Source organism: Brevibacillus sp. (assembly GCF_003521185.1).
GTDB classification, from domain to species: Bacteria; Bacillota; Bacilli; order Brevibacillales; family Brevibacillaceae; genus Brevibacillus; species Brevibacillus parabrevis.
In genome coordinates, this window is the sequence record NZ_DOTK01000079.1 from 169,286 (window position 1) to 283,213 (window position 113,928).

Annotated in this window: 116 protein-coding genes, 1 other RNA gene, 1 riboswitch and 1 other annotated feature (2 of these 119 only partly in view); of the genes, 48 read left to right on the forward strand and 69 right to left on the reverse strand. The window is 52.9% G+C overall.

Annotated features, from left to right (window positions below):
• From DEP07_RS24165 to DEP07_RS24180, 4 genes are all read right to left on the reverse strand, one after another.
• A protein-coding gene (locus tag DEP07_RS24165; protein WP_287103143.1) for an AraC family transcriptional regulator crosses the window boundary here: on the reverse strand, positions 1-299 show its beginning. The gene continues 1,624 nt to the left of window position 1, outside the view; the window shows 299 of its 1,923 coding nt (coding positions 1-299); it begins with the start codon at positions 297-299; its stop codon lies off the left edge, out of view.
• Positions 300-465: 166 nt separating this feature from the next.
• Positions 466-648 carry a hypothetical protein gene (locus DEP07_RS24170; protein WP_173595647.1) on the reverse strand — a complete coding sequence of 61 codons (183 nt, stop codon included), beginning with the start codon at positions 646-648 and terminating at the stop codon, positions 466-468.
• A 7-nt stretch (positions 649-655) separates the two neighbouring features.
• Positions 656-1,309 carry a hypothetical protein gene (locus DEP07_RS24175; RefSeq protein ID WP_173595646.1) on the reverse strand — a complete coding sequence of 218 codons (654 nt, stop codon included), beginning with the start codon at positions 1,307-1,309 and terminating at the stop codon, positions 656-658.
• 445 nt (positions 1,310-1,754) lie between these two features.
• Positions 1,755-2,342: a GNAT family N-acetyltransferase gene (locus DEP07_RS24180; protein ID WP_173599188.1), complete on the reverse strand. Its 588-nt coding sequence runs from the start codon at positions 2,340-2,342 to the stop codon at positions 1,755-1,757.
• A gap of 341 nt (positions 2,343-2,683) precedes the next feature.
• On the opposite strand from DEP07_RS24180, the gene DEP07_RS24185 reads away from it, so the two are divergent.
• The 3 genes from DEP07_RS24185 (at position 2,684) to DEP07_RS24195 (ending at position 4,579) form a co-directional block, all read left to right on the forward strand.
• Positions 2,684-3,976: a helix-turn-helix domain-containing protein gene (locus DEP07_RS24185; protein WP_122965892.1), complete on the forward strand. Its 1,293-nt coding sequence runs from the start codon at positions 2,684-2,686 to the stop codon at positions 3,974-3,976.
• A gap of 15 nt (positions 3,977-3,991) precedes the next feature.
• The gene (locus DEP07_RS24190; protein ID WP_255679242.1) at positions 3,992-4,120 is read left to right on the forward strand and encodes a hypothetical protein; all 129 of its coding nucleotides are present in this window, start codon (positions 3,992-3,994) and stop codon (positions 4,118-4,120) included.
• Between the two features lie 285 nt (positions 4,121-4,405).
• Complete coding sequence (locus DEP07_RS24195) at positions 4,406-4,579, forward strand: aspartyl-phosphate phosphatase Spo0E family protein (protein WP_217365719.1); 174 nt, start codon at positions 4,406-4,408, stop codon at positions 4,577-4,579.
• 199 nt (positions 4,580-4,778) lie between these two features.
• On the opposite strand, the gene DEP07_RS24200 is transcribed toward DEP07_RS24195, so the two are convergent.
• Both DEP07_RS24200 and DEP07_RS24205 read right to left on the reverse strand, forming a co-directional pair.
• Positions 4,779-5,312 carry a GNAT family N-acetyltransferase gene (locus DEP07_RS24200; RefSeq protein ID WP_122965745.1) on the reverse strand — a complete coding sequence of 178 codons (534 nt, stop codon included), beginning with the start codon at positions 5,310-5,312 and terminating at the stop codon, positions 4,779-4,781.
• A 215-nt stretch (positions 5,313-5,527) separates the two neighbouring features.
• Positions 5,528-6,685, reverse strand: a complete 1,158-nt coding sequence (locus DEP07_RS24205) for an MFS transporter (protein WP_122965744.1) — start codon at positions 6,683-6,685, stop codon at positions 5,528-5,530.
• 159 nt (positions 6,686-6,844) lie between these two features.
• Here DEP07_RS24205 and DEP07_RS24210 point away from each other — a divergent pair, with 159 nt between their 5' ends.
• Positions 6,845-7,363, forward strand: coding sequence for a GNAT family N-acetyltransferase (locus tag DEP07_RS24210; protein ID WP_173595639.1), 519 nt, complete (start codon positions 6,845-6,847; stop codon positions 7,361-7,363).
• A gap of 126 nt (positions 7,364-7,489) precedes the next feature.
• Here DEP07_RS24210 and DEP07_RS24215 read toward each other — a convergent pair whose 3' ends face one another.
• Positions 7,490-9,088: a peptide chain release factor 3 gene (locus DEP07_RS24215; protein WP_122965742.1), complete on the reverse strand. Its 1,599-nt coding sequence runs from the start codon at positions 9,086-9,088 to the stop codon at positions 7,490-7,492.
• 191 nt (positions 9,089-9,279) lie between these two features.
• On the opposite strand from DEP07_RS24215, the gene DEP07_RS24220 reads away from it, so the two are divergent.
• The 4 genes from DEP07_RS24220 to DEP07_RS24235 all read left to right on the forward strand — a co-directional run bounded on the left by DEP07_RS24220 (position 9,280) and on the right by DEP07_RS24235 (position 12,905).
• Positions 9,280-10,800 (forward strand): carboxypeptidase M32, encoded by a 1,521-nt coding sequence (locus DEP07_RS24220; RefSeq protein WP_281868243.1) that lies wholly within the window; start codon positions 9,280-9,282, stop codon positions 10,798-10,800.
• A gap of 195 nt (positions 10,801-10,995) precedes the next feature.
• Entirely contained in the window at positions 10,996-11,139 is a 144-nt protein-coding gene (locus DEP07_RS24225; protein ID WP_167470357.1) for a hypothetical protein, read from the forward strand.
• 123 nt (positions 11,140-11,262) lie between these two features.
• Entirely contained in the window at positions 11,263-11,841 is a 579-nt protein-coding gene (locus DEP07_RS24230; protein WP_122965740.1) for a mismatch-specific DNA-glycosylase, read from the forward strand.
• Positions 11,842-11,918: 77 nt separating this feature from the next.
• Complete coding sequence (locus DEP07_RS24235; protein ID WP_122965739.1) at positions 11,919-12,905, forward strand: phosphotransferase; 987 nt, start codon at positions 11,919-11,921, stop codon at positions 12,903-12,905.
• A 72-nt stretch (positions 12,906-12,977) separates the two neighbouring features.
• On the opposite strand, the gene DEP07_RS24240 is transcribed toward DEP07_RS24235, so the two are convergent.
• Both DEP07_RS24240 and metH read right to left on the reverse strand, forming a co-directional pair.
• Entirely contained in the window at positions 12,978-14,843 is a 1,866-nt protein-coding gene (locus tag DEP07_RS24240; RefSeq protein ID WP_122965738.1) for a bifunctional homocysteine S-methyltransferase/methylenetetrahydrofolate reductase, read from the reverse strand.
• Between the two features lie 34 nt (positions 14,844-14,877).
• Positions 14,878-18,327 (reverse strand): methionine synthase, encoded by a 3,450-nt coding sequence (gene metH / locus DEP07_RS24245; RefSeq protein ID WP_242771879.1) that lies wholly within the window; start codon positions 18,325-18,327, stop codon positions 14,878-14,880.
• Between the two features lie 116 nt (positions 18,328-18,443).
• Positions 18,444-18,544: riboswitch (SAM riboswitch) on the reverse strand.
• Positions 18,545-18,753: 209 nt separating this feature from the next.
• On the opposite strand from metH, the gene DEP07_RS24250 reads away from it, so the two are divergent.
• The gene (locus DEP07_RS24250) at positions 18,754-18,861 is read left to right on the forward strand and encodes a YjcZ family sporulation protein (RefSeq protein WP_083955646.1); all 108 of its coding nucleotides are present in this window, start codon (positions 18,754-18,756) and stop codon (positions 18,859-18,861) included.
• A gap of 69 nt (positions 18,862-18,930) precedes the next feature.
• On the opposite strand, the gene DEP07_RS24255 is transcribed toward DEP07_RS24250, so the two are convergent.
• Complete coding sequence (locus DEP07_RS24255; protein ID WP_173595634.1) at positions 18,931-21,099, reverse strand: YcdB/YcdC domain-containing protein; 2,169 nt, start codon at positions 21,097-21,099, stop codon at positions 18,931-18,933.
• On the reverse strand, positions 21,090-21,677 hold the full coding sequence (locus tag DEP07_RS24260) for a sigma-70 family RNA polymerase sigma factor (protein WP_173595984.1): 588 nt from the start codon (positions 21,675-21,677) through the stop codon (positions 21,090-21,092). The genes DEP07_RS24255 and DEP07_RS24260 overlap by 10 nt, the downstream gene beginning before the upstream one ends.
• A 208-nt stretch (positions 21,678-21,885) precedes the next feature.
• Between DEP07_RS24260 and DEP07_RS24265 the strand changes: the two genes are divergently transcribed.
• The 4 genes from DEP07_RS24265 to DEP07_RS24280 all read left to right on the forward strand — a co-directional run bounded on the left by DEP07_RS24265 (position 21,886) and on the right by DEP07_RS24280 (position 26,363).
• Positions 21,886-22,380 (forward strand): hypothetical protein, encoded by a 495-nt coding sequence (locus tag DEP07_RS24265; RefSeq protein ID WP_122965890.1) that lies wholly within the window; start codon positions 21,886-21,888, stop codon positions 22,378-22,380.
• Between the two features lie 43 nt (positions 22,381-22,423).
• Positions 22,424-22,689 (forward strand) — a binding site (T-box leader).
• Positions 22,690-22,765: 76 nt separating this feature from the next.
• On the forward strand, positions 22,766-24,481 hold the full coding sequence (argS, locus tag DEP07_RS24270) for an arginine--tRNA ligase (protein WP_173595633.1): 1,716 nt from the start codon (positions 22,766-22,768) through the stop codon (positions 24,479-24,481).
• A gap of 172 nt (positions 24,482-24,653) precedes the next feature.
• The gene (locus DEP07_RS24275) at positions 24,654-25,022 is read left to right on the forward strand and encodes a hypothetical protein (protein ID WP_122965734.1); all 369 of its coding nucleotides are present in this window, start codon (positions 24,654-24,656) and stop codon (positions 25,020-25,022) included.
• 63 nt (positions 25,023-25,085) lie between these two features.
• On the forward strand, positions 25,086-26,363 hold the full coding sequence (locus DEP07_RS24280; RefSeq protein WP_287103145.1) for an erythromycin esterase family protein: 1,278 nt from the start codon (positions 25,086-25,088) through the stop codon (positions 26,361-26,363).
• Positions 26,364-26,554: 191 nt separating this feature from the next.
• On the opposite strand, the gene DEP07_RS24285 is transcribed toward DEP07_RS24280, so the two are convergent.
• From DEP07_RS24285 to DEP07_RS24310, 6 genes are all read right to left on the reverse strand, one after another.
• A complete protein-coding gene (locus DEP07_RS24285; RefSeq protein WP_217021722.1) occupies positions 26,555-27,742 on the reverse strand; it encodes a thiolase family protein in 1,188 nt (395 codons plus the stop codon).
• Between the two features lie 33 nt (positions 27,743-27,775).
• Positions 27,776-28,516 (reverse strand): amino acid ABC transporter ATP-binding protein, encoded by a 741-nt coding sequence (locus DEP07_RS24290; RefSeq protein WP_122965731.1) that lies wholly within the window; start codon positions 28,514-28,516, stop codon positions 27,776-27,778.
• A gap of 18 nt (positions 28,517-28,534) precedes the next feature.
• Positions 28,535-29,200: an amino acid ABC transporter permease gene (locus DEP07_RS24295; protein WP_063227804.1), complete on the reverse strand. Its 666-nt coding sequence runs from the start codon at positions 29,198-29,200 to the stop codon at positions 28,535-28,537.
• Between the two features lie 86 nt (positions 29,201-29,286).
• The gene (locus tag DEP07_RS24300; protein ID WP_173599195.1) at positions 29,287-30,096 is read right to left on the reverse strand and encodes a transporter substrate-binding domain-containing protein; all 810 of its coding nucleotides are present in this window, start codon (positions 30,094-30,096) and stop codon (positions 29,287-29,289) included.
• A gap of 39 nt (positions 30,097-30,135) precedes the next feature.
• Positions 30,136-30,798, reverse strand: a complete 663-nt coding sequence (locus tag DEP07_RS24305) for a 3-oxoacid CoA-transferase subunit B (protein WP_122965729.1) — start codon at positions 30,796-30,798, stop codon at positions 30,136-30,138.
• Entirely contained in the window at positions 30,798-31,463 is a 666-nt protein-coding gene (locus DEP07_RS24310; RefSeq protein ID WP_122965728.1) for a CoA transferase subunit A, read from the reverse strand. Before DEP07_RS24310 ends, DEP07_RS24305 begins: the two co-directional genes overlap by 1 nt.
• A gap of 288 nt (positions 31,464-31,751) precedes the next feature.
• Here DEP07_RS24310 and DEP07_RS24315 point away from each other — a divergent pair, with 288 nt between their 5' ends.
• A complete protein-coding gene (locus tag DEP07_RS24315; protein ID WP_122965726.1) occupies positions 31,752-33,176 on the forward strand; it encodes a sigma-54 interaction domain-containing protein in 1,425 nt (474 codons plus the stop codon).
• Positions 33,177-33,381: 205 nt separating this feature from the next.
• On the opposite strand, the gene DEP07_RS24320 is transcribed toward DEP07_RS24315, so the two are convergent.
• Entirely contained in the window at positions 33,382-33,783 is a 402-nt protein-coding gene (locus tag DEP07_RS24320; RefSeq protein ID WP_063227799.1) for a hypothetical protein, read from the reverse strand.
• Positions 33,784-33,842: 59 nt separating this feature from the next.
• Positions 33,843-34,685 carry a deoxyribonuclease IV gene (locus DEP07_RS24325; RefSeq protein WP_173595630.1) on the reverse strand — a complete coding sequence of 281 codons (843 nt, stop codon included), beginning with the start codon at positions 34,683-34,685 and terminating at the stop codon, positions 33,843-33,845.
• 153 nt (positions 34,686-34,838) lie between these two features.
• Between DEP07_RS24325 and DEP07_RS24330 the strand changes: the two genes are divergently transcribed.
• Complete coding sequence (locus DEP07_RS24330; protein WP_122965725.1) at positions 34,839-35,432, forward strand: TetR/AcrR family transcriptional regulator; 594 nt, start codon at positions 34,839-34,841, stop codon at positions 35,430-35,432.
• 61 nt (positions 35,433-35,493) lie between these two features.
• Complete coding sequence (locus DEP07_RS24335) at positions 35,494-36,747, forward strand: MFS transporter (protein ID WP_242771888.1); 1,254 nt, start codon at positions 35,494-35,496, stop codon at positions 36,745-36,747.
• 2 nt (positions 36,748-36,749) lie between these two features.
• Here DEP07_RS24335 and DEP07_RS24340 read toward each other — a convergent pair whose 3' ends face one another.
• The 10 genes from DEP07_RS24340 to fdhF form a co-directional block, all read right to left on the reverse strand.
• On the reverse strand, positions 36,750-37,619 hold the full coding sequence (locus DEP07_RS24340) for a universal stress protein (RefSeq protein WP_122965723.1): 870 nt from the start codon (positions 37,617-37,619) through the stop codon (positions 36,750-36,752).
• Between the two features lie 147 nt (positions 37,620-37,766).
• Positions 37,767-38,828 carry an HD-GYP domain-containing protein gene (locus DEP07_RS24345; RefSeq protein ID WP_122965722.1) on the reverse strand — a complete coding sequence of 354 codons (1,062 nt, stop codon included), beginning with the start codon at positions 38,826-38,828 and terminating at the stop codon, positions 37,767-37,769.
• Positions 38,829-39,012: 184 nt separating this feature from the next.
• Positions 39,013-39,636, reverse strand: a complete 624-nt coding sequence (locus DEP07_RS24350) for an HD-GYP domain-containing protein (protein WP_274875200.1) — start codon at positions 39,634-39,636, stop codon at positions 39,013-39,015.
• A 39-nt stretch (positions 39,637-39,675) separates the two neighbouring features.
• Positions 39,676-40,938, reverse strand: coding sequence for a molybdopterin molybdotransferase MoeA (locus tag DEP07_RS24355; protein ID WP_122965721.1), 1,263 nt, complete (start codon positions 40,936-40,938; stop codon positions 39,676-39,678).
• 5 nt (positions 40,939-40,943) lie between these two features.
• Positions 40,944-41,948 carry a GTP 3',8-cyclase MoaA gene (moaA, locus tag DEP07_RS24360; RefSeq protein ID WP_233454068.1) on the reverse strand — a complete coding sequence of 335 codons (1,005 nt, stop codon included), beginning with the start codon at positions 41,946-41,948 and terminating at the stop codon, positions 40,944-40,946.
• The gene (fdhD, locus tag DEP07_RS24365; RefSeq protein ID WP_287103175.1) at positions 41,938-42,759 is read right to left on the reverse strand and encodes a formate dehydrogenase accessory sulfurtransferase FdhD; all 822 of its coding nucleotides are present in this window, start codon (positions 42,757-42,759) and stop codon (positions 41,938-41,940) included. Before fdhD ends, moaA begins: the two co-directional genes overlap by 11 nt.
• A gap of 34 nt (positions 42,760-42,793) precedes the next feature.
• A complete protein-coding gene (locus DEP07_RS24370) occupies positions 42,794-43,144 on the reverse strand; it encodes a DUF2294 domain-containing protein (RefSeq protein WP_287103146.1) in 351 nt (116 codons plus the stop codon).
• The gene (locus tag DEP07_RS24375) at positions 43,141-43,563 is read right to left on the reverse strand and encodes a phosphate-starvation-inducible protein PsiE (RefSeq protein WP_287103147.1); all 423 of its coding nucleotides are present in this window, start codon (positions 43,561-43,563) and stop codon (positions 43,141-43,143) included. Before DEP07_RS24375 ends, DEP07_RS24370 begins: the two co-directional genes overlap by 4 nt.
• Positions 43,564-43,607: 44 nt before the next feature.
• The gene (locus tag DEP07_RS24380; protein ID WP_173595625.1) at positions 43,608-44,087 is read right to left on the reverse strand and encodes a DUF1641 domain-containing protein; all 480 of its coding nucleotides are present in this window, start codon (positions 44,085-44,087) and stop codon (positions 43,608-43,610) included.
• A complete protein-coding gene (gene fdhF, locus DEP07_RS24385; protein ID WP_287103148.1) occupies positions 44,087-47,038 on the reverse strand; it encodes a formate dehydrogenase subunit alpha in 2,952 nt (983 codons plus the stop codon). The genes DEP07_RS24380 and fdhF overlap by 1 nt, the downstream gene beginning before the upstream one ends.
• A 356-nt stretch (positions 47,039-47,394) precedes the next feature.
• Between fdhF and DEP07_RS24390 the strand changes: the two genes are divergently transcribed.
• Positions 47,395-48,492: a GerAB/ArcD/ProY family transporter gene (locus DEP07_RS24390; RefSeq protein ID WP_173595618.1), complete on the forward strand. Its 1,098-nt coding sequence runs from the start codon at positions 47,395-47,397 to the stop codon at positions 48,490-48,492.
• Positions 48,489-49,580, forward strand: a complete 1,092-nt coding sequence (locus DEP07_RS24395) for a Ger(x)C family spore germination protein (protein ID WP_122965706.1) — start codon at positions 48,489-48,491, stop codon at positions 49,578-49,580. The genes DEP07_RS24390 and DEP07_RS24395 overlap by 4 nt, the downstream gene beginning before the upstream one ends.
• Before the next feature lie 48 nt (positions 49,581-49,628).
• On the opposite strand, the gene DEP07_RS24400 is transcribed toward DEP07_RS24395, so the two are convergent.
• The 6 genes from DEP07_RS24400 to DEP07_RS24425 all read right to left on the reverse strand — a co-directional run bounded on the left by DEP07_RS24400 (position 49,629) and on the right by DEP07_RS24425 (position 56,125).
• Positions 49,629-49,940: a hypothetical protein gene (locus DEP07_RS24400; RefSeq protein WP_287103149.1), complete on the reverse strand. Its 312-nt coding sequence runs from the start codon at positions 49,938-49,940 to the stop codon at positions 49,629-49,631.
• 45 nt (positions 49,941-49,985) lie between these two features.
• Positions 49,986-51,551 carry a solute symporter family protein gene (locus DEP07_RS24405; RefSeq protein WP_370641099.1) on the reverse strand — a complete coding sequence of 522 codons (1,566 nt, stop codon included), beginning with the start codon at positions 51,549-51,551 and terminating at the stop codon, positions 49,986-49,988.
• 83 nt (positions 51,552-51,634) lie between these two features.
• Positions 51,635-53,161, reverse strand: a complete 1,527-nt coding sequence (locus tag DEP07_RS24410) for a solute symporter family protein (RefSeq protein ID WP_217021693.1) — start codon at positions 53,159-53,161, stop codon at positions 51,635-51,637.
• Positions 53,161-53,508: a DUF485 domain-containing protein gene (locus DEP07_RS24415; RefSeq protein WP_122965702.1), complete on the reverse strand. Its 348-nt coding sequence runs from the start codon at positions 53,506-53,508 to the stop codon at positions 53,161-53,163. Before DEP07_RS24415 ends, DEP07_RS24410 begins: the two co-directional genes overlap by 1 nt.
• A 134-nt stretch (positions 53,509-53,642) precedes the next feature.
• Positions 53,643-54,374 (reverse strand): LytR/AlgR family response regulator transcription factor, encoded by a 732-nt coding sequence (locus tag DEP07_RS24420; protein WP_122965701.1) that lies wholly within the window; start codon positions 54,372-54,374, stop codon positions 53,643-53,645.
• Positions 54,374-56,125, reverse strand: a complete 1,752-nt coding sequence (locus DEP07_RS24425) for a LytS/YhcK type 5TM receptor domain-containing protein (protein ID WP_287103151.1) — start codon at positions 56,123-56,125, stop codon at positions 54,374-54,376. The genes DEP07_RS24420 and DEP07_RS24425 overlap by 1 nt, the downstream gene beginning before the upstream one ends.
• A gap of 136 nt (positions 56,126-56,261) precedes the next feature.
• Here DEP07_RS24425 and asnB point away from each other — a divergent pair, with 136 nt between their 5' ends.
• Positions 56,262-58,109 (forward strand): asparagine synthase (glutamine-hydrolyzing), encoded by a 1,848-nt coding sequence (asnB, locus tag DEP07_RS24430; protein ID WP_287103152.1) that lies wholly within the window; start codon positions 56,262-56,264, stop codon positions 58,107-58,109.
• 39 nt (positions 58,110-58,148) lie between these two features.
• Here the strand turns inward: asnB and DEP07_RS24435 are convergent, their stop codons facing one another.
• From DEP07_RS24435 to rnpB, 3 genes are all read right to left on the reverse strand, one after another.
• Positions 58,149-58,769 carry a hypothetical protein gene (locus tag DEP07_RS24435; protein ID WP_429830951.1) on the reverse strand — a complete coding sequence of 207 codons (621 nt, stop codon included), beginning with the start codon at positions 58,767-58,769 and terminating at the stop codon, positions 58,149-58,151.
• Between the two features lie 66 nt (positions 58,770-58,835).
• Positions 58,836-60,878 carry a molybdopterin-containing oxidoreductase family protein gene (locus DEP07_RS24440; protein ID WP_287103154.1) on the reverse strand — a complete coding sequence of 681 codons (2,043 nt, stop codon included), beginning with the start codon at positions 60,876-60,878 and terminating at the stop codon, positions 58,836-58,838.
• Positions 60,879-61,137: 259 nt separating this feature from the next.
• An RNA gene (rnpB, locus tag DEP07_RS24445) (RNase P RNA component class B) lies at positions 61,138-61,526 on the reverse strand.
• A 134-nt stretch (positions 61,527-61,660) separates the two neighbouring features.
• On the opposite strand from rnpB, the gene DEP07_RS24450 reads away from it, so the two are divergent.
• Positions 61,661-61,969, forward strand: a complete 309-nt coding sequence (locus DEP07_RS24450; protein ID WP_122965696.1) for an iron-sulfur cluster biosynthesis family protein — start codon at positions 61,661-61,663, stop codon at positions 61,967-61,969.
• A gap of 13 nt (positions 61,970-61,982) precedes the next feature.
• A complete protein-coding gene (locus tag DEP07_RS24455) occupies positions 61,983-62,513 on the forward strand; it encodes a gamma carbonic anhydrase (protein WP_122965695.1) in 531 nt (176 codons plus the stop codon).
• Positions 62,514-62,553: 40 nt separating this feature from the next.
• Here DEP07_RS24455 and DEP07_RS24460 read toward each other — a convergent pair whose 3' ends face one another.
• A complete protein-coding gene (locus DEP07_RS24460) occupies positions 62,554-63,099 on the reverse strand; it encodes a GNAT family N-acetyltransferase (protein ID WP_122965694.1) in 546 nt (181 codons plus the stop codon).
• An 82-nt stretch (positions 63,100-63,181) separates the two neighbouring features.
• A complete protein-coding gene (locus tag DEP07_RS24465) occupies positions 63,182-63,862 on the reverse strand; it encodes a DUF1385 domain-containing protein (protein WP_122965693.1) in 681 nt (226 codons plus the stop codon).
• Between the two features lie 78 nt (positions 63,863-63,940).
• Between DEP07_RS24465 and yfkAB the strand changes: the two genes are divergently transcribed.
• Together yfkAB and DEP07_RS24475 are read left to right on the forward strand one after the other, a co-directional pair.
• Positions 63,941-65,056 (forward strand): radical SAM/CxCxxxxC motif protein YfkAB, encoded by a 1,116-nt coding sequence (yfkAB, locus tag DEP07_RS24470; protein WP_281868227.1) that lies wholly within the window; start codon positions 63,941-63,943, stop codon positions 65,054-65,056.
• A 31-nt stretch (positions 65,057-65,087) separates the two neighbouring features.
• Positions 65,088-65,342, forward strand: a complete 255-nt coding sequence (locus DEP07_RS24475) for an alpha/beta-type small acid-soluble spore protein (RefSeq protein ID WP_122965691.1) — start codon at positions 65,088-65,090, stop codon at positions 65,340-65,342.
• A 235-nt stretch (positions 65,343-65,577) separates the two neighbouring features.
• On the opposite strand, the gene DEP07_RS24480 is transcribed toward DEP07_RS24475, so the two are convergent.
• The 3 genes from DEP07_RS24480 to DEP07_RS24490 form a co-directional block, all read right to left on the reverse strand.
• Positions 65,578-65,769, reverse strand: coding sequence for a hypothetical protein (locus tag DEP07_RS24480; protein ID WP_063227780.1), 192 nt, complete (start codon positions 65,767-65,769; stop codon positions 65,578-65,580).
• Between the two features lie 120 nt (positions 65,770-65,889).
• On the reverse strand, positions 65,890-66,267 hold the full coding sequence (locus tag DEP07_RS24485; protein ID WP_122965689.1) for a LysM peptidoglycan-binding domain-containing protein: 378 nt from the start codon (positions 66,265-66,267) through the stop codon (positions 65,890-65,892).
• A 264-nt stretch (positions 66,268-66,531) separates the two neighbouring features.
• Positions 66,532-68,067 (reverse strand): fumarate hydratase, encoded by a 1,536-nt coding sequence (locus DEP07_RS24490; protein WP_122965688.1) that lies wholly within the window; start codon positions 68,065-68,067, stop codon positions 66,532-66,534.
• A gap of 187 nt (positions 68,068-68,254) precedes the next feature.
• Between DEP07_RS24490 and DEP07_RS24495 the strand changes: the two genes are divergently transcribed.
• From DEP07_RS24495 to DEP07_RS24505, 3 genes are all read left to right on the forward strand, one after another.
• A complete protein-coding gene (locus DEP07_RS24495) occupies positions 68,255-70,207 on the forward strand; it encodes a beta-propeller domain-containing protein (protein WP_287103156.1) in 1,953 nt (650 codons plus the stop codon).
• Between the two features lie 80 nt (positions 70,208-70,287).
• Positions 70,288-70,974, forward strand: a complete 687-nt coding sequence (locus DEP07_RS24500; protein ID WP_173595605.1) for a tetratricopeptide repeat protein — start codon at positions 70,288-70,290, stop codon at positions 70,972-70,974.
• 202 nt (positions 70,975-71,176) lie between these two features.
• Positions 71,177-71,797 carry a peptidylprolyl isomerase gene (locus DEP07_RS24505; protein ID WP_281868225.1) on the forward strand — a complete coding sequence of 207 codons (621 nt, stop codon included), beginning with the start codon at positions 71,177-71,179 and terminating at the stop codon, positions 71,795-71,797.
• 85 nt (positions 71,798-71,882) lie between these two features.
• Here DEP07_RS24505 and DEP07_RS24510 read toward each other — a convergent pair whose 3' ends face one another.
• The 8 genes from DEP07_RS24510 to DEP07_RS24545 all read right to left on the reverse strand — a co-directional run bounded on the left by DEP07_RS24510 (position 71,883) and on the right by DEP07_RS24545 (position 78,704).
• Positions 71,883-72,572 carry an MBL fold metallo-hydrolase gene (locus DEP07_RS24510; protein WP_122965684.1) on the reverse strand — a complete coding sequence of 230 codons (690 nt, stop codon included), beginning with the start codon at positions 72,570-72,572 and terminating at the stop codon, positions 71,883-71,885.
• Between the two features lie 97 nt (positions 72,573-72,669).
• Positions 72,670-73,461, reverse strand: a complete 792-nt coding sequence (locus DEP07_RS24515) for an ABC transporter ATP-binding protein (RefSeq protein WP_122965683.1) — start codon at positions 73,459-73,461, stop codon at positions 72,670-72,672.
• A gap of 162 nt (positions 73,462-73,623) precedes the next feature.
• Positions 73,624-74,061: a hypothetical protein gene (locus tag DEP07_RS24520; RefSeq protein WP_122965682.1), complete on the reverse strand. Its 438-nt coding sequence runs from the start codon at positions 74,059-74,061 to the stop codon at positions 73,624-73,626.
• The gene (locus tag DEP07_RS24525; protein WP_122965681.1) at positions 74,058-74,888 is read right to left on the reverse strand and encodes a DUF3100 domain-containing protein; all 831 of its coding nucleotides are present in this window, start codon (positions 74,886-74,888) and stop codon (positions 74,058-74,060) included. The genes DEP07_RS24520 and DEP07_RS24525 overlap by 4 nt, the downstream gene beginning before the upstream one ends.
• Before the next feature lie 34 nt (positions 74,889-74,922).
• Positions 74,923-76,098 (reverse strand): amidohydrolase, encoded by a 1,176-nt coding sequence (locus tag DEP07_RS24530; protein ID WP_122965680.1) that lies wholly within the window; start codon positions 76,096-76,098, stop codon positions 74,923-74,925.
• A gap of 270 nt (positions 76,099-76,368) precedes the next feature.
• Positions 76,369-76,854, reverse strand: a complete 486-nt coding sequence (locus tag DEP07_RS24535) for a hypothetical protein (RefSeq protein ID WP_281868222.1) — start codon at positions 76,852-76,854, stop codon at positions 76,369-76,371.
• 160 nt (positions 76,855-77,014) lie between these two features.
• Positions 77,015-78,544, reverse strand: coding sequence for an amino acid permease (locus tag DEP07_RS24540; RefSeq protein WP_122965679.1), 1,530 nt, complete (start codon positions 78,542-78,544; stop codon positions 77,015-77,017).
• Positions 78,545-78,566: 22 nt separating this feature from the next.
• Positions 78,567-78,704 carry a hypothetical protein gene (locus DEP07_RS24545; RefSeq protein WP_167470353.1) on the reverse strand — a complete coding sequence of 46 codons (138 nt, stop codon included), beginning with the start codon at positions 78,702-78,704 and terminating at the stop codon, positions 78,567-78,569.
• 312 nt (positions 78,705-79,016) lie between these two features.
• Between DEP07_RS24545 and uvsE the strand changes: the two genes are divergently transcribed.
• The 5 genes from uvsE to DEP07_RS24570 all read left to right on the forward strand — a co-directional run bounded on the left by uvsE (position 79,017) and on the right by DEP07_RS24570 (position 83,419).
• Positions 79,017-79,949: a UV DNA damage repair endonuclease UvsE gene (gene uvsE, locus DEP07_RS24550; RefSeq protein ID WP_287103157.1), complete on the forward strand. Its 933-nt coding sequence runs from the start codon at positions 79,017-79,019 to the stop codon at positions 79,947-79,949.
• Positions 79,950-80,013: 64 nt separating this feature from the next.
• Entirely contained in the window at positions 80,014-80,346 is a 333-nt protein-coding gene (locus DEP07_RS24555) for a hypothetical protein (protein WP_167470352.1), read from the forward strand.
• 10 nt (positions 80,347-80,356) lie between these two features.
• Positions 80,357-80,965: a hypothetical protein gene (locus tag DEP07_RS24560; RefSeq protein ID WP_173599749.1), complete on the forward strand. Its 609-nt coding sequence runs from the start codon at positions 80,357-80,359 to the stop codon at positions 80,963-80,965.
• A 327-nt stretch (positions 80,966-81,292) separates the two neighbouring features.
• Positions 81,293-82,798, forward strand: coding sequence for a histidine ammonia-lyase (hutH, locus tag DEP07_RS24565; protein WP_274875192.1), 1,506 nt, complete (start codon positions 81,293-81,295; stop codon positions 82,796-82,798).
• Positions 82,799-82,990: 192 nt separating this feature from the next.
• Positions 82,991-83,419 carry a thiol-disulfide oxidoreductase DCC family protein gene (locus DEP07_RS24570; RefSeq protein ID WP_274875191.1) on the forward strand — a complete coding sequence of 143 codons (429 nt, stop codon included), beginning with the start codon at positions 82,991-82,993 and terminating at the stop codon, positions 83,417-83,419.
• Positions 83,420-83,471: 52 nt separating this feature from the next.
• Here the strand turns inward: DEP07_RS24570 and DEP07_RS24575 are convergent, their stop codons facing one another.
• The 6 genes from DEP07_RS24575 to DEP07_RS24600 all read right to left on the reverse strand — a co-directional run bounded on the left by DEP07_RS24575 (position 83,472) and on the right by DEP07_RS24600 (position 87,352).
• A complete protein-coding gene (locus DEP07_RS24575) occupies positions 83,472-84,389 on the reverse strand; it encodes an aldo/keto reductase (RefSeq protein WP_281868220.1) in 918 nt (305 codons plus the stop codon).
• A 75-nt stretch (positions 84,390-84,464) separates the two neighbouring features.
• Positions 84,465-84,974, reverse strand: coding sequence for an acyl-CoA thioesterase (locus DEP07_RS24580; protein WP_173595978.1), 510 nt, complete (start codon positions 84,972-84,974; stop codon positions 84,465-84,467).
• A gap of 68 nt (positions 84,975-85,042) precedes the next feature.
• Positions 85,043-85,816, reverse strand: coding sequence for a DUF3109 family protein (locus tag DEP07_RS24585; RefSeq protein ID WP_122965672.1), 774 nt, complete (start codon positions 85,814-85,816; stop codon positions 85,043-85,045).
• Positions 85,813-86,136 (reverse strand): hypothetical protein, encoded by a 324-nt coding sequence (locus tag DEP07_RS24590; RefSeq protein ID WP_122965671.1) that lies wholly within the window; start codon positions 86,134-86,136, stop codon positions 85,813-85,815. The genes DEP07_RS24585 and DEP07_RS24590 overlap by 4 nt, the downstream gene beginning before the upstream one ends.
• Positions 86,137-86,242: 106 nt before the next feature.
• Positions 86,243-86,527, reverse strand: a complete 285-nt coding sequence (locus DEP07_RS24595; RefSeq protein ID WP_122965670.1) for a 4a-hydroxytetrahydrobiopterin dehydratase — start codon at positions 86,525-86,527, stop codon at positions 86,243-86,245.
• An 87-nt stretch (positions 86,528-86,614) separates the two neighbouring features.
• Positions 86,615-87,352 (reverse strand): class I SAM-dependent methyltransferase, encoded by a 738-nt coding sequence (locus tag DEP07_RS24600; protein ID WP_173595598.1) that lies wholly within the window; start codon positions 87,350-87,352, stop codon positions 86,615-86,617.
• Positions 87,353-87,514: 162 nt separating this feature from the next.
• Between DEP07_RS24600 and DEP07_RS24605 the strand changes: the two genes are divergently transcribed.
• Positions 87,515-87,937: a VOC family protein gene (locus tag DEP07_RS24605; RefSeq protein WP_217021665.1), complete on the forward strand. Its 423-nt coding sequence runs from the start codon at positions 87,515-87,517 to the stop codon at positions 87,935-87,937.
• A gap of 48 nt (positions 87,938-87,985) precedes the next feature.
• The gene (locus tag DEP07_RS24610) at positions 87,986-88,576 is read left to right on the forward strand and encodes a TetR/AcrR family transcriptional regulator (RefSeq protein ID WP_287103159.1); all 591 of its coding nucleotides are present in this window, start codon (positions 87,986-87,988) and stop codon (positions 88,574-88,576) included.
• 118 nt (positions 88,577-88,694) lie between these two features.
• On the opposite strand, the gene DEP07_RS24615 is transcribed toward DEP07_RS24610, so the two are convergent.
• The 4 genes from DEP07_RS24615 to DEP07_RS24630 all read right to left on the reverse strand — a co-directional run bounded on the left by DEP07_RS24615 (position 88,695) and on the right by DEP07_RS24630 (position 91,584).
• Positions 88,695-89,384, reverse strand: coding sequence for a deoxynucleoside kinase (locus DEP07_RS24615; RefSeq protein WP_122965666.1), 690 nt, complete (start codon positions 89,382-89,384; stop codon positions 88,695-88,697).
• 51 nt (positions 89,385-89,435) lie between these two features.
• Positions 89,436-90,071, reverse strand: a complete 636-nt coding sequence (locus DEP07_RS24620; protein WP_122965665.1) for a deoxynucleoside kinase — start codon at positions 90,069-90,071, stop codon at positions 89,436-89,438.
• A gap of 145 nt (positions 90,072-90,216) precedes the next feature.
• The gene (gene splB, locus DEP07_RS24625) at positions 90,217-91,290 is read right to left on the reverse strand and encodes a spore photoproduct lyase (protein WP_122965664.1); all 1,074 of its coding nucleotides are present in this window, start codon (positions 91,288-91,290) and stop codon (positions 90,217-90,219) included.
• An 84-nt stretch (positions 91,291-91,374) separates the two neighbouring features.
• Positions 91,375-91,584 (reverse strand): hypothetical protein, encoded by a 210-nt coding sequence (locus DEP07_RS24630; protein ID WP_122965663.1) that lies wholly within the window; start codon positions 91,582-91,584, stop codon positions 91,375-91,377.
• 141 nt (positions 91,585-91,725) lie between these two features.
• Between DEP07_RS24630 and DEP07_RS24635 the strand changes: the two genes are divergently transcribed.
• Both DEP07_RS24635 and DEP07_RS24640 read left to right on the forward strand, forming a co-directional pair.
• The gene (locus DEP07_RS24635) at positions 91,726-92,250 is read left to right on the forward strand and encodes a sigma-70 family RNA polymerase sigma factor (RefSeq protein ID WP_122965662.1); all 525 of its coding nucleotides are present in this window, start codon (positions 91,726-91,728) and stop codon (positions 92,248-92,250) included.
• A 10-nt stretch (positions 92,251-92,260) separates the two neighbouring features.
• Positions 92,261-93,604, forward strand: coding sequence for a DUF4179 domain-containing protein (locus tag DEP07_RS24640; RefSeq protein ID WP_122965661.1), 1,344 nt, complete (start codon positions 92,261-92,263; stop codon positions 93,602-93,604).
• Between the two features lie 61 nt (positions 93,605-93,665).
• Here DEP07_RS24640 and thiD read toward each other — a convergent pair whose 3' ends face one another.
• The gene (thiD, locus tag DEP07_RS24645; protein ID WP_122965660.1) at positions 93,666-94,460 is read right to left on the reverse strand and encodes a bifunctional hydroxymethylpyrimidine kinase/phosphomethylpyrimidine kinase; all 795 of its coding nucleotides are present in this window, start codon (positions 94,458-94,460) and stop codon (positions 93,666-93,668) included.
• A gap of 106 nt (positions 94,461-94,566) precedes the next feature.
• On the opposite strand from thiD, the gene DEP07_RS24650 reads away from it, so the two are divergent.
• The 3 genes from DEP07_RS24650 to DEP07_RS24660 all read left to right on the forward strand — a co-directional run bounded on the left by DEP07_RS24650 (position 94,567) and on the right by DEP07_RS24660 (position 96,519).
• Positions 94,567-95,373, forward strand: coding sequence for a sensor histidine kinase (locus tag DEP07_RS24650; RefSeq protein WP_122965659.1), 807 nt, complete (start codon positions 94,567-94,569; stop codon positions 95,371-95,373).
• The gene (locus DEP07_RS24655) at positions 95,370-96,020 is read left to right on the forward strand and encodes a response regulator (protein ID WP_063227749.1); all 651 of its coding nucleotides are present in this window, start codon (positions 95,370-95,372) and stop codon (positions 96,018-96,020) included. The genes DEP07_RS24650 and DEP07_RS24655 overlap by 4 nt, the downstream gene beginning before the upstream one ends.
• 97 nt (positions 96,021-96,117) lie before the next feature.
• Positions 96,118-96,519, forward strand: coding sequence for an SET domain-containing protein (locus DEP07_RS24660; RefSeq protein WP_122965658.1), 402 nt, complete (start codon positions 96,118-96,120; stop codon positions 96,517-96,519).
• 212 nt (positions 96,520-96,731) lie between these two features.
• Here the strand turns inward: DEP07_RS24660 and DEP07_RS24665 are convergent, their stop codons facing one another.
• Positions 96,732-97,940 carry a TIGR03943 family putative permease subunit gene (locus DEP07_RS24665; protein WP_287103162.1) on the reverse strand — a complete coding sequence of 403 codons (1,209 nt, stop codon included), beginning with the start codon at positions 97,938-97,940 and terminating at the stop codon, positions 96,732-96,734.
• Positions 97,941-97,953: 13 nt separating this feature from the next.
• A complete protein-coding gene (locus DEP07_RS24670) occupies positions 97,954-98,958 on the reverse strand; it encodes a permease (RefSeq protein WP_242771927.1) in 1,005 nt (334 codons plus the stop codon).
• A gap of 139 nt (positions 98,959-99,097) precedes the next feature.
• On the opposite strand from DEP07_RS24670, the gene DEP07_RS24675 reads away from it, so the two are divergent.
• From DEP07_RS24675 to DEP07_RS24685, 3 genes are all read left to right on the forward strand, one after another.
• A complete protein-coding gene (locus tag DEP07_RS24675; protein WP_287103163.1) occupies positions 99,098-99,496 on the forward strand; it encodes an ArsR/SmtB family transcription factor in 399 nt (132 codons plus the stop codon).
• A 143-nt stretch (positions 99,497-99,639) separates the two neighbouring features.
• Positions 99,640-100,686 (forward strand): flavin-containing monooxygenase, encoded by a 1,047-nt coding sequence (locus DEP07_RS24680; RefSeq protein WP_287103164.1) that lies wholly within the window; start codon positions 99,640-99,642, stop codon positions 100,684-100,686.
• 25 nt (positions 100,687-100,711) lie between these two features.
• A complete protein-coding gene (locus DEP07_RS24685; RefSeq protein WP_280648247.1) occupies positions 100,712-101,770 on the forward strand; it encodes a cation diffusion facilitator family transporter in 1,059 nt (352 codons plus the stop codon).
• A gap of 207 nt (positions 101,771-101,977) precedes the next feature.
• On the opposite strand, the gene acsA is transcribed toward DEP07_RS24685, so the two are convergent.
• Positions 101,978-103,693, reverse strand: coding sequence for an acetate--CoA ligase (gene acsA, locus DEP07_RS24690; protein ID WP_122965653.1), 1,716 nt, complete (start codon positions 103,691-103,693; stop codon positions 101,978-101,980).
• A gap of 163 nt (positions 103,694-103,856) precedes the next feature.
• On the opposite strand from acsA, the gene DEP07_RS24695 reads away from it, so the two are divergent.
• From DEP07_RS24695 to DEP07_RS24725, 7 genes are all read left to right on the forward strand, one after another.
• The gene (locus DEP07_RS24695; protein ID WP_281868209.1) at positions 103,857-104,756 is read left to right on the forward strand and encodes a metallophosphoesterase; all 900 of its coding nucleotides are present in this window, start codon (positions 103,857-103,859) and stop codon (positions 104,754-104,756) included.
• A gap of 49 nt (positions 104,757-104,805) precedes the next feature.
• A complete protein-coding gene (locus DEP07_RS24700; RefSeq protein ID WP_281868208.1) occupies positions 104,806-105,840 on the forward strand; it encodes a PucR family transcriptional regulator in 1,035 nt (344 codons plus the stop codon).
• Positions 105,841-105,950: 110 nt separating this feature from the next.
• Positions 105,951-107,066, forward strand: coding sequence for an ABC transporter ATP-binding protein (locus DEP07_RS24705; RefSeq protein ID WP_063227739.1), 1,116 nt, complete (start codon positions 105,951-105,953; stop codon positions 107,064-107,066).
• 156 nt (positions 107,067-107,222) lie between these two features.
• Positions 107,223-107,999, forward strand: a complete 777-nt coding sequence (locus tag DEP07_RS24710; protein WP_122965650.1) for a Cof-type HAD-IIB family hydrolase — start codon at positions 107,223-107,225, stop codon at positions 107,997-107,999.
• Between the two features lie 19 nt (positions 108,000-108,018).
• Positions 108,019-108,651, forward strand: a complete 633-nt coding sequence (locus DEP07_RS24715) for a trimeric intracellular cation channel family protein (RefSeq protein ID WP_122965649.1) — start codon at positions 108,019-108,021, stop codon at positions 108,649-108,651.
• Positions 108,652-108,721: 70 nt separating this feature from the next.
• Positions 108,722-110,125 carry a S8 family peptidase gene (locus tag DEP07_RS24720; protein WP_281868207.1) on the forward strand — a complete coding sequence of 468 codons (1,404 nt, stop codon included), beginning with the start codon at positions 108,722-108,724 and terminating at the stop codon, positions 110,123-110,125.
• 33 nt (positions 110,126-110,158) lie between these two features.
• Positions 110,159-110,752, forward strand: coding sequence for an NAD(P)H-dependent oxidoreductase (locus DEP07_RS24725; protein WP_274875182.1), 594 nt, complete (start codon positions 110,159-110,161; stop codon positions 110,750-110,752).
• Positions 110,753-110,781: 29 nt separating this feature from the next.
• On the opposite strand, the gene DEP07_RS24730 is transcribed toward DEP07_RS24725, so the two are convergent.
• The 4 genes from DEP07_RS24730 to DEP07_RS24745 form a co-directional block, all read right to left on the reverse strand.
• Positions 110,782-111,294, reverse strand: coding sequence for a DUF3907 family protein (locus DEP07_RS24730; protein WP_063227734.1), 513 nt, complete (start codon positions 111,292-111,294; stop codon positions 110,782-110,784).
• Positions 111,295-111,387: 93 nt separating this feature from the next.
• Entirely contained in the window at positions 111,388-112,566 is a 1,179-nt protein-coding gene (locus DEP07_RS24735) for an ABC transporter permease (protein ID WP_173595976.1), read from the reverse strand.
• Positions 112,556-113,746 (reverse strand): HlyD family secretion protein, encoded by a 1,191-nt coding sequence (locus DEP07_RS24740; protein WP_122965645.1) that lies wholly within the window; start codon positions 113,744-113,746, stop codon positions 112,556-112,558. The genes DEP07_RS24735 and DEP07_RS24740 overlap by 11 nt, the downstream gene beginning before the upstream one ends.
• A gap of 40 nt (positions 113,747-113,786) precedes the next feature.
• A protein-coding gene (locus tag DEP07_RS24745) for a TetR/AcrR family transcriptional regulator (RefSeq protein ID WP_122965644.1) crosses the window boundary here: on the reverse strand, positions 113,787-113,928 show its end. The gene runs 440 nt beyond the window's last position; 142 of the gene's 582 nt are visible here — the last part of the coding sequence; its start codon lies off the right edge, out of view — the gene reads right to left on this strand; its stop codon occupies positions 113,787-113,789.

Sequence of the window (113,928 nt, forward strand, 5' to 3'; positions counted from 1 at the left end):
ATTTTGGCTTTGTACAAGATCAAATAAAAGACGAACAGCTCATCCGTCAGCTTCACGTCGAGCACCATTCCTTTGCCGCCGTGAAGCAACAAAAAGCGATCCGCCGCATATTCGCGTCCATCCAGCCGCACCGTAGCCTGTCCTTTGCAAGCGTATAAATAACTGGAGGCCGGAAGCCGGTAGCTGTTCCACGACTCTTGCGCCTGCAACACAAAATGCCGAACGTCGATCACCTGAACAGCCGCATGCGTCCAATGCGCGAACCAATCATGGATTTTCTTCTTTTCCTCTTCCTTCATCCGAGCACCCCTGCCTGTTTTGCGTGAAATGAACAGCATTGATTTGTTTGATTTTTATGAGAATGATTATCGGGAAAACACATCGGTATTATAAGGGAATTTGTTGGGGGGAGCAACATGTGGAAAATTCCAGGTGGGATATATCTATTTCTTTAATTAAAATGGTTCAGGTCATTGAGAGCTTGGGCAACGAAAAAGAGGGAGAATGCCCCTCTTTTTCATCTAACGCTTGATCTGTATAGCCTACGTTGCAATGTAAAAACGGTGTTACGCGTATTTCATGAATTACCTTAGAAAATCTATTATTTTTATATCTTTCAACATTTGTTTTAACTTCTTCATTTTCCATATACCACTCATGCATTTTCGATCCGAAATTCATATTGCCCAAACTGATCTCTGAGCTTCTCTTCGTACGGCAGCCACTCCGAATCACTCCAGATCGGTATCCCTGTGAGTTGCGACAGCTTGTCTGCGGCCTGTTCCGGACTTGTCAGCTTGATGAACGAATCAAAATCCTCCACACGCATCCCCAACGCTTCTCGCATGTAGTCATCATGAAGACGCTCTTCTTTCAGCCCGTACTCGTCCCGCGTCCACGGTTCACAAAAGATTTTTTCCGCTTGAATCTCTCCGTTCTCGTAAAACGACAACTCGAATATTTCCTCATTGATGTATCCGGCGGTCATTACTGGTTCCTCGATCAGCTGGGACAACGCTTTGCCGATCTTCTTCACCGTGCCCCAGACAAAATAATCGTGGAGCACGCTGATCCAGTTGTCGTTGCTTTTGCTTATGTGCATGACAACTTTGGGCTTTTGCGCCTCCGTGTCTGGCTGATTACTTTTCCATTCGCCAACAGACCGCTCTGAAACATCCGCAGCCGCTTCATTTTGCGTAGATGAATAACCTAATACCTCGGCGCGCTCTTCGCTTAGCTTTTTTAGCGCTTCGACAGCCTTCTCAAAGTTCCCCGACTTGATATGCAAATTTGCGAACGATCTGCCCACAGGTTTGCCTCCTCGCACTTTTTTGCCATTGCAGTACATTGCTGCTACATGCTCATCGCCTAAAAGCAGACTCTCGGTTGTCTGATATTTCCATTATTAAGGAACATTCGTGCTGAGTCTATCTACTTTTCACCTGGATGTTGGAAATGAATTTGGCAAAGGTTTGTTGTTCATACTTGTTTCGTGCAACCCACCCGGTCAGGAACTTCGACATCATCAATAGGCGTTGTCGACTCATTTACCAGGCTAGGCCATATTCCACATCCCACACAAAAAAGAGTCCCCCCGTTTGCACCAGGAAAACTCTCTCTACGTCTATATATCGCTGGGCTTTTCCTATTGCAGGTCGCCAGCATGAATGCTCGATTGTCCTTACACTGACATCGCTTTTCCTAAACAAACCAAGTCTGTTCGTTACACGGAAAGCGAAAAGCAACTGCATGTACTAATCAATGTATGACTTTAAAAATCCCTCAAGCCGCGCCTTGACGGCTGGCCACTCCCTGTCGAGTATGCTGTAGTAAATCGTGTCTCTTACATACCCGTCAGGCAAAATCATATGGTTGCGCAAAATGCCCTCTTTGACTGCGCCAAGCCGCTCAATTGCTTTTTGGGACCTGACATTCCGACTGTCCGTCTTCAGTTGAACCCGAATGGCTCCCGCCGTTTCAAAGCAATATTTTAACAGCAAGTATTTGGCTTCCGTATTGATGGAAGTCCTCCACATCGCAGGAGTCAGCCAGGTCGAACCGATCTCCAGGCTTTTGTTTGGAATAGAGATATCGTAAAATCTGGTGCTGCCTACTGCCTTTTGCGTCTTTTGTTCGACGATAACAAACGGAAACGCATTCTTTTGTTCCAAAGCTTTCGAGACATACTCTTTTGCGTCTTCCAGTGACTGGATTCGCCCTTGTGTCAGCCCCCATATATCCGGGAACCGACCCGCCTCATACAAATCCTCGGCATGCCTCAGTTCCAGAGGAGCCAGCGTTACATTGACACCAGTTAGCACCAATGGGGTTGTCATATTCATCCCAAATCTCATCCTTTCAGAGCTTTTTTGCTGAACAGACTCAACCAATACCGATCACAGAGCCAGCCTCCATCTGATGTATGTATTAGTACCAAGATTTTATATAGGGCTACTAGGTTTTAGTGGCATGAGCGTGCTGTTTTCTGCTCATCATCATATCACATCATGGAAAAAAGTGGACAAAATTTGACAGCGCGAACAAACTTCGATCTCGTGCAAAAGCTCACTCTATTTTCACACAGTTACCAATTCCTATAATTTACAAAGAAAATGCATAGTGTTAAAATTCAAAAGGATAAAAAAGGAAAATGCAGGGAAACCAGGTTAGAAGGTGGAACGAGATGGACGAAAGTGTAGGCACTCTTCAATTTACTACCATCGGTGATATCATAAAAAAGCATAGGGAACAGGCTAGTCTCAGTATCACACAGCTATCAAACCTCTCGGGGGTACACAAGGGCGTCATTTCCAAAATCGAATTGGGAGATACCAAACGACCAGAGTTGAGAACAATCAAAGCGATTTCACATGTGTTGGAAATCCCTTATCAAAAAATTGTTGCGCACTATATTGACGTCGAGAAACGAGTAGAAACCTTAAAGGAACTGCTTTTGGAGGCCGTACAATTCGCGAACGAGCCATTAGTCTCAAAAGTTGCCGTAAAGCTTCTTGAATCTCCCCAAGAAGATACATATAACGCAATAGAACAGCTATATCTTCTGACGAAAAACTTGACAGAAACAGCTTTTCAATTGTTGCTATACAAGATCATCGCTCAATACGCAAGAGAGCGTGGCGTGCCTCCATACGTTGCAAAAAGCCTGCTGCAAATATATTTGATCGAGCGACTTGATTTAAAACAAATGGAGGATTCATTCAAAGCTGGCGAGGAAATTCTGTATTACGTGGACTTCCTGTCTCAAGAAGAAAAAATCATCTATTATTTCAGAATGGGGCTTCAAGCTTTTGCCATCAAGAAGTACAAGCAGTGTATTGAACTTTGCGAAGCAGGTCTGGCTTTGGAGACGACTGAAACAGAACTAAAAGCCAGGGCCTATTTGGCAATGATCAACTCATACTATTTCTTGGACAATTTTGACGCAGTAGAAAAGCATTTAGATGTCTTTGAAAAGTTTCGATATGATTTTGTTACAGACGCAACCAAGACGACCCGTGGTATTGTTAAAGCAAGACTAAAAAAATACGATACAGCCATTCCGCTACTTCGACGTTGCTTGGATGAGGTTAGCAAGGATATAAAGATTCACGTTGTAACCGAACTGCTTGATGTTTATTTTCAAACAGAAGACATGGACTCCATAGCAGAACTGCTCGCACGGGAGGAAGAGTTTTTGCCTGATTCTCCGCAAACACCCTATAAACATGTCTCGATTGGAATCTATCATCAACACAAAGGGAATTACATGGTGAGAATGGGGCAGCTTGACGCCGGGATGAACAGCTACGTTACCAGTTTGCAAGCATATGGAACAGTTAATGCCGAAGAAGAAATTGTCAAATGTATGGCAGATATTTTTTCCTATTTCTCCAACAATTCCAAGTCTATGGATTTACATTTTGTAGATATGATTCACCAAGTATATAATAATTATATTGGTAAAAACCGTAAATAAAAGGAGGCTAGTAACATGAAAAAAGCAATTGCTATGATATTCTTATCTTTAACTCTGTTTGTTTCTGCCCACTATCTGCCTGGTGACCAAGTGAACTCCCCGTCAAACACGGTAGTTCAACGAGTAGTTGACCCTGGCTATTAATCTAGAAGTAAAAAATCGCTTCAACTAAGAACGCTCAATGAGCGTTCTTTTTGCTTTTCATGTAAATTCAAGTCGAAATATGTAGAACTTCTCAAGGCTTTTATTTTTATTAACATGCATGCGACAGCCTTTACAATAAGGACATTCAGATTGCAAATATGCCAAAGGAGTGAGCGTGCAAAAGACTAGCTAACTGGACAACGGTTTCTTTGCTATGACATTTCTTGCAAAGGTTTTCAACCAATTAGAATAAAAACCCAATATTTTGCTAGGAAGGGTATCGTTTTGGAAAAGGAAAAACTTGAACTGATTATAGAACAATTGCGACAACAATTATGCCAGATAGTAAAAGAAAAAGGTTTATCCGATGCTTCCGTGGTTGAGCTAAGCCAAAAACTCGACATTTATATCGTTCAATATCAACTTAAACACGGAGAAGAAAAAAATGGCGAGTTCTGAATCGGGAACACGATTATGTGGAGTAATGAACGAACTCAGCGTATATATTCATAGAGCCAGCCCTCATCAGATGTACATATTGCAGTACCAAGGTGTTACGTATGAAGATTTTTTTCTGAATATTCATTCCCTGTTGAGACTGGCTTTATGATGAAGCGCAAAACGCATCATGAATTATAGGGTTACAGAAAGACGTTTCCTACTCCGAAACACCCTCCACATTCTCCCTCATCAACGACCAGTAAATCATTTCTCCGTCTCTAGCTGTCTCTTGAAAATTCAATTTTTCCAAAATCCTCGCAGAGTCAGCATTATGTATAAGGCATCTGGCTGTGATCGCTTTCACCTCTGCTTGTGAAAATGCCCACTTTACCAACCCTTTCGCTGCCTCCACTCCAAAGCCTTGCTTCCGCTCCTGCCTAATAATGCCATAGCCGATATCGACTTCTCCCAGCTCATTCGGTCTTCCTTTAAAACCCGCATCTCCAATAATCGTGTTTCCGTCTTTTTTCACGATCATCCAGGATTCGAACCCTGTTGGTTCCCCGACAAGCTCCAGATTTTTAATGATCTTTGGCAACGTTTCGATGGCATCCTCATCCGGCCAGCCGTCGCCCAGGCGATAGCCGTCCACTAAAAGCTCATCAAAGTTTCCCCGCAAGATCGACTCCGCGCTGCTTTTCGTAAACGGTGTTAAAACAAGTCTTTCCGTCGTGATTCGTTTGTCTTTCATCTGGTGTTTAGCTCCTTTTTTCACTTTTGGCGCTTATCATAAAAATGATCGTCCGCTCATCATCATAGCACGCCATGGAAAATAGTCGATTAACGGAGTCTTAATTTTCAAAATCGGACCGACTGAAAACGTGAACACCCTTCTCCCGATTCCCCTTTTCCCCCTGCACAAAAAAAGAGTCTCCCTGCCCCCCCTCCAGGAAAACTCTCCGCTCCCTACCTTGTCACCCCGCTCAACAACAGCCGATGCAACCCGCTGATCAGACACACCCCCGCCGTGACAAAAAAAGCGATGAAGTACGAGTGATGCCAGTTGCCCAAAAGACCTGCCACCACGGGACTGAGGACAGCCCCGACCGACAACACGGCAGAGTAAATGCTGAACACGCTGCCGTACATTTCGCGCGGAGTGTGGATCGTCAAGGTCGTGGCAAAAGCCGGGAACAGCATTCCGAAGCATGCGCCGAGGCAGAACATCATCACCTGAATCGGAATCGCCAGACCCATCGCCAGCATGTACATCAAGAGGCTGAGGATGCCAAGCCCCGCAAATGACCGCGTTTCGATCGCTACCTTGTGCAGCCAAAACTGGCTGAGGATCGCGAGCGCTCCCAATCCTTTCAGGCTGAACAAAATTCCCGTAACGGCTGGCGACATCCCTTGCTTTTGCACGAGCAGCGGCACTTCGTAAATGATCGTCCCTTGCGCGTAGATGATGGCAAACCCGCCGAGAAAAGCCGGATACAGCATCCGATTTTCCATGATCGCGAGCAGACTCTGTTTGCCTGATATGTTCGGCTTGGAGGGCGCTACCTGGTCGCTGCCGCTGTCCACTACTCTTGAAGGAAGGACGAGCCAGGAAAAAACGCCTGCCACGATCATGATGTAACCCAAAATGACGAACGACTGGCCGTAGCCGAACTGTACCGCAAAAAAGCTCCCGACCGCTGGCGAGACGATCCCGGCTGTCGTGAGCACAAGTCCTTTTTTGCCCATGATTTCGCCCTGTTCCAGCGCGGTTTTGCCTGTCTCCCCCAGCATGGCGGAACAGGCGGGCGAGACGAACGCCATGACGAAGCCAAGCATCAGGCGAAACGAAAAAAATGCCCCGGCATGCGTCACGAGTCCTTGTCCAATCAGCATTACCCCAGCCAGGATCAGGCCTCCGGCAATAAACCATTTCTTCGGAAAACGGTCGAGAAAAGGGCCTGCGATGAGATTGCCGCTCAGATTGCTGATGGCATAACCGCCCAGCACGAAGCCGATCATCGCAGCGGATACGCCCAATATATTCAAGTACGGCGCCAGCAGCGGCGTTTGCGCGTGCATGTCAAAGGCAACGAGAAACAACACGACCAACAGCAGAACCCTCAAAGCATTCCCATCCTCTCATCCCGCCAGTCTTTGTCCCAGTATATGAGGGGAGTCGTCCAAGTAGGATAGGAAAAGCTTTCTGAATTGCCAAAAACAAGCAGCTTTTCTCGCTTGCATCCTGTATGATGGAAAAAAATGAAAAGGCTGGTGAGTCAAGCTATGATCGTTTTGCAAACAGAGCGTCTTGTTCTGCGGCGCGCGCACGCGGAAGATGATGCGGCCTTTATTTTCGGGCTTTTGAACGAGCCATCCTGGTTGCAGTACATCGGTGATCGCGGCGTCCGCACGTTGGCAGATGCGCAGCAGTACATCGTCAACAGCTTGCAGGCAAGCTACGAAAGCTACGGCTTTGGCTTGTTTGTCGTCGCAGAAAAAGCAACAGGCACTCCGGTAGGCTTGTGTGGCCTCATAAAAAGAGATTTTCTGGAGGATGTCGATATCGGCTATGCTCTCTGTCCTCCCTATTGGGGAAAAGGGTACGCCTTCGAAGCGGCCTCCGCTGTTTTGGACTACGGACGCGAGGCGTTCGGGCTGAAACGGATCGTCGCGATCACGGACAAGGCGAATGATGCATCCGGCAAATTGCTGGAGAAGCTGGGCTTGCGCTGGGAAGGCTACGTTCGCAAGCAGCCCGATCAGGAAGAGCTGAAGTTCTTCTCCATTGATTTCCCCTCCTAAGACTTTAGGCAAAAAAGCCGTTAGCAAGCCCGTCTTTAAGCGAGCAAATCTTTCAGTCAAGCGCGCCGGAACACGAAAAACAGGACCCCGCAATTCCTGCGAAGTCCTGTTCTACTCTCCTGCCACTTACGATTGAACAGCTTTCAACCCGAGCGAGCTTTCATGGAATTTGATGGACGAATGCTTATCCATCGCTACCCGAAGCTGGTACTCGCTTTCGAACAGCATGACCGGACGTCCGTAGCGGTCTGTCACGGTTTTGTTCTTCACGGCATCGAGCGCCGCTTTGTCGCCTTCGAGCCAGCGGGCAATCTGATACGGCATTCTCGTCAGCATAATATCGACGCCATACTCTGCTTTGAGTCGGTATTCCAGCACCTCAAACTGCAAGACGCCGACTACGCCGAGAATCAGTTCTTCCATTGGATAGGTGCGGAACAATTGTACCGTCCCTTCCTCTGTCAGCTGCATGATGCCTTTTTGGAACTGCTTGTGCTTCATCGCGTCTTTCACCATGACTTTGGAGAAAAACTCAGGCGAGAAGTGCGGCATTTCCTCGTACTCGAACGACTGGCCGACACAGAGCGTGTCTCCGATCTGGAAAATGCCCGGATCGAACAAGCCGATGACATCGCCTGCGAACGACTCCTCGACGATCTCGCGGTCTTGCGCCATGAACTGCACAGGCTGCGCCAGCTTGATGTCTTTGCCCAGACGCACGTGCTTCACGGCCATGCCGCGCTCGAACTTTCCGGAGCAAATGCGCAAGAAAGCGATACGGTCGCGGTGAGCCGGGTTCATGTTGGCCTGGATTTTGAAAATAAAGCCGGAGAACGGATTGGTGTACGGATCGATCATGCCGGCATTGCTCTTTTTCGCGGAAGGCGCTGGCGCCATTTGCAGGAAGTTGTCCAGGAAAGTCTGCACGCCGAAGTTGTTGATCGCGCTTCCGAAGAACACAGGTGTCAGCTGTCCTTGGGCAATCAGTTCGGGATCGAACTCATCCCCTGCTACGTCGAGCAGAGAAATTTCGTCCTGCAGTTGCTGCCACAGCTCCTGACCGACGCGGTCGCCGATCAGCGGGTCTTCGGCTCCCTCTACCGGGAAAAACGAGATATCTTCATGCTGCGTGTTGGTCTGATACAGCTCGACGCGGGATTTCATGCGGTCGTACACTCCGCTGAAGTAGCTTCCCATGCCGATCGGCCAGTTCATCGGGTACGAACGGATGCCCAGTACGCGCTCGATTTCTTCCAACAGCTCAAACGGGTCTTTCCCGTGACGGTCCAGCTTGTTGACGAATGTAAAAATCGGAATGCCGCGCATCCGACAGACCTTGAACAGCTTGATCGTCTGCGCCTCCACCCCTTTTGCCACGTCGATGATCATGACGGCAGCGTCGGCAGCAGTCAGGGTGCGGTACGTGTCTTCACTGAAGTCCTGGTGACCAGGAGTGTCCAAAATATTGATGTGGTGCCCGTTGTATTCGAAGTCCATCGCACTGGACGTAACGGAGATTCCGCGCTTTTTCTCGATCTCCATCCAGTCGGAGGTAGCGTGCTTGGAGTTTTTCCGGCCTTTGACCACCCCTGCTTCGCGAATGGCTCCGCCGTAGTAAAGCAGCTTTTCCGTCATCGTCGTTTTACCCGCATCCGGGTGGGAGATGATGGCAAAGGTGCGTCGTTTTGCTATCTCATTTTCCCATTGGGGATTGGTTTGACTCATCAATCATTCTCCTGTCATCGCGAATAAGTAGCCAGATTGTTTTCCTATACGATTATACCGACAAATGCGTGCTGCATCCACCTAGTAATTTTTCTTCAAACCGTTATAATATTTAGTAGTAAAAATTTTTTGACTGCATGATGTACATACTTGACCAATTAGCGTTTTCATACTTACACAGGAGGGACCCCATGACAACCAATCTGGAAACACACGCGGCTGATTTTCGCGCCTATGTGAAAAAAATGACCAGCTACAACCAGGCACTCGCTGTTCTGCAATGGGACAAAGCAACGCAAGCGCCACGCAAAGGGATGGATGCCCGCTCCGAGATTATCGGCGTGCTCGCTGGCGAACAGTTCAAGCTGGCGACATCCAAAGAAATGGAAGCGTTTTTAACCGAGCTCGGCGAACCTTCCGCACTGGAAGCGCTCGATGAGATCACGCGTCACAGCGTGCTCGAATGCAAAAAAGAATTTGACCGCAACAAGCAGATTCCGGCTGAGAAATACCAGGAATTTGTCGTTTTGACCTCCCAGGCGGAAACGGTATGGGAAGAAGCCCGCGCCAACAACGACTTCTCGATGTTCCAGCCGTACCTGGAAAAAATCGTGAACTTCCAGCTGGAGTTTATCGAATATTGGGGACACGACGGCAAAAACAAGTACAACACCTTGCTCGACCTGTACGAGCCGGGCATGACAGTCGATCAACTCGATCCGATCTTCGCTACCCTGCGCGAGAAAACCGTCAAGCTGGTCAAAGCAATCGCGGAATCGCCGAACAAGCCGGACACCGCTTTCTTGAACAAAAACTTCCCGATTGCCGAGCAGGAGGCGTTCAGCCGCTTCATTTTGGAAAAAATCGGCTACGACTTCAAGGCGGGCCGCATGGACAAGAGCGCCCATCCATTCTGCACCACCTTCAATCCGGGCGACGTGCGCATTACGACTCGCTACGACGAAAACGACTTCAACTCGGCGCTGTTCAGCTGCATCCACGAAGCGGGTCACGCCATGTACGAACAAAACATCAATCCTGAGCTTTTGTTCACGCCGCTCTGCGACGGTACTTCGATGGGCATTCACGAGTCCCAGTCCCGCTTCTGGGAAAACATGATCGGACGCAGCCTGCCGTTCTGGAACCACTTTTTCGCTGATTTGCAAAAAGCATTCCCGGCCCAATTCGAAGGCGTATCCGTGGAAGACCTCTACCGGGCGATCAACTCTGTCACTCCGTCCTTCATCCGTACAGAGGCTGACGAGCTGACGTACAACTTGCACGTCATGATTCGCTACGAGATCGAAAAAGGCTTGATCAACCAAACGATTCAGGTTGCCGATCTGCCGAAAATCTGGAACGAAAAAATGCAGGAATACTTGGGCGTGGAACCGCCTACCGACACACTCGGCGTTCTCCAGGACGTGCACTGGTCCGGCGGCAGCTTCGGCTACTTCCCGACTTACTCGCTCGGCAACGTGTACGCGGCCCAATTCGCCCACGTCATGAAGCAGGAAATCAGCGGCTTCGAAGACTTGCTGGCAAACGGCGACTTCGCTCCGATCCGCGCTTGGTTGAAAGAAAAAATTCACCAGCACGGAAAAATGAAAAGCCCGCGTGAACTCGTGCAAGCGATCACGGGCGAAGGCACCAACGCGACCTACCTGATGGAATACTTGGAGAAAAAATATACCGACATCTACAAACTGTAATGTGTAGATGGTTGTACCCACAGCGTTCCCAATCCGGGAGCGCTTTTTTCACGGATCGCTTGAAATCGCTTCCTTTTTGTTCACCTTCTATCCACGATTTCTTCACGCCTTATTCACACCTGCCCAGCCACAAACTCACAAAAGAGGAGTATGATAAGCGTGTAAAACATTTCCACCAAGTGAGGGGTAATCCTTATGATTCAACAATTGTCGCGCTGGTTGTGGGGCAAAGAAGAACACGAAGCCGTTCCTTTCGAGACAAAAAAATACGTCCGCAATGAAATGGAACAATTCATCACGAATGAGCCGGAGCACATGCTGCCGTACGCTCAGCTGTAAGATCGAACCTAATCACACTTTTACCGATAAGCTGCCAGCGTTTGGCAGCTTTTTTTGCCTGTTTCTGTAAGCGCTCTCCTCTGTGCTACAATCAAATCAAGGAAAACAATCGGAGGGATCATCTTGGTGGAATTTACGGAAAAATGGCTGCCTACTTACATCCGCCGCGATTTGACAGTGTTGTTTTGCGGCATCAATCCCGGGCGCGTATCGGCCACAGCCGGATTCCACTACGCGAACCCGGCGAATTTGTTTTGGCGCGGCTTGTTCGAGGGCGGGCTTACCGCAAGACAACTGCTGCCGGAAGAAACCTCGCTGCTGTTGGATTACAACTACGGCATTACCGATCTCGTCACGCGCCCTACCCGCTCCTCTTCTGATCTCACGCGCGAAGATTTTGACACAGGCGCAGAGCAGTTCGTGCACATGATCCAAACGTACCGCCCGCGCGTCATCTGCTTTAACGGAATTACGGCTTTTCGCCATGCAACAGGCCAGAAAAAAGCCGCTGTCGCGCTGGGTCTGCAACCAGAGAAGGCATTCGCTACCAATGATTGGGCAGGCAGCTACTTGTTCGTCATCCCGTCCACGAGTGGAGCCAACGCCTCATTCACACGCGCGGAACGCATCGCCAAATTCGCCGAGCTGAGCGACTTTTTGCGCCAAAAAGACTGGCATCCGCTTCCCTTGCCGCCCAACTGAAGCGCCATGAGTGTCATCCGCTTGGGCCGCCGCGTATGATAATCGTACGTTTCTTTTGCAAGGGAGGCGCAAAACGGATGGACGACCTCATCGGCAAAATCGAGCAAAAGTACGCGCTGAAAGTATTGCAGCAGGAAACACTTCGCGAGACGCCCAAGTCGCTCGTCGTCTTTCTCGATACCTCGATCGGCAAGTTTATCGGCAAAATTTCGTACTTACCGAAAGAACGCCAGCACTTCATTTTGAACGCCGAAGCGCATTTGCGCAAAAAAGGCATTCTCATCCCCGGCATCCAGCGCACGAAAAGCAACCAGCGCTCGATTGTGTACAAAGACAACTTGTTTGTGCTGCACCAATGGTTTTCCTGGCCGAAAATCGCCTACAGCTCACCGAAAAAGCTGGAACAGGTCGGAGCCGCACTAGGGCGCTTCCATCTGCAATCGCTCGGTTTTACTTCCAAGCATGGCGAGCTGTACAACGGGGCGAAAAAATGGTCGGAGGAATACAAGGCGGACCTGGCTGCACTGGAAAAATGGGAGCAGCGCCACATGAGCAAAAAGAATCCGAAATCGACGACGATTGTGGAATACTTGCCTTATTTTCGCCAGGCAGGGCTTGCGGCGCGAGAACAGTTGAAATCATCCGCCTACTTTTCCAGCTGGAAAAAGCTTGCCCTGCGCAAGCATTTCCTCTGCCACGGAGATTTCAACAACGGCAATTTGCTCACGCGCAACCAGCAAATCGCGATTATCGACTGGGAAGACGTCCGCTACGATTTTCCTTCCAAAGACATCAGTCGCGTCCTCTCGCTCGCCATGCGCAAGGCAGGAAGCTGGAACGAGCCGTTGTTTACGTCTTTGTTGCGGGCCTACTTGCAGGAAAATCCGCTGTCTGCCGAGCAGCTGCATTTGCTGTTTGTCGATCTGACCTTCCCACATATCATGGAACGGTTTTTGCGCATGAAGCAGTATGAGGAGATGGAAGTGGCCGAGATTCAGAAGTTTTGCACGCGTGAGGCGATCAAGACCGCCTATATGCTGGATGAACTAAAAGCCCTCGCGTAAAGACGAAAGGCAGCTGCCTGTCTTGCGCGAGGGCCTATTGGGCTTTTTTCCTGTTTGGGCTGGTCTGGTCTTCTACGGTTGCGCCGTTTTGACCAGGGCGCTTTGCTGCCGCACGTACGCAATCAGGTCAGCAGCCATATCGTAATAGTTGAAAGGCGTAATCAGGTAAATCCCGTTGAAATAGCGGACAGCCGTGTCGAGCAGTTCTTTGGCGATGGCGATGCCTTCCTGCCTGGCCGCTGGTCCCTGTACTTTTTTCATCCGTTCCAAGGCTTCCGCCGAAAGCTTGATGCCAGGCACTTCATTGTGCAGGAACTCGGCATTTCTTGAACTGGTCAGCGGCATGATGCCGATAAAAACCGGGATGCCGATGTGCTTGGTCGCCTCGTGTACAAGGCGAATCGATTCGACGTCATACACAGGTTGGGTCATGATGTAATCAGCCCCTGCCTCGACTTTCTTTTCCAGCCGGGCGACAGCCGCTGCCATGTTGCGCACGTTCGGGTTGAAGGCTGCGCCCACGATGAACTGGGCTTTTTGCTTGAGCGGTCGTCCCGAGAACGAGACGCCTTCGTTCAACTGCTTCACCATGCGGATCAAATCGAACGAAGTGACATCAAACACCGAGCTTGCCCCCGGCAAATCGCCGAAGCGGGACGGGTCGCCCGTGATGACGAGAATTTGGTCGATGCCAAGCGCGTGCAGCCCCATCAGATGGGATTGCTGCCCGATCAAGTTGCGGTCACGGCAGGCAATATGCAAAAGCGGATCGATCCCGTGTCTCGTTTTCATCAGCGCTCCGAGCGCCATGTTGCTCATCCGCACCGTCGCAAGCGAATTGTCTGCCAGCGTGATCGCGTCTGCCCCTGCTTTGTGCAGCTCGCAGCAGCCGTCCAGAAACTGTTCGGCGTCGAGATCGCGCGGCGGATCAAATTCGACGATGATCGTTGTAGCTGTTTTCACCCGTTCCACGATGCTTGGCTTCTCGCGCTCGTGAATGCTTTGTACCGTTATGTGCGGACGCTCCGCCAACGCAATCGTTGGATTCACGCGTGCTTGCGGCTTTTGCCCTGCGAGCGCATCTGCTATCGCCTTCACGTGTGCAGGGGTCGTTCCGCAGCAGCCGCCGATCAGGCGCACTCCCTGGTCGCGCAGGCGCAGGGCGCTTTCGGCAAAATAGTCGGGAGACGACTTGAAGGCGTACTCCCCGTCCGTCATTCCCAGCCGTCCCGCATTGGGGAACGCTGACAGAAGCGAATCATCCGGGAAGATCGTGCTTTCAAAAGAGCGCAAAATTTCAGCCGGACCCAAGCGGCAGTTCAGACCGATGACGTCTGCTCCTGCCTGTTTCAGTTGCGGAAAAGCATCCGTCAGCGAGTAGCCGTCGCGCGTGCGTCCGACTTCCAATGTCGCCAGTTGCGCAATGACGGGCACATCTGTCAGCGGACGAATGACCTCGATGGCGAGCAGCAGTTCCTCCAGATCGAGGAACGTTTCCAAAATCAGCGCGTCTACGCCTGCGTGCAACAGCGCGATCGCCTGTTCCTCGTACTGGTCCCGATACTCATCCAGTACCTTTTTCTTCACCCGTCCAGCCAAAATCGAGCCGATGCTGCCTGCCACGTACGCATCGTCCTTGGCGGCTTCGCGGGCAATCGCCACGGCAAGGCGGTTGATCCGCGCCACTTTGTGCTCCAAACCGTAGCGGCTGAGCGCATCCCGGTTCGCGGAAAATGTATTTGTCTCCAAAAGGCGCGCTCCTGCCTGATAGTACGACGCATGAACTTCGTGCACCACTCGCGGATTGGACAAACACAACTCTTCAAAGCTGACGCCAACCGGGGCGCCCAGCGCATGCAGCTGGGTCGCCATGGCTCCGTCTCCGACCAGCAGGTGCTCCTGCAAATACTCCCGTAAGTCTTGCTTGCTCGTCGTCAACTCAATCCCTTCTCTCCCATTTTCATTAGACGATCTATACTTCAAACACCGACGGACCTGCGTTAAAGTAACGCGCTTCCGGGTGGGCAAATACCATCGCGGATACAGAAGCTTCCGGCTCCATCATGAAGCCTTCTGTCAACTGGATGCCGATGTCTTCCGGCCGCAGCAGGCGGAACAGTTGCGCCTGGTCTTCCAAGTTCGGGCAAGCCGGATAGCCGAACGACACGCGAATGCCTCGATAGCGGGCACCGAAGCGCTCCAGCATGGTCATTTCCGCCGGATCAGGAATCCCCCATACATCGCGCATTACGTGGTGAATCCGCTCCGCAAAAGCTTCCGCCAGCTCCAGAGCCAATGCTTGCAAAACGTGCGAGCGCAAGTAGTCGCCGCGTTCCTTCAGTTCAGTCGAGCGCTCGCGAATGCCGCCGCCTGCTGTCACCGTCAAAAATCCGACGTAATCCATCTCCTTGCTCTCGACCGGACGCAAGAAATCGGACAGGCACAGATGCGGCTCTTCCGGCTGACGCGGGAACGAGAATCGTTCCAGCACTTTGCTGTGGTCGTTTGGATCGTAGACGATAATATCGTTGCCGTCCGCTTGCGCCGGGAAAAACTGATAGGCACCGTGCGCCTTGATCGTTCCCTGCTGCTTCGCTTCATTCAACAGCTCCTCGACTATCCCGTACAGTTCCAACGCCTTTTCGTCGCCCGCTTCCAGCAATTTTTCCACGTTTCCACGCACACCGAGATGCTTGCCGAGCAGCATGCGCAAATTCAGGTACGGTTGCAAATGGCTGATCGGGTACTGGCGCAGCACGTGTCGCTCGCAGTCTGGCGGCAACTGAATCGGAACGGTTCTGCTAATCGCCGAACGGGCAGGCAGCGGAGCTTTTTTCTCTTGTACCACCACGGGTTGCGCCGTTGCCGCCGCTTCAGCGAGTTCTTGCTGCTCAGCGACCAGACGCTCCCGCTCGTTCGGGTTTTGCAAACGGTTGACGAGGTCGAGTCCGTCCATCGCATCCTTGGCGTACAACACGATTCCGTGGTATTCCGGCGCGATCCGGTTGGAAGTGAATTTGCGCGTCAAAGCCGCACCTCCGACCATCATCGGCACATCGATTCCCGCTGCTTTCAAGTCTTGCGCGGTAATGACCATTTGCTGGGCGGATTTGACCAAAAGACCGGACAAACCGATCGCATCCGGCTTCTCTTCCCGGCAAGCGGCAATCAGTTGCTCAGGCGGCACCTTGATCCCCAGGTTCACCACGTTGTAGCCGTTGTTTGCCAAAATGATTTCCACCAGATTTTTGCCGATGTCGTGCACGTCGCCTTTGACTGTCGCCAGCAAAATCTTGCCTTTGGCCGCCGCATCGCTCTTTTCCATAAACGGCTCCAAAAACGAGACGGACGCTTTCATGACTTCCGCGCTTTGCAGCACTTCCGCTACGATCAGCTGGTTTCCGTTAAACAGGCGGCCGACCTCTTCCATTCCTGACATCAACGGGCCGTTAATAATTTCAAGCGGCGCATACTTTTCCAGAGCCAGCTTCAAATCGTCAGTCAAGCCATCCTTGGAGCCTTCGACGACATATCGGGCGAGGCGCTCTTCCAAAGTCAGCGTGGAAGCTTCCACCCGCACTTCTTTTTTCTTCTGGCGGTAAAATTCGGTGAATGCAGCCAGTGTTTCGTCGTTTGTCTCGAACAGCAGCGCTTCCGCCAGCTTGCGCTCATCCTCGGGAATCGACGCGTAGCGCTCCAGCTTTTCTGTATTGACGATGGCAAAATCGAGTCCGGCAACCGTCGTGTGGTACAAAAACACGGCGTTGAGCACTTCGCGGCCCGCTGCTGGCAGCCCGAAAGACACGTTGCTGACCCCGAGAATCGTTTTGCACAGCGGCATCGCTTCTTTAATGAGGCGAATCCCCTCAACCGTCTCCTTGGCAGAACCGATGTACTGCTCATCCCCTGTACCGACCGGGAACACCAGCGGGTCGAAAATGATGTCTTGCGGGGCAATTCCGTACTGGTTGACCAAAATATCGTACGAGCGCTTCGCCACTTCCAGCTTCTTCTCGCGCGTGACAGCCATGCCCGCTTCCTCGATCGTTCCGACGACTACAGCCGCTCCGAACTTTTTGATCAGCGGCGCTACTTCTTCAAAGCGCTCCAGGCCGTCTTCCAGGTTGATCGAGTTGAGAATCGCTTTTCCCTGGGAATAGCGCAGGCCCAGCTCCATTACTTTTGCATCCGTCGAGTCGATCATCAGCGGAGCCTTGACCTTTTTCACGACGAATTGCAGGAATTTTTCCATATCGGCGTATTCATCCCGATCCGGGTCAGCCAAACAAATATCGATGACGTGAGCGCCGCGTTTTACTTGTGCCCGGGCGATATCTGACGCTTCCTCGTATTGGCCTGCGGCGATCAAGTCGCGGAATTTTTTCGAACCGATGACGTTTGTGCGCTCCCCTACCAACAGCGGGCGACTGTCATCTTCCACGTACACGACTTCGATGCCGGATACCGCGCTGACAGCCTGATCGACAGCCTGACGTGGCTTGCAGTCTTTCAATGCTTCTGCCATCGCCCTGATATGATCGGGCGTCGTTCCGCAGCAGCCGCCCGCCACGTTCAGCCAGCCTTGTTCTGCAAAAGCGCGCATTTTTGTCGCAAGCCCTTGCGGCGTCTCATGGTAATGTCCGTTTTCATCCGGCAAGCCCGCATTGGGGTAACAGCTCACTCCGCATTGAGCCAGTCCGGACAGCGTGCGCAGATGGTCGCGCATGAACTCGGGGCCAGTCGCACAGTTCAGCCCAACGGACACGGGCTTCAAATGCTCAAGCGAGATATAAAACGCCTCGATGTTTTGACCGGCAAGAGTCGTGCCCATCGGTTCAATCGTCCCGGACAGCATGACGGGCAACTCCACATCCAGCTCTGCGAACGCTTTGCGGATGCCGATTCCCCCCGCCTTGACGTTCAGCGTATCCTGCGATGTTTCCAGCAGCAGCACGTCGGCTCCGCCAATGATCAGTCCTTTTGCCTGACGATAGTAGGACTCCACCAGCTCCTCGAAGGTGACGCCGCCTGTCAAAGCGAGCGTTTTCGTCGTCGGTCCCATTGCCCCTGCCACGTATCGCGGCCACTCGGTTGTGCTATAGGCATCTACGGCTTCCTTCGCCAGGCGGGCCGCAGCGATGTTTAACTCCAAATCCTTGTCGGCGACATCGTACTCGGCCAACACGACGGAGGTGGCTCCGAATGTATTCGTCTCGACGATGTCCGCTCCCGCCTCCAAATATTTTTCGTGGATGGATCGAATGACGTCTGGTCGCGTCAAGTTCAAAAGCTCGTTGCAACCATCGTAGGCTTCGCCGCCAAAATCATCGGCGGTCAAGTTCGCCTGTTGCAGCATCGTGCCCATCGCACCGTCCAGAATCAGAATTTTCCGGGAAAGCTGTTCGCGAAAAGTGGGTTTCATTGACGTACTCCTTTTCTCCCTTGCGGCGTTTATTCTCGGCAGTTTTTTTGCACAAAAAAATCCTCTTCTTTGAAAGAAGAGGATTTGTCCGCGGATACAATTGCGCCTGAACCATCCTCTCATCTTTCAAAGCCGTAGCTTTGCTGGAATTGGCACCGGATTTTAACCGGTTGCCGAGGCTTCATCAGGCCAGTCCCTCTGCCTCTCTTGATAAGAGTTGTACCATGGTATTCATTTTTGACTTTCAGGTTTCATGTTTGACAGTATCTTAACACCGCGTCCTGTCTACGTCAATTGAGAATTTGTCTATTATTTACTGCTTTTCTTCCCGACTGCGCCCATTTTTGTGCTTACCGGGCATCCGCCCACGCCAATCTGTGCGATCGTGTATAGACTGTAGCATAACGGAAAGGAGGGGGAACAAACGTGAGTACATCTTACTGCGGAAATGGCATCTTTGGAGACTGCTTCGCACTGGTGCTCGTACTGTTTATCCTGCTGGTCATTGTTGGGTGTTCGTGTGACGACTGCTAGGTAAATGACAAGAAGAGGCTATCCCCCCGCCTTCCAGCTGGCTTGCGGGATAGCCTCTTTTTCTTGTCCTTACGGCTCGATTACAGCCTCGCCGCTTTTGGCATCGATGGTAATGAAACTGCTTGCCAGCTCTTCCTCGCTCCACGGAATGTACGCGAGTCTCGGCCGATCCAGCCAATCGTTTTCCTGATCTTTTAACAGGTAAACAAGCCTGAGTGGCATGACGCGCAAAAACGACTCGGCAGCCTTTTGTTTGGAAACGACCTCGGCTGACGAAGGAAGCTCTGTCAACTTGTGAGTCTCTCGCCAATTCCGGAAGCTGTTTACCTTCCCGGTCGAAGGGTCTACCGACACCTCGTAAGCGGCATCTGGCCCCTTGTCCAACACCGGAATCCCATCCTTGCTCATGACATAGCGGAATACCCAGTTGCCTGACGAAACCGGATTGGCTGCGCCAGGTTCCATCACTTGTGCAAGCTGCACTTCTTTTACGCCCGGATCGGCGTATTTGGCCAAAAAGAACACGGCTGCCTGCTCGGCCTGTTCGCGCTTCACGGTCACTTGCGTATTTGTGCGGGGAACGCGCAACCCAACTACCTGGCTCGTCTTCGCGTCGATCGTCACTTCATGCCAGCGGTCTTTGCTATCTGCCCAGTTAAATGATTTGTTCTTTTGATGATCATCTACGGATTCCCGATAGGACATGCCTTCGATATTGACGCCAAATTCCGTTTGCAAAAGCGCCTTCGCCTCTTCCTTCGTACGCACGATGACAGGCTGTTCGTGTGTCTCGAACGCATCTGCCTGCGGCTGCTCCCGCTGCAGTTGATCGTAGGCAAAGCCGTTGTTTCCCGTACCGTAGTTGATCTTGCCGCTATGCGCATCAATGTACCAATCAAGGAAAACCGGCCTTCCTTGTTGGAAAAAGGAAACCGCTGCCCTGTATTCCAGTGTCGGCTGTTTCAGCGCCTTCCCTTCGGACATGTGCTGCACGTATACAAGCTTCATATTTGCGGCCAGCTCGTTTTCGGCGGCGCTTTTCGCCACAGCTTCCGCAGCATCCGGGAATGAAGACGGGGAATACGCTCTCGTCGGTTTGCTGAACATCAGAAGACGTCCGGAGCTGCCCAGCTCAATATCCAGCACATCTTCCATGACAGGTAACCCGTTATGATAGCGCATGAATTTTTCCGCGCTATTCGATTCCACATGGCGATAGTTCGCGCTGTCAGCTCCAAGCAATCGGCCGAGAAGCTGCTTCGCTTGCTTTAACGCCTCTGCTTCATTTGGCTTTTGCGCTTCTTCGTTGCGGTCCCGCTGAATCCGGTACAGATCGATGTCTTGCCCGTTGCCGATTTCGCTCACCATCGCTGTCTGGCCTTCGTCGTTCACTTTGCCCAAAACCAGCGCCCAACCATCTCGAGTCAGCTGTTTGTTGTAGACAACCGGGAACGGATTCAGTTCAGGCACGGAGGCGGCGAATTTGGCAAACAGCTTCTGTTCCTGCTCGTTCAACCTGCCGAAAAAGGCGACGCGCTCCTTTTTGTCCACCTGGACAGTCAAGACATCGTACGGGACAGGCTTGCCGTTTTCCAACCGCTGATAGCTGACGTTCATCCACGTTCCGTTGCGCCAATCCTCATCCGCATAAACTTCTGTCGCCTGATGCGCGTAAGCCTTCGCTTCTTCACCGAGCGCGGTCTGCAAAAATGCTTGCGCGACTTTCTCTGCTTGCGCGGGCGCAATCGTTGTTTTCTCGCCGTCATTGCTCGCGTCCAGCAAGTAGCTTTCGATCCGCCCCGTCCGGGTGTCATACGCGACTTGTCCGATTGCCCTGTCCTTTTGCAGCAAGGTCACAAGCGCAACCCCATCCAGCGTCTCGCCTTTGCGCAGTGTGACGCCGCCAAGCTCAGGGACTGCCTTTTGCAGCGGAGCCAGCGCTTGTTCCGGTGAAACGGCCTGCTCCGCGGTTTTGTCCGTTTGATGCGCCGCCGCTGCGCTCGTTCCATTTTTTTGCGGCGACATGGACGGCAGAAAGCCCTCTCGCACCCCTAGCACGGTCAATGCCAGACAAGCCGCAAGCGATCCCGCCATGACCACGCGATTGCGATTTTTCTGCTTTTTCTTCCCGACTTCCATCCGAATCCTCTCTTCCATTTCCCGGGTAAACTTCACTCCCGAAGCTGCCGCTTTCCCTGCTTCGCGTACAGCTTCACGCAGCCCCTGATCTAGTTCCATTCCAATCCCTCCTTTTCACACAATGCCCGAAAATGTTTGCGCGCCCGATGCAGCTGCGTCCGTACCGCATCCTCGGAAATATCCAGCACTTGTGCTACTTCCTTAATTGACAAATCTTCATAGTAATGAAGTACCATGACCTTTCGATACAAAGGCGACAGCAGCATGACTTTCTCGGCGATATGTACCTGATCCAGTTGCTTGAAAACGGACGATTCCACGTTCCCTTCCGCCACTTGTTCCGGCACGGTTTCTTTCGGGGAGACAAACGTAGAAAAAATTTGCCGGAACGACCACGATCGCAAATACTTGCGCGATTCATTGATCGCAATCCGGTACAGCCATGTTTTCAAACTGCTCTCATGGCGAAACTGATCCAGCGACCGATAGGCTTTCAGGAACACTTCCTGTGTGATGTCTTCCGCGATTCCGCGATCTTTGACGATCATGTAGGCGAGCAGGACGATTTTGTCACCGTAGTCATTCATCAAAGTCGACAGCAGCGCATCCTTGGTCGGCTGCAAAGACCGCTCTGCCTCGTTCACGCGTGCCGCGTTAGCCTTTGCACTGGCATTCAGATTGACATTCACTTTGCTTCACCTCCTCTTGCAAACGATATCCATTTGATCCAGCAGCCTGCTTTTTGTGACAGAAATCGCGATTTATTTTTTCTGGCCTCTGTTTTCAGCGGAAAAGACGACACCTGCGCGCACTGCGTTCGTTGTCAGAGCGGAACGCTTTTGCTATCATGAGGCTTACCTAATCCCCAGAAAGGAACGATTGACGATGAACACTTTGCTCGCTTGTGAAAAAGACGAGTTTTTGTCCTGTATAGAGACGGTAAAGGAACTGGAAACATCCGAGTTTGAAACATATTCCATCGTAAAGCATACCGAAACAGGTGAACACTATTTGCGCTACTTTTTGTCGCATATCAACCTGTCCGAAGGCGGCAGAAGGGACAATTACGATCACTTTTTGCCACTCGACTCCGACGACGTTCTCGGTCTGATGTTTGGCGATCAGGATTACCACTTCCCGGAAAACTGGCGCTCTTCCTACCTGCGCAGCGGCAACGACAATCGGCTGATCCCTTTTGATCCATCCGAGAATTACGATCTGGAAGAAGAAGCGGCTGCCGAGCTGGCCATGGTGGAAAAACTGGAGCAGTACAAGGCGCAATGGATGCATGCCGAAAACTTGACGGCGGAAGAAAGAGAAAAGCTGACGCAGGAGTATTTCGCGGCACTCGACAAGATTTTGAAAAAACCGGAAGAGTAAGTTGCACAAAAGCACCAAAAACGGCTATAATGCTAGGTAAACAAGCGAATCGTTGATGAGGACAGTACCCTTGGACTTACGGCTGTAGCGAATCGGGGATGGTGGAAGCCCGATGCCTGACCAAGTGCGGAAGCGCCCCTCGGAGATGCGGCCTGAACATCTGACGCTATAGATGTAAGCGTCTGGATTGTGTAGGGTTTTGCCGGGTCTGCCCGTTACAGCAGCGCAAAGCGGTTTTTGCCTCAACCAAATCATGCAGGCAAAAACAACAAGAGTGGCACCGCGGGAGCACAACCTCTCGTCTCTTTTTACAGGAGACGTAGAGGTTTTTTTATTTTTCAAGCGTTCCGTTCCAAAGCTTTTCCCATTTGAAAGGAGAATTACCATGAGTTACAAACATCAAGTGGCGGAAAAAATCGCCGCGGCCCTCACCGGACTCGGTGTGAACGATTTCTCGCAAGAAACGGTGTACAACATGCTGGAAACACCGCCAAACCCGGCTATGGGAGATATCGCTTTCCCATGTTTCCAATTGGCAAAAGCACTGCGCAAAGCTCCGCCGATGATCGCGACAGAGCTTGCGGAAAAAATAGAAGGTGCGCCGCTGCGCTCGGCACAAGCAGTCGGCCCTTACGTCAACTTGTTTCTCGATCAGCAAAACGTGGCGGAGCAAGTCATTGGCACCATCCTGGCACAAGGCAGCGCATACGGAAGCAGCGAAGCAGGCCAAGGCCGCAAAGTGCCGATCGACCTCTCCTCCCCTAACATCGCCAAGCCGTTTTCCATGGGGCACTTGCGTTCGACCGTCATCGGAAACGCGATTGCGAACATCATGGAAAAACGCGGCTACCAGCCTGTGCGCATCAACCACTTGGGTGACTGGGGCACACAGTTCGGCAAGCTGATCGTCGCCTATCGCCTGTGGGGTGACGAGGAGAAAGTCAAAGCGGAGCCGATCAAGGAGCTGCTCAGCCTGTACGTGCGTTTCCACGAAGAAGTTGAAAACGACTCTACCTTGGAAGACCAGGGCCGCGAATGGTTCAAAAAGCTGGAAGATGGCGACGCCGAGGCGCAGCATCTGTGGAAATGGTTCCGCGACGAATCACTCAAGGAGTTCATGAAAATTTACGAGCTGATGAACGTCTCCTTCGACTCCACACAAGGGGAAGCTTTCTACAACGACAAAATGGATCGCGTCGTCACCCTGCTCGAAGAAAAAGGCTTGCTGACCGAATCGGACGGCGCCATGGTTGTCAGTCTCGATGAGTACAACATGCCGCCATGCCTGATCAAAAAGTCGGACGGCGCTACTTTGTACGCCACGCGCGATCTGGCAGCCGCCCTGTACCGTCATGAGACGTACGACTTCGCAAAAGCGCTCTATGTCGTAGGAAACGAGCAGCGCCTCCACTTCCAGCAGCTCTACAAAGTGTTGGAAAAAATGGGCTACGCCTGGTCCGCCGACATGCATCACATCCCATTCGGCATGATGCTCAAAGACGGCAAGAAAATGTCCACGCGTAAAGGAAAGGTCGTCCTGCTCGAAGAAGTTTTGGCGCAGGCGATTGCCGATGTGCAAAAAGTGATTGAGGAGAAAAATCCTTCCCTCGCGAACAAGGACGAAGTTTCCCGCCAAGTCGGGGTCGGTGCCGTCATTTTCCACGACCTGAAAAACTACCGTCTGAACGACATCAACTTCTCCTGGGAAGAAATGCTCACCTTTGAAGGCGAGACAGGGCCGTACGTGCAATACACGCACGCGCGCGCTTGCTCGCTTCTGCGCAAAGGAGAGTACAAGCCGCAAACGGCTGCCACCCTCGTACCAGATGCATTGGACAGCAAGGAAGCGTGGGCAGTCATCACTTTGCTGAACAGCTTCCCGGAAGTGATTGAACGGGCCAGCGACAATTTCGATCCGTCGCAAATCGGCAAGTACGTCATCGACCTTGCCCAATCGTTCAACAAGTTCTACGCCAACGTGCGCATTTTGGCCGAGGAAGAAGACGTCAAAGCGTCCCGCCTCCAGCTCGTAGCTGCGGTAGTCGCTGTCCTGAAAGAAGGATTGCGCCTGCTCGGACTGGCTGCTCCAGAGGAAATGTAACTGTCGCAAGATCACGAAAGCCGGCTGCCTCCTGCTCTCAGGAAACGCCGGCTTTCCTTTTTGGAAAACAGCAGCCACGGCTCGCTTGTCGATATCTCACCACCTAAATCGTTCCATTTTTTGTCATGCTTTGCGATAATAAAAAGAAAAACGTCATCGGTGGTGAGTGGATGTGAGCAGAACGATACAGTTTGGCCCGTCGGAGTGCACATTGGCGCTCAGCGGCTGGCGCGCGGTGATCGCATTCGAGAACCGCATTACCATGCCGTATCGATTCATCAAGCATGTTCAAGTCGATTCCTTTACTCCCGAGCCGGGAACGCTGCGCATGCCGGGAACGGAGATTCCTTTTTCCAGCACATATGCGGGCAGATTCCTCTACGGAAACGATTGGTACTTCCTTTCCTTCGAGCGGACGAATCATCTGCTTTTGCTTGATTTGGAAGGACATGCGAAATACCGGAAAATTGTCGTGCAGGTGGAGAACCCCACCGAGATCGCCGTTACGCTGCAACAACATCTGCTCGCTCAACACGAATGAAGACAGACAACCGTTGTGAAGCAGATTCTTTTTGAAAAACGCCCTACAGAAAGTGAGATTGTTATGAAAAAAATTGTTTTGATCGCCGCAAGCTTGCTGCTCATGCTCAGCGTCCTGACTGGCTTTGACACCCCTGCCCCTGCTGCAAGCTCCCTGCAAAGCTCTTTGCAAAAATATGCCGTTCCTGTAGCGAAAATGGAGCTGCCCGCGAAGACGATTATCGGCTTTGGCGAAGCTACGCACGGAAACAAGCAGTTCACTACGCTCACGCTGGACGTATTCCGGCATGTAGTCGAGAAGCAAGGCTATCGCGTGTTTGCCATCGAAGGTGATTTTGGCGGCGCCCAGAAGGTCAACGACTTCCTTTTGGGCGGACATGTAACCGCAAACGATGCGGCAAAGGCGATCGGCTTCGCCATCTACAACACGCAAGAAATGGCCGATCTGCTGTCCTGGATGCGCACTTACAACGAAAAGCAGCCTGCCGACCAAAAAATCCATTTTTACGGATTTGACATGCAGCGCTACGATCACAACAAGACAAGGCTTTTCGCCTACTTGCAAAAAGTCGACCCTGCGCTTGCTTCTGAATCGGCAAAGGCACTCGCCAAGCTGACCGATCAAACCGTGTCCGACGAAAAGCTCGCAAAGGAGAGCCTTGCTTCGACTCGCCACATGCTCGAACGAATCAAGCAAAACAAAACCGCCTACATCGCCAAAAGCTCGGAAAAAGACTACGAGCTGGCTGTCGCCTATGCCGAATCGATCATGCAAAATGCCACTTTGCACGGAACGAACGTCCCTTACGGCAGCACGCGCGACCGCTTCATGGCCGACCGGGTCAACTGGATTCTCGCGTTTGAAAAGAAATTTTACGGACGCCAGCAACTGTTTATCGCCGGACATAACGGACACATCGAAAAAACGTCGACAACGGCTGGCATCACCGCCTCCATGGGCGCCCATCTGGCGAAAACGTGGGGCGACCAGTATTACGCGATCGGCAGCGAATTTTACGAAAGCTCGTTTCTGGCCAAAGACGCGTCAACCAATGAACGCAAGCTGTTCCATGTCAAAAACAGCGGGGAGCAGCGACTAGCCGTTCTGTTCGCGAAGACCGGAATGGCGGATGGCTTTTTGGATTTTGCCAAGACCCGCCAGGACACAGCCTTTTCCGCCTACGTGAATCGCGCCCAGCCGATCAGCGCCATCGGCGACATGTTTGCCAGCTGGTATGGCAGCATCGAGAAAATGTACACGCTGCAAATGGTTCCGGCAAAAGCGTTTGATGCGCTGGTGTTCGTGCGGACGGCGACGCCTTCTGTCATGCTCGCAGAGTGACAGCGTCCGAGCGAGCCGTTGAATGCTTGATCTACCTGACTCTACGTCAGTCGCATGTGCACACATGAGTAGACTGCAAAGCGCCGCTCCCGACACCACCGCAAAAGCCCCACCAGAATGCCGCTAAATCGAAGCGGCTCTCTGACGGGGCTTTTTTATGTGCTGTGCTTGTTTCGCTTACATGCTTGGCCTTACGAAGACAGCGTCATGTTTTCGTAGATGACGGACAGACCCATCCCGCCTGCCATGCAGAGCGTGACCATGCCGTACTTGACGCGGCTGCGCACCATTTCGTTCATCAGCGTCACGGTCAGCTTGGCGCCTGTCGCTCCGACCGGGTGACCGAGTGCGATCGCTCCTCCGTTGACATTGACCTTCGCCGGGTCCAGCTCCAGCCCTTTGATGACGGACAGCGCTTGTGCGGCAAACGCCTCGTTCAGCTCGATCAGCCCGATGTCATCCAGCGTCAGACCTGCTTTCTCCAGCGCTTTTTGCGTCGCCGGGACAGGCCCGATTCCCATTACGCCCGGCTCCACTCCTGCGCTGGCAAACGTCTTGATTTTGACCAGCGGCTTAAGACCCGCTTCCTCCGCTTTTTCCCGCGACATCATCAAGACGGCTGCTGCTCCGTCGTTCATCGGACATGCGTTGCCCGCCGTAACCGTGCCGTCTTTTTGGAAGACGCTTTTCAGCTTCGCCAAATCGTCCAGATTAATATCCGCACGCACCGACTCATCCTGGTCAAAGACGCGCGTCCCTTTGCGCTCCTTGATTGCAATCGGCACGATCTCGCTGGCAAATTTGCCTGCGGCGATGGCGGCTGCGGCTTTTTTATGGCTGTCAAAAGCGAACTGATCCTGCTCTTCGCGGGAAATCCCGTACTGGAGCGCGAGCCGCTCCGCTGTGATCCCCATGTGCTCGCCTTCCAGAGAACAGATCAAGCCGTCCGCCAAGAGAGCGTCTTCCATCGTCAAGTTGCCGAATTTGCTGCCCCAACGGTTTTTCACCAAGTACGGGACATTGCTCATGTTTTCCACGCCGCCGGCAACGACGACATCTTCCTGCCCGGCCATGATCGCGAGTGCGCCGCTTGTGATCGCCTTCAAGCCCGATCCGCACGCCTTGATCACGACATGCCCGTACACCTGGCGCGGAAATCCGGCGAGCTGCGAACTGATCCTAGCCGCGTTCAGACCGCCGCCGTGCACGTAACCGTTGCCAAAAATCACTTCATTGACTTCCTGCTTGGAAAAGCCAGACTTTTCCATCAAGCCTTCCAATACTTGCCGTCCCAGCTCCGTTGCCGGCACGTCGCGCAAGCTTTTGCCGAAAGCGCCAACTGCGCTGCGCGCCCCGGCGACAATGACTACTTCTCTCATCGCTACGCTCCCTTTCGCTTTTGCCTCGTTACCTTACAAAACCCGATTCAAAAACTCGCGTGTCCGCTCTTCTTTCGGATTGTTGAAAATTTCTTCCGGGCGCGCCATCTCCACGATTTTCCCCTGGTTCATAAAAGCGACCCAGTCCGCTACTTCTTTGGCGAATCCCATTTCATGCGTCACAATAATCATCGTCATCCCGTCCTGGGCGAGCTGCTTCATCGTTTCCAGCACTTCGCCGACCAGCTCGGGATCGAGCGCGGATGTCGGCTCGTCGAACAGCATGATCTCCGGCTTCATCGCCAGCGAACGGGCGATCGCCACCCGCTGCTTCTGACCGCCTGACAGCGAGGATGGATAGACGTCTGCTTTTTCTGACAATCCTACCTTCTGCAAAAGCTGCAACGCTTCCTGCTTCGTTTGCTCCTTGTCCGCTTTTTTCGCGATCAGCGGCGCTTCCATGACGTTTTCCAACACAGTTTTGTGCGGGAACAGATTGAAGTGCTGGAAGACCATGCCGACCTTTTGCCGCACTTTGGTCAAATCGTCCTTTTTCGGATCGATGCTCTTTCCTTCAATCAAGATATCTCCGCCATTCTTGATTTCCAAAAAGTTGATGCAGCGAATCAATGTACTCTTGCCGGAGCCGCTCGCCCCGATCAAGACGACGACCTCGCCTTTTGCCACCTCTAACGTGACGTCTTTCAACACTTCTACCTGTCCAAAGCTCTTCTTCAAGTTTTGCACGCGAATCATGACTTGCTTGTCTTCCATTGTTTTCGCCCCTTTGCTCTACACGTCACCTTTGGCCAACCGCTTTTCCATCCGATGGACGACATACGTGAAAATCATGACAATCACCAAATAGTACAAGGCGACGATCAAAAAGTACGTCATCTCGTCAAAGGTTTCTGCTGACAGACGGCGAGCCAGCGAAAACAGCTCATCCATCGCGATAAATGCCGCCAGCGACGATTCCTTCAGCGACAAAATAAACTGGTTGCCGAGCGGCGGAATCGAACGCTTCATCGCTTGTGGCAAAATGATTCTGCGCATCGTTTGAGACGAGGACATCCCGAGCGACAAGCCTGCTTCCATCTGGCCCTTGTCAATCGACTGGATGGAGCCGCGGAAAATTTCTGCGATGTACGCCCCGCTGTGAATCGCCAGAGCCAAAGCCGCTGACCAAAATTGACCGAGATCGATCATCTTGTAAAAACCGAAATAGAGGACAAAAATTTGCACAATCAGCGGCGTGCCGCGAATGACCATGATATACACGTTGGCGATGATTTGCCCAAGCTTGAACTTGGACACTTTCAACAGGGCGACGAACAGCCCGATAATCGAACCTACGATGACGGAAGCAACCGTCAGCTCAAACGTCAGCAGCAGCGGCTTCCAAAAAAACGGCAGTGTGCGAAAAAACTCTTCGGTCAAATGTGAAATACTGGGCACTCGATGCCACCCCTCGCTGATAAAATGTTCCTGTCACCCGCAGCTTTGCGCCCGCAGATGACAGGCAGTCGAACCGATGCGTCAAACTACTCGTTTTTGCTGATATCGCGTTGGAAATACTTTTCGCTCAACTGTTTGTAAGTGCCGTCTTCATGCATTTGCTTCAGCACCTCGTTGATTTTGTTCAAGAGTTCTGTGTTTCCTTTGCGCACGGCAATTCCATGCTGAACCTCTGACAGCGGCGCTCCGCTTTTCTTGATCTTCAAGCCTTGGCCAATCGCGATTTCCCCAACCACGCTATCGGTAATGACGACATCGTGCTTTCCTTGCTCCAGGGCACGCAGCGCAGTCACGTCGCTGTCGTACGTCTTGATGTTGTCGGTGTACTCGCGCGCCATTTTTTCGTGCGTAGTGCCCAGGGCAACCGCAACTTCCTTGCCTTTCAACTCTTCCAGTGTGGAAGTTGTGCCGTCCGGACGAGTGAACAGTTGACCACCGGACAAATAATATGGATCAGCAAAATCAATTTGCTGTTTGCGTTCTTCTGTAATGGCATGACTGGCAATCGCTGCGTCGTAACGCCCTTCTTTTACCCCGGCAATGATGCCGGAAAAAGGCGATGTAACCGCTTTCGGTGTAAGATTCAGCCGCTTGGCGATTTCGTTGCCGATCTCGATATCGAATCCGGTCAACTGCCCGTCTTTGAAATAGCTGAACGGCTGGTATTCACCGGAAGCCGCGAAAGTGAACACGCCCGCTTCTTTCGTCATCGAGGAACCCGCAGCTGCGCTGCCTTGTCCTCCGGTATTGCCAGTCGACGCTTCTTGTCCACACCCTGCTACGAGAAGTGACAAGGAAAACAATACTCCTGCAACGGCTTTGAGTGATTTTTTCATAGTAATTAGCCCCCTTATGATGTCTGTCAAACTGTTTCATTACTCCACCATTTGCAAATGTTCGGAAATCAAAAGCGGCGCTCCGGTATGGTAAATGACATCCTGCAATGAATACGGATACATCACCTCCGTCAGCATCAACCCTTCTGGCGTTACCTCAATGACCGCCCGCTCCGTGACAATCAGGTCGACACAGCCCTTGGCTGTCAGCGGAAACGTGCATTCCCTGCGAATTTTCGGCTCCCCGGAAAGCGTCACATGGCTCATCAGCACAATCACTTTTTTGGCGTAAAACGCCAGCTCGGCACCACCGCCGATCCCGTGAACCCTCGTCCCGGGAACGATCCAGTTCGCCAAATCTCCGCGGCGATTTACTTGCAGCGCCCCGATAAAAGCCACATCCAGCTTTCGGCGCCGGATCATGCCGTAGGCGACGGTGCTGTCAAAGTAGGAAGCCCCCGGAACGATTGTGACTGGCGCTCCCCCCGCGTTGGAAATATGCTGATCCTCTTCGCCCTGGATCGGCGTAGGCCCGACTCCGAGAATGCCGTTCACAGAATGGAACATGACGTGCCACTCGTTCGGGATAAAATCAGCGACCAGCTCGGGAATCCCGATCCCCAGATTCACGGCCATTCCCGGCACGATTTCCTTTGCGGCCCGGCGCGCAATCATGTTGCGTTGATCCATTGTCAGTCGCATCAGCTGTTCCCCCCGCTGCGATTCACCATGTAATCGACAAAAATGCCTGGCGTCACGATTTTTTCCGGGTCCAGCTCGCCTGCCGGAACGATTTCTTCCACTTCAGCGATCGTGATTTCCGCCGCCATCGCCACCAGCGGGTTCAAATTTCTCGCCGACTTGTCGTAGATGAGGTTGCCGTACGTGTCCGCCTGTTTTGCGTAGACGATGCCCACATCCGCCGTCAGCGCCGGCTCCATCCAACAGGGCTTTCCCTCGAACAGCACCGCTTCCCGGCCGTCTGTCGCTTCTCCCCACATGCGCGCATCGACGAGAATCCCGGGTATGCCCACGCCCCCGGCGCGAATTTTTTCGGCAAAAATGCCTTGGGGGCAAAATGTTACCGCAAGACGTCCGTCCATCATCTGCTGACCTGCTTCGGGATTGGAGCCGATATGGGTCGTCAGCAGCTTTTTGACCCGTCCGTGGCTGATCAGCTTGCCAATCCCCACATCGGGGTATCCGGCGTCAATCCCGATCAAGGTCAGGTCGCGCACTCCCTTTTGCAGAAGCGCATCAATCAGCAAGGCCGGAGAACCGATCGTCCCAAAGCCGCCGTACATCAGCCGTGCTCCGTCTTGTACACATTCCATTGCTTGGTCGCGCGTCACCAGTTTTGATAGCATAGCATGGCCATTCCTTATCTCTCTTGATTATTGGGCAAAGTCGCTTTCGTCTTCTTCGTTGTAGCAAGTCTCGTGCCAATGCCGCAAATGCTGAATCGTAGCGAAAATTGCCGAAACTATGTTTTTTCTGACGAATCGAATCAGACTCACTTTTGAATCGAAATCAAGAAAAACAGGCTTGTTTACGCCGAATTGATATCGACTCACATTTTTTCAAATCCGACTCACTATACAACGGACGGTTTCATCCTGTACAATCAGTTCAAAAATGGGGGGAGCGAATCGCCAATGGAAAAAGATGCGGAGATTTTGGCCCTGTCGTCTGTCGATCGCTTCATCGACATATTGAACTCGCTGGCGGACGGCATTTTCATCTCGGATGCGCAAGGCACGACTCTCTGGTTGAATAAAGCGAGCGAAAACTTGTGCGGCATGCCCAAAGCAGAATTGATCGGACAAAACGTGGCGGATCTGGAGGAGATGGGCATTTTCAGCCCGTCTGTGACACGTCTCGTCCTCGAATCCGGCAAGCCGACGACGACAATCCAGCTGGTGAACAGCAGAGGAAAATTTCTCGTGACGGGGCATATCATCCCTGATGAAGCTGGCAATCCGGAGCTGATCGTCGCCCATTCCCGCGACATCACAGAAGCGGCGCGGGCCAGCTCGCAGCTCGAAGAAACCGTGGCCCTGCTCAAGCGCTACAGCGAGGAGCTGCAACTGATGAAGCGCGAGGCGAATCAAAGCTCGTCGCAGACGCTGATCGGCAACAGCCGCTCCTATCTGGCGCTGATGGAGCTGATCAAAAAAGTCGCCTTGGCTGATACGACTGTCCTGATCACAGGGGAAACCGGCGTGGGCAAAAGCCATCTCGCCGAGCAAATCCACCAGCTGAGCGAGCGCAGCACCGGACCTTTTATCCATGTGAACTGCAGTGCCATCCCGGAAACGTTGATCGAGTCGGAGCTGTTCGGCTACCACAAAGGGGCGTTTACCGGAGCCAACCATTCAGGCAAAATCGGCTTGGTCAAAATGGCGGACAAAGGCACGCTGTTTCTCGACGAGATCAGCGAGCTGCCCTATCACCTGCAATCGAAGCTGCTCCTGCTTTTGCAAAACAAAACATTCATGCCGATCGGCGGCACGAAAACCTACACGGCCGACATCCGCATCATCGCCGCCACGAACACGAACTTGCAGGAGCTGGTGCGCCTCGGCAAGTTCCGGCACGACCTGTACTACCGACTGAACATTTTGCCGATCAACGTGCCGCCATTGCGCGAGCGCAAAGACGATATATTCCCGCTCTTGCACCACAACCTGCAAAAATTCAACGCCAAGCATAACCAGAAGCGGCGGTTTACGTCAGATGTGCTGGATGTGCTGCACCAGTACGACTGGCCGGGAAATGTGCGCGAGCTGGAAAACTTGGTGGAGCGCATCGTCATCACCTCCAAGCTCGACGAGATTTCTGTCACCGATTTGCCGGAAGAACAGCGCAGTATTCGCGAGCTGGAGGAAGGCATCCTCACGTTAGGCTCGCTGTCCCTGACGGAGCGCATGGAAAAAATCGAAGTGGAGTTTATTATGCAGGCACTGCGCATTCACAAAACAACCCGCAAGACGGCTGCCGCTTTGGGGATTACACAGTCGCTGCTGATGCGGCGGATCAAGAAATACGGGATTGCCTTGGAAGACGAGGAGGACGCTTGAGAAAAGCGGCCGTGGACAAGCCGAAACCTGCTGCAAGTCGCTGGTAAAAGGGCTGACCACTTGCACTCGCGAAAAAAGCATGCCGGACATTCCGTTCACAGCTAAACGGTTGTCTGCGGGCTGTCAGCTGTTCGCAGCCCATCCACGGAACAGCAAAAAAGCGCTCAACACGTGAGCGCTCTTTTCTGTGACCTTTTCGTCTGACTTATTCCTCGATTTTCTTGGCGGTTTTGCCAAACCACGTCTTCGCAACCAGCTCCACCACTTGCTTCGGCAGCGATTGTGGCGCTTGCACTTCATTGCCCGCCGCATCCACGCTCCGGTAGAGCAAAGCGGTGTCGTCAGCCGGATCGGACTTCGTTTGCAGCGTCAAATCCCCGATTTGTCCCGCGTTTGTCCATTCCTCGATCATCAGCTGGTATTCGCCTGGTGCCAGCTCGATATAGTCGTCCTCTGTCACATCGATGACAGCGAACCCGTCGTGCTGGATATCGGCATCGTATGTATTCCCGTTCGCTGTCTCGTAAAGCGCCAGCTCCTCAGGGTTGTTCAACACTTCTTTCAGCGAAGCAAAGTCAGCAATCGTCACTTTGATCCGTTTTGCCATTGGTAACTCCTCCCTCATTGACCACACATCACATCATTTCACACTGTATCACAATATGGTCAAGCCTGCCACTCACCCGCCAACTGACGCACATGTCTGATTTCTTCCCGGTGCCCGCCGTCTGTCCCTCTCGCTGTCTCCAGGACAATCGGCAAGCCGTGCAGCTCAGGCGTGCGCAGAAACTCCGCGAAAGCCTCGTCACCAATCATCCCTTTTCCGATTGGGGCGTGCCGATCCCGAAACGAGCCGCTCGGATAGACCGAATCGTTCAAATGCACCGCGCGCAGATGGGAAAAGTAGTCCAGCTCGCGCATCCGCTCGGCAACCTCGCGCCAGTTTTCCCCGTTCCACAGCCCGCTGGCAAACGCGTGGCACGTATCGAGACAAAACCCGACCTTTTCTGGTTCCGCGAGCAATTGCCGCACTTGCGTCAATTCTTCCAGCGTAATGCCCATCCGGTTTCCCTGCCCCGCGTTGTTCTCAATCAACAGTTTGGCCTGCCCGCTCCAGCCAGCGAGAATCTCGTTCATCATCTGAATCATGCGTCTGTATCCGGCAAGCACATCCGGCCCTTTGTCCTGTCCGAAATGGACGACGACGCCGAGCGCCCCGCACGCCTCCGCAATCTCCAGATCGTTGCGCACCGAAGCGACCGTTACCTCGTACAAATCGGCCGTCTCGACACACAGATTGACGAGATAAGCGGTATGGGCAATCGCCAGCATGCCGTGCTGTTCGCAAAACGCCCGGCAAGCCGCGGTATCGCGGGAAGCAAACGACTTGACTCCCAGACTGCGCGGGTTTTTCGGGAAAAACTGAAAAGAAGCGCCCCCCTCCTTGTGCGCCGTTCTGGCAGCCTCTTCGTAACCGTTGCGAATGCTGACGTGACACCCGATTTGCATCGCTCTTCCCCCCTCGTACGCTCCCTTCATTTTTCCCTGGCTCCTGCTTTCTCACACGTCCTTTCCGGCAAACAACCCTTGCACTTCTTGCGCATTTCCGCTACACTTTTATTAAACCGAACGTTCAGTCTATAAAAAGGAGTTTACTGCATCATGTCCAGACGCCGCCTAGATGGGGAGAAAACGAAACAACATATCGCCGAAAAAGCAACCGAGCTGTTTTCGCAAAAAGGCTACCTGGCGACTTCCATTGAAGATATTTGCCAGGCGACTGGTGCGAGCAAAGGCAGCCTTTACTACCACTTCAAAAGCAAGGAATATTTGTTTTTGTATTTGCTGGAGAAGCAGTACACGGAATGGTCAGGGCTGTGGCAAGAAAAAGAAAAACAGCACGCCACCTCTGTCGAAAAGCTGTATGCCCTGGCTGCTTTTTTGCTGGAAGACTTTTTGTCCCACCCGCTTCGCCGAGCAGGAGAAGAGTTTGCCGGAAGCCAGCTTGCCGATCCGGCCATCATGGAACAGGTCCTGACGATGCTGTCTTCTTCCTACACGCTGTACATCCCGATCTTTGAGGAGGGCATCGCGCGCGGGGAATTTGCCGATGGCGACCCTCGGGAATTGGCGATGATTTTGGAAGGGTACATAACGGGCCTGATCAATGTCGGCTTGAATATGGGCGAAGAAAACCTTTTTGACCTGATGAAAAGAGGAATTGATATTTTGCTGCATGGTATCGCCGCCAAGTAGCTTTTTTTTCAGGTTTATTTAGACCGAACGTTCGGTTTAATTTCTTGCGGGAGTGGTTGAAATGAAATCGATTTGGGGAAACCGGATCTTTTTGACCGTTTTTGTCACCGATACTTTGGAAAATATCGGGATTTGGATCAGGAATATGGCTTTGCTGTACTACGTCATGGAAACGAGCGGCAACAATCCGACCGCCGTGTCACTGTTAACCGCGATCGAGCTTGTGCCGATCTTGTTGTTTTCGATCATCGGCGGGGCGCTTGCGGACCGCTGGAATCCGAAGCGGACGATGATGACGGGCAACTTGTTAAGTGCCTTGTCCGTGCTGCTGATCGTGTATTTGCTCTGGCACGGGATGTGGGTTGCCGTCTTTTTCGCTACTTTCATCTCGGCAGTCGTGTCCCAGTTTTCCCAGCCGTCGTCTGCCAAGCTGTTAAAAAGACACATTCCGGAAGAACACGTCGGAGTGGCCGTCTCCATCTCGCAAAGCATGAGCGCACTCTTTTTGCTTGGCGGCCCGGTCATCGGCAGTTTTTTTTACGAACAATGGGGCATCTACCCTTCGCTGATAGCCATGGCAGCTCTGTTTCTGCTCTCCACGCTCATTTTGAGCCTGCTTCCTAACGCTGCAACAGCTCCAGAAGAACAGAACGGCACACTTTTCTCCGAGATCAAGGCAGGTTTCGCCTACGTCAAAAACCACCCGTCCTTGCGCGGAATTGCGCTTGCCTTTGCCTGCCTCGGCCTGGCCTCTGGGTTGATCAACCCACTCGAAGTGTTCCTGGTCACGGAGCGGCTCCAGCTGCCGAAAGAATCGGTCCAATGGTTTGTCGCCCTGGAAGGGTTGGGCATGCTTGTGGGCGGCGTATTCGCCTCCTTGTCCGTGCAACGCTTGAACAGCCGTTTTGTCATCACAGGCGGCTTGATCTTCTTCGCGCTTTCCATCGTGGTGGAAGCCTTGTCTGTCTGGGTTGTCGTGACAGCTTCCATGCGCTTTTTCACCGGAATCGGGATGGCTTTTCTGGAAATCGTGATCGGCATGCGCATGATCAAGTTCGTCGACGAGGCGTACGTTGGTCGGGTAAACGGAACGATTACCCCGCTGCTCGTCGGATTGATGATGATCGGTTCGTTCGCAGCCGGCCCGCTCATGCAGATGACCTCGCTGATCAGCGTGTTTGTAATCGCAGGTGCCATCGTCCTCGTCGCTGCCTGGGGATGCTCGCGGATTCCGTGGGAAACCGCCTCGGATGCCGCCGCCCTGGAAAGCAAAGAAGCTGCCCGCAGTGCGGACAGCTTGCCAGTTCATAAATGAGCTTATGATTTGACGATCAACAGCGGTGTTTTGGTGCGGTGGATCGTTTTGAAGGTGACGCTGCCGAGCAAAGTGCCCGCGATGCCGCCCAGGCCATGGTGGCCGAGTACGATCAGGCCAACGTTTTCCTCTTCGGCTGTTTGACGAATCGCTGTTGCAGGATCGCCAATCACGACTTTGCTCTCATAAGGGATTTGCGCTGCTTCCAGCACTTCTTCGCAAGTGCGAACGGTTTCTTTTCCCCAGTTTTCCAGAGTCGCTGTGTCTTCCCAGCCTACACCGTACACACCAGCGTAAGCAACAGGAGGAGTGACGACACTCAGGAGCAGGTAAGAAACGCCAGGAATGCCCTCGCTCAAAGCGATTGCTTTTTGCGCCGCGTTTTTCGCTTGCTCCGAGCCGTCCACCGTGATCAAAACTTTTTGCCAGGGGAAGCTGTCGGCATCTGTCTCCTCGGCAATGAGGAACACAGGCAACTGCGCATCGTGAATGGTTGGGTAGCTGACGCTTTGCAGCAAGAATCCGGTAATCCGGCCATATCCGTGCGTACCCATCACGATCGCGGCATACTCGCCGTTCGTAGCGTGCTTGGAGATGACTTCATGCGGCTCTCCGAACTCGATTTCCAGCTCGTAAGGAACGCCTGCCTCTTCTACGATCGTGAGGAACTTTTTCAAATCTTCTTTTGCTTCGTCCAATTGAAAATCTTCCACGCTCTGTTGTCCGAGCTTTCTTACGACATTGCGTGAAGGAAATGGAGGAATGGCATGAAGCAAGGTCAATTCATGCTTATTTTTGGCGTACGCAAGAGCGAAGCGAACCGCCTGGATCGACTGTGCAGAAAAATCTACTGGTACTAGAATACGGGACATAAGGACACGTCCTTTCCTCTTCTTCGTCGCAAAAAGTCGATTCTTACGACTTTTTGCCTGCTTTCATTGTAGACTTGCTCCCTAGTTATGTATGTAGGGGAATTCCCTGATCTTGGCATTCCAAAAACCCTTAGGACTGGCTGTGCGCTATTCCATCACCCCTGTAATAAAAATGGTAGGCTCTGCGCCGAGATCGATGTCACAAATCTCGTGATCCTCTGCCATCCGCCGATTGGCCTGCTGCTCTCGCCGGATGACCCGGACGACAGGGCGGGCTGGCAAGCCGCGGTTTTGGTCGATGACGACGCCGACTTCGCCTGTACTCAGCTTGAGTGACGTTCCGGTCGGATACATGGCAATCGAGCGCAGAAAATGAACGACCATTTTGTGATCGAAACGCTTTTCCGCCAATCCCATGACCTGCTCGCATGCTTCATAGGCCGCCATCGTCTCCTCTTCTTCGGAAAAAGGCGAAATGAGATTGTCGTAGTAATTGCAAATCGAGACGATTTTGGCGAAATCGTGAATCTCGTCTCCGCTGAGGCCGCGGGGCACGCCTGTCCCGTCGACCCATTCGTGGTGCTGCAAGGGAACGTGCGCAGACACGATGCTCATCTCGTGTTTTTTGCGCAATATGTCAAACCCTAGCCATGTATGATGATTGGTCTTGTTGTTTTTCTTGTAGGCAGGCGCTTCCTTGTCGACCGACAGTTTGCCGATGTCATGCAAAAGGGCGCCAATCGCCAGTTCTTTCAACTGCGTCGTGTTGTACCCGAGACCCACGCCCATGACCGTCGCCATCATGCAAACATTGAGTGAATGGATGTACAGGGCGTTGTCGGTCGTGCGAATTTCCCCCAGATTGAGCAGCACCTTGCGATTGCGCAGCGTCTCCTCGACGATATTTCCGACCGACTTTTGGATGCCGCGCACGTCGAACTGCTTGCCCGACTGGACACAAGCAATCGCCCCGGACAGATTGCGGATCGCATCTTTTCTCGTCGTCTCTGTCACGACTTCCTGTTCTTTGATCTCGTCGAAAAAAGGGTCTTTGATACTGAGCATCGTCACCCCGAAACGACGCAACTTGTTAATCATTCCGACGGTCAGCTGCACGCCCGTCTGCAACAGCGTCAAGCCCTCGCTTGTATAAATGCTGCGAGCCAGCACATCTCCAGGCTCGACTTGATCCACACTCACATATTTCATGGGGTCAATCCTCCTGATTCCTCTTCCCCTGATGCTTTTTCCCTATATTAGCATTGAAAAAACATGTTTCGCCGCTGTTTTTATGAACATTCCCACACAAAAAAGACCTTTGCGGGCAGAAAGCACCTGATTGATCCGGTACTTTTTGCACAAAAGTCTTTCGTGTCGTTATTTTTTAAAGGAATCAGTCCCACCAGCTGCGATCAGCCATGCTTTTCAGGAAGGCATCAACCACAATCGGGTCAAATTGCGTTCCTTTGCCGTCGATCAACTGCTCGACTGCTTCGCCGTATGGGAGAGCGGGACGGTACAGTCGAACGGTTGTCATCGCATCGAAAGCTTCTGCTACAGAGACGATTTTGGCGCCGAACGGAATCTCTGCTGAAGAAAGGCCATGGGGATAGCCCTGCCCATCCATCCGTTCGTGATGGTACAGGATCGTCTGATCGATTCCCCGATTTTGCAGCGGGCCAATCATTTGCACGATCGCGCACCCTGTCTCCGGGTGTTTCTTGATCAGTTCCCATTCTTCCTTCGTCAGCTCGCCGTATTTCCGCAAGATCGAATCTGGCGTACCGATTTTTCCGATGTCATGCAGCAGGCCAGCGATATACATATTGGCACATTCCTCTTCGCCCAGTTGAAACTGGTTGGCGATTTTCCAGGCGTAAAACCCGACGTTGAGCGAGTGTTGGTACGTATACGGATCACGAGCATTCACACTGGTGATGAGCGAATGAATCGTGTCGATCATGAGATTCGTCGTGGCTTGATGACAATACAACATTGTTTTTAACAGTTTTTGCAATGGTGCCTCCTCGATCCAAAAAATGCGTCGGCACGCTCGCTACCCTTTGAGCAGGAGAGCGGAGATGAGCTCTCCTTGTTGTACTCCTTTCCCGCCAGCGGGAATCTTGATCAGGCAATCGGAATCTTTGATCGATACGGTAACGCTTGACTGATCCATTCCGACAGGCTCAACGAATAGCTTGCCTTCGCTTACATAAGACTTGCCGCGAACATAGCGCGGATAGGCATTGACTTTGCTGAACTCTTTTCCCAAAAAGGCTGTGCATTCCTGCCGGTATCTCTGGGACTGGCCTTGCATCCCCAAAATAACCGGGCGGACAAACAGCTCAAAACCGACAAAACACGCTCCCGGATTGCCTGACAGCGCAAATAAAAACTGCTCGTTCCAAACGCCTGCCGTCGTCGGGCTACCGGGACGCATCGCTACTTTGTTAAACAGCATTTCCCCGTCCCAGTTTTGAAACAGGTCTACCAAAATATCGTAGTCGCCTACCGATACCCCACCGGATGTCACGACAAAATCCGCTTGAGAAAATGCTTCCAAGACAAGCGACTGCGCTTTCGCCGCTTCATCCGGGATGGCGCCCATCAGCAAAGGGATTCCTCCTGCTTCGCGGATCAACGCTTGCAGCATATAGGAGTTGCTGTTGCGAATTTTCCCCTGCGTCAGTGGCGCTTCCACAGGCAAAAGCTCCGAGCCCGTTGCGAAAATCGCAATCGTCGGACGCTTGCATACGTGGACATGGTGGAAACCGAATATAGCCAACAGCGCCGTTTCACCTGCGCCAATTTTTGTTCCTTTCTGCAACACACAATCGCCCTGCGTGATTTCGTCACCAATCGAAGTCAGATTTTTTCCGGCTGGAATCTCTTTTCGGATGGAAATGCAGGTTTTGCCCTCTTTTTCGCTCTCCTCCGTCATTTCCAGCATGATCACAGCGTCTGCTTGCTCGGGCACCATCGCGCCTGTCATGATCCGCGAAGCCGTTTTGGGCGAGACGGCTTTCGTCGGGACAAAGCCGCACGGAATATGCTCGATCACTTCCAAACAGACGGGAGATTCAGGCGACGCTCCTTTGGTAGAACTGGACATAATAGCGAAACCGTCCATCCCGGAGCGGCGAAAATGCGGCATGTGCGAAGGCGCGAACACATCCTCTGCCAATGTGCGGCCGTAGGCATTTTCCAACGAAACTTGTTCCACGCCAAGCGGACGCAGATGCTGCTCGATTCTGCGCTGCGCTTCCTCCACCTGGACGGTATTTCGACGAAAACGGTTGACGCTTGCCCCTTTTTCCATGTCGACTATCCTCCAATTTGCGACATACGTCTTACGGTTGGTACGTGCGACTGACTTTCCCCCGCCAAAGCCAAGGCCATTTCATGATTTTGCGGCTTGATGCTCAGCGCTTTGAAAAAAAGTTGACGAACCGCTTCGTCATCGCCGATGCATTTGCGGACGTTAAATTCATCTGACCAGTACAGGCACGGCTTAATATTGCCATCTGCCGTCAAGCGCAGCCGATTGCACGTTTCGCAAAAATGCTCGCTCACAGGATGAATCAGCCCAAAGCTGCCTTTGGCACCTGCTATGCGAAACGTTTGCGCAGGCCCGTTGCCGCGGCCATCATGCGTCTCTGCGACTTTCCAGTCCATTTCCTTGCAACGATCCAGCACGGTGGACAACGGCAAATACGACTGTTTCCATCTCGTGTCGTTGTGGCCGATCGGCATGTACTCGATAAAGCGGACTTGCAGAGCACCATCGATGGTCAGCCGCAGAAAATCTGCAATCTCGTCATCGTTGATTCCCTTCATCAGCACGACGTTCAGCTTGATCGGCTGAATCCCGACTTGCTGGCACGCCGCTATGCTGTCGAGGACGCGGTTGACGTCTCCCCCGCGGGTGATCAGCGAAAAACGCTCCGGCCTCAACGTATCCAGGCTGATGTTGATGCGCTTCAAGCCCGCTTCTTTTAACTTCTTGGCCTTTTTCGCCAAAAAAATGCCGTTGGTCGTCAGCGCAATATCTTCGATTCCCGGTATCCCCGCTACGCTCTCGATCAGCTCTTCCAATCCTTTGCGGACGAGCGGCTCTCCGCCGGTCAACCGCACTTTTTTCACGCCCATTTCAGCCAAAACCCTGACAACCTCGGTAATCTCGTGAAAAGACAGAATGTTTTCTGCGGGTTCAAATTCCATGCCATCAGCAGGCATGCAGTACACACACCGCAAGTTGCAGCGATCTGTCACGGAAATGCGCAAATAATCGTGAATCCGGCCAAACGAGTCCACTAATTCACTGGGAATCACTGGACTTCCCCCCTTTTTCCTGCACGATTCGCTCAGGCCAGGTGTACACATTAAACGACTGATTGCGAATAAAGCCAACGGTAGTAATGCCGAGTTCATCTGCCAGACGAAGCGCCAATTCGGTCGGCGCTGACTTGGACAAAACGATGCTGCAGCCGATCTTGGCTACCTTCAGCAATACTTCGGAAGAAATCCGGCCACTGAACACCATGACCTTGTCATGAACGGACACTGCATGCATCAAACTGTAGCCGTACAGTTTATCGAGGGCATTATGCCTGCCTATGTCCATTCGGGAGACGACAATCCCGTTTGGATCGCACAGGGCAGCATTGTGCACCCCTCCCGTATCCTGAAAAAGCGTAGCCGATTGCTGCATCGCCTGCATGAAGCGAAAGCAGTCAGCCGCCGGGATCGTCACGGCTGTGTCATCCCGCTTTTTCACCGTTCGGGCGTCATTGTAAAAGTAGAAGCTTTGCCGACTTTTTCCGCAACAGGAAGTCACGTACCTTTTCGAATGAAACATCTGGTTATACGTGTTTACATTTTTAGCGCGAACGTAAGCGAATCCGGTTGGCCCGTCAATGAACAGGTCCGTAATGTCCTGATAGCTCTGAATCACCCCTTCGGACGCCAAAAACCCGATGACAAGCTCCTCGATGTATTCCGGGCTGCATACGAGAGTCGCAAATTCCTCGTCATTCAGCACGATCGTAATGGGCGACTCTGTCACGATTGAATCTTCTTTTTCCTGCATAGAGCCGTTTTCATAATGCAGGACAGGCGACAAAACAAAGACGGGTTGGATCACGAAAGCTCCCTGCCTTTCCTCCAGGTCTCGATCATGCGAGAGGACGGTCCAATACGTAGACCGTCATGGCGATATCCTCTTCCAAGCTGATATCCGAAAAAATCCGCAAAATCTTGGCATCAATCAATTCCTCAAGCTTGGCTACGACCGCCTGATCGCGGTAAATGTTCTTGACCAGCTTGGTGCGCGCCTCGTGGACCATGCGCTTGCCGTCTTCGGAAAGAATCATGAACTTTTCTACGTTGGTCAGATTCCCCTTCATCTCGCAGATGACCCAGGGGCCGCAAAAGCGGGTGAGAATTTCCCGCGGGCCGTTGCCGACGTGTTCTTTGCGGATTTCGCGGACGAGCATGCTGAATTGATGTTCCAGGTTTTTCGTCATTCGATTATCTCCTTTGCTTCCCCCGCCTTGTTTTGCCGGGGGGCCAGCATGATATAGCTGATCACCAGAATAAAAATGACCAGCGACAAAATCAGATTGTTCATGGCATCGTCGCGGTTGACGATAATAAAGCGCACGGTACCCGTAATTCCAATATAAACCAAATAGCGCAGGGGAAAGTGGTACGCTTCATGAAAATATTTGACGATCATCGAAACAAAGACAAAATACAGAAAAAAGGCCAGAACCTTTTCCAAAATATCATGGACATTAGTATTGCCTTGCACCGCATCTACTACGATGGCGTACAGCTCACGCAACAAATAAAAGCTGAGTACCAATCCAAGAATGATCAGAGACGCGTTTAGCATCATTTGATAGAAGCGTACGATTGACGCTTCGTTTTTATTTGTTCGCATCCAAGCTTCTGCCCTCCTTCTGATCAGGATTGCTGCGGCTCTCCTCATTCTTTTAGCCCTTCCCCTATCCCCTTCAACAGGTTGATGCCAAAGCCCATCGCGCGGTTGATGTCCGGATCGCGCAGTGCTTTCATCAAATCGAAAATGCCGACCTTGGCTCCCGATTGCAGCGCTTCGTCAGCCCGTTGCAACCCTTTGGTCACACCGGACATCAGCTTTTTCGTCATGTCAGGATCAAGCTCTGTCAAGCCTCCCGCTGCTGCCATCGCGTTGTTGATCATGTTCGTCACAGGCGGACGCACCATTTGTCCGACGACGATTTTGGCAATGTCCTCTTTCGCCTCGACGGCGGCGTTGAGCGCTCCCAGGATGCCGCTGTCATGCAGCTCCTGGAGCAGCTTGATCGTCGCCTGAATGCCCTCGGGGTTTTGCGCCAGAGATTCCAGGACACGATCTACCGTTTGCGCTTGCTTTTCTTCCTCAGTAACTTCGGGCTTTACTATTTTCGTGATCGGTCTTGCCATTATTTTTCGCCTCCCGCAACGTTTACTTCCGCAATCGGTACATAATCTTCTCTCGCCCACTTGCGCTCGACCTGGACGCCCATTTGCGGGTTGCGCTTCGCATAGCGCGGATTGTACATAGGCAACGGAGTCATGCCTTTTTCTTTGAGGAACTCCATGCGCACCTTCGTTTGCTTGTAAGCAGGTGTCTGTGTGCGAACGTCTCCCACGCTGCCTGTCAACAAGTTGATCGCATTTTCATGGCTGACGGAGTGCATCGGCACGTACAATTCGTTGCCGCTGACCCGATCTGTCACGAGCACCCGCAGCTTGATCGCTCCGTATGGCGAGACGAGACGCACCAATGAACCGTCTTGCACACCGCGTTCGCGCGCAAGCTCAGGGGAAACTTCCACAAATACTTCTGGCAATTTATACTGGATTCCCTTCGATTTATTCGTCATGTTGCCTTCGTGGAAATGCTCCAGCAAACGTCCGTTATTCAAGGTAAGGTCAAATTCCGACGGATACTCGACTGGCGGAATGTATTCCACTGTGGATAGTCTTGCTTTTCCGTCCGGGAAGTTGAAGCGCTCTTTGTACAGAAGCGGCTCATCCGTGCCGTCTTTTTGTACCGGCCAGTGCAGGCTGTTCCATCCTTCTAGGCGCTCGTAGGATACTCCGCCATACAGCGGTGCCAGACTGGCAATTTCGTCCATGATTTCACTCGGATGCTGGTAGTTCCAATCGGCTCCCATGCGCTGTGCGATCGATTGGATGATCGCCCAGTCCGGTTTTGATTCACCCAGCGGCTCCAACACTTGATACAAACGCTGGATACGTCTCTCTGTGTTCGCGAAGGTGCCGTCTTTTTCCAGCGATGGAGACGCGGGCAAGACGACATCGGCAAATTGCGCCGTTTTGGTCAGGAATACATCCTGTACCACGAAAAAGTCAAGCTTGCCGAGCGTATCGTGCACGTGGTTCGCGTTGGAATCTACCCAAGCCATGTCTTCGCCCATCAGGTACATGGCTTTCAGTTCGCCTTTTTCGACTGCTTCCAGCATTTCGATGTTGGTCAAACCAGGTTTATTGGAGATCGTTACGCCGTATGCTTGTTCAAATTTGGCTCTCGCTGCGTCATCGGTAATATGCTGATACCCTGGCAGCCATGTAGGCAGCGTGCCCATGTCGCAAGCGCCCTGGACGTTGTTGTGCCCGCGCAACGGATAGGCTCCGGCACCAGGTCGGCCGTAGTTTCCGGTCACCAAAAGCAGGTTGGAGATCGCGGCAGACGTATGCGAGCCAGCGACATTTTGCGTCACGCCCATTCCCCACAAAACGCAAGTGCCATCCGCTTCGTGAATCATTTTCGCTGTCTGGATCAACTGTTCTTTGGGCAGTCCGGTTACTTCGACGGCGTAATCTAAGGTGTACTTTTCCAGCATCTTGCGATATTCGTCAAACTGGTTCACCCGCTGCTCGATAAACGCCTTGTCGTGCCAGCCTTGGTCGATGATGTACTTCGCAACCGCCGTCAGCCAGACAAAGTCGGTTCCTTGTTTCGGATGCAGGAACAGATCGGAGCGTTCTGCCATTTCATGCTTGCGCAAATCAGAGACAATCAGTTTTTGGCCGTGCAATTTTTTCGCCCGTTTCACCCGTGTTGCCAAAACAGGATGGCCTTCGGTCGGGTTCGCCCCGACGATGATGACCAGTCCGGCACTGGCGATGTCTTTGATCGTGCCTGAGTCACCGCCGTGTCCTACAGTGGCGAGCAATCCGTCCGTGGCAGGCGATTGGCAATAGCGGGAACAGTTGTCGACATTGTTCGATTCAAACACTTGACGCGCCAGTTTTTGCATCAAGTACGCATCTTCGTTTGTCGTTTTGGAGGAGCTGACGAATCCAAGAGCTTTTCCGCCATACGTTTGCTTGATTGCGCCCATTCGCTCGGCGATCAGGGACAGCGCCTCATCCCACGTAGACGGTACAAATGCATCTCCCTTGCGAATCAAAGGCGTCGTCAAACGCTGGTCACTGTTGACAAAATCCCAACCGAACTTGCCTTTGACACATGTGGAGACACTGTTGACCGGAGAGTTTTCCGTCGGTTCCACTTTCAAAATGTGGCGGCCTTTCGTCCATACTTCAAACGTGCAGCCTACCCCGCAGAACGTACACACGGTTTTTGTTTTCTTGGTTCGCATTTCGCGCATCGCCGCTTCGACTTCCGAGATCGCGAAAATGCTGCTGTAACCAGGCTCGACTTCTTTGATCAGATCGATCATCGGGTTCAGCAAATCTTTTTTGATCCCGGACATAAAGCCCGCTTCGCCCAGCATCGATTTTTCCATCAAGGCATTGCATGGGCAAACCGTCACGCACTGACCGCAAGACACGCATGAGGATTCATTAATTGATTTATTGTCATCCCAGATAACTCGCGGGATTTCCCGTTCCCAGTCGATGGTGAGCGTTTCATTGACCTGCAAGTCTTGACAAACCTCTGTACAACGTCCGCAAAGAATGCATTGATCCGGATCGTAGCGATAAAACGGATGCGACATGTCCACTTCGTATTCTTTTCCGCGGAACGGGCGTGTTTGGTGGTCGATTTCCAGCAGCTCTGCCGTATTGTGCACGCGGCAATTTCCGTTGTTGTTGTCGCACACGGTACAGTACAGCATGTGGTTTTCCAAAATGCGGTCCATCGCTTCGTTCTGAGCGCCTTTTGCCAGTTCGGAAGCAGTCAGGATGTTCATTCCATCCTCGATCACAGTCGAACAAGCCCGCATGATTTTGCCGTCAATCTCGCACATGCACGTATCGCAAGTCTGGATCGGGCCTAAAATCGGCGAATAGCAGATGTGCGGATGCTCGATGCCATGTTCCAGCAAATAATCGAGGATTCGCGTCCCTTCTTCTGCCTCATGCTGCTCCTGATTTAATACGAAGCTTACTTTTTTCATCTCCCAAAAACCTCCAGCAAAAATAATAAAGCCCACCATAAAACAATCTGGGCAAATACATGCACAAATTGTTTTATGGTGGGCTAATGATCAAACATCAACTGATGCCCATTATCCGTCCCGCCATAAACTATGGAAGTGATCAGGATGATTCAGCAATTCGCATTACTAATCATCAATGATCGGCTATGGGTCCATTATAGCACCGAATCTGGCGGGAAATCCAACTTTTTTTCATTCGCACCCCGTTAACTCAGCTTCCCTTTCACGTATTTCGCGTTAAAAATAAACAAGCGCATAAGCAGGAACAGCGACGGAATCAGCAACACCATCCCGCCGAAGAGCAGGTGAATCGGTTGTCCCGTTATTTTCTCTATTTTGTGACGCTTTCCATACTGATTAATGCCATCCTGTTTGTCCCGCGCATTTTGATCGACGAGCGCTATGACGGGGCGATTTCGTCCATGCTGTTCGGGGTGATCATCGGCGGCGCACTCATGTACCTGTTTACCAGCTCCATGTTCAAGTTTCGCGGTCAAGGGTTGCCGGAAATCATGCGGCAGGCTTTGCCCAAAAGCATTGTGGTTCCGCTCCTGCTCCTGATGGGCAGCGTGTCGTTTATCTCGGGAGCGCTCGTGTTGATCAATTACGCCTTTATCGTGTCCAGATATTTAATTCCGAACACCCCGATCTATGTCGTGCTGATTCTCTTCGTTCTCGTAGCGAGCTTTGGCGCCATGCAATCGTCGCAAACGGTGCTGTACAGCACGGAAATGATTCTCGTTCTCTGCTTGCCGTTTCTCCTGTTTTCCATTTTCAAAGCGTATACGAATCAAAACATGAATTACGATGAAATCCGCGCCATGATCGACTACTCGAACATCCTGCCCAGCTGGAAAAGCTTGTCCGTATCCACTTACGCCGTTACAGGATACATCAGCTTGTCGATTTTTAACCGCGTGTTTGCCGATATCCCCAAGCTCAAGCACCGTTGGGCCGTCCCTTGCATCGGCTTCAGCATCCTGTTTACCGCCTTTTTTGTGCCGATCGGCATTTTGGGCACAGATGGCGTGAACGAATTTATTTTCACCTGGGTTTCGACGGCAGATGCGATTCGGATGAAGTATGCCTTTATTGAACGCGTTGTTTATATTTTTCTGCTCGTTTATTTAGGCATCTCTTACTTATTCGCCATGACGACCTGGCATGTCGGGTCCGAGTTCATACGCGGCTGTTTCTCCCACTACCAGCCCAACACGTCGTCCATCAACTCTGTGCTGCCGAACGCGATCAGCTGTATCGTATTCGGGATCGGAACCGTGATCGTCGGCAATTGGCTCGGTGAGGACGACCTGTTTTCGGTATCCTCGTATTGGATGATGATACGATCCCCACTCGATATTTGTGTGGTCTTTTCCGTTTATATCTTGAGCAGGTGGAGGCAAGCTTTGTGAAACATGTCTGGATGTGGCTCGCGGTCTTGTTTCTGTTTACGGGCTGCGGCTTTAAAGATATTGACAAGCGCTATTTAGTCATGGCGGTCGGCGTCGATAAGTCGGAGCTGAAAGACAAGCCTTATCGCGTATCGTTGAAGCTCGCGATTCCGACAGCGCAAATCAGACCCGGGCAGTCGAATACGTTTCATCTCATCAGCGACGATGCCCCGACGATAACCGAAGCGGTGCGGCATTTGAAATCAAAAGTCGATAAAGACCTCGATTTCTCGCAGACGAAAATTCTCGTTTTCGGGACAAAGCTGGCCGAGGAACGGTTGGACAAGACAACTATCGACTGGTTTTTGCGGAAGCCGGAAATTCAGGGCATCGCCTTCATGGCGCTAGGCTCCCCGACAGCCGAACAAGTGCTGGGCGTCCGCCCCAAGTCCGAACGCATGCCTGCTGACAGCCTGATGCTGAGCTTTGATCAGGAAGGAACGGAATCGTCTTTTATCGTCACCGCTTTTTTGTTTGATTTTCATCGGCGGTTGAGCGAAAAGGGTCTGGACCCGTACATGCCCGTCATCCGCCCGCTCAAAGACACGTATTTGATCGATCAAGTCGCTGTTTTTGACAAAGAAAAAATCAAAGCGGTATTAAGTCCCGAGGAAACGCGGATCTTCAATGAATTGTCCAAGAAAATCAGCAACTTTGATATCGAAACCAGGACGGAGCAGGCCCGCTTTGCCTTGAATGTCACCTCTTTCCGCTATTCGTACGAGTTTGATGAACGCAACGAAGCGGAACCAAAGCTGAAAATGAACGTCCACATCAGAGGATTGTCAGAGGAATCGAATCAGTCTTTTTACAACTCGAATTGGGATCGCTATAAAGCAGAAGCGGAAAAAGAGGCGGCGAAACGATACGCTCATGTGCTGCGGAAGCTCCAGTCGCTGAAAGTCGATCCGATCGGATTCGGGCTACGCTATCGAGCAACCCATTACCAACGGGATCAAGATTGGGAAAAATGGCTGAGCATCTACCCCCGGCTCGACTGGAACATCAAGGTGAACATCGACCTGCTTGGATCAGGGGGGATCAAATAATCCCCCGATAAAAAAACAAAACGACCCTTTTGCACGGGTCGCCGTTCCTTACTCTTCTTTTCGCATCACACTGTATTCATCGCGGACCATGGAGACGTCATCCCCTTGCTGGGCCAGCTCCAGTTTGTAAAGGATATCCGAGAGCACAGACGCCACGATCAAGGTCAAATCTCCCGTATTGACTGGTGTGCGAAAATAATGCCCGATCATTTCATAGCCTTTTCGCTTGAACGTTTCCGTATTTTCTTCATCCAATGCTTCGCACAGCTCTGCGATCAACTCATCCAGCGCGATTCGCGCCCGTTCGTACACATCCGGCTGATCAGTAGAAACGGCATCTGCTGCTTTTTTCTTCGTCAAGTGGCCCCTCCTCCTTCCCCTATAGGTTGGAGCAGGAGCCGTTTTTTATGCAGAGTCGGCCTTACTCGCCACTTTTGGTCCATGGGCGCGAATGCCGGTCAAAGCCTGGAGCAACACGCGGTCGTAATGTGTCTCGGCCTGTATGTCGCGCCGGTCCAGCAGCGTCCCGAGCACCGCCCCCAAAAAGCCGAGTGGAATGGAAATCAGGCCAGGATTGGTCAGCGGGAACAAAGGCTGCGCCCGGATGAAGCCAGTATCGGGATTCATCACAGTCGGCCCGGCCATGACGAGCACGACAGATGCAACCAGTCCGGTAAGCACGCCGCAAATCGCCCCGCGCACGGTAAAACGGCGCCAATACAGGGTGAACAACAGCAGCGGCAAATTGGCAGAAGCGGCTACGGCAAAAGTCAAGCCGACGAGAATCGCCACGTTCATTTTTTCCGCGCCGATCGCCAGCCAGATCGAGGCGAATCCGACCGCAACGGACGAGCATTTCGCCATGACGACCTGCTCCTTTTCCGAAGCCAGCCCGCGGCGAATCAGGTGGCTGTAAACGTCATGGGCAAAAGCCGACGAGGCGGACAGCACCAGCCCTGTCACGACAGCCAGTATCGTGGCAAAAGCGACAGCCGCGATGTATGCCATCAAAAATTCGCCGCCAAGCGCGTCCGCCAAAAGCGTCACCGTCAAATTGCCGCCGAAGCCTACATTTTTCAGCGCCTCATACCCGACAAACGTGCTTGCACCAAAGCCGAGAAAAATCGTCAGCAAATAAAACGCGCCGATCACCCACGTAGCGGTGTAGATCGAGGAACGGGTTGTCACTGCGTCCTTGACCGTAAACAGGCGGGAGATGATGTGCGGCAGCCCGGCCGTCCCGAGGATGAGCGCAAGATGCAGCGAGATCGTTTCCAGCGGGTCGTTCAACTGGTTGCCCGGATGCAAAAATTGCTCCTGCAAAGGCGTAATCGTGCTGACATGGGAAAACATTTCCGACAGGCTCCAGCCAAAACGGGAAAAGACGATCAGGCTGAGCACCAGCGTCCCGGTCAAAAGCAAGATCGCTTTGATGATCTGCACCCACGAAGTAGCGACCATCCCTCCGAAGACGACGTAAAAAGTCATCAGACTGCCGACGATCATCACCGCCGTATCGTAGTGAACCCCAAGCAAATAGTGAATCAGCGCCCCCGCCCCGACGAGCTGGGCGATCATGTAAAAAATCGTGATCAGCAAGGTCGTACAGGCAACCACTCCGCGCAGCCACAAGCTGTCAAACCGCACCGCGATGGCATCTGCCAAGGTGTAGCGCCCGAGATTGTGCAACGGCTCGGCAATCAGGAACAAAATGATCAAGTAGGAGACGAAAAAGCCGATAGCGTAGACGAAGCCGTCAAAGCCGTACATCGCAATCGTCCCGGCGATGCCGAGAAACGACGCGGCACTCATGTAGTCGCCCGCAATCGCGATGCCATTTTGCAGCCCTGTCAGGCGGTTGCCTGCCGCATAAAAATCTTTGGTCGTTCCCGTTTGTTTCGCCGCCGAATACGTGATCGCCATCGTCCCGATGATGACAGCCAAAAAGAAAATGATCGTCGTCACCGACAAGCCCCCTCTCCCGTACAAATGAAAAAGACCGGGGATGACCCCCAGCCTTTGAACTGGCACGAGCTTCCTTGCGTTAATTGCTTCTACGCTGAATCTTTCATTCCTGTGTTGGCCCGCACCAAAATTTCGTCGTACTTCGCATCGTTGCGCGAGCTGGACAGGAGCGTTCCGATCCAGGCTGCCAAAAACCCGAGCGGGATGGAGACGATCCCCGGATTCGGCAGCGGGAACAGCGCTTCGCCGACCAAAATGGCTTTTCCGGCAACCGGGTTCCAGACGTTGGGGCTCAACGCCACGAGAATCAGTGAGCTGAACAGTCCGACGAGCATGCCGCTGATCGCCCCTGTCGTGTTGAACCTTCTCCAGAAAATCGTGAACAAGATGACGGGCAAGTTCGCGCTTGCTGCCACAGCGAAGGCGAGCGCAACGAGAAAGGCCACGTTCAGCTTCTGGGCAAACAGCGCGAGCAAGATCGAAACGATCGAGACGCCGACCGAAGCCCATTTTGCCATTTTCATCTGCTCTTTTTCCGTCGCTTTGCCTTGACGGATGACATGGCCGTAAAAATCGTGCGCGAATGCCGAAGCCGCTGTCAGTACGAGTCCTGCCACGACCGCCAAAATAGTCGCGAACGCTACAGCCGATACGAAAGCGAAGAGGAAGTTGCCGCCGAGCGATTGGGCAAGCAGCGGAGCGCCCATATTGCCAGCCGCATCCATGTTGGCAGCGCCGACGAAAGCGGCTGCTCCGAACCCGAGGAAGATCGTCATGACGTAAAAGATCCCGATGATCCATGTCGCGTACACGACGGACTTGCGCGCGGTCGTCGCATCTTTTACGGTAAAGAAGCGAATCAGGATGTGCGGCAGACCCGCTGTTCCCAGTACGAGCGCGAGATTGAGCGAGATCGTATCCAGCCCGACTTTGAACTTGTTCCCGGGATTGAGAAATTGGTCGCCGAGCGGTGTCGCTGTTTTCATTTGCTCGAACATCGTCAGCAAATTGAAATCAAACTTGGCGAACACCATGAGCGAAATCACGAACGTCCCGAGCATCAGCAGCACCGCTTTGACAATTTGCACCCACGAGGTTGCCGTCATGCCGCCGAACACGACGTAGACCGTCATCAGCGCACCGACGATCAACACCGAAGTGCTGTACTCCAGCCCCAGGAGCAGCTTGATCAGCGCCCCTGCCCCGACCAGCTGGGCGATCATGTAAAAAATCGAGATGGCGATGGAGTTCAGCGCGGCCACACCACGTACCTGCTTATTGTCAAAACGCGCGGCAATCATGTCTGCCATCGTGTACTTGCCGAGGTTGCGCAGCGGCTCCGCCACCAGGTACAACACGACCAAATAAGCGACAAGAAAGCCGATGCTGTAAAAGAACCCGTCAAACCCGCTGAGAGCGATCATTCCGGCGATCCCGAGGAAGGAAGCGGCCGACATGTAATCTCCGGCGATCGCCAGCCCGTTTTGCCACCCTGTCAGCCCGCCGCCTGCCGTGTAAAACTCGCTCGTCGTATTCGTCCGCTTCGAAGCGAAGTACGTAATGACAAGCGTGAGCAGAACAATTCCTAAAAACAGTAAAAATGCCGTTACATTCATCAGCCTCTGCCCCCTGTCTCCTGTTTGACTTTCTCCACCAGCTCGTCAAAACGTTCCGCTTTCTTGGTGTACAGAATACAGAGCCCCCAGGTCATGATAAATTGGGCAAAGGCGAACACCCACGCCCACGAGATCGCCCCGAACGCCGGCTGATTGAGCACCGTGAAGTAAGAAGTCAGGATCGGCAAAGTAAAGTAAAACACGAAGAAGAAAATGGAAGATGGCAGGATGAACGCCCTTTTGCTTCGCAAAAGTTCCTTGAAGGTAGCTGATTGGATAATCGCCGTGTAATCGGTAGCGTCCTGCTTTTGACTGCCGGCTTTTTTCGCCGATAGCGGATTGCTCATGGGAACCTCCCCCTCTTCAAACAAAATGTAAGCGCTTCCTCTATTGTAGGGAATCATTGGTAATTCGTGTGGTTTTGCGCGCAAGATGTCTGGGGGCGTGCGCCAACGGCAAGTTTTGCATCGCGATCTGCGGTTTACGTTTCTTCGAGTCGTTTGAGCAAGTCTTTGGCGGAAGTCCGGGAAACGGGGATTCGCGTTTTCGCCTCTCCTTTCAAAAGCAGGTTGTACGCGCCGTTGAACCACGGCTCAAGCTCGCTCACGTAGTTCAGATTGACGAGATAGCTTTTGTGCGTGCGAAAAAAATCGTAGCCACTGAGCTTGTCAGCGAGCTGCGTCAAGGTCATCCGCGTGGAGTAAGCGTCCGACTGGGTGATGATACGAACGAGCCGTTCTTCCCGCACCGCGTAGACGATCGTCGCCGGGTCGATCACCACCAGCCTGCTGTTTTCTTCGACAAGCAGCTTGGAGCGCTTGGCAGTCGCAGGCTCCGGCTTCGGCTTGACCAGTCGCTCGCGTATGCGCTGCATCGTTTCCACGAGTCTTTTTGGCTCGGTCGGCTTTAGCAAATAATCGACCGCGTTCAGCTTGAAGGCATCCACCGCGAACGCCTCGTACGCTGTACAGAACACGATGAGCGGCTGCGGCTTTCTGGCGGCGAGCATTCGGGCAGCCTGTGCCCCTTCCAGCTCCGGCATTTTCATATCGAGAAAAACGACGTCCGGCTCGTGCTCGTCTACCATTTCCAACAGCTCTCTTCCGTTGGTGGCACAAGGAAGCAGCTCGACATCTTCCTCCTGCTGCAACAAATAGCTCAGCTCTTCGCGTGCCAGTCGTTCATCTTCGGCAATCATGATGCGAATCGGCATCAGGCACTCACCTCCTGTTTGATCGGGATCGTAAATGTGATCAAAGCACCGCCTTCTGGCCTGTTGGCAAAATGAAGCTGGGCATCCGGGCCTTGCAAGCTGATCAGCCGCTGATTGACATTATGAACCCCGATGCCGTTTCCTTCCTTGCGCTCCATCGGAATTTTGCCCAACAGAGGAAGCAGTTCCTCCGGGAATCCTCTGCCGTTGTCTTCGATCGTAAAATGAACGGCGGTTGGCTGTCGCTGCACACACAGCCTGATTTCTCCGCCTGCGCCCATATCGCGCAGTCCGTGGTGGATGCAGTTCTCGATCAACGGCTGAAGGGTGCCAGGCGGCATAAGCACATCCTCCACACCGGGATCAACCAGCGTCTGCACAGCAAATTGCTCGGAAAAGCGAATGCGGATAATTTCCAAATAGGCGTGCAAATGCTCCAGCTCCTGACCGACCGTTACTTGTGCGCTTGACGTAAGCTTCAGGTTGAAGCGCATGAACACTCCCAGCTGAATCGTCATGTGTCTGGCGAGCTTCGGATCAATGCGAATCAAGGTCACGATCGAATTAAGCGTATTGAACAAAAAGTGCGGATGAATCTGGGCTTGCAGCATTCGCAGCTCTGCGTCCTTCATCAACCCTTTCATCTGCTCCGCAAGCGAGATGGTCAGCTGGTTGGAGATCAGATTGCCCAGCCCTTTGGCCAATGCTTCCTGGACTTTGCCGATTTGCTGGGGGCGGCGAAAGTACAGCTTGATCAGTCCGGCGACACTGCCCCCTTCTTTGATGGGGATGAGGATGGCTGCATGCAGTTGGCAATTTTTTTGTCGGCAGCCAAGCAGTTCCCGGCCATGGCCTTTTTCAATGCAGCCACTCGCCATCGCCCGCTGATCGAGGTCGCTCTGGATCGGTTCTCCCGGAGCGTGATGGTCCGTACCCGCTCCGACGTGGGCCAGCAGCCGCTCCCGATCGGTCACCGCTACGGCGATCGCCTTCGCCTCCCGCTGAAGCACGAGCGCCGCCGCCTGGGCTGTTTGCGGATTCAGCCCCATTTTCAACTGCGGTAAAATTCGCTGCGCAATTGTGAACGCACGCTCAGCCTCCAGCGCAGCAGAACGCTCCTCTTCTTGCAAAGCGACGCGAATCATCGTCGTAAAAATCGCAATCGAGATGCTGTTGGTCAAGACCATCGGAATGCCGATCACATTGACCATCGTGCGCACGAGATCAGGCGGGCCCGACATGATCAGCAAAAGCGACATCTGGATCACAGGCGCGAACATTCCGATAAACAATGCCTTGGACGGAGAAATGACCCGCTCCTGGGAAAAAAACCGCGCCACATAGCCTGCCAAAAGTCCAGTGAGCGGAACAGACAGCCCCATCGGAAGCGCTGCAAATCCGCCGAGATCATACAGATGCAAGCCCGCAATGATTCCGGCTCCCATCCCGACCATTGGCCCGCCGAGCAAACCGCCGATCACGACGCCGACCAGCGTGGAATTTGCCACAATCTCGTCTCCGGAAAGCGGAAAAATCCAGAAGCTCGGAACGTATCCATCCTCGTGCACCACTACGCCTGCATATGTACCTGCCACACCGAACAAGCCAAACATCATGGAAAAGGCAACAGACGTGCCAACGTGCAGTTCCCGATCGAGCAGCTGCCGAAACAGCGGAATCCTCGTCAACATAAACCCGAGAGTCAAGAGAATGCCCATTCTCTCGATGAGCAACAGCGTGAGATTGTCCACGGCGTCCTCCTGCTTGCTTGTTGAAATCTTCTATAAATTCCGCATTTTACTCCCAATTCCCTGCTGGACAGGCAATCTAACTGGGCGTCCTGCATACGCTGAGTGTGCAATGCTTCATGGGAAGGGTGATCAGAACATGTGTGGAATCGTAGGTTGGATTGATTGGGAAAAAGACCTTTCCCAGGAGCGTCCGGTACTCCAGCAAATGACGCAATGCCTCAAAGATCGCGGGCCAGATGCAGAAGGCTTTTGGCTGACTCCGCGCGCCGCCCTCGGCCATCGCCGCCTCGTCGTCGTAGACCCTGCCGGCGGGCAGCAACCGATGACAGCTCTCAAAAGCGAACATGCCTGCACGATGATTTACAACGGTGAGCTGTACAACACGGAAGACCTCCGGCAAGAGCTGCTTGCTTGCGGTCATACTTTTCAGTCCCACTCCGACACCGAAGTGCTTTTGCACTGCTATCTCGAATGGGGCACGAACTGCCTTGCCAAGCTGAACGGTATTTTCGCTTTTGCGATCTGGGACGAACGGGCGCAGCGCCTGTTTGTCGCCCGCGACCGGATGGGAGTCAAACCGCTTTTTTACGCGCAAAGAGGCAGCTCTTTCTTGTTCGCCTCCGAACTCAAAGCACTGCTGGCGCATCCAGACGTCAAACCGGAGCTTTCGCGGGAAGGACTGGCGGAAGTGTTCGGCATCAGCCCCGCTCGCACCCCTGGTCACGGCGTCTTCCATCAAGTGCACGAGGTGCGGCCCGGCTGCTTTTTGACCGTAACGCGCGACCGTGTCAAACAGGAAACATACTGGCGGCTTGCGAGCCGTCCGCATACCGATGACTTGCCAACCACAGCGGCACGGGTCAGAGAGCTTGTCGTCGATTCGATCAAGCGGCAGCTCGTCGCGGACGTCCCTGTTGCCACGCTTTTGTCCGGCGGGCTTGATTCCAGCGTCATTACGGCGGTAGCCGCCGAGCATTTCAAGGAAACAGGCCGGGGAACGCTCCACAGCTACTCGATTGATTACGTGGACAACGACAAGCATTTTCAAGCGAGCTCTTTTCAGCCAAATGAAGATGCGCCTTACGTCCAGCTCGTGTCGCAATACTTGGGCACCCAGCACCATACGATTGAGTTTGACACAGCCGAACTGGTCGATGCGCTGAAGGTAGCGACACTCGCCCGCGACCTGCCGGGAATGGCCGATGTCGACGCTTCCCTGTACTTGTTCTGCCGGGAAATCAAAAAAGAGACAACCGTCGTTCTCTCAGGAGAATGCGCGGATGAGGTATTTGGCGGCTATCCGTGGTTTTACCGCGAGGAGCTGCTGCATGCAGGGACATTCCCCTGGTCGCGGGCAGTCAAGGAACGGGCTTTGTGGCTGTCGCCCGAGCTGCGCGCCTGGGTCAAGCCGGAGGAGTACGTCGCGATGCGCTACGCGGAATCGCTGGACGAAGTGCCTCATCTGCCCAGTGAGGACCCGATTGAAGCACGGCGAAGAGAAATGTTTTACCTCAACATCACCTGGTTCATGAATACGCTCCTGGATCGCAAAGATCGGATGAGCATGGCTGCAAGCCTGGAAGCGCGCGTCCCTTTTTGCGATCACCGGATCGTGGAATACGTCTGGAATATCCCCTGGGAAATGAAAACGCACGGCAATCGCGAAAAAGGCATTTTGCGCAAAGCGATGGAGGGCATTTTGCCGGACGAAGTGCTGTACCGCAAAAAAAGCCCGTATCCGAAAACGCACAATCCTTCCTATACAAAAGCGGTTCGCACGTGGCTGCTCGACATTTTGAACGATCCCAGCTCCCCGCTGCTGCAACTGATTGACGTCCCGGTCATTCGCAAAATCGCCGAGTCGGACGCCCAGGCTTCCAGCATTCCGTTTTTCGGCCAGCTCATGAGCACGCCGCAGCTGTTCGCCTACCTCGGCCAAATGGATTACTGGCTGCGCGAATATCGCGTGACGATCAAGGCATAATCGTTTTTGGAAAAGGCAAAAGCTCCCCGAACCCCATCATCATGGGGTTTTGAGGAGCTTTTGCTTCCCTTTGCCTTTGGGTTTCCGCTTTGACCTTGCTTCCGGCTTCACGGCTGGATTCAGCAACGGTTTCGGCGCTGCTTTTTTCGCCGCTGGCTTGGCAACAGGTTTTGCGGCGGCTTTCGGTGCGGTTGCGGGAGCGACTGGCGGACGGTATCGCACATCCAGCTCACGACCGGAGCGCTTCATGATCGTAAACGATTGCGTCTCCCCCGAACGGATCAACCGATAGTCTACTTTTGTCTTCTTTTCTCCCCCGACCAAAGTAGCGGCAATCGTCCGCTGATTCGGCAGATTGGCCTTTACTTGCAAGGATTGCACCGCGCAAGGTACGGAAGGAATGGTTCCACACGGGATGCACAGCTTTCCTTTGAGCAGCCGTAATTGGAGATTGCGGATCATCGTTTCTGTCAGCTGCTTTCCCCAATACCTGCGAAAAATGCGGGAGATTTTTCGCTTGGTGTTGTACTTATCCGGCAACGGCGTGTAATCGACGCCGTTCACGGTGTAGACAACCTTCCCTCGGGGCGAGGTGGCAATCTGCGTCCAGACTTGCTCGGCGGAACTGATAAACTGCTTGAACATACGCAATTCATCCAACGTTTTCACCCCCTCCATAAACCGTATGGAGAAGGGCTTATGCTAGTACGCCCTTTTACGCCCGATTTACCGCGCGATCCGGGCTACATCCACCCGTCCGGAGAAAAATGTCGCTCCACCGCCCATGTCGGCAATCCGATCCGGGGTCAACGCGTTCACGTAATGCTTGGACTCTGGTCCATCTGCCCACAAGCCCTGGCTGACAACCACGCCCGGCAGCACATTTTCGCCAACAGAGACAACCAGTTCGCACTCTCCACGGTCATTCCACACCCGGACGGTATCCCCATCCTCAATCCCGACTTGCTGGGCGTCCGCCTGGTTCATGTGCAGCTTCGGTATTTTTTCCATCTTCATATGCTTCTCGTTGTTGGAAAACGTCGAGTTCAAAAAGTTATGGTTCGGCCCGGGCACGAACTGATACGGATAATCGCCGTCTTTTGCGAGCGGCGAATAGGTCGGCAACGGCGGATACCCTCTGTCCGCCATCGTCTGCGAGTACAGCTCGATTTTTCCGCTCGGCGTGGACAGGCGGCCCGTAAAGTACGAGTCGACCTTGGCTTTGCGGTAGTTGTGCTCCACCAGCGACTCGAAGGTGATATCTTCCATATGCGGATTGCCGTGCCCTTCCAGCGCCTGGCGAATCATGTCTTCGTCGGAATCGCGGAAAGCAGGTTCATCATAGCCCATGGCGGCTGCCAACAACCGGAACAGCTCCGTATTGGACTTGCTCTCTTCATACGGGGCGAGGACGGGCTGTTGCAACTGGATGTAATGGTGCCAGTAGCTCGTGTAGAAATCCATGTTTTCGTAGGAAGACGTGGCGGGCAAAACGATATCCGCATACTTGGCTGTCTCGGTCAAAAACAGATCGTGCACGACCGTGAACAAATCTTCTCTTGCCAGCCCTTGTCTGACCTTGTTGCCTTCCGGTGCGACAAGAGCCGGGTTGCTCGTGTACACAAACAGCGACTTCACGGGAGGCTGTACCTCAAGCAGCACCTTGCCCAGTTCATTCATGTTGATGACTCTCGTGTTTTTGTTCGCTAACAAGTCGGGCCGTTGCACGGCCGTTTTGTTGTGTTCCAAAAAGCCTTTGTTCCCTTTGATCGCGCCGCCGCCCCGGACCAGCCACTGTCCGGTGAGCGCCGGCAGACAGGAAATCGCCCGGACGCACATTCCTCCGTTGTCATGATGCTGGATGCCGTTGCCAATGCGAATAAACGAAGGCGACGTCTCCCCATACCATCTGGCCAGCTTGTAAATATCGTCAACCGGAACGCCTGTAATGGCAGAGACTGTTGCCGGATCGTATGCCTTCACATGCTCTCGCAATTCTTCGTATCCAACCGTATACGATTGCAAAAAGGCGGAATCAACCAAGTTTTCTGCAAACAACACATGCATCAGTCCCAAGGCCAGCGCCGTGTCCGTGCCCGGCAAGATCGGAATGAACCAGTCGGCCCAACGCCCTGTCTGGTTTTTGTGCACGTCGATGACGACGATCTTCGCGCCATTTTTCCGGGCTTGTTCAGCCAGGACTACCTGGTGCATGTTCGTGCTGACCGTGTTGATCCCCCACATGATCATCAGCTTGGCGTGAACGGTATCCTCCGGGTCGGTCCCGAAAGCTCCGCCCATCGTGTAGTTGTAGCCAACTCCGCCAGCACTGTTGCAAATCGTCCGGTCAAGCTGGCTCGCTCCCATCCGGTGGAAAAAGCGCCGATCCATTCCCTCCACATTGATTCTGCCCATGTTCCCGTAAAAGCTGTACGGCAAAATCGCTTCCGGTCCGTCTGTGGCAATCAGACTGCGCCAGCGGGAGACGATCGTATCGATGGCTTCCTCCCAGCTGATGCGGACAAATTCGCCGCTGCCTTTTTTCCCGACCCGCTTGAGCGGATAGGCCAGACGCTTGGGATCATTCAATCGCGCCGCCATGTTGCGCACTTTGTTGCAAATGTTTCCTTTTGTCACAGGATGATTCGGATCGCCTACTACTTTGACCAGCTTGCCATCCTGCTTGTGAAGCAACAACCCGCATTGATCCGGACAATCCAGCGAACAAACGGCTGGAAAAATCCCATTTTCCTCTGTCGTGAAGCTCACGGTCGATCCCTCTTTCGTCTGCGCTTTTTTCCTTCGATCCCTCACCCGAGCCTTTTTCCGTGTAAGCAGATCGAGAAACATACCTTTATCTTATCACAGAAGGTTGTCTTTTGCTCCTCCAAAGCACACTTGCCGCTGTGCCGCGCTTGCTTTTGGCATGCAAAAAGACCGCCCTCGCATGAAGGCGGTCTTTGCTTTTTAACCGGAACGTCGCCAAAGCTTGGCGCCTCCCGGTATTCCAATCATATCCAGCAGGAAATGCTGTAAGCCAGGTTCTGTCTCTCCCGTGCTTCAAACGGGCCAAGCCCTCGCACCAAGAGCGGTAGCCATCTATCTATGGCATCCAAAGATGCCATCCGTCCCTTCCGTTTGGTTCCTTCAGGACGGTTCCCCTACCAAATTTGGGTTTCTCGCTCGCAGGGTTTACCGCGTTCCATCTTTTCTGTCGCCAGAAAAGCTACGTTTCTGTGGCACTTTCAGCGTACTCGGGCCTCAGAGAGAGCCCTTTCCACGCCGTCAGCAAAGCTTGCGCCTCACTGCCCTGGCTTGCGCCAGGTACGAACACTCCAAGCATCTCAGCTTGGGCGAGCCTGGACTTTCCTCTACCGCCAACCGCCGAAGCGATTGCGGCAGCGACTACCCACATTTCCCGCATTCACGAATCAGTACTACATACTCTATCACATGCGCCGTTTGCGGTCAACTAACAGAAGCTGGAATGTTCGCATTCGATCCAATCGCAAACCTGTAGTACAATAGAGAGGCTACAAGGAGGGTTGATTGTGATAAACATTACCTCGCAGGCGGCAGCGCGCCTTGCCCTGATGATTGCGGAAGAACACGACGCAGACAAGCTCGGAATCAAGCTTGTTCCAACCACGACCGGATGCGGCAGCTTCACCTACAGCATTGCCATTACCGAAGCGGACAAGCGCGACCAGATTGAGGAAATCAACAGCATCCGCTTCTTCTATCAACCGCAAGATGTGGACAAGCTGATCGGCACCGTCATTGACTGCGACCCTGTCACGGGGCGATTCTCGATTCATCATCCCCGTCCGCAAGAAAACAGCTGCACGCTTACTCACTGACCAGGAGGTTTTTATGCTACTGCTTCCCTTTGAAAACATCAAGCCTAACATTCATCCCAGCGTTTTTCTGGCCAAAGGCTCTGTCGTAACAGGCGACGTTGAGATTGGCGAAGACTCTTCCATTTGGTACAACACCGTAATTCGCGGTGACATCGCGCCAACCGTGATCGGCAAACGGGTGAGCGTGCAGGACAACAGCACCTTGCACCAAAGCCCGAACAATCCGCTGATCCTCGAAGATGAAGTCACCGTCGGGCACAATGCCGTCCTGCACAGCTGCGTGGTGCGCCGCGGCGCGTTAATCGGGATGGGAGCGATCATTTTGGACCGGGCCGAAATCGGCGAAGAGGCGATGGTCGCCGCCGGAGCGCTGGTTCCTCCGGGAATGAAAGTGCCACCGCGCACGCTCGTCGTCGGCAATCCCGCGAAAGTAAAGCGCGAGCTGACCGAAGCCGACTTCAAGGAACTGGTGCGCATTCGCCAGTCCTATGTGGACAAAGGAAAAACGTACCGCCAGCTGGAAGAAAACCCGCTGGAGAGATAAAGCGAAAGGTCGAGGACAATGCGTATGCCCTCGACCTTTTTTATTTTGCAAATCGCCCCATCACGATCGTGCTGTAATAGTTGCCGTCTGATAACAGCTTGTCCTGTTTCAGCACGCCCTCTGTCTCAAAGCCAAGCCGTTGATACAGCTCAATCGCCTTTTCATTCGTCTCCAGAACTTGCAGCGTCATTTTTTTCACGCCATGTTCATCTGCCCAGGCGATCGATTCTTGAAGCAGCTGCTTCCCGATGCCGTATCCCCAATATTCCTGCAAAACGCCTACGCCAAATTCAACCCGGTGCGCCAGTCGCTTGAGCGAGCTTCCTTGACAGCGCGAAAAGGCAACGATGCGACCATTCGCCACCGCGACCAGGAACAGATTGCGCTCACTTTCCGAGTCAGCCCGGATCAATTCGCGAAAGGCAGCTTCATCCAGAAACCCCTCGCCTCGCTCTCTGTCCATATTTTCCGTTTCCCCATCGATTTGCAGTCGTACGGCTACCAGCTCGCTCGCGTCTTCCTCTTGAGCCGAACGAAGCGTATAAGCGAGTCCTTTTCCAGCAAAATCTCGCGGTGCTATTTTCATATCCCTCTGCCTCCTTCGTTGTCGTGACCCAAAAAGCCCCCTTTGCCCAGGAGGCTTGTTGCTTCTCACTTCTCTTTCCTTCTCATGCCGAGTGCTGCCGTTCCATATCGCGTATGTGCTCAAACAGCATGTAGGAGCGAATAGCCGTCTCCAGATGCAGCCGATCCGGCTCTTTCGTCGTAAAATACTTTTGGAAAAAGGCCGAGAGCTTGTAAACAACTCCGCAATATTTGCGCACGTAGCGATCTCCGAACATTCCTACCAAAAGTCCGCCGACGCCGCAGACGATGCTCCACTCCATCGGCAAAAACCAGACAGAGAGCAGAAAGCCAACGAAAAACCAGACGACCAGATTAGTCGAGCAACCGTCATTGACGATGTCAGCCTTGGCAATTTGCGGCAAGGCGGCCAGCGATTTTCTGCCGGAATAGCTGAATACTTTATGTTCTGCACCGTGAAACTTTTTCATCATTTTTGGAAAAACAAAGTGAAAGCCGCCGATATAGACAGCCACCCACATCGGGTCTACGACTGCCCAGGCCGGATGCACCAGAGCCGCCACTACATAGCAGGCGAGGAGCAAGTGAAAAAGCTGATAATACCAGGGAAAGGAGAAAAAAATACGATACCATAGCTTTCCAATCGTTTTGAGTGTGATTTTTTCCGCCCACATGTGGATAACGCCGTCTTTTACTTCCGCACAAGCCAGCACATTGCGATCGTGAAAAAGCACACCGCGCCCAAAAGACATCCCCATAATCATGTCGTTAGCTATTCTCCTTCCGCTCTAATGTCGTTATAATAGGTTGAGTTGTACGCAGAATGAAGGAGGTTTCCACAATTGATCCGCATGGTTCCAACAACACCACTAACACCGATACACGATCCATGGGAGCCGTTGTTTAATGCGACACCCCCCGCCTATAAATTGACCAGCGTCGAGTTTACTGTAACGAATCTGTGCAATCTCCGCTGCGAGCATTGTGCGGTTGGCGATACATTGCGATATAAAGACGATCCCGCTCTGCCTGTCGATCTCATCCTTCGTCGCCTGGACGAAGCCAAAGATTTGCTTACGCTAAGTATAACAGGCGGAGAACCGATGTACAGCGAACGAACTGTCAAGGAAGTCATCCAGCCCATCCTGCGCTACGCGGCGGATCGCGGGCTGCGGACCCAGATCAACTCCAACATGTCCATGCCCTTTTCCCGCTACGAACTGGTTTTGCCTTACATAGATGTCATGCATATTTCCTGGAACTGGTCTACCCCGGAGGAGTTTCATGATATTGTTTACGCAAAAGCCAGGCAGCCGGTTTCAGGCAAACAGGCAGAAGTGCAGTTTGAGCGGATGATGGACAACGCGCGCAAGCTCGCGGAGGCAGGCGTGTTTGTCTCGGCGGAGACGATGCTCAATCATCGCACCTGGCCCAAGCTGGATACGCTCCATCGGCAAATCCAGGAAATGGGCAGCCGCAGGCACGAAGTGCACCCGATGTACGCGAGTGACTTTGCCCGCGATCTCGACGTGCTTTCTCTCGATGAGCTGCGCCAGGCCATTCACCGGATGCTCGATGTCCGTAACGAAGATTTGTGGATGCTGTTCGGCACGCTGCCGTTTTTCGCTTGCAGTGCGGACGAAGCAGACAGGGCGTTGATCCAGCGGCTCCGTACGGCGAAAAATGTCACGACCCGCAACGATCCGGATGGTCGGAATCGCTTGAATATCAACATTTTTACGGGCGACGTGATCGTGACAGACTTCGGAGACGTGGAACCGCTCGGCAATATTCAAAAAGACGAGCTGCAACGCATGTTTGACACTTGGCAGGGACATTCCATGAACCAGAAAATCAACTGCTTCTGTCCAGCGGCCAAATGCGCAGGGCCAAACCTGCTCGTTGCCAACACTTACTACCCGGAGACGAATTTCACGATGCGCAAGGCACTCGTCTAGTTGGGCACGCTAAGACGAGAGGTGATGATCCATGAGCAGACGAAAACGTCCTCTCGTCCCGGGTGCCCAAGAAGGGCTGGATGCGTTGAAAGCACGAGTCGCCCATGTCGCTGACCCGAACCAGGCCAAGTACGAAGTGGCATCCGAGCTTCACGTCCCTTTGCAGCGCGGATACAACGGCCAGCTCACTTCGCACGATGCAGGCCGGATCGGCGGCAGACTGGGCGGCAGCATGGTCAAAGAAATGGTGCGGATGGCTGCGCAAGCGATGAATCCAAAATCATAACAGTCTCACGCTTTGGGAACCCTGCCTTTTGATGAAATCAAGCGGCGGGGTTCTTTTTTTCGATTAGCCGCGCCTTGCCCAAAAGCAAAAGCAGACTGGCAGACTGGCTGATGAGGATCAGGAGCATCCCGGAGAAAAACACTCCGTGCAAAAGCCTCGCTGAATACTTGTTTACAAAAAAAACCGCCCCGAGATTGGAGGCGGTTTTTTTGCTGTCCAGCTTCATAGCTGGTCGTCATCTGAGTTTGTCGAGTTTTTTCGCACTCGGCTTCCGGGGCCCGAGCATCGTCTTGCTGATGCTGTTCACTTTGTGGAAGGAATCGAACACTTGGTCGATCACTTCTACCAGCTCCCGAATTTGCACCACTTTCCCATAGACGCCCATGAAATGGTGTCTGACGTTTTTACCGTTGAAAAACCCTAGCATGGCCGCACCTCCTCGTAATCCTCTAGTACCACCTTATGCAGATCGGGGCCAAGAGGAAATGGCGAAGCGGGAATTTTCTTTGCCCCTTGCAAAGAAAGGATAGCCGGGCTATTTGTTCAATCAACGCGGACGCGGGGTCGCAGTTGGTCTTGGTGTCGGTCTGACGGTTGGTGTCGGCGGAGGTGCCGGGACAATTCGCTCCAGACGGGTTACACGGGCTTCCAGGCGGTTCATGCGCGTCTCCAGGCGATCTACCCGATCGTCGAGCTTGGTATAATCGTCGCGCAACGCGTCCACCCGGTTTTCCACGCGAGTCAGTCTCCGCTCGACATCGCTTGTGGGGGCAGGTGTTGTACTGACGGGGATGTACAAGTTTTGACCCACGTAAATGTAGTACGGATAGGCAATGTTATTCACTCGGATCAATTCCTGTACCGGCACGCCAAAGCGGGCCGCGATACTGTTCAATGTATCTCCCGCACGAACTGTGTAGTTCACGAATCTCACTCCTCCTATCGTTTCTTTGTTCGTTACTAACCTATGCCCGCCCGCAAGCAACGGAAATAAACCAATACCTATCTTTGCGAAAATGGTCATTCACCCAGTATATTCGCCGTGACAGGCTCGAAAAAACACGGCAAAGGCTAAAGGCAGCCAGAGCCAAAAGCTCGGCGTACAGCGTGCGTACAGTCACGGCAAAAAAGCAAAACGCCCCCAGCGCACAATGCGGCGCCAGAGGCTTTTTTGGCTATCTCGTTATTCTTATTTAAATACCGGTTCGGCAAATTGCGCCAATTTTTCCAGAGACGATTGCTCGACATCTGCGTGCAGGCTGTTTCCGTGCGAATCCATCGTGACAATCGCGGCGAAGCCTTTTACGCGCAAGTGCCACATCGCTTCCGGGATTCCAAATTCCATGAAGTCCACGCCTTCGACTTTTTCCAAGCACTCCGCATAATATTGCGCGGCACCGCCGATGGCATTCAGGTACACAGCGCCATGCTCATTCAACGCTTTCAACGTTTTTGCGCCCATTCCGCCTTTTCCGATAACAGCGCGGATTCCGAATTTCTTGATAATGTCACCCTGGTATGGCTCCTCGCGGATGGAGGTTGTCGGGCCAGCCGCTTTTACATGCCACTCGCCTGCTTCGTCTTTCAGCATTACCGGACCGCAATGGTAAATAATGCCTCCATTGAGGTCGACCGGACAGTCATGGTCCATCAGGTAGCTGTGCAAAGCGTCGCGGCCTGTGTGCATTTCCCCGTTGATGATGACCACGTCGCCCACTTTCAGGCTGCGGATTTGTTCCTCGGAAATCGGCGCCTGGAGCACAACCTCGCGGCGCTCTTCTGCCGCTTCGCTCGCCGCTGCGGTCGGAGCCAGATCCATTGCCACAGCTTCATCTTTGTACAGATAGCGCAAAATTTCGCCTGTTTCTGCATGCAGACGAACCCCTTGACGGCGGAATGCCCAGCAGTTGTAGGCGACGGAAACGAAAAAGCTTGCTGGCAGGCGATTTTCCACGCCCACCTTACAGCCGAGCAAAGTGGAGTTTCCGCCGAAGCCCATCGTACCGATGCCCAGTTGATTGGCTGCTTCCATAATGTAGTTTTCCAGGGCAGCCAACTCCGGATTTGGATTGACATCGTCCACAGAACGGAACAGTTGATGCTTCGCCAGCGCATAGCCGGAGGTGCGATCGCCACCGATCCCTACGCCGATGAAGCCGGCGCTACAGCCTTGGCCTTGGGCTTGGTAAACAGCATGCAGGATGCACTTGCGCACGCCATCCAGGTTGCGGCCTGCTTTGCCCAGACCTTCCAGCTCACAGGGGAGGGAATATTGGATGTTCTTGTTCTCACAGCCGCCGCCTTTCAAGATCAGCTTGATTTCAACTTCATCCTCTTCCCATTGCTCGAAGTGAATGACAGGCGTACCTGGCCCCAGGTTGTCGCCGCTGTTTGCCCCTGTCAAAGAATCAACGGAGTTCGGACGCAGCTTGCCTGTTTTGGTCGCCTCTACAATCGCTTCCTTGATCGCTTTTTTGATCGTGAGCTGGTTAACGCCAATCGGAGTTTTCACTTCAAATGTCGGCATTCCCGTATCTTGGCAGATCGGAGAAACATTTTCTTCTGCCATGACGACGTTTTGCGCGATGGTGGACAAAGACAGTGCTGCCCGTGTTCCGAGATCTTCTTTTACCTTGGCAGCATTGACGGCGCGACGCACGTCTGGCGGCAAGTTCGTAGAAGTATCCGTGATCAGTTCCAGAATGCTTTGCTTCAAGTTTTCCATCTAAGACGCCCCTTTTGACGTAAGTGTGAATGGTAGCTTAAACCGCCTATTATTATAGCACACGCTCTCCCCCCTGTCCGTACACGGCTGGGCAAAGACTTCATCTATCCGTGAAACGTTCTTGCCTTTTGCCACGTCTTACTACTGAATCCACATCCTGACCAGATAGAGAAACGGGGGATTGAAAATGAAGAGAAAAGCAGCCGGGCTGCTCGCGACAGTCATCGTGCTTTGCGCCATGCCGCTCTTGTTCCCGGCAGGCACGCTCCACGAGCCGACAGTGACTGCGGCCGCAGAAAAAGACGGATTGCCACTCGTCGGCAGCTACGGGCAATTGAAAAAGCTGCTCAAAGCAACGGAGTACAACTACGCCATCGCAGAATCGGCTTTAAGCATGCCAACAGCAGCCCCGATGTCGAAAGCGGTTGCGGACAATGCAGCAGCAGGTGCATCCCGCGATTTTTCGACGACGAACACGCAGGTACAAGGCGTAGATGAAGCCGACATCGTCAAAACCGACGGAACCTACCTGTACCAGTCGACGAACCGGGAAGTGCGAATCGTCAAGGCTTACCCTGCAACCGAGATGCATGTCGTGAGCAGAATCGGCTACGAAAACGGTTTGTTCACCCCGCTGGAAATGTTCGTCGACGATCGCAGGCTGATCGTGATCGGCCAGGCGAATGAAAGCGTCGAAATGGCCCCCCTCCCTGCTTCCAAGCGCGGCATTCCGTACTATCAAAACAATCAACTGGTCAAAGCGTTTGTCTACGACATTGCGGACAAAGCGCATCCTCGCCTGATCCGGCAGCTGGATGTGGAAGGCCAGTATTTGTCTTCCCGCAAAATCGGCGGCAGCTTGTACCTGACAGCGAACCGCTACATCGACACGTACCGGATTTTGCAGGAAAACAATGAACTGCCCGGCCCTGCCTATCGCGACAGCGCTTCGGGCGACAAGTTCCTGACAGTCCCGTATGACGACATCCGCTATTTTCCCGAAAACGTGCAGCCGAGTTACTTGATGGTCGCAGGCGTCAATCTCGACGATCCGAAGCAAAAAATGTCGCTGTCCGCCTATTTGGGGGCAGGCGAGAACATTTACGCCTCGCCAACGAGTCTGTATGTTGCCGTGACCGAACAAAAAGTGTTGCCGACGAAAATGAAGCAAGGAGAGTCAATCGCCCCTACCTTCGCTCCGCCGCCCATGCAAACCGACACGACCATCTATCGCTTTGGCATGAACAACGGCCAAGTGACCTACGCAGCAAAAGGCAGCGTGCCGGGGCGCATCCTCAACCAGTTTTCCATGGATGAGTACGACGGCTATTTCCGGCTCGCGACGACGAGCGGGAACATTTGGCGCACCGATGAAAACACTTCGCAAAACAACGTCTACGTCCTCGACAGCAAGCTCGATCTGCACGGCAAGCTGGAAGGCGTCGCGCCTACCGAACGAATCTACTCGGTCCGGTTCATGGGCAAGCGCGCCTACATGGTCACTTTCAGAAACGTAGACCCGCTGTTTGTACTGGATTTGTCGAAGCCCGCAGCACCCCGCATTTTGGGAGCGCTAAAAATTCCCGGCTACAGCGACTACTTGCACCCGTACGACGAGAATCACATTATCGGGTTTGGCAAGGAAGCCGAATCTGACAAGGACAGAGCCTATTACCAAGGGATGAAAATCGCGCTGTTCGATGTCAGCGACGTCAGCAAGCCAAAAGAAAAGTTCAAAACCGTGATTGGCGACCGAGGCACCGATTCCGAGCTTCTGTACAATCACAAGGCGCTGCTTTTCTCCAAAGAAAAGGAACTGCTCGCTTTCCCTGTCACTGTCTTTGAATTAACGGAGGAGCAAAAGCAAAGCCCGGACATACGCGATTACGGCCACTTTACCTTCCAGGGCGCCTACGTCTATCATCTCGATTTGGCCACAGGCTTCACGTTGACCGACAAGATCACGCACCTGAGCCAAGAAGATTTGAACAAAGCTGGAGAAGGCTGGTACGAAAACAGCAAAAACATCAAACGCATCCTGACGATTGACCGCACGCTGTACACCGTCTCGGACGACATCCTCAAAACCCAGCAGCTTGACGGGTCAAAAGCAGGGCGGACACTCACTCTGACGAAATAAAGGGAATGGTCTGTCACCCGGACAGGTTCTGTGCTAAGATGGGGTAATAGAGGCAGCGCAAAAAGAGAGGGTGTCACTACGTGGAGTATTTGAGTCTTAATTTGACCTCGACACTGGCGGGTTTGGCAGCCGTGCTGTTGGTCATGTTCATTCGCCTGCACTGGCCCTTCCGTTTTCAATATATGGCGAATTTGTACAAACGCCGTTTGGATGTACGGCTTAGCTGGTTGGAGGCTTCCTACCGAAAAAACCGTTCGCGTGCGGTAGCCATGCTGGATAAATCGACTCATGAAATTATGATTGGCAATTACGAACTGGCTGAAAAATATATTGTTTCCGGCATCAATGTGTGCAAGGAACGCCCTTCTTTGTTCAACCAAGCGATGATTCACTACTTGTTCTACAATTTGGCGGTCGTGTACTACTCTTCCGGCCGATACAACGAATCGCTCGAAGTGGCTTTCCGCATTTACCAGCGCGACCAGGGAATGACCGATTCTTTGGCGCTCATCGCCTGCTCGCACGCCAGACTGGGCGAAATCGAAAGCGCGCTGGAAGCGTACCAGCTGATTGCCAGCAAGCGCTCCGCCAAGGAATGGAAGCTGTTTTGCCTGGCTGAAATCGAGGCGGCCAAAGGGAATTACGAACACGCTTTGACCTATCTTCGCCAGCTGCTGGACAAATCGGCCAGCTCCTTGCACTTCAACCGTTCCGAGCTGGAAAAACGCCTGGAAGAGTGGCAAAAGGCATCGACCCACGTCAGCTAAACACGCCTTGCCGTTGCATGAATTTTACCAAACACCGCACATGATTCAGGTGTGCGGTTTTCTATTGCCGCCTTTTCGCCCCAAGCTCTAGGCATGGTTGGCAGGCAAATGTGGGATTCTCGTAAAAAGTCGTTCCATTTTTCCCCCGCATCGCTGCTCTATACTATTTTCACATAGGTACGCCAGAAAGAGAGGTTTCTTTATGAAAAAGTTTGATGTTTCCATCCTGACTGTAGCCGTGCTCCTGACCGGGCTGGCAGTCATCGGAGTGTCCCAAGCAAAAGATTCCGCTGCACTCGATACAAATGCAGTAGCCAAGATCGGCAACGTCTCCATCTCGCAACACGAACTGTACGAGCAGATGAAAAAAGAGTCCGGCGCAAGTGTCATGTCCGATCTGGTCGCCATCGAGCTGTGCCGACAGGAAGGCGCCGCACAAGGCATTACCGTATCCGAGCAGGAGGTTGACGCAAAAGTCAATCCGATCAAGGACAAGCTGAAGACGCCGGAAAAATTCCAACAATACTTGAAGGAAAAAAACTTTACGAACGAAAAAGAGCTGCGCGAACGTATCAAAATGATTTTGCTGCGCGACAAGCTGCTTGAAAAAGCGTATCCGGTAACAGACGAGCAAATCAAGGAATACTACGAGAAAAACAAGGAAAAACTCGGAAAACCGCTGGAAGAAGCCCGTCCAGAGATTGCCGAGAAGCTGCAAGAGCGGAACAAGCGCAAAAACGTCGACGAGTGGATCACTCAACTCAAGAAAAAATACAATGTGCAAATTTCCGACCCTGTCCTGATCGAACCGGAGCAAGAATAGTTCCCATACGCCAATCGGGATAGCAAAAAGACTTGTGTCGCCTCCTGGCTTCACAAGTCTTTTTGCACGTCTTCACTTCCGACCATTACGTGCGGAGCACCCCAATCAGCTCGTGCAAGTAATCCGCAATCTCCCCTTGCAAAATCGGGCCGTGTCCGGTCGCCAAAAATTCAATCGGCCAATCCAGCAAGGCTTCAAGACTTTCTACATATTCAGGAACGCGATCCGGTTCTTCCCCTGCCCATGTTTTGAGCTGCTGCCTATATGCGGCCCGGCATTCGCTTTCCTTCCCGATCACTTCGCCCAGCTCGGTTTTCTCAAAGCAAATATGATCGCCGACAAAGCAAATTTTGCTCTGCGGGTCAAAAAAAGCGACAGAGCCTTCCGTATGAAAGGCCAGCTGACGAAATCGCAAGGACGGCAAATCTCCTCCGCTCCCCGTAAAGGTGTGTCCGAACAGCGTCTGCGAAAAATCGTCCAGTTCGTAGTAATCGTCCAGATGAATCCAGTTGTTGCGAGACGGGAACATGTCGGCATTCCCGATATGGTCAGCGTGTCGATGCGTAAAGTACACGTAGTCAATCCGCTCAGGCTTGGCGCCAATTCCCTCCAATGCCTGTTGAAAATACGCCCGTTGCTTTCGCTGATGGGAGTCAATCAGTACAAACGAGTCACCTTGTTTGATCACATAACTGTTCACGTAGCTGTTCCATGCGTCCTCATAAGTGATGATCGCCCAGGTGGAGTCTGTGATTGGCGCAATCGCGTTGTTCATGCTTCCATCTCTCCTCTCCTCCCAGTTTTTTATTCCTATTGATATTATTATACACAATGATACACGACATTGCCGATCCTTGCCAAATGATGGACTGCTAACGCACAGATGCCTCTTCTCCCAGGCTGACCCAGGAGCGTCCCTGGGAACGGGCGATGTTGACAGGAACGCCGAAAAAGCGGGTCAACCCTTCGGCTGTCAATACCTCATCGGTTCGTCCAGCCCGCTCTACCTCACCTGATTTCAACAGCAGCGTGTGAGTAAAGCACGGCAAAATCTCCTCGATGTGATGGGTGACGTACAAAAGCGTCGGTCCCTCCGGCTGTTTGGCAATCTGCTCAATCATCGACAAAAGCTGCTCTCTGGAGAGCAAATCAAGCCCCGTACATGGCTCATCCAGAATCAAGAGACGCGGAGATGCCATCAGTGCCCGCGAAATCAAAATCTTTTGCCGCTCGCCCTGGGACAGCGCACCGAACGGCCTGTCCTTCAGCTCGGCGCAGCCAAACGTCTCCAGCAGCTCTTGCGCTTTTTGCACATCTGCCTCACTCGGAACAGAGTACAAGCCGATCGTCGCTTCCCGCCCGCTCAAAATCACGCGAAAAGCCGTTTCGTGTTCGTGAAGCTGCGCGATCAAGGCCGTGCTTACCCAGCCAATCGATTTTCGCACCTCACGCAAATCAACCGTCCCATACAAATCGCCGAGAACGCTTACTTGTCCTTTCGTCGGCCATGTGTACCCGCAGATGATTTTCAACAAGCTTGTCTTGCCGGAGCCGTTCAAGCCGACAAGACACCAATGTTCGTTTTCTTGCACTTGCCAATCAATGTTTTTCAAGATCGTTGTGTCGTCCCGCTGCCAGGTGACCTGATTTACGTCAATGATCATGTGCTGCCTCCACTCTCTCTTTTTGTCGTATGCCGTAATCTTTCTGATTATTAAGAGTATACCTGTCTAATCCTGATCGATCAATTCTTTTGTACACCCCGGGTAGAGACGAAAAAACCTTCGCGCTATGTGCCACGAAGGTTTTCGGTCATGCTTTGTGCGTTAAAACTTGCCTTGAATTTTGAATACGATCTCTGCGAACAAGGTTGCGAACAGGAACGTACCAGTGAAAACAACGAGGGACACGACGACGATCCGCCAGCTCAGTTGCTTGAACAGATGGATGTCTTTGCCCAGCGACAAACCTGCATAGGCGAGAATCGGGGTAGCGAGAGCCAGCAAATTGATTTTGGCAATCGCCGCAGCCGTATACGCGCTTCCTGGGAAAAAGGGAGAAGTGGCAATCATGGCAAACAAGGAAATCCAGACGATGACTGGAGATTTGAACGGCAATATTTTCGTGAAGCCCATCCCGATCAAGGTAATGACCGCCAAAAGCGCAATGCCTGGCAAGGATTCCAGGATGGGAACCTTGTAGCCGATCCAGTTTCCGACAAGTGTGATGGCACCAATGATGAGAATCGTCAGGACTTGGTTCATGCGCTTCTTTGCCCCCCTTCTGTTTCCGCAGAAGCGTTTTTACGCCCAATAATCGGTTCAAGCCATGCGTACAGGCGCTGAGTCAGCGGCAACGACACGAAAATACATACATACGTGCCGATGATGCTCATCATCAGGTTGGCCGCACCTGAGTAAAAGGCGATGTCTTGCTGTGCTTCCGGGAAAATAACAGCCAGTGATCCTGTCGCTGCGGCCATCATGCTGCCTGAGCCAACTGCCGCGCCCATCGCGAGGGAAATCGGATGGAACAGTCCGCTGCTTCCCAAAATGCTTGCCAAAAGCGACATGAAAATCGCGCCGAACAGCGTACCGCAAATGTAAACGCCCAATGCGCCGCGCGCTTCAGGAGAACTCGCGCCAAACTTGTCCACAACAATGGCCAGGTTCGGCTCGCGGTCGAGCGAATAAGTGGCCCCGATCGATTCACGCTTGAGCCCGAGCAAGAGCGCTACCGGCAAGCCCAAAATGATCGTTCCGACGATGTGCCCTACCTCTTGCACGAGCAGAGATACACCAGCTCCCCACAGCTTTGGCAGCTCCGGCCCAATATTCGCACCCAGCTTGCATACGAAGAGCAAGAACGAAACTCCCAAAATATTCGCAGCGACATTCATGTCTTTTTCTTTCAAAAATTTAAATGAAGGCCAACTGATCACACCGCCCAAAACAAGTGCGTACAGCATTGGAAACAAAGCGATTACCCCGATACCGATGTTAATTTTTTTCGTGCCGATAAACTCTGTCAAAGCAACCAGTATAAGCACCAAGAAATGCAGCTTGAACACATTCACGCGTCCCTCAGTCATAATGTTTCCCCCTGTTCGGTCTCGTTCCTGTCTGTTATTCCATGACTACTTTTTGTGCGGCCCGAACAAACAACTCTACACCTCGAGCAAGTGCATCTTCATCGAAATCAAAGCGTGGATGATGGTGCGGGTAAACAAAGCCTTTTTCCGGATTGCCGGCTCCCAGCTGAATGAAGCAGCCTGGCGCTTTTTTCAAGTATTCGGAGAAGTCTTCGCCCGGCATCAGCGGATCGATGTAAATAATGTCTTCCTCGCCCCATCTCTCGCGAATCGTGTCTTCCATCAGCTTGGTAACTTGCTGGTCGTTGACGACCGATGTGTAGCCGTGGGAGAACGAAAATTCGTAGCTGGCTCCGTGCGCTTCCGTCGTTCCTTTGACGATCCGCTCGATCCATACCGGGAGATTTTCGCGAATCTTGGCGTCGAAGCAACGGGTTGAGCCAGTCAGCGTCATCGAATCCGGGATGATGTTGTACGCTGTGCCTGCATTCAGCATCGTGACGGACAGGACCACCTTGTCCAATGCGCTGACATTGCGGGACACGATTTGTTGCAGGGCCGTAATCACCTGAGCGCCGATGACAACCGGGTCGATCGCCGACTCTGGCTGCGAGGAGTGCCCGCCCTTGCCCTGGATTTTGATATCAAACCGGTCTGTGGAAGAGGTAAGCGCTCCGTACAGCACACCGAATTTTCCTACTGGCATGTACGAGGCCAGGTGGATGCCGATGATGGAATCCAGCCCGTCCGCTGCTCCAGCCCGGACGATCTCCACGGCACCACCCGGCGGCAGTTCCTCTGCGTGCTGGAAGAAGAAGCGCACTTCTCCTTTGATTTTGTCTTTGTATTGCGACAATATTTTGGCCGCTCCAAGCAGCATGGCCGTATGTCCATCGTGTCCGCATGCGTGCATGACGCCAGCTTTGCCGGAAGCGTAAGGCACTGCGTTTTCCTCATGAATCGGCAAGGCGTCCATATCGGCGCGCATCCCGAGCACTGGCCCTGGCTGGGAACCAATCAAACGGGCAACCACGCTCGTCTTTGTCGGACGCGACAGTTCCAAATTTCCGAAAGATTGCAACGTTTCATAGACGTATTGAGACGTCTGCTCTTCTTCGAATGACAATTCCGGATGTTGGTGGAGATGTCTGCGCCACGCAACGACCTGTTCTGCCAGCTCGTCCGCCAATCGTTTTGTATCCAAACTCACTGTAACCACTCCTTTTCTCTCTACGTTCATGTTCAGTTAAGTTTAATTAAACAAATCAGCTTTTCGTGAATCTTACCACGTATTAACTAAAATTACAAATGTCCATTCGGAGCGGACATTCTCTGTCGAATCCACCCCAATCCTTGTCTATTTATTAGTTATTTTAGAATTTTCTATCTATAATGTCCACGTAAAATATACACAATGTTCAATAAAATTTTTTTGATGAAACTTTAGGGCTTTTCCGCAAAAAAGCCCTCCTCCTTCCATTTATTCATTGACAGCAAACAGCACGTATTTCCCGCCGATTTGCCCCAGCCACAACTCGCCGTTGCCGACCATCACGCCCTCCGCGTTGACGAACGTCTCCTGGACGTTTTGCGCGAGCAACGCTTTTTTGACTTTATCGCCAAAAATCTGGTCGTACTCCGCCAAAAATTGCTGCTCATCCCGGACGTAGCGGCTGCTCCCGTCTTTGTTGATCCGCAGCGGGAAGTGTACTTTTTTGGCTACCTGGCGCTTATCTCCCGCCTGTACTGCCTCCTGCAGCTTTCGGAAAAAGGCTTCAAAGGCAACCGGATCGGTAATGCCAGCGGCTTCATAGCGGTTGTGCACTTTCTCCGAAGCCTGCTTGATCATCGTATGAATGGCTCGCTTCCCCATCTCCATGCCTTGCCACGCTGCTGCTGATGCCGACAGTTGGGCCAAAATGACGATCCCCGTCACAGTCGCTATCGCGCTTTTCATTTTTTGCATGATCTGCTGCTCCTTTTCATTCATTTTGCCGGGATACAACTAGCTTTTCTCCCGTGTGCGTCCGTTATGAGCGCTGATGAATGCAAAAAAGCCCCGCAGCTCGCACATGAGCGGGGGCTTGCTGATATTCGTAACGATTTTCCATTGGAATTGATGCGAGTTACTCGCGGAATTTCGCTTCCTGGCGTTTGATTTCCTCTGCCGAAGTCGAGAGCGCCGCCTGCGGACCCGCAAAATGTTTGCGGTAGTAAGCGAGATCCATAATGATCAGGACGACAAACATGGCGATCAGCGCATACGCTGCTGTCTGGTTCGGAGGAATCACCATCATGATCGAAATAAACACGATCCAGAGCAAGCTGAGCACGTTGATTGGCTTGCTCCAGTTGCCGAGGTTCCACGGGCCAAAATGCTTTCGCTGGAACACCCCTCGCGACTCGGCGCGCAGCTTGAGATAGAGCGGGATTCCGTAAGCGACATACAGTCCGACCACGCTTACTGCGGTGAGAAAAGCCAATGTCGTGTATTCGGCATCAGGGTTGATCCGCTTCAAAATGTAGTCAAACAGGGCAAGGGCAAACGAGAGGATGACCACCAGCCAGATCGCTTTTGCAGGCGTTCTGTATTTCCTGGAGATTTCGGCCCACTGTCTGCTCCACGGCATGCCTTTATCCCGGGAAAAAGCGTACAACATGCGGGAAAAGGAAGTGATCGAAGCAAGGCCGCAAAACCACATCGCAAAGGTGACCAGCCACAGTACAACGGAACCGAACGTTCCACCCAGCGCGGCGCTGATCACGTAAATAAAGGCATTGTCCGCGGCGCTGGCAGCTGCTGCATCGTGAATGGACAGCGTGACAAAAGCAAGCATAATAAAGCCAAAAATAAAGGAAAAGGCCACAGAAGTGAAAATGCCCCAAGCGGCGCGAACCCTCGGGTTGATCGTTTCTTCGATCGTATGGGCAGAAGCATCATAGCCCGTGAACGTCCACTGCGCCTGCAACAGTCCGATCAGGAATGCGATGGCGTACGGTTTGTCGGAAAACGTTTGTCCGACCTGAAACAAATAGTCGAGCGGCTGCAACTCATTGCGCGAGAAAAACACAAGACTGCCTACAAGCACAACGACAACGCCAATATGATACCAGGCGGAAAAATCGTTCAATCTCGCTACAAGCCGTATGCCAATATGATTGAAAATGCCGTGTAAAAGCAAAGTGATGCCAAACAAGATCAAGGTGGTCGTCTCGGTCGAAGTATAGCCAAATGCGCTGGCTAACAGCGGATCGGCAAACAAGGAAAAAGAATAGTCGATTCCCGCTACGATTCCGATTTGTCCGATCAGGTTGATCCAGGCGGTGTACCAGCCCCAGCGTTTGCTGCCCAAAATAGCCGCCCAGTGATACAACGCCCCTGCCGTGGGAATCGCGGATGCCAGCTCTGACATCGATGCCGCGATGAGGATGACAAACAAGGCGACGATCGTCCAGCCAAACCCCATCATGCCCGGTCCGCCGTACAACAGCCCGTGCCCGTATAAAGAAACCGCCCCTGTCAAAATCGAAATGATCGAAAAAGAAATGGCAAAGTTCGAAAATCCGCCCATATCCCGCAGCAGCTCCTGGGCATAGCCGAACTTGTTCAAGTCTTTTTTATCCTCAAGCAACTGATGTTCTTTATCCTGCTGCATGTTGCCTCCCTCCTTCCCCCTGTCACGAATTAGTCCTGGAACCGATAAAGCTTTCATGCTCGTTTTCGTCAAATTTCCGCACGCTTTCATTCGCCCTGTAGCCAATGGCAATGGCAACGGCAACCGTCAGCAAAATCAGGATGATGCCCAGTACCAGCATGTCTTCGTCACCTCCCTTCCTACTCATAACAAATGACAGGATCAGTACATTTTACGTGCCAGTTTGACAGCTAGACCTATCGGCTTGATCGCGGACATGTTTTGGCGACCTGACCGTTTAACGGCTCGTCCAAGTTTTTTTCTCCATAAAAAGCAGACGGAAACAAGTCACTGTCTGCTTTTGCTCACATACATATTTCTTTGGGGGATTGCTTGCATGGTTCGTTTCCCTTCACTGGGAAGTTTTCATCCCGACCTTGGGACTGCTTTTGGGAGATACTACAGAAAGACGACGATCCTAGGGGTGATTTCCTTGATCCGTTTGGGCTATGCCTGCATCAGCGTGAAGCTCAAAAACAATCCGAACAAAAAAACGACCGTCGCCCAAATCAACAAGCTGGAGCCGCAGGCGCGGTTGAAAAAGCTTCGCCAAGTTTTGCAGACGAATTTCTTTAACCTGATGGATTTGCTCGCCTACAACGTGGACAACCGCATTTTTTTGTACCGCCTCCCTTCCGAGTTTGTACCGCTCGCCACTCACCCGGTTGCGGCAGAATGGGATTGGGCCAAAGAGTTTGCCTGGGATTTTCAAAAAACCGGGGAGTTTATTCGCAACAACGGCATCCGCATGACGGCGCATCCCGGCCACTTCAGCATTTTAAACAGCGAGAAGCCATCTGTCGTAGAAGCGACCATCGCTGATTTTTCCTATCATGCCAAAGTTTTCGACCTGCTCGGGCTTGACGACAACTCGGTGCTGGTCACCCATGTCGGCGGCGTATTCGAGGATAAAGCGTCTTCGCTCGATCGATTTGCCGCCAACTTCGAGCGTCTTCCCGAGCACGTAAAGCGCAGGCTGGTCGTCGAGAACGACGATACGTCTTTTACGATGCTCGATGTGCTGGGGCTATGCGAGCGAATCGGAGTGCCTATGGTGTTTGACATGCATCACCATCAATGCCATTCGGATGGAGAAGATTGGAAGGAGTACCTTCCGCGCATCATCCAGACATGGGGAAAGCGCACTCCGAAAATGCATATGTCCTCGCCAAAATCAGCCAAAGAATTTCGCGCCCTTGCCGACAATATTGACCCCGACGAGTTTATCGCTTTTGTCAGCGCCCTTGCCGATTACCATGTCGACATTGTTTTGGAATGCAAAAACAAAGATGATGCCCTGCTGTCGCTCCGTCATCATTTGAAAAAGCGCGGGCTAGAAGTCGAGGCGTTCGCTTCCGCTCCTTGATCGCCAGAAAGTACGCCTGTTCTTTCCATTTCCGTGCGAAACAACAAACAAAAGGACGCCCCTGGTGAAACAGGCGTCCTTTTGGCTTTGCTTAATCGCAGCCGCAACCGCAGCCGCATCCATGTCCGGAAGAAGATCCTCTATGTCCATGAGACGAGGAGCTGCCACGTCCAAAAGAACTGCTGCCGCCCCTATGATGCCAAACCTGGCAACGATCGTGATAATGCTTCATTCTCCGCTGATGGTGTTTGTAATACTTGCGGTACTCGCTGTACTTTTTGCGATGATCGCGGTATTGCTCACATTTGTGGCGGAAGTATTGCATCCGGTCCATATGGAAATGGAATTTGAACAAATAAAGCTCGATTTCCGTTCCGGGACGTGCATTTTCCGCTGATGGCGGGCGCATGTTCGGCGAAGAATTGGGCGGACGCCGATTTGGCATCATGGAGTTCGGCGGCATTGGATTGGCTGGTCTGCGATTCGGCGGCATCGGATTCGCTGGTCTGCGATTCGGCGGCATCGGATTCGCTGGCATCCGGTTTGGCGGCATCGGGTTCGCCGGCATCCGGTTTTCTGGCATCCGATTCGGCGGCATCGGGTTCGCTGGCATCCGGTTTGGCGGCATCGGGTTCGCTGGCATCCGGTTTGGCGGCATTGGATTCGGCGGCATCGCTTTTGGCGGGATCGGATTCGACGGCATCGCTTTTGGTGGCATAGGCTTCGGTATGTTCGGCATATTCTGGTTAGGCGAAGGCATGATTGGCCGTTGTGGCATCGGGCGTGCCGGAATGTTGTGCTGTGGATTCTCCGAGCTTTGCGGCGGATTTGGTTTGGACGGCGATGGCACGTTTGGTGATGGCACATTCGGTGACGGCAACGATGGCGATGGCATCGGCATCATCGAGGAAGGCGGTTTTGGCATTTCTTTTGGACGCCTTGGAGAAGATGGCGGCACTGGCGGCATCTTACGTCGCTTTTCCACGGAAACGAACACGTCCTTTCTGATGAAATAACACAGTACATGGTATGACATTTATCCCGCTCAAGAAACGACACTCGCCCAGTTTCCAAAAATGGATTGAGCCCGTTTTTTCTATCCTGGGGAAGTCGCCGTGACAATCTTGCTCTTGACTGCGCGCTCACTTCCGTTACAATAATACTAATAACAAAAATTATCTGACAGTTGTAGAGCGAAAGTGAGGACAGACGTATGCAGCCGCCGAGCAGGCTTACACGTTTCATCCAATCACATATAGAACCCAGGAGCGAGGGGTTAGGATATTAGTATCCTAACCCCTCGCTCTTTTCGTTCTCTGCTCTGTTAAAGGAGGAAACTATCCATGAATCAGCCAACACTTATCCAAATGAACGGGGATCAACTGCGCATTGAAGATGTCGCCTTGATCGCCAGAGAGTTCGTCCACATCGAATTGACTTCGGAAGCACTGGAAAATGTGCGCCGTTCCCGGGCCATGGTGGAAGAGATGGTCCAGCAACAAAAAGTCGTGTACGGAATTACTACCGGCTTCGGCAAATTTTCCGATGTGATGATTCAAGGCGAAGATGTCAGCAAGCTTCAGGAAAACTTGATCATGAGCCATGCGTGCGGCATGGGCGACCCGTATCCGGTAGAAGTCGTCCGCGCCATGATGGCACTGCGCATCAACGCTCTGGCAAAAGGGTATTCCGGCATCCGCGAAGAAACGCTGCTCCAGCTTGTAGAGCTGTGCAACCGCGGCGTGCATCCGGTCATCCCGCAGCAAGGCTCGCTTGGCGCCAGCGGTGACCTGGCGCCGCTCGCCCACATGGTATTGGTCATGCTCGGCAAAGGGGAAGCTTATGTAAACGGGCAACAAATGAGCGGTAGCGAAGCGCTCAAAGCAGTCGGTCTGGCCCCGATTCGCCTGCAAGCGAAAGAAGGACTCGCGCTGATCAACGGCACGCAAGCCATGACCGCGCAGCTCTGCCTGGCGCTGTATGATTCCCGGGTAGTGCTGGAAAGCGCAGAGCTGATCGCTTCGATGACGATTGAAGCTTTGCGCGGAATCCCGAAAGCATTCGATCCACAGCTGCACCTCGTTCGTCCTCATCCCGGACAACAGGAATCGGCCAGACGACTGCTCGCACACTTGTCCGGCAGCCAGCGCACCTCGCAGCAGGGCGAGCTGCGCGTCCAGGACCCTTACAGCCTGCGCTGCCTCCCGCAAGTTCACGGCGCGACACGCGACACGCTGGAGTACGTCTGGACGACGGTGAGCCGGGAGTGCAACAGCGTGACCGACAATCCGATTCTTTTTACCGAGACAGGCGATGTCATCTCCGGCGGGAACTTCCATGGTCAGCCGATGGCATTCGCTGCCGATTTTCTCGCGATCGCCATGGCAGAGCTGGCGAACATTTCCGAGCGTCGGACAGAGCGGCTTGTGAACCCGCAGCTTAGCGGTTTGCCCGGGTTTTTGACTGAAAACGGCGGACTCCATTCCGGCTTTATGATCACCCAATATGTAGCCGCTTCCATCGTGTCCGAAAACAAGGTGCTGTGCCACCCTGCGTCTGTCGATTCGATTCCATCCTCGGCCAACCAGGAAGATCACGTCAGCATGGGCACTACCGCTGCCCGCAAGCTGCGCACCGTGATCTCCAACGTAACAAAAGTGCTTGCCATCGAATACTTGGCCGCAGCGCAAGCGATCGACTTCGGAACAGGCGACCTGGGAGCAGGCACAAGCAAGGCATACGCGGAACTTCGCCGCGTCATCCCCCGTCTCCACGAAGACCGCGAGATGCACCCGGACTTGGTCAAGGCCGAAGAATTGATCAAAAAAGGGATACTCGTGATCGTGTAAACAAAAGGGGCACGACTGTTGAGCGTTGACCGTTGTACCCGCTTCGGGAGACAGGAGCTTTTACCACAAGCGGGTCACATCCACGCTCCTAAAAAGCATCATGCCACTGGGAATGCCCTCCGTTCTTTGCTATCCTAAAGGAGAAGGATGGATTTCCACACTCACTCGCTTGGAAGCATGGAGGGCTGGCTGATGAAACCGACATCCACGCCGTTGCAACACCCTGACAATCTGCTGTTTTTTGACGGCGAATGCCATATGTGCAACAGCGCCGTACAATTTGTTTTGAAACGCGACTCGTCCGGCGCGATTCACTTCGCTTCCTTGCAGTCAGAGACGGCGAAACAGATTTTGTCGTCGCATCAGTACGATGCCACGCAGCTTTCATCTGTCGTCTTTTTGGCCAACGGTCGCTTGTATACAAAATCGGACGCGGTTTTGCAGGTCGCGCGCAAACTGTCTGGAGCGTGGCCGCTGTGCTTTTACCTCAGCCGCTTCCTCCCCCGCCCTGCCCGCGATTTCATTTACGACTGGGTCGCCCGGAATCGTTACCGCTGGTTTGGCAAGCAAGAGCAGTGCATGCTGCCGACCCGCGAAATCAAGGCGCGTTTTCTCGATTGACCGCCCATAAAAAAGAGGAGCCGGCACTTGACGTCGGCTCCTCTTTTTGCTGTTATTTTTGCGCTTGCGGATGGTCGTCCGCGGCGTATGCTGCCGCTTTCGCATTCGCTTCCACTTGCGCCGGACTTTTGCTGCCCGGAATTACCGCCGTGACGGCGGGATGCTTCAGGCACCAGGCAAGCGCCCACTGCGCCATGTCCATTCCTTCCGGCACTTCGCTTTCCTTGATGTTGGCTACTTCTGCAAGCAACTCCGCCACTTGCTGCGGGTCGCGGCGATGCCGCACATCGTTTCCGGCAAAAACGACACCGGGCTTGTACTTGCCGCTCAAAAATCCGCTTGCCAAAGGCACCCGCGCAAGTACGCCCAAGTCTTGTTCGGTACACGAAGCAAAAACCGCTTCCTCCGGCTTCCGGTCCAGTCGGTTGTACACGACCTGAATCGTCTTCGCCTGCACGGAGCTTGCATTCGCAACTTGATGCATGTTGTCATTTTTCGCAATCGACAAACCGAGGTGGCGAATCGTTCCTGCCTGTACTTGCTTGTCCAAATACGTCCACAACTCGTCGTTGTCGAACGCTGCGTCCGGCCCGGAATGGAACTGGTACAAGTCGATGTAGTCCGTCTGCAAAGCTCGCAACGAGTTCTCTAGCTGCACTTGTACTTGCGCTGCCCCATACTCGTCCGTGCGGGAAAACTTGTCGTGAAAATGATGCCCGAACTTCGTTGCGACAATCCAGTCTGCGCGACCGCCCTTTTTCAAATAGCCCCCGATCAGTTGCTCCGAGAGATGATCTCCGTAGCATTCCGCCGTGTCAATCAAGTTGATTCCAAGTTCTTTGGCCGTGTCCAAAACCGCGTCGACCTCAGGCTGGGTGAAGTCTTGCCCCCACTCTCCGCCGAACTGCCACGTTCCCACGCCGATGACCGAAACATTCAGTTCCGTCTTGCCTAGTCTGCGGTACTTCATCGCCGATTCCTCCTCGTGCCACTATGTAGAAAAGCCCCTGAGCGAACTGTCGCTCAGGGAGAAAGCATGCGAAAATCAAATCGTTTTTTCCACGTTCAACTGGCTGACAAAAGCTTGCAGGCTTCCTTTTCGCTCCTTGCGCATTTTTTTGCGCTCTTCTGCGGAGGCCATCAGTTTTTGCTCTTCCTCGGTTTGCGGGACAATGCCAGGAACCTCGGTCGGATTTCCAGCTTCATCCAGGGCGACAAAAGTCAAAAACGAAGTAGCTGTCAGCACGCGTTGCCCTGTTTGCAAGTTTTCCGAAACGATTTTGACAAACACTTCCATCGAAGTGCGTCCTGTCGAAGAAACAAAAGCTTCCAGGCAAATCGAGTGCCCCATTTTCACCGGAGCGAGAAAATCGATGGAGTCTATGGAAGCAGTCACGACGGGCCTGCGGGAATGTCTCATCGCAGCAATTGCCGCAACCTCATCTATATAAGCCATCATCGTGCCGCCAAAAATCGTGCCGTGGTAATTGGTATCAGACGGTTGAACCAGGGATGCCTGAATCGTGCGGGATTCTTGAGTAGTCTTGACGTTCATCACTGTTGCTCCTTTGTCAATCATGTTCATGCCTTCCCCATCATATCACAAGGCATCCGCTGTTCCAATTACATCCTGACAGTTCCCAGCTGGTTGTGCGCTTGCAAGTGTTCAAGCACCCCGTGCGCTTCCTCCTGCAAAAAATAGCGCAGCATCGGCAAGTTCCACTCATACGCCGGACGGTACCCGGCGAGTGCGAACACATTTTCATCCAGATGCGTCGCCAGTTTCCTGCGCTGTGGGCTGGCACAGTAAAATTGCTCCAAATAGTCTGTTCCCCAGCGCGAAAAAGACGACGTCTCCTCCGTCACCGCCGTCAGCAAAATCGCCTCGCCCGTATCGATCAGATCAAGCGGATACAACTGGCAACTGAACGGCTTTAGCGGCTCCACCACATGTCCCGCCTCTTCGGCGTACGCATGGATCGCACAGCCGAGGCGGCCGTTGTTTTCCTGATAAAACAGGCAGTTGCCGTGGCGCATGCGGATCGTGCCTGGCAGTTGCCCCCGGTCCCAGACGCCGTGCCGCTCCCAATTTTCCCGTTCGCTTGCTGACTGCAAGCGGGCTGTGATTTCCGGCAGTTCTTTTTCCATAATCGGAATTTGCCACGGCTCCACCGCGTAAGGTTGTCCACCCTCGCAACAAGTCTCGCGATGAACCGCACGGCAGTTCCAACAGTCAAGATGAAACAGGGCGAGCAAGGCCGGGACGTCCACTATATACTGACCTGCCCTGATCATCGCCGCTCTGTGCTTTTTTATATATTTTTCGCAGCAGTACACCTCTTTGTCGCTCATCGGATCAGGGGTGCCTACGTAGCGAAAGGAATGCTTTTTCTTCATTTCTCCAAAACAATCTCCGCTTCCGTACCGAAAATGCTCAGCTTTCCGTCTGCAAATGTGGCGAGGTCCACTTCATCGCCAGGGATTTCCATCAAAATTTCCAGCTCGCCTTCCGCTTCCGACACAAACACCAGCAGCAAGTCTTTTTCCTCAAATTCATTATCAGTCAACTTGACTTCTGTCAGTTGTCCCTGAAATTGTGTTACCTCTTCTTCCTCTTCGCTGTCTGTATCCCACTGTGTAAATGTGACAGATGCCGTTTTGCTGGCAAATTCGTCTGTCAGCAAGCGCAGCAATTGCTCGTGTTGTTGAATGTCCATTTCTCGATCCCTCCGAAAGTTTCATTACTGCCCATCATAGCAAAGTGAGGCGAAAATGCCAAAAGAAAACCGCTTCCCCGAAGAAGCGGTCGTGTGTCGTCCCGTTCTAGCTTACTTTGCTGATCGTTTGTGCCAGGGCGAAGTCCTTGCCCGTCAGCCCTTTTGCTTCACGGGTCGCGAGCGTAAAGGTGACAGTCCCGCCAGCCAAATGAATCTCCACATGCTGACTGTCGTGCTCAAGCATCTCCGCCACGCGATTCACGAAGCTTACGGCCGTGGCGAAGTCTCTACAGTGGTATGTGCGCGACAGCGCCATCCTGTCCTCTACCAGCTTCCAGCCCGGAACCTTGCTCAAATACAGTTTGACCTGCTCCAAAGACAGCTTGCTCACTCACATCGCCCCCCTTTTGTCCGATGAACGGTTGTAACACCATCATATTCACCTGACAGAAAGGTTAGTCACGCTTATCCGCACGACTTATTGCTTGATCGCATAAAAAATCATGCGTGGCGATTGACTGGCTATATACGGTTCGAATTGGTAGTTGCCAAAAACTTGAATCTGTCCGAATCCGGCCTGCTCCAACATCGCGATCATCTGTTCGACAGAAAAAAGCCGGACTTGCTCCAAGTATTCACGCTTTTCTTTGTCCGTATCGTCTGTAATCCATATCCGTTTCTTTACGGCTCCGTCCTCGATCCACCGTTTTTCCTCAATGAACATTCCATTGACGTGCTTCGTGGAATGCGGGACGAGATGGCTCGTGACGTAGGCTGGATTCAAGTAATCGATGACGACCTCGCCGTTCGTTTTCAATGCTTGCGCCATATTGCGAATGACCTGCGCGTTTTCCTCATCAGAAGAGAAGTAGCCGAAACTGGTAAAGAGGTTAACCACGATATCAAATTCGTCCCGATAGGGAATATTGCGCATGTCACAGCGGGCGAAGCTGAGCCGCGGATCGTTGTTTTGTTCTTCGGCCAGCTGCAATAATACAGGAGACAAGTCGACTCCGACCACCTCGTATCCCCTGCGAACCAACGCACGCGAATGCCGCCCGCTCCCACAGCAAAGATCCAGTACGCGTCCCGTGTCTTTGACAGGCAATCGCTCCAACAGGTTGGCGATCTCTTCATCGGCTGCCGAGTCGTCCCGATGCTGGTAGACAAGCACGTAATCTTCGCGAAAGCTGCGTTCAAACCATTCTTCTGCCATTCCCTAGCTCCTTTAATACCAAGATTTCTTTATTATACCACAGGAGGGTTTGTCCGCAGCCGATTTCCCCCGGGCAAAGTGCAGAGGAAATGCCGATAACAACTTTACATACATACAGTATGTATGTTAAATTTTCATTACGAACGGAAAGGAGAGATTGTTGTGAAAGTATCCAGTTTTTATCCGGTTATCCTGTCTCGGCAAGTGGGCGTTAGTGCCCGTTTTTATGTGGAACACTTTGGATTTGAACTCGTTTTTGAAGCGGATTGGTACGTGAGCTTGAAGCACAGCAAGGGCGACTTCCCTTTTGAGCTGGCTATTTTGCATCCCGATCACGACACTATACCGTCCGGGTATCGAACCTCTACCCAAGGTCTGATTCTCAACTTCGAAGTGAATGATGTTGATGCGGAATATGACAAACTCATCCAAAAAGCCGGGCTTCCCGTGCACCTGGATATCCGGGATGAACCGTTTGGGCAGCGTCACTTCATTACCTCTGATCCAAATGGCGTCCTGATCGACGTCATCACCGTCATTCCTCCCACGGAAGCGTTCAGCAGCCAGTACGTCGATCAAAACTGACGGTTGGCCTCATCCTCGATCAGATCAGATAGGAGCAAGAGAAACAGCATGAAAATATCGAAAGCACAACAAAGGCAAGAAACGATCGCGAAGCTGCTGGAAATAGCGAGGGAGCATTTTTCCACCCAAGGGTACGCCCATGCCGCAACAGAGGACATGGTCAAGGAAGCGGGACTGACGCGAGGAGCCTTGTACCATCATTTTGGCAACAAAGAAGGGCTGTTCCGCGCCGTGCTCGAATCCGTGCAAAAAGAAATCGCAGAACAAGTAGAGACGGAAGCTGCCAAAAGCCAGGACCCGTGGGAACAACTGTTGAACGGTTGCCGCGCCTTTGTCACCTCAGCCGTCGAACATCGCAACAGACGGATTTTGCTCATTGACGGCCCTTCCGTTCTCGGCTGGGAAGCTTGGCGGAAAATGGACGAGGAACACAGCATGCAACTGCTGCAAGCCCAGCTGCAAAACATGGCAGAGCAAGGTTACCTTGCCGCTGTGCCCATCGAGGCTTTGACTCATCTGCTCTCTGGCGCAATGAACGAAGCTGCGCTCTGGATTGCCCAAATGCCTGACCAGGCGCACTCTCTGGAACAGATGACCAGGGCCATGACGCTGATGCTTGAAGGCTATCGGGTCAAATAAATAGCCAGACGAAAAACCCCCTGCCTATGCTGCTCGCGGCGCATTTGCCAGGCAGTATGGATAGGGGGTTATGTTATTGGGCGAATTGTTTGGTCAAGTTAGGTCAAGTTAGGTCAAGTTAGGTCAACCGCGTTGCCCGTCCCAGGCGAATTTTTTCCGCCGCTCGCGCAATGATGCTCTCGACAGAAGCAGGGTCATCGACCACATCGTATTCGTTGATGTTTACTCGCAGAACCGGACAGGATGTAAAGGAATGAATCCAGCCTTCGTAACGGTCGAACAAATCGCGCCAGTAATCGATCGGCGTTTGCTGCTCCATCGGACGTCCACGTTCCTGAACGCGGCCGATAATATCGTCGAAGCTTCCTTCCAAGTAAATCAGCAGGTCGGGATGCGGGAAATACGGGGTCATGACCATCGCTTCGAACAGCTCGGTATATGTTTTGTAATCTTCTTCTGTCATGTTGCCTTGCTCGTACAGCATGCGGGCAAAAATCCCGGTGTCCTCGTAAATCGAGCGATCCTGGACGAAACCGCCGCCATAGTCGAACATCCGCTTCTGCTCCTTGAAACGCTCCGCGAGAAAGAAGATTTGCAGATGAAAGCCCCAACGGGACAAATCGTTATAATAACGGCCAAGGTAAGGGTTGTTGTCCACCTTTTCCACAGACACGCGGAAACCAAGCTGATCGGCAAGCGCATGGGTAAACGTCGATTTTCCGACACCTACCGTTCCGCCGATGGTAATCACTGCATTGCCCGGTATCCCGTATTTTTCACGAAGGTGGCTGTTTTGAAACCTAGACATGTACGCAACTCCTTATTGAAATACTTGCCAATCACGCGGCATTCGTAACCTCTATTTCTTTCGCAACTCCTCAATGCGCGGCAAAATCTGCTCCATCATCCATTGCCGATCCTCCGGGCGATGCACGAAATCCAGCTCGTCACAGTTGAATTTAATGACAGGCACATCCGGGTGGTGCTTCTCAAACTCGTCCATGAACTCGTTGTAATCGGCGATCAAATTTTCCATATAACCCACATCCATCGTCCGTTCCACTTCGCGATCGCGAATGGCAATCCGCTTCATGACCGTATCGATGGAAGCCGTCAAGTAAATGACCAGATGAGCCTGCGGCAAATCTTCTGTCAGGATATCATAAATTTTAAGATACTTAGGAAGATTGTTGTCTGACAGGGTGCGTTTGGCAAAAATCGTATTTTTAAAAATATTGTAATCGGAAACGACAGAAATGCCCTGGTTGAGGTAATGGGAGTGAATATCTTGCAACTGCTTGTAGCGGTTGCACAGGAAGAACATCTCCAGTTGGAAGCTCCACTCTTCGATGTTTTCGTAAAATTTTCCTAAAAATGGATTCTCATAGACGATCTCTTCCAGCAATTGCACGCCGCATGTTTGGTGCAGTTCCCGCGCCAGGGAGGTTTTTCCTATTCCGATCGGTCCCTCAACGGTTATCAATATGGACTTCATATAAGCGTCTGTTCCTTTCCGAAAAATGAGAGCACTCCATATTTTAGCACGCGTCCTTGTATTTGTCGAAACCATTCGCATTATGTCGCAAGCCATCTTTTGCCAGCAAAAAAACTGCCCCCGCTGGCTGGGCAGTCTGGACTTTCTACGTAAAATACTCCACTTTCGCCTGGGGAAACAGCCGGGCAATTTCTTTTTCCAGGTGCGCCTGCAAAGCTTTTGCCTGAACATCCGGGTAAACGTATTTGCCCTTGCCGTACTTGCCCCATTTGTATTTGCGTTCTTCCTCGTTCATCACCAGCTTGGTCTTCGGATAGCGCGCGAGGATCAAGCTTTTGGCGATTTTCGTGAAGCGATGCTGAATCAGCTCAAAGGTCAGATCGGTCATCGCTTCCGGGACGAGCTGGCTGCTCAGCCGTTCGAGCAAATCGGTGTACCCCTCTTCCCATCCGTCAAACCAGTACAAAGGAGCCAAAATAAAGCCGAGCGGATATCCGGCTCGCGCCACTTTGCCTGCCGCTTCAATACGCTGTGCGAAGCTGGAAGTACCCGGCTCAAAATTTTTGATCACATAATCGGCATTCATGCTGAAGCGAAAACGGGTGTGCTTGTTGTGCTGCGCGTCCAGCAATGAATCGACATGGTGAAATTTGGTGACAAACCGCAGTCGCCCGAACTCTTCTTTGCCCATAAACTCGATCGCGCGTTTGAGGTTGCCAGTCAAATGCTCGATGCTGACCGGATCGGACGTACAGGCTGCCTCAAACCTGGTGATCTCCCCCGGACGTTTCTCGATATATGTTTTGGCCTGGGCAAAAATTTCGTCGGTATTGACGTAGACGCGAATGTACGGCTTCGACCCGACATTCGTATTCAAGTAACAGTAGTGGCAATGAGCGGCGCACCCTGTCGCCAGCGGAATCGCGTACTCGGCAGACGGCTTGGAAGGCTCGAACTTCATCGTTTTGCGCACGCCGATGACGAGTGTCCGTTTGGCATTGCGATATTTTTCAACATCCGTTTCTCCGGGAATGCCGCGAACCTGGTTGTGACTGGTTGTCATTTGCAGCGGAATCCCTTGCTCTTTGAACCGCTGGTACAGCTCTTGTCCGAGCGGATAGTCCAGGGCATTCGGCTCGACGAACACGTAGTCGGGCACAAACAAACCGGAATCTTTTCGCCCTGTTTTCGCGGGCGCTTCCAAGAGTGTAGTCGCCATAGGCACAGATCCCTCCCCGTGCCTAGTATGGCCCACAGCGCCCTGCTCGCCTCAAGGAGAACGCTGGCTTTTGGCCTGCTCTCGCTACAATCCGCTTTTGAACTCGCGCAACCGCTCCCTCGCTTCCGCCGCCTGGCTGATGGGCACTTGCAGCGTGTACACATGCCCGCCCTTTTTCGTCTCCCTGGACAACAGCCTGACCCGGATGCCTTTCATCTCCAAATAGATGCGACACTCGCTCGCCACCCTGGGGAGCCCGTACGACTCATGAATCGTTACCCACTTGGTCCACATGCCTTCTCACCCTCGTTGCTTCTTCCTCCTTTACTGTAAGCATCAAGAAGGCTATTGGTTCGCCAAAAAAGCAAGATTGCCTATTTTCCCAAAACCGTTTTGGCTCTTGCGGCGTCTAATGTTTAGTAGGAGGGGAAGATTGTGAATCTCGAACAACTTGTCAGGCAAGCCAGGCAAGGGGACGACGAAGCCTTTTACCAGCTGATTTGCCAGCAGCAAAAACAGCTGTACAGCGTGGCTTACGCCTTTTTGCGCAACGAGGCAGACACGCTGGAGGCCATACAGGAGGCCACCTGCCGCTCCTATCTGCGCTTGTCCCGCTTGAAAGAACCCGCGCATTTTCGCACATGGCTGACGCGCATCCTGGTTCATGTCTGTCTGGACGAGCTGAAACGCAAAAAACGGTTCGCCTCCGACTGGCATGCCGGAGAAAGCCTTGCTATTCCGTTTGGCAGCCAGATGGAGCAGACGGCGGAAAAACTGGTCATTGAGGAAGCATTGGCCAAGCTGACGCCGATGTATCGCAGCATCATTCTCATGAAATATTTTGAAGACCTGACCATTCGGGAAATCGCTTCGAGACTCGGCTATCCGGAAGGAACCGTCAAGACTTGGCTGCACAAAGCGTTAGGCGCCTTGCGAAAAGATCTCGGGAAAGGCTGGTGAATCGAACGTTATGGATTTCGATACGGATATGGAAAAAACAAAATCACAGCCGCTCCCTGACATAGAACCGTACATTCGCCGCGGCATCGCGCAAGCCAAAGAGCAAAAACGCATGCGGCGACGCAATCGGCTGATACGCCTCTACTCAGGACTTGCGGCGTGCTGCATTCTTTTTGCCTTCGTGCTGTCCGTGCGCATCTCCCCTGCCGTCGCCGCTTATGTCAGCGAGCTGCCCGGGATGGATAAGATCGTGGAGCTGATCCGCGATGACAGAGGGCTGCAACGCGCCGTGGAGCACAAAATGGTTCAGGATATTGGCACAAAAGCTTCCTTGTCCGGCATCACCTTCACCATTGACCAGGTGCTGACCGACCAGAAGCGCATGCTGCTTTTTTACACACTCAAGCACGAGCATACAGGGCAAAAAGTTGCCTTGCGCGGCGTGAAACTTTTGGACGCATCCGGCAAGGAATGGGAGCATGGGGCAAGCTGGGGCAGTATGGGAGTAGCAGCGAACGTGGAACATAAAGACCGGATCGATGTTTATGTCCCGGAAGCCAGCGTCATCCCCGAGTCTTTGACAGCCGAGGTGACGTTTGAAATTGATGACGTCAAGCAAGATTCGTCGCTCGCGGTGACGTTCCCGATCGACCGCAGCAAGTACAGCGCTTTTGAGAAAAAGGTGTACCCTGTCGACAAGCAAATCACGGTAGACGGACAATCGCTGACCATCGAACAAATTACGGTCTTCCCGACGCAAACAGAGGTGAGCATCCGCTTTGATCCGGCAAACAAAAAGCACATTTTCGGGTTCGATGACTTGAAGCTGGTCGACGAAAAGGGGCAGACGTACGCTTTTTGGGGAAATGGCGTTCCGGTTCGGAACAACGGAGAAAATGGCAAGGTGTTCAATCTGGAGAGCATTTATTTTCTGGAACCGCAGCAACTGTTTTTGAAAGCAAGCGGGATACGAGCACTTGATCGCGACAAGCTGCAAGTCGTTATTGATGCGAAAAAGCAGACGCTGGTCAAAGCACCTGACGACAAACTCAAGCTGGCCGCGCTGCGACAAGTTGACGATGTGGTCGGGCTCGACCTGGAACTGCGGGTGGAGGAAGAGTCCGATCGCCACCTTTTCACCTATTTTGGCAACGATATTACGGACAATCGGGAAAACAAATATGAGTATGTCCAAGGAACCACCTCGACAATCGCTTCGCCGGATGGGCGCACGCAAAAACAAGGATTGCTCTTCAAACGATTGACGAACAAAGGAACTATCGACGATTACTCCCTCACCTTGACAGACTATCCGACACGTCTGCAAGGCGAGATTACGGTACAAGTCAAATGAGCAAGCAAAAGCCCCGCGAAGAATGTGCTCTTCTGCGGGGCCTTCCTTTTGTACCATACAATTAATCGACAACTGCCCAATGGTTGGTCGGGCCATGGCCGCCGCCCAATTGCGGGGCCGTTTTGATCGCCTCGAAAATAAAACGGTTCGCCTTTTCTACCGCAACGTGAAGCGGCGTCTTTTTCGCCAGCTCGGCGGTAAGGGCAGCGGAAAAGGTGCAGCCTGTCCCATGAGTATGTCTGGTTGGGATGCGTTCGTGCGACAGCTCCATAAAGTCGCGGCCATCAAACAAAATATCGACGACGGTATCCCCTTCCAGATGACCGCCTTTCATCAACACATTGCGCGCTCCCAGCGCATGAATGACGCGGGCAGCCTCCCGCATCTCTTCCGGGGTATGAATGGACAAGCCTGTCAGGCACTCGGCTTCGGGCAAGTTTGGCGTGACCACTTCGGCGAGCGGGAGCAGCTCTGTTTTCAGAGCGTCAATCGCTTCGTCCAGCAGCAGCTTCGCTCCGCCTTTGGCGATCATCACCGGGTCTACGACGAGCTTTTGCAAGCCTGCGTCGCGAACTTCTGCCGACACCGCACGAATAATCTGGGCGTCAAACAGCATGCCTGTCTTCGCCGCATCGGCGCCGAGATCGCGAAGCACCTCGCGCATTTGCTGCGCCACCGCCTCTGTCGGCAACGGGTATACTCCCGCTACTCCCAACGTATTTTGTGCAGTGACAGCGGTAATCGCGCTCATCCCGTAGACGCCGAGCTGGTGAAACGTTTTCAGATCGGCCTGGATGCCTGCCCCTCCCCCGCTGTCTGATCCTGCTATCGTCAATGCTCTCGCAATCGTACTCATGAATTTCCCTCCTGCTCAACCACCTTTTCTCCTACGAGTATATCATCCGCATGTCCCATTCGGTATACTAAGGAGTGATCACCAACCGCAAAGAAGGGATTTTCTCATGTCTTATCGCTTGTTTTACTGGCTGACCGTCCTGATCCCGACGATTATCATCGGCGGCTTCGAATTTGTCCGCCACGATTTTTTGCTGCCCTACATGTCGATGGAAACGGGAAATGTGTACATCACCTTGATGACACTGGTGCTGTCTTACTTGTTCGCGACGTGGATGTTTCGCACGATCAAGCAAATGAACGCGCGGATCGTGGAAGAACAAGCCCGGCGCGCCGTTTACGAGGAGCGCGAGCGTCTGGCGCGGGAGCTGCACGACGGCATCGCACAATCTTTGTTTTTTCTCAATGTCAAGCTGAAGCAAGGTCATCTGGACGAAGCCCGCGTGGCGGTTTCCGCGATCGACAATCACGTCCGCCAAGCCATTTTCAACCTGCGATCGTTGCCTGAGGAAGGCAGCTTCGACCAGCGGCTGGAAAAATGGCTGACCCAGTGGAGCGCTTTGTCCGGCGTCGATGTCGTCTGGGATTTGCGCGTGAAAGAAAGCTTTTTCACTCCTGCCGAGGAAGTGCAGCTATTCGGAATCATTCAGGAGGCGTTCGCCAATATTCGCAAGCATGCGCAGGCCAAGCATTCCTGGATTCGACTGACCACAGGCGAGCCGCGCAGCTGGCAGCTCGTGATGGAGGACGATGGCGTGGGCATCGCCCAGACCAACCCGGATACGAAAAAATACGGCTTGTCCATGATGCGCGAGCGGGCCAGACAGCTGAACGCCGCGATTGATATTCAAAAACGGGCTGATGGCGGCACGATCATCCGCCTGACCGCTCATGCTGGAGGTTTTTCGCAATGAATGCATACCGTGTCCTGATCGCCGACGACCACCCGATGGCTCGCATGGCGATTCGCTCGCTGCTTGACCCCGATCCTTCGTTTGAAGTAATCGGAGAGGCTGACAATGGCGAGGAAGCTTTCATCCAATGTGGAAAGCTCCAGCCCGACCTGGTGCTGATGGACATCAACATGCCGAAATGGAGCGGTCTGGAAGCAACTCGCGAAGTGAAAAAAGCGTACCCGCACATCAAGGTCGTCATTTTAAGCGTCTCGGACGATGTTGCCGACCTGATTACCGCCATCCAGTTTGGCGCTCAAGGCTACCTTTTGAAAAATTTGGAGCCGGACGACTGGATCAACTACTTGCACGCCTTGCTGGGCGAAGACAGCGAGCTGACGCGTGAGATGGCAACGAGACTGATGTACCGCTTCCGGCAGGAGGAGCACGTGGACGATCTCGTGCCGGATGTGCTCACTCCCCGCGAGCGGGAAATCGTCATGTACGTGGGGGCGGGCAAAACAAACCGGGAAATCAGCGAAGCGTTGATCATCGCTGAAAACACGGTCAAAAACCATCTGAAAAACATTTTGGAAAAGCTGCAACTGGCGAATCGCGTCCAGCTTGCCGCTTACGCCGTCCGCCATCATCTGATCATGAAAAAGTAGTCTCCCATTCGAAAACAGTTGCTTTCCAAGCCAACCACTGTCATCCTTAGAAAGACTTGTTTTACGATACAAGATACCAGAATGGCAGGTGAACCACATGCTCGAAGTCAAAACCTCCAAGCTCAGCAACGGAGAATTAAACAGAGGCGTTTTCGCCCTGCGCGATTTCACAAAAGGCGAATTGCTCCATGAAGCTCCGGTTCTTCCCTATTTGAATGAAGAACATGAGCACATCGAGAAAACGCTCTTGGCTGACTACGCATTTGAATACGGTGCGAACCATACCGCATTGTTACTCGGATACGGCATGTTGTTCAATCATTCCTACACGCCAAACGCCACGTACAGCATCAACTTCGACAACCACACGTTCGATTTCTACGCGTACCGTGACATTCAGGCAGGCGAAGAAATTTTGATCAACTACAACGGCGATGAAGACTGTGACGATCCGCTCTGGTTTTACGAAGAAGAGCAGTCCGGCGAGCAAAAGGAATAGGCAAGCAGCACGACAAGGCAGGTGAGCGCTCACCTGCCTTTTTGCTTTTCGTTTTCAACTGTCTCAACTGACAAAGTCGAGATCAAGCTTGCGCTGCTCGACAATCGTGGTGGCCACGTCTTTTAGCGATTTGCCAAATTCTTTTTCCAACAACAGAAAACGCCTTCACGCATGTAACCCACGCGCTAAAGGCGTCGTTGTCCGATGCTGCTTTAGTTGCTCGGCGCTTCGTAGCTGTAATACACATACGGGTCTTTCGGAGCCTGGACGGGCTGGATGTGCGCTGCCTTCAAGACGAGCATGTCAAATCCGTCTACCTTGCGCAACTCCAGCTTCCCGCGCACTTGAACCCAGCTGTCCTTCGCCCATTTGCTTGCGCTCTCGCTCTCGACCAACACGCCGAAGACGCTGGCGTCGGCCGTGCAGCAAGTGACCGAGAAACGGGCGACGACGAACTGGTTGCTGGCGAACCCCGGCTCTTTGTAGACAAAGCCGAGCGTCTCCAGCTCTTTTCCCGCAAAATCCTGGGCGTACAGCTCCAACGTCGTCAGGCCGTCCAGGAATATTTTGTCGTTCAGTTTGATGACTGGCTGTTTGTACATCGACGTAGCGATATCGGTGTAAAAGTCACCGAAGCCGCCATTGGAAAAATGATTTTTCAATTCGGCATCGCTCATCCCCGGTTTGATCGGGATAGATGCAGGGGCTTGTGTTTCCTGCCCGGTGGCTGTCGATGCAGAGGCAACAGTTTGCCCTTCCTGCCCGGCTGCTGTCGATTCTGGAGCAACGGTTTGCCCTTCATGCGCGGTTGCTGACGATGCAGAAGCAGCGACTTGCCCTTCCTGCGCGGTTGCTGACGACGCAAGAGCAGCGGCTTGCCCTTCCTGCGCGGCTACTGACGATGCAGGAGCAACGGCTTGCCCTTCCTCCCCGGGTGCTGACGATGCAGGAGCAACGGCTTGCCCTTCCTCCCCTTGGGATGACGTAGCCTGTTTTGCTTTTTGTGCCTGCTCGCCGCTCGCCACCTCGGACAATTTGCGCACGTCATTGCTCAGCAGCGTCACCCCGCGCTTTTCCGCGATGGCACTTCCCAATATTTTGTCCGGCATGAAAAAGCCCATGAAAATCGGCAACAGAAACAAGCCGTATATCAGCACCGAGCCCCAGCGCGTACGTGGCACGTGATGCGCGTCTTCGCAGTCACAATCGTAAGCGTGGTGCCTGCCAGCCACCAGTTGACGCACGCTTACGAACGTCAAAATCACGAGAATGCCCAAAGTGACATAGCTGAGCATGTGCAGCTTCGGTGCGAGGTAATGCCCCAGCTTATCCGTCCAGATCAGGTAAGACAGCAGCCCGGTGAATCCGGCTAAAATCAGGCTGCGCATCCAGTCGTGCCCGGACCTGTTCGACTTTTGCATACTTTTCCCTCCTCTAAATTGGCATCAACAGCGTAATGACGAGCACCAGTATGGTAATGACAGCAATCAGCTTGAGGACAAAGCCCAAGCGGAACGTCCCGAGCAGCATCAAGGTCGTCTTGAAATCAAGCATCGGACCAAAGACGAGAAAAGCCAAAAGCGAGCTGCTCTGGAATGTCCCGGAGAACGAAGCCGCAATAAAGGCGTCGGCTTCCGAGCAGAGCGAAAACAAATACGCCATGCCCATCATCACCAGATGAGAAGTAAGCGGAGTTTGTCCGACGGCCACCAGCGTGTCACGGCTGATGAACACTTGCAGGACGCTGCTGATCAGCGCTCCAAACAACAAAAATTTCCCCATGTCAAAAAACTCGTCGACGGCGTGGGCAAATGTCGCAGACAGCTTGCCGCGCATCGCTTCTGCATGAGCGGTTTCGTGGCGGATTTCCGCTTCTACCCCATGTCGCAGCGGATTCTTTTTCACAAACAACAGAACGAGAAACCCGGCGATCAGCGCTACGAGAAACCCGGCGATTCCTCTGTAGAGCGCCATGTCCGGCTGCCGCGCAAAGGCAATGTACGTGGAAGACAGCACCACCGGATTGACAATCGGTCCTGCCAATAAAAACACCACGCCCACGGACACGGGCATTCCTTTTTGAATCAGACGGCGAACGACCGGGATAATCGCGCACTCGCACACGGGAAACAAAAAGCCAAGCAGCCCGGCAAACGGCAGCGCAACGAGCGGATGCTTCGGCGTCCAGCGTCTGACTTGCTCCTCGGAGACAAACGTCTGAATGAACGCGGAAAAAAACACGCCGAGCAAAACAAACGGGATCGCTTCCAGCACGATGCTCAGAAAAAACGTTTTGACATCCAGCCAACGGGGAGACCATTCTATGCCCAAACCGGAAAACCAGTTGCCTTCTCCGCCGACCGTAAGCCATACAACTCCAAGTCCAAGTATAAGCGCCCCCACAATCTCAAAGAGAAAATGACGGATTTTAGCAACCACCTGTGATGTCCACTCCTTTTTGCAAATCGTCATCATTCCTAATTAGACACGGATTAGGCACTTTCCTGCTGCTTCCCGTCTTTTTTTCTGAATCATTCCGTTTTATAATGGATACAACCAATTGTGCGGGGTGAAGAACATGGAGCTGGAATATCAGCGTACGACGGATGAAGCAGACGTTTGTGAAATCCAAACCGTGGACGAAGCGAAAGTAAACAGACTGCGGCCGAAAATGAGCGAAACAGAAGGAGTCGCTCCTCTGTTCAAGGCACTGGCTGACGATACCCGGGCAAAAATCATTTACGCCCTGGCTCTGGAAGGCGAACTGTGCGTGTGCGATGTCGCCGCGACGATCAACAGCTCGATCGCCAATACGTCCCACCATCTTCGCCTGCTGCGAAATATGGGGCTGGCCCGTCATCGCAAAGATGGAAAGCTCGTCTACTACGCGCTGGACGACGACCATGTGCGTCATTTGATCATGTGCGGGATTGAGCACGCGTCCGAGTTGAAGCAATCGAAAAAAAACAACCCGTAGTTGAACGGAACTTTTGGAAGGTCGTCACGTTTGTGGCGGCCTTTTTTTGTTCGTTTGCGAAAATACATTCAAATGATTGCTTGAATATAAGATTGAATGTGGTATGATTTAGGTAAATTCCCGCTTGAAAGAAGGTTTCACCCATGCACGATTACGAAGTCATCATCATCGGTGGCGGCCAATCCGGCCTCGCGCTTGGTGCTCTGCTCCAGCAACGGAAAGCTCGCTTTGTCATTTTCGAAAAAAACGGGCGCTTGGGAGACAGCTGGCGAAAACGTTATGATTCGCTCGTGCTGTTTACCGCTCGGCAAAACAACGGGCTTCCCGGCCTGCCCTTTCCCGGAGAGCCGCAGACGGTTCCCACCAAAGATGAGGCAGCAGACTACCTGGAACAGTACGCTGCGCATTTCCAGCTGCCTGTGCGCCTGAATACAGCTGTCCAGCGGGTAGAACGTACAGCATCCGGCTTTCTGGTGCAGACAGAAGCAGGAACAGCGCGCGCCAAAAACGTCGTCGTGGCGACAGGCCCTTTTCAAATACCGTACATCCCGCCGATTGTCGAGCGATTGGCCCCCGATGTCGTGTCGCTGCATACGACGGACTACCAAAACGAGCATTCGTTCCGGGACGGGCCTGTCCTCGTAGTCGGAGCAGGCAACTCCGGTGCGCAGCTTGCTGTGGAACTCGCCAGACATCGCCCTGTGATTTTTTCCAGCGGGCAGACCCGGCTTCATTTGCCTTTGTATGTTTTGGGCAAAACTATTTTTGACTACATGCAACGGTTCGGCTTGCTTGATGCTCCCCGCTCCTCATGGGCTGGAAAGCAATTGATGAAACGACCTGATCCGATCTTTGGCTACCGCGAGGAAATGAAAGCTCTGACGAAAACCGGAGCCTTGCGCCTGACGGAACGCACCGTTCGCATTGCGGATCGCACCGCCTATTTCGCAGGCGGCGAGCAGGCGAGCTTTCCAAACATTTTATGGGCCACCGGATTTCGCCCTGACTATAGCTGGCTTGCGATCCCGGACGTACGCGATCCAAACGGCTGGCCACGGCACGAGCGAGGGGTGACAGAGGTGTCCGGCCTGTATTTTCTCGGGCTTCCCTGGCAGCATTCCCGCGCTTCCGCACTCATGGGCGGCGTAGGCAAAGACGCCCTTTTTCTGGCAGATCGACTCGTTCGCTAAACGATCCTATCGAGGAGGAATCATTATGGGCTTGCATCATCACGATCACGGAGATGGGCATGGGCACGACCACCATCACCACGGAAAAGGCGCCAGCAAAAAAGCGCTGTTCACCTCTTTTCTGATCATCACTGTATTTTTGATCGTCGAGACGATCGGAGGTTTTTTGACCAACAGTCTCGCGCTTTTGTCCGACGCTGGACATATGCTGAGCGATGCCTTGGCACTGCTGCTAAGTCTGGTCGCGCTCCATTTTGCGGCCCGGCCGCCCTCTGCCCAAAAAACATTCGGCATGAAGCGCTTCGAGATTCTCGCCGCTTTGACCAATGGCGTCACGCTCGTCCTGATTTCCTTGTTCATCTTCTGGGAAGGATTCCAACGTCTGCTCCAGCCGCCTGAAGTCGCGAGCGGCAAAATGATCATCATCGCTTCCGTCGGCTTGCTCGCCAATATCGCCGCAGCCTTCGTCCTCATGCGCGGCGATTACAAAGACAACGTAAACGTGCGCAGCGCCTACCTGCACGTGCTGGGCGATATGCTCGGCTCCGTAGGGGCAATCCTCGGCGGTGTGCTCATGCTCGCCTTTGGCTGGTACATCGCCGACCCGATTATCAGCATCGTCGTCGCCTTTTTGATCATGCTGAGTGCATGGCGCGTGACGAAGGAGTCGGTCAACATTTTGCTGGAAGGAGCGCCTTCCCGTATCGATACGACAAAAGTAGAAGCGCGGCTCGGACAGCTTGACGGCGTGGTAAAAGTTCACGATTTGCATGTTTGGACCGTCACTTCCGGCTTCGACTCCTTGACGTGCCATCTGGTTGTGCAGGACGATTTGCCGAGCTACCCGATTCTCGATGCCGCTTTGGCGCTGTTGCAAAAAGAGTTTGGCATCACCCATGCGACGATCCAAATCGAGAACTCTTCCATCTCGCATGGAGAGTTGCATTGTCAGGGTGGTACGGGGGAGCATTCGCATGATCATGAGCACTCCCATGACCACGGGCATTCGCACGACTCCGAGCACTCCCATGAGCACGACCGCGAGCACTCGCATGACCACGGGCATTCGCATAACCGCAACTAAATCAAACGCCTATGACCACCTGCCACGCTCGCAGCCAGTCGCACGATTATAGCCAGCCGCACAACCACAGGTACCCGCACGATCATCAACACGACACGATCACTCACACGACCATAACCACCCGCACCGCCCCATTCCCCACTAACAATAAAAGAACCATCTCCCGCTCATGCGCTAGAGATGGTTCTTCATTTTTATCCGCTCCGATTAGTCTTCCATCGTGGACAGGTCGCCTGTCGGCAAGCCCAGTTCCCACGCCTTCAGGACACGGCGCATAATTTTTCCGGAGCGTGTTTTTGGCAGCTTGTCGCGAAACTCGATTTCACGCGGTGCAGCGTGAGCAGCGAGTCCTTCCTTCACGAACTTGCGGATGTCATCCATCAAGGCTTCGCTTGGCTCGTAACCCGCGCGCAAGGAGATGAACGCCTTGATGATTTCGCCGCGCAGCGGATCAGGCTTGCCGATTACGCCTGCTTCCGCAACAGCCGGATGCTCGACCAGCTTGCTCTCGACCTCAAACGGGCCAACGCGCTCGCCGGAAGTATTGATCACATCGTCAATGCGCCCCTGGAACCAGAAGTAGCCTTCCTCGTCCTTGTAGGCGGAGTCGCCAGATACATACCAGCCTGGGATGCTGAAATACTCTTGGTATTTGGCAGGGTTGTTCCAAATTTGTCTCATCATGGACGGCCAGCCGACGCGGATCGCCAGGTTGCCCATCCGGTTTGGCGGCAGCTCGTTGCCCTGATCGTCGATAATCGCCGCGTATACGCCAGGGAAAGGCTTGCCCATCGAGCCTGGCTTGATCGCCATGCTGCGGTAGTTGGAAATCAGCTGTCCGCCTGTTTCCGTCATCCACCAGTTGTCGTGAATACGGTGGTTGAACACGCGAAGTCCCCAATACACGACTTCCGGGTTGAGTGGCTCGCCCACGCTCAAAACGTGGCGCAGACTGGACAGATCGAAGCGCTTCACCACTTCGTCGCCCGCTCCCATCAGCATGCGGAACGCGGTCGGTGCGCTGTACCAGACGGTCACCTTATTTTTTTCGATCGTTTTGTACCAGTCTTCCGGTGTGAAGCGGCCGCCGCGGATCACGTTTGTCACGCCGTTCAGCCACGGTGCGAAAATTCCGTAAGAAGTTCCTGTCACCCAGCCCGGATCAGCTGTACACCAATAAACGTCATCCTCTTGCAGGTCGAGCACCCATTTTCCGGTCTGGTAGTGCTGGATCATCGCGTTGTGGACGTGCAGCACGCCTTTTGGCTTGCCAGTCGATCCGGACGTATAGTGCAAAATCATGCCGTCCTCGCGATCCACCCACTCGATTTCCAGCTCGGAGGATGCTTCTGCCATCGCTTTTTCGAAGCTGATTTGCCCTTCCTTCAGTTCCTCTTTTGCCCCCACGACAATGACGTGCTTCAGTGCTGGCAGCTCGGATACAGGGATGCGCGGCAAGAGAGCCGGCGTCGTCACGATCGCGGTCGCTTCGCTGTTTTCCAGACGGTCGCGCACGGCAGCTTCCATGAACGCCTCGAACAGCGGGCCGACAATCGCGCCCACTTTGAGCGTTCCTAAAACGCTTACATAAAGCTCTGGCGTACGCGGCATGAAGACGAATACGCGGTCGCCTTTTACAATCCCCAGATTGCGCAAAACATTCCCGAATTTATTGGACAATTCGCTCAACTGTGCAAAGGTGTAGGTCTCTTCTCTGGTCAAATCGCTGTACATAAGCGCGATCTTGTCCTTGCGCTCCGTAGAAAGATGGCGGTCAATCGCTTCATACGCCATGTTTACTTTTCCCGTCTCATACCAGGAAAATTGCTTCTCGACTTCCTTCCAGTCAAATTGGGCGTACGTCTCGTCGTAGTTCTCCAGGTTGAATCGGCCTTCTGTCGCCGGAATTTTTTCTACATTCATACTCTCACTCTCCTAAACCCCAAATAGAATTCTTCACTACGCAACATTCATAATATTTCTGCACTTTTCGATAAATTCCTTCTGCCAGAACCTACTTATTCGAAAAGCGAAGAAATCGAGTATAATGACACTACCTTAGAGATAAAGGAGATGGCCGGAAGAGATGCTATGGTTTTTGCTAGTTGCCGCTCTCGCCTTGCTCTTCATAAAAGCGTACCGCAATACATTTGACGTCCATACCAATCATGTGATCATACCGCTCGCTTCGTCGCCGCATTTGCGTGATCCGCAAGATTTCGAACCGCTCAACATTTTGCATTTGTCCGATTTGCACATGGAAAATTTGTCGATTGACCCGATGCGGATCGTCCGCGATTTTTCCGGGCAATCCGTCGATCTGCTCGCGATTACCGGAGATTTGCTGGATCGCCACAAAAACATCCCGAAAGCAGTCGCCTACGTAGAAAAGCTGATGCAATTGCAGCCCGCGCTCGGCACATTCGTCGTTTTTGGCAATCACGACTACGTGCTGTCGCCGCTCAAGCTCGCTCAACTCAAGTCGGAGCTGGAACGGATCGGCTGTCAGGTCCTCGTCAACCAGCACGTCACGGTCGAGCATCACGGTCAACTGCTGCATGTGATCGGCGTCGATGATTTCAGCACACGCCGAAGCCAACTGGAAAAAGCTTTTCAATCCGTTCCGAAAACGGGGGCGCGCCTCGTGCTCACCCATGATCCGAACCTCGTCCTGCAAATGAAAGACTACGCCTACGACTATTTGCTGGCGGGACATTTCCACGGCGGACAAATTCATTGGCCGCGCCCGTACCATCTGGTGAAAATGGGCAAGCTCGTGCGGCTGAATATGGTCAAAGGTCTGCACGAGTTTGACGGGCGCCCTTTCTATATAAGTGAAGGACTCGGCCAGACGGGACTGAACATCCGCCTGCGTTCCCGCCCGGAAATCACGCTGCATACGATGGGTGGCGTCCCCCAGGAACCGTTTGTGGGCACGCCTGTGCAAACCGCAAGCTTGCAGGAAACCGCCGCCACACTCGCCTAGAGTACGGTATAATAGACGTACGCCAGTTGTTTGTGACGGAGGTCGTCTTGTGGAGAAATGGATGAGAGAAATCGAGCAAATCAAGCAAGTGACGAATTTGCCGATCATTTGTGTCAAAGTTTTGGAAGCCGAAATCAGCCAGACTCAACAAGAGTGGGAGCAAAAAGGCTGGGAGCTTGTTTCGCTTGGGTCAGAACACGAGATGGCCTATCTCGTTCTGATTGAATCGACACAATGGCCCGCTACGTCCCGTTCTTTGTTGAGTCTGTTTTTTTCCCGCACGAAAGAAAACGCGCCTCTGACTCTTCACGAGCAGATTGCCGCGTGGTTGCAATCGTTTGTGACCGGAAGCCGACTGGCTCCGCCTGAGCGTCTTGACCTTGTTTGGCCGTGGAAAGAAGCGCGGCTCTCCTTTTTGCTCGAGCGCAGCCGCACAGAAGGCACGGGCACCTGGGAATCGCTGCAAAGCTGTCTGTACCCCTTTTTCCGGGAGACGACGGCTTACACGCCAGGTTCGTCCAGTCTCGCTTTCTTTCCATTAAGTCATGCTTATTCTGTCCTGTTGCTGCCTGTTTCTATCCTGGAAGGCTCCGAGGAGCAAGCCGATTTGCTGGAATGGGCATCCGGGCTGCACGATCTGATTTCTACGGAGTGGATGGAGCCTGTCCGCATTGTTGTCAGCGCCCCTGTGCATCGCCCTTCCGCTCTGGAAAAAACGGTTTACGGGCAGTTGCTGCTGTCTCGCACTCTCCAGCATTATCGCCCGCACGTCATGGTCGCTGGCGACTGGATGTATCCGCTGGAGCGCTGGGCTGCCTCGCTGCCGAAAGAAACCGCGAAGTCCATTGCCAATGAGCTGGCAAGTCTCATGTCCGTTCCGCAGATCAGTACGGAGCAGCTGGAAACGTTGGTAACGCTGTTTGCCCGCCAGTTGAACGTCAGCGAAACGGCACGTCAGCTCTTTTTGCATCGCAACACGCTGTTGTACAGGCTCGACAAGCTGACGGAACAGACGGGGCTTGATCCGCGGCAGTTTCCCGATGCGGTGCTGCTCCAGCTGTATTTGCTCTTTCGGCAGCATTAACAAAACATTTTGTACATTTCGCCCATAGTCCAACTGTCTAAAAATTGTTACTCTTGCAAAAAGGTTATCCACGCTCTCGCTTTTTCAAAACTATAGGAGGTGCCTTTTCCATGGCAAAAGTGACACTGAACCACATATACAAACGGTACGCCGGAAACGTAACAGCGGTAGACGATTTTCATCTGGAGATTCAAGATCGCGAGTTTCTCGTTCTCGTCGGGCCATCGGGCTGCGGAAAGTCGACAACGTTGCGGATGATTGCCGGGCTGGAGGAAATTTCCGACGGTGACTTGTACATAGGCGATCGTCGCGTCAACGACGTCGCTCCGAAAGATCGGGATATCGCGATGGTTTTCCAGAGCTACGCCCTCTATCCGCACATGAACGTATACGAAAACATGGCGTTTGGCTTGAAACTCCGCAAATTTTCCAAGAGCGATATCGATGCGCGCATTCAGGAAGCGGCCCGGATTCTCGATATTTCGCATTTGCTCGACCGCAAGCCGAAAGCGCTTTCCGGCGGTCAACGTCAGCGTGTCGCGCTCGGTCGCGCCATCGTTCGCGAACCGCAAGTCTTTTTGATGGACGAACCGTTGTCCAACCTCGACGCCAAGCTGCGCGTCCAGATGCGCACGGAAATCTTGAAGCTGCACCAACGCCTGAATACGACGATCATTTACGTCACCCATGACCAGACAGAGGCGATGACGATGGGCGACCGGATCGTCGTCATGAAAGACGGCTTGATCCAGCAAGTAGCGACGCCGAACGAGATTTACAACCATCCGGTCAATCTGTTCGTCGCAAGCTTCATCGGCTCCCCTGCGATGAACTTCGTCAAAGGACAGCTTTCCGAAAAAGACGGCGCCCTGTACTTCGACGCGGAAAACATCCACGTCCGCTTCCCGGACGACAAGGCGAAAATTTTGCGCGACAAAGGCTATGTAAACAAACCGGCCATCTTTGGCATTCGTCCGGAAGACATCTACAGCGATGCTGCGTTCATGGAAGCCAATCCGTTTGAGAGCACGCTGGAAGCACAGGTCGAAGTAGTGGAAAACATGGGCTCCGAGCTGTATGTTTACTTCCATAATATCGGGAACACGCAAATGGTGGCCCGCGTAGATTCCCGTGAAGAGCTGAAGCCAAAAATGACGGTCAAGCTCGCCATGGACCTTTCCAAATGTCATCTATTTGACAGCGAGACGGAAGTGGCTGTATTCTAATAGCGAAGTGAAAAGGAATGTCTTTTCCGACATTCCTTTTTCTGTTGTCTTCAAACGTTTCAAACGCTTGGGCGGCGCCTGTATGGCCGCTTGTTTTTCGTGCATGTTGCTCGTTTTTCGCGGCGCTATTATAAAGAGAAAGAGTGGAGAGAACAAATGGCGTACAAAATTGTCTTTTTTGACATCGACGGTACTTTGCTGAACACGGAACACGCCATCCCGCAATCAACGGTGGACGCCGTAAACAGACTGAGGCAAAACGGGATTCGGGTGGCAATTGCCACTGGCCGCTCCCCCTATCACCTGATGCCGATCGCCAAACAGCTTGGCATCGATACATTCATCGGGTTTAACGGCTCTTACGTGGTGAGCGAGCAAAAGGTGATTCACCATACCCCTTTTGCCACTTCGACCTTGGCCGAGCTGGAACAGTTGGCACATGGGCACGAGCACCCTATGGTGTTTTTGAGCCATGAACAATGCTATGCGAATGCAGCCGATCATCCGCACGTGATTGACTCGTTTGATTTCCTGCGCTTGCCGGCCCCGGCGCACCATGACCGCTACTGGGAAGTCGCTCCGATCTACCAGGCGTTTCTATACTGCACGGCAGAAGAAGAAGCGGTTTATACCGAAAAATTTGCGCAAGTGTCGTATGTGCGCTGGCACAATCGCGTCCTCGACATTCTGCCAAAAGGCGGTTCGAAAGCGCGTGGCATTGAAGCGATCCTGAAGCATGAAGGACTGACGCCTGCTGATGCTGTCGCATTCGGAGACGGGCTTAACGACAGGGAAATGCTGTCTTACGTCGGAATGGGTGTCGCTATGGGAAATGCGCATGAAGAACTGAAGCCTTTTGCCAATATGGTGACCCGCCACGTAAACGAAGACGGCATCCGGCACGGCTTGTTGCAGCTTGGATTGATCAATTAGGAAGGACGTTGAAGAATACATGTCTTGGGAATGGTTTAACATCGTTGGCACTGTAGCGTTCGTGATCAGCGGCGCTATTATTGCCATGGAGGAAGAGTACGACATCTTGGGGGTAATCGTTCTCGGAATGGCAACCGCATTCGGCGGCGGGATCATGCGGAATATTTTGCTCGGAATCCCGCTCACTGCTTTTTGGAATCAAGGCACACTGTTTACGATCGCACTCATATCCATGCTTATCGTCTTTGTTCTGCCGCATAAGTACCTTGGCTTGTGGAATCGCTGGGGAATGTTTTTCGACGCGGTCGGGCTTTCTGCGTTTGCCATTCAAGGTGCGCTTTATGCGACACAAATGAATTATCCGCTTAGCGCCACGATTGTGGCAGCGGTACTGACTGGGATTGGCGGCGGAATTATCCGCGATGTTCTCGCAGGTCGCAAGCCTTTGGTTTTCCAGGAAGAAATCTACGCAGTCTGGGCCATGGCTGCCGGAGTCGCGGTCGGCATGAAGTGGGCATCGACAGTCGGCGAGATGTACACGCTGTTCAGCGTCATTATTGCTTGCCGAATGGTTTCCGTCTATCAAGGCTGGAAGCTTCCGCGCCGCTCGCTTCGTCCGGTGCCCGTTCGCCCTTTTGACAACCGAATGTAAGCTATTTCCTTCATAATCACTCTCTCCGTGTGCACGCTATAGTCATCAGCACTGGAGGGAGTGAGTTTTTTTGCGCGTCTTGCCCCCAATTATCGCCGCCCTAGCCCTGGTTGGTCTGGTCGTCATCCCCTACCGCCATCATCAAAATGCAGAGCAGGAAATGCGCGAACCTCATCCCCGCGTCACTTCCGTCGAGGCGAGCATACCGCGAATCAACTATATCGAGCAGGTCAAGGACATTCGCAGAGATCTGGAAAAGAAAAGCCACATCCAAACGCTGCATCACAACCCGCGTGACCGCAGCCACTACGTCGAGCATGAAGTCGTCGTCCGTTTCTCACCGCGACCGGAGCAGAAAAAAATCGACGAGCTGGTTGCGTCTCTGGATGCCAAAATCAAGCGCGATTTTGAGCAATTTCTGATCATCAAATCCAAAAGCCTGACGACCAAACAACTGATGAAAAAGCTCGCCGAGCACCCTGATTCCGTGTTTGCCGAACCGAACTATTTGCTGCTCCCCAATCGCAAACCGAATGATACGTACTACACCGAATACCAGTGGAATTTGCCTTTAATCGGCATGGAGCAAAGCTGGGATGTGAGCGAAGGCAGCAGCGACGTCATCGTGGCCGTCGTCGATACAGGCGTCGATCTCAAACATCCCGAGTTCGCCGGGAAGCTGGTCGAAGGCTACAACGTGCTCACCGACAACAACAAGCCGGAAGACGACAACGGTCACGGAACACACGTCTCAGGCGTCATCGCAGCCAAGACGAACAACGCCGACGGAATTGCCGGCATGTCGTGGAACAGCAAGCTGATGCCGATTAAAGCAATCGGCGCAGACGGCTCAGGGTCAGCCGTGGATATCGCCCAGGGCATTTACTGGGCTACCGACCACGGGGCCGATGTCATCAACCTCAGCGTCGGCAACTATACCTCTTCCGCCGCTTTGAAAGAAGCATGCCGCTACGCCTTCGAGAAAAATGTCATCCTCGTAGCTGCTTCCGGCAATGACGCGACCAACCAGCCGAGCTACCCGGCTGCTTATGACGAAGTGCTCGCCGTAGCTGCGGTCGATCACCGCAAAGAACGCGCCGATTTCTCTAACTTTGGCGATTACGTGGATGTAGCCGCTCCTGGCGTCGATATTCCCAGCACGTACATTTACAGCGACTACGCTTCGCTCTCCGGCACTTCGATGGCTTGCCCGCATGTCGCTGCGCTCGCCTCACTGGTGCGTTCTGTCCATCCGGATATGAAAAACCGTGATGTGATGGAGCTGATTCGCCAGTCCGCAACAGACCTCGGCGCTCCTGGTCACGACCAGCTTTACGGATCCGGGATGATCAACGTCAATCAGACGCTGCGGCAAGCCAAACCAGCAAAACCGGCCCGCGCCGAAACGAAGCAGACGACGGTAGGCGGACTGCTGAACAAGTTTTTCATGCGCCTGCGCTTCGGGTTCGAATAGACAGTCTAACCGATATATACGGAGGGATGGAGTATGAAAGCATGCATCGTGTTTGCCCAGGAAGGAAAAGAGAGCTTTTGCCATGCCATACTCGACCGCGTCACCCAGACGTTGCAGAAGCAAAACATCGCCTATGACGTGCGCGATTTGTATCAAATGAAGTTTCAGCCTGTTTTTCAGGCGGCTGACATGCAAAAAGTGTCGAACGGCACTGCATCTGCTGATGTCATGACTGAACAGGAGCTGATTTCAGAAGCTGACCTGCTCGTGATGATTTACCCTGTCTGGTGGTGGTCGGCTCCCGCCATTCTCAAAGGCTATATCGACCGGGTATTCACCAACGGCTTTGCTTTTCGTTACGAGGCCCACGGCCCTGTCGGCCTGTTGAAAAACAAGCAGGCTATCGTCATTACGACGACGAGGGAATCCGAGCCGGAAATGAAAAAGACAGGCTTCGACGATGTGGTGAAAAAGCAAATCGTCGATGGCAGCTTGTCGATGATCGGCTACGATGTCACTTACCGCAATTTCGCTGCTGTCCCATACGTGGACGACGCTGCCCGCCAAGGCATGCTTGCGGAAGCCGAGAGTATCGTCACGGCGATTCACCAGCCAGTCGGCGTTTGAAAGCAGGGAAAGCACAAAAAAGCACAGGTTTACGCCTGTGCTTTTTCTCTTTCCAATCGTTTTTTCGCTATATAGTCATTTTCGTAATATTGCAGTTCATCGCGCATTTGCTCAAAAACTCTCGACAAGGACAAGGTCAGTTGCTCCAACTCCGGTGTGACCTGCTTGCGGAAGATAATACAGTCCTGGCCTGTGTAAGCATAGCGTCCGTCTTCCTCGTACACTTCGCCTTTTGGATAATAGAAGTAATTGATGCAGGTGTGGTACACCTGATACAGCACTTCTTCGGCAAAGTCTTCGTTGAACCTTGCCCGGCGCAAAGATACTCCCAGCCTGTCGTACGCATTTTCACAGTAGACGAGCAAGTGGCGCAAATCGGACAGATAGGTTCTGTAGTAAGATTCAAACTCTTCCGGGTCCCCCGATGCAGATACAAGACTAGACAAGGTAACCTGATTGAGATAACGCTCCAGTTCCATGCTTACCTTTTTCAACTTGGTGTACGTCTCTTCGCACAATTGCTTCAGATGAGTCGCTGACATAATGTCCCCCTTGCGTTGAAGAATCTGCCTTTTTTAAGTAAGTATATAGGAAAGATTCTTTACAACACAAGGGTTTCTTTTCTGCAAATCTCGCTAAACCGTTGTCGTTTCGGCAATGGTTTCCTTTTTTTTCCTTGTCTGTAACAAGTATATGCAATAGGCCGAGAACAGACCGAGCAAGATCATGAAGCCCAAAACAACCAGGTCGTGCGTGACGTAGGACAGCCCGTGACCTTTGCTCAAGATTTCTCTGACGCCGTTCAAAAAGTAGGTGAGCGGCAAAGATTTACCAATCGCAGCGACCGCAGTCGGCATTGATGCCAGCGGCCATGTAAAGCCGGACAGCATGAACGAAGGAACGGCAATCATCATCGCAACTTGTGTCGCTTGCAGCTGGTCTTTGGAGAAGAAAGAAATCGCGTACCCGATGGCGAGCACGGCCAGGTTAAAGGCGGTTGCGATCAGCATCAAGTCAAGGGTGCTGCCGTAGTACGGGATTTCGAACCCTTTGAGCAGCAGTACGAAGCCCAAAAATACGTTCAAGGTTCCTGCGAGGAAATAAGGCAGCAGCTTGCTTGCCGTGATCGCCCAGAAGCTGTGGGATCTCAGCGTGTCCTGCCACGTTCCTTCTTCCTTCTGTTGCGCTACTGACAGGGCGATGCCGAGAAACAACACCTGTTGAAATACCGTTCCTGTCAAACCGAAAACCATGAAGGACATGTAGCTGAAGGTCGGATTGTACAGCACGCGATAGCGATAGTCGATTCCGGTGAAAAGATTTACCCCTTCTTCGCCCCAACTGCCTTTTGCCTCCATTTTTTTCAGCGTGGCGCCTGCGGACACCGACTTGACGACCGTGCTCGCTGCGCGGACAGCGGTGTTGGAAATCATCATGTTGCTGCCGTCAATGACCGTCAATACTTCGGCTGACCGTCCAGCCTTGACGTTCTTCTCCAGCTCGGCGGGAATGATCAAGGCAATATTGGCCTCGCCCTTGTCAATCAGCCGCATCGCTTCCTCTTCGGTGCCTACGATAGATGTAACCTGAAACGTCTGATCGACCTCAAACGCCCGATACAGCTCGCGGCTCAGCTCTGACTGATCCGCGTCCACCATGACGGTCGGAATGTGCATCACTTTCTTTTCACTGTACAAAAAGCCAAACAGGGTCAAGTAAATGATCGGTACGAGAAAAATGACGTTGCGGATTGTTTTGTTCGCAAACATGTTTTTCCATTCGCTTAAAAAGAGCCGGGAGAAATCACTCACTATGAACAGCTCCTTCGATCTTCCACTCGACCGTCAAACCTGGCCGCAGCTCTGGATCAGCCAGGAACAGCTTCACCTGGAAGGAACGAATGTCGCGATCGCCCAACTCCTGTGTCGCCTTTTTCACCGCAAAATCAGCTGCTGGTGCAATCGTGGCGATTTTCGCTTCCACTTCCCGTTTCAAGGCTGGCACGTACAGTTTGACCGTATCGCCTGTCTTGATTTGCCCCAGCGTGTATTCGTTCACGTAAAGCTTCACGTAGTTATCGGATTTTGCCTGAATGGTCAAAACGGTAAAGCCTTGTGCAACCAGCTCGCCTTGTTGCACCGCAACAGATTTGACGACTCCGTCCATCGGCGCAACCAGCTTCGTGTTGTTCAAATACGCTTCAATCTCAGCCAAAGCTCCTTTGGCTTGCAGTACACCCGCTTCAGCCGATTTCACGTCCAGCTCTTTCAATCCTACTTGACCGCGTGCGGCTACGGCTTGCTTGTAAGCTGCTTTCGCCTGATCAAGCTGAGCTTGCGCTGCGTCTACTTGCTCGCGGCGTGCCCCTGTGGTAGCCATTTTCAACTGCTCGTCGGCTGCCTTCAGTTCCGCGCTTGCTTTTTCTGCCTGCATTTGCGCTTCCTCGACTTTTACCTGGGGAACGGCTCCCTCTTTCAGCAGTTTGTTCATCCGCTCCAGGTTGGAAGCGGCGATCTGATTGGAGGTTTGGGCTGCCTGCAACTTGGCTTTCAGCTGGGAAATTTCCTCGGCGCGCGCTCCGTTTTTGTTTGCCGCCAGTTGAGCCTGTGCCGAGCTGACGACTGCTTGCGCCTGATCGACCTGAGCGTCACTGGAGCTGTCCGTCAAGGAAACACCTTTTTTCGCTTGATCGAGCTTCACTTGCGCCAGGCGATAGGCTGCTTCCGCCTGTTCCTTTTTCGCCAGCAACTCTTCACTGTTCAAGGTAGCGACCAGTTGGCCTGCCTTTACTTCATCGCCTTCTTTGAAAGCGATCTGCTCGATCGATCCGCCCATTTTAAAGGAAAGATCGACTTCCGTTCCCTCCACGACGCCTGTTACTTGTGTCGCCTTTTGTCCTGCCAGGCTGCTGCCGCCAGACCCGAGCAAAACCGTTCCCAATACTGCAATTCCGGCTACAAATCCGGCTACCCCGATCCATGCACGTTTCTTCATTTTCGATTTCTCCTCTGTCTCTTTATGTGCTTGTTGTTTGTTATTGTTTCGTCTGCAACATGCCCGCCAGGAAGCAGCGTAGCGTATGTTTGTTTTCCGGCGTGTCCAGCGGTTCTTTGCGGTATTGTTTTCGAATGGCGGTAAAACCGACCATGCCGAACAACGCCGAGGCGAGCGTCCCG

Coding starts and splice junctions, on each gene's coding strand:
- DEP07_RS24545 (WP_167470353.1), bottom strand. CDS start 78,704: ATGCTGGTACTGGGCATCATCCTGATTTTGCTGACGGTTGCCGTTGCC.
- DEP07_RS24520 (WP_122965682.1), bottom strand. CDS start 74,061: ATGAACCAAGTCCTGACGATTCTCATCATTGGTGCCATCACACTTGTC.
- DEP07_RS24455 (WP_122965695.1), top strand. CDS start 61,983: ATGCTACTGCTTCCCTTTGAAAACATCAAGCCTAACATTCATCCCAGC.
- DEP07_RS24665 (WP_287103162.1), bottom strand. CDS start 97,940: ATGCAAAAGTCGAACAGGTCCGGGCACGACTGGATGCGCAGCCTGATT.
- DEP07_RS24675 (WP_287103163.1), top strand. CDS start 99,098: ATGGAGCTGGAATATCAGCGTACGACGGATGAAGCAGACGTTTGTGAA.
- DEP07_RS24335 (WP_242771888.1), top strand. CDS start 35,494: ATGAAATCGATTTGGGGAAACCGGATCTTTTTGACCGTTTTTGTCACC.
- DEP07_RS24220 (WP_281868243.1), top strand. CDS start 9,280: ATGACAACCAATCTGGAAACACACGCGGCTGATTTTCGCGCCTATGTG.
- DEP07_RS24170 (WP_173595647.1), bottom strand. CDS start 648: ATGGAAAATGAAGAAGTTAAAACAAATGTTGAAAGATATAAAAATAAT.
- DEP07_RS24340 (WP_122965723.1), bottom strand. CDS start 37,619: ATGTCCCGTATTCTAGTACCAGTAGATTTTTCTGCACAGTCGATCCAG.
- DEP07_RS24255 (WP_173595634.1), bottom strand. CDS start 21,099: ATGGAACTAGATCAGGGGCTGCGTGAAGCTGTACGCGAAGCAGGGAAA.
- DEP07_RS24495 (WP_287103156.1), top strand. CDS start 68,255: ATGAAGAGAAAAGCAGCCGGGCTGCTCGCGACAGTCATCGTGCTTTGC.
- asnB (WP_287103152.1), top strand. CDS start 56,262: ATGTGTGGAATCGTAGGTTGGATTGATTGGGAAAAAGACCTTTCCCAG.
- DEP07_RS24325 (WP_173595630.1), bottom strand. CDS start 34,685: ATGCAAATCGGGTGTCACGTCAGCATTCGCAACGGTTACGAAGAGGCT.
- DEP07_RS24475 (WP_122965691.1), top strand. CDS start 65,088: ATGAGCAGACGAAAACGTCCTCTCGTCCCGGGTGCCCAAGAAGGGCTG.
- DEP07_RS24355 (WP_122965721.1), bottom strand. CDS start 40,938: ATGGAAAAAGGGGCAAGCGTCAACCGTTTTCGTCGAAATACCGTCCAG.
- DEP07_RS24560 (WP_173599749.1), top strand. CDS start 80,357: ATGTTCGGCGAAGAATTGGGCGGACGCCGATTTGGCATCATGGAGTTC.
- DEP07_RS24315 (WP_122965726.1), top strand. CDS start 31,752: ATGGAAAAAGATGCGGAGATTTTGGCCCTGTCGTCTGTCGATCGCTTC.
- DEP07_RS24290 (WP_122965731.1), bottom strand. CDS start 28,516: ATGGAAGACAAGCAAGTCATGATTCGCGTGCAAAACTTGAAGAAGAGC.
- DEP07_RS24740 (WP_122965645.1), bottom strand. CDS start 113,746: ATGAAGAAACGTGCATGGATCGGGGTAGCCGGATTTGTAGCCGGAATT.
- DEP07_RS24510 (WP_122965684.1), bottom strand. CDS start 72,572: ATGAACAACGCGATTGCGCCAATCACAGACTCCACCTGGGCGATCATC.
- DEP07_RS24225 (WP_167470357.1), top strand. CDS start 10,996: ATGATTCAACAATTGTCGCGCTGGTTGTGGGGCAAAGAAGAACACGAA.
- DEP07_RS24705 (WP_063227739.1), top strand. CDS start 105,951: ATGGCAAAAGTGACACTGAACCACATATACAAACGGTACGCCGGAAAC.
- DEP07_RS24370 (WP_287103146.1), bottom strand. CDS start 43,144: ATGACGAAAAACCTGGAACATCAATTCAGCATGCTCGTCCGCGAAATC.
- DEP07_RS24575 (WP_281868220.1), bottom strand. CDS start 84,389: ATGAAGTACCGCAGACTAGGCAAGACGGAACTGAATGTTTCGGTCATC.
- DEP07_RS24640 (WP_122965661.1), top strand. CDS start 92,261: ATGGATTTCGATACGGATATGGAAAAAACAAAATCACAGCCGCTCCCT.
- DEP07_RS24380 (WP_173595625.1), bottom strand. CDS start 44,087: ATGGCAAGACCGATCACGAAAATAGTAAAGCCCGAAGTTACTGAGGAA.
- DEP07_RS24655 (WP_063227749.1), top strand. CDS start 95,370: ATGAATGCATACCGTGTCCTGATCGCCGACGACCACCCGATGGCTCGC.
- DEP07_RS24525 (WP_122965681.1), bottom strand. CDS start 74,888: ATGACTGAGGGACGCGTGAATGTGTTCAAGCTGCATTTCTTGGTGCTT.
- DEP07_RS24695 (WP_281868209.1), top strand. CDS start 103,857: ATGCTATGGTTTTTGCTAGTTGCCGCTCTCGCCTTGCTCTTCATAAAA.
- DEP07_RS24600 (WP_173595598.1), bottom strand. CDS start 87,352: ATGGCAGAAGAATGGTTTGAACGCAGCTTTCGCGAAGATTACGTGCTT.
- DEP07_RS24590 (WP_122965671.1), bottom strand. CDS start 86,136: ATGGACATTCAACAACACGAGCAATTGCTGCGCTTGCTGACAGACGAA.
- DEP07_RS24320 (WP_063227799.1), bottom strand. CDS start 33,783: ATGGCAAAACGGATCAAAGTGACGATTGCTGACTTTGCTTCGCTGAAA.
- DEP07_RS24345 (WP_122965722.1), bottom strand. CDS start 38,828: ATGAAATATGTGAGTGTGGATCAAGTCGAGCCTGGAGATGTGCTGGCT.
- DEP07_RS24585 (WP_122965672.1), bottom strand. CDS start 85,816: ATGAAGAAAAAGCATTCCTTTCGCTACGTAGGCACCCCTGATCCGATG.
- DEP07_RS24535 (WP_281868222.1), bottom strand. CDS start 76,854: ATGCAAAAAATGAAAAGCGCGATAGCGACTGTGACGGGGATCGTCATT.
- DEP07_RS24570 (WP_274875191.1), top strand. CDS start 82,991: ATGAAACCGACATCCACGCCGTTGCAACACCCTGACAATCTGCTGTTT.
- DEP07_RS24420 (WP_122965701.1), bottom strand. CDS start 54,374: ATGCCGATTCGCATCATGATTGCCGAAGATGAACGACTGGCACGCGAA.
- DEP07_RS24415 (WP_122965702.1), bottom strand. CDS start 53,508: ATGAGCAATCCGCTATCGGCGAAAAAAGCCGGCAGTCAAAAGCAGGAC.
- DEP07_RS24505 (WP_281868225.1), top strand. CDS start 71,177: ATGAAAAAGTTTGATGTTTCCATCCTGACTGTAGCCGTGCTCCTGACC.
- DEP07_RS24280 (WP_287103145.1), top strand. CDS start 25,086: ATGAAAAAAATTGTTTTGATCGCCGCAAGCTTGCTGCTCATGCTCAGC.
- DEP07_RS24515 (WP_122965683.1), bottom strand. CDS start 73,461: ATGATCATTGACGTAAATCAGGTCACCTGGCAGCGGGACGACACAACG.
- DEP07_RS24490 (WP_122965688.1), bottom strand. CDS start 68,067: ATGGAAAACTTGAAGCAAAGCATTCTGGAACTGATCACGGATACTTCT.
- DEP07_RS24730 (WP_063227734.1), bottom strand. CDS start 111,294: ATGTCAGCGACTCATCTGAAGCAATTGTGCGAAGAGACGTACACCAAG.
- DEP07_RS24610 (WP_287103159.1), top strand. CDS start 87,986: ATGAAAATATCGAAAGCACAACAAAGGCAAGAAACGATCGCGAAGCTG.
- DEP07_RS24310 (WP_122965728.1), bottom strand. CDS start 31,463: ATGCTATCAAAACTGGTGACGCGCGACCAAGCAATGGAATGTGTACAA.
- DEP07_RS24285 (WP_217021722.1), bottom strand. CDS start 27,742: ATGAGAGAAGTAGTCATTGTCGCCGGGGCGCGCAGCGCAGTTGGCGCT.
- DEP07_RS24200 (WP_122965745.1), bottom strand. CDS start 5,312: ATGAAAGACAAACGAATCACGACGGAAAGACTTGTTTTAACACCGTTT.
- fdhF (WP_287103148.1), bottom strand. CDS start 47,038: ATGAAAAAAGTAAGCTTCGTATTAAATCAGGAGCAGCATGAGGCAGAA.
- DEP07_RS24190 (WP_255679242.1), top strand. CDS start 3,992: ATGAAAAAAGCAATTGCTATGATATTCTTATCTTTAACTCTGTTTGTT.
- DEP07_RS24685 (WP_280648247.1), top strand. CDS start 100,712: ATGGGCTTGCATCATCACGATCACGGAGATGGGCATGGGCACGACCAC.
- DEP07_RS24210 (WP_173595639.1), top strand. CDS start 6,845: ATGATCGTTTTGCAAACAGAGCGTCTTGTTCTGCGGCGCGCGCACGCG.
- DEP07_RS24410 (WP_217021693.1), bottom strand. CDS start 53,161: ATGAATGTAACGGCATTTTTACTGTTTTTAGGAATTGTTCTGCTCACG.
- metH (WP_242771879.1), bottom strand. CDS start 18,327: ATGAAACCCACTTTTCGCGAACAGCTTTCCCGGAAAATTCTGATTCTG.
- DEP07_RS24215 (WP_122965742.1), bottom strand. CDS start 9,088: ATGAGTCAAACCAATCCCCAATGGGAAAATGAGATAGCAAAACGACGC.
- hutH (WP_274875192.1), top strand. CDS start 81,293: ATGAATCAGCCAACACTTATCCAAATGAACGGGGATCAACTGCGCATT.
- DEP07_RS24615 (WP_122965666.1), bottom strand. CDS start 89,384: ATGTCTAGGTTTCAAAACAGCCACCTTCGTGAAAAATACGGGATACCG.
- DEP07_RS24300 (WP_173599195.1), bottom strand. CDS start 30,096: ATGAAAAAATCACTCAAAGCCGTTGCAGGAGTATTGTTTTCCTTGTCA.
- DEP07_RS24710 (WP_122965650.1), top strand. CDS start 107,223: ATGGCGTACAAAATTGTCTTTTTTGACATCGACGGTACTTTGCTGAAC.
- DEP07_RS24265 (WP_122965890.1), top strand. CDS start 21,886: ATGAACACTTTGCTCGCTTGTGAAAAAGACGAGTTTTTGTCCTGTATA.
- acsA (WP_122965653.1), bottom strand. CDS start 103,693: ATGAATGTAGAAAAAATTCCGGCGACAGAAGGCCGATTCAACCTGGAG.
- splB (WP_122965664.1), bottom strand. CDS start 91,290: ATGGCGACTACACTCTTGGAAGCGCCCGCGAAAACAGGGCGAAAAGAT.
- DEP07_RS24620 (WP_122965665.1), bottom strand. CDS start 90,071: ATGAAGTCCATATTGATAACCGTTGAGGGACCGATCGGAATAGGAAAA.
- DEP07_RS24680 (WP_287103164.1), top strand. CDS start 99,640: ATGCACGATTACGAAGTCATCATCATCGGTGGCGGCCAATCCGGCCTC.
- DEP07_RS24725 (WP_274875182.1), top strand. CDS start 110,159: ATGAAAGCATGCATCGTGTTTGCCCAGGAAGGAAAAGAGAGCTTTTGC.
- DEP07_RS24185 (WP_122965892.1), top strand. CDS start 2,684: ATGGACGAAAGTGTAGGCACTCTTCAATTTACTACCATCGGTGATATC.
- DEP07_RS24305 (WP_122965729.1), bottom strand. CDS start 30,798: ATGCGACTGACAATGGATCAACGCAACATGATTGCGCGCCGGGCCGCA.
- argS (WP_173595633.1), top strand. CDS start 22,766: ATGAGTTACAAACATCAAGTGGCGGAAAAAATCGCCGCGGCCCTCACC.
- DEP07_RS24480 (WP_063227780.1), bottom strand. CDS start 65,769: ATGCTAGGGTTTTTCAACGGTAAAAACGTCAGACACCATTTCATGGGC.
- DEP07_RS24375 (WP_287103147.1), bottom strand. CDS start 43,563: ATGCGAACAAATAAAAACGAAGCGTCAATCGTACGCTTCTATCAAATG.
- DEP07_RS24180 (WP_173599188.1), bottom strand. CDS start 2,342: ATGAATATGACAACCCCATTGGTGCTAACTGGTGTCAATGTAACGCTG.
- DEP07_RS24540 (WP_122965679.1), bottom strand. CDS start 78,544: ATGCAGCAGGATAAAGAACATCAGTTGCTTGAGGATAAAAAAGACTTG.
- DEP07_RS24650 (WP_122965659.1), top strand. CDS start 94,567: ATGTCTTATCGCTTGTTTTACTGGCTGACCGTCCTGATCCCGACGATT.
- DEP07_RS24460 (WP_122965694.1), bottom strand. CDS start 63,099: ATGAAAATAGCACCGCGAGATTTTGCTGGAAAAGGACTCGCTTATACG.
- DEP07_RS24630 (WP_122965663.1), bottom strand. CDS start 91,584: ATGTGGACCAAGTGGGTAACGATTCATGAGTCGTACGGGCTCCCCAGG.
- DEP07_RS24330 (WP_122965725.1), top strand. CDS start 34,839: ATGTCCAGACGCCGCCTAGATGGGGAGAAAACGAAACAACATATCGCC.
- thiD (WP_122965660.1), bottom strand. CDS start 94,460: ATGAGTACGATTGCGAGAGCATTGACGATAGCAGGATCAGACAGCGGG.
- DEP07_RS24580 (WP_173595978.1), bottom strand. CDS start 84,974: ATGAACGTCAAGACTACTCAAGAATCCCGCACGATTCAGGCATCCCTG.
- DEP07_RS24465 (WP_122965693.1), bottom strand. CDS start 63,862: ATGATTATGGGGATGTCTTTTGGGCGCGGTGTGCTTTTTCACGATCGC.
- DEP07_RS24660 (WP_122965658.1), top strand. CDS start 96,118: ATGCTCGAAGTCAAAACCTCCAAGCTCAGCAACGGAGAATTAAACAGA.
- DEP07_RS24235 (WP_122965739.1), top strand. CDS start 11,919: ATGGACGACCTCATCGGCAAAATCGAGCAAAAGTACGCGCTGAAAGTA.
- DEP07_RS24715 (WP_122965649.1), top strand. CDS start 108,019: ATGTCTTGGGAATGGTTTAACATCGTTGGCACTGTAGCGTTCGTGATC.